This is a genomic window from Pedobacter sp., assembly GCF_965279535.1.
In the GTDB taxonomy this organism is placed as follows: Bacteria; Bacteroidota; Bacteroidia; order Sphingobacteriales; family Sphingobacteriaceae; genus Pedobacter.
Map to the genome: position 1 here is coordinate 1,960,829 of NZ_OZ257244.1, position 115,343 is coordinate 2,076,171.

Genomic DNA, 115,343 nt, shown 5'->3' on the forward strand with positions numbered 1-115,343 from the left:
GAAGGTTTTTCTAATATCAAATGGAACATCAACCTCAAGGAAAATGAACTGAATGCATTCTATCAAAAAGTTGACCTTATCATAATTCCCTCAACATCGTTCGAAACCGGTCCTTTTGTGTTGTATGAAGCGTTAAAAATGAAAATTCCAATCCTGGCAAACAATCTTGGGGATTTACAAAACTGGCAAGAAAAAGGATATGACATTCAACTATACAGCTCACAGCAAGAACTCATAGCCCAAATTAAAACACTATAATGAATTGGAAATTCTTAATTGGAAAATCGTTATTTGAAATAGAACAACTAATTATTAGAACCGATATCAAATTTGTTCGAAATAATTTCCCTTTTGGCCGAAACTGGATATATGATGTTAAAAGACTGCTCAAAGAACAACCTCAAATAATCGTAGATGCTGGGGCTAATTATGGTTTTGTATCAAAAGAATTAAGTTTTTGGTTTCCCTCTGCTGTGGTTTATGCTTTTGAGCCTGTAGCTCATACTTTTCAAAAATTATGCGATAATCTGGCCGCTTCTAATTCGGTATTTTTAATAAACATGGCTCTGGGTGAAAGAGAACATCAGATGGATATTTTGCTTAATCCCGAACATACGATCAATTCATTAAAAAATAATCCTGCAAATTCTGTTGGCCAGGAAACCATTAATATTATCCGCCTTGATCACTTTCTCCAAGAAAAGAACATACAAAGTGTAAACATTTTAAAAATCGATGTTGAAGGTTACGAATTCGAGGTCTTGAACGGAGCAACTGCACTTAATATAGATGTAATTTTACTAGAGGTGGGTTATGAGCGTGAACCGACAAAGGTTCACTTCTCTGATGTGGAAACATACATGGAAGCAAAAGGTTATCAACTTTGTGGCATTTACGAACTGACAAGAAATTTGAATGATAAGAGAAAAGTCACGTACTCTAATAATCTGTATGTGAGAAAAGAGATCCTGGAGAAAAAAGATGATCCCTTAAATTCGCTAAATTAATGAAAATAGCAATTATTGCTGATCCTGAAATCCCAGTACCTCCCCTACTTTATGGCGGGATTGAGCGTATTATTCATATGTTAATTGAACAGTATATGTACCTAGGCCATGAAGTAAGCCTTTTTGCACATGCCGACTCTATAACTAATGCTAAACTAATTCGATATCATGGAAAAACCAGTACTGGCAAGTTGGATTTAATTAAAAATATGTGGACGATCAATCTGGAACTCACACTAAACAAGTATGATATTATTCATAGTTTTGGCAGATTGCTCTATCTACTTCCCCAACTAGCGGGCAAAACTCCAAAAATCATGAGCTATCAACGCGAACCCACAACATCTCAAATTTCCAGAATTCAAAAGATAGCACGAAAAAACTCAATAGTATTTACAGGGTGTAGCAGATACATCAGCGATAAAATTCGGCACGTTGCAACCAGTTTTCCCATTTACAATGGAGTAGATCTAAAAAAGTATGATTTTCAATCAGAGGTGCCAGCTACTGCTCCGCTCATCTTTTTGGGTAGAATTGAGCCAATAAAAGGCACTCATATTGCTATTGAGGTAGCTAAAAGTGCCAATAAAAAGCTCCTAATAGCAGGAAATGTTCCTATTGAGTTTGGGCAATATTTCAAAGAGCAGATTGAGTCAGAACTGAATGAAAACATAAGGTACATTGGCCCCGTAAATGACATTGAAAAAAATAAATTATTAGGTACAGGGCTTGCTTTATTAATGCCTATAGAATGGGATGAGCCCTTCGGAATCGTAATGGCCGAAGCCATGGCATGCGGAACTCCAGTCATTGGTTTTAGAAAAGGATCGGTACCAGAAGTCGTTAGTGATGGGGTAAACGGATTTATTTGCGATTCTGTGAAAGAAATGTGTAGCAATATTAATCGTATAACAGAATTGGACAGGTACAAGGTTCGCCAGGATTGTGAAAAAAGATTTTCATCGCGTGTTATTAGCGAACAGTATCTAAATCTTTATCAAAAGATGATACATGGCACATAAATTAAACGGAATAGTTTCTAATCCTAACGTGGCACCACATGTAAAACAAACGGTACTAGCTTATCGGGACGGAGGATTATTAAAGCAATTTTATACCACATTTATTTTCCACCCCGATAATCTGCTGAGTAAATTACTGTCAATTGTGTTTCCCTCACTTATCTCTGAGTTTAAACGAAGGGCTTTTACAGATTTACCTTACAAATATGTGAGTACTAGCCCATTTCAGGAGATGTTAAGGGTGTTGGCGTCAAGAAAATTATCGGCTATCATTGCTGATAAAATATGGGAATGGAGTGAATTACGTTTTGATGCCTGGGTAGCCTCAAAATTACGTAGTGAAGATTCTTTCATCCATGTAACAGAGCATGCCTCTTTGAAGACACTTGAGAAAGCAAAATCTCTTCGTATCCCCAGTTTTTATGAGCAACCAAGCATCCATCATGAAACTTTTTCAAACATCGTAAGGGAACAGCTCGCGTCATATTCTGCATTTAACACCAAAGAAATGAGCCTTTTTACTGATGAAAAAGCTCGAAAAAGAAATCGCAGACGGGATAAAGAGTTGGCTCTTGCTGATTTTATTATCTGCAATTCTTCATTTACCGAACAAAGCTTAATCAAGGCAGGCATCCCACAACAAAAAATTGTGGTTGTTCCTTTGGGTTTCCCTGAAACAGAAGAAATACTTAAAACCAAAAAGCTAAATAAACGAACTACCTTTTTGGCTGCCGGAAATCTCAGTTTGGGAAAAGGCACTCACCTACTACTAGACGCATGGCGCGAGCAACAAAATCAGTTAAATGATGCGGAACTTTGGATTGTAGGGAAAAACGGCTTACCAAACAGTTTTATAAATCAGCTCCCTAATAATATCAAATTAATGGGCAACATTCCTCGGCATAAGTTAATGGAATTGTATCACTCAGTTGATTTACTTATTCATCCGACACTTGCCGATGGGTTCGGAATGGTTATTTCTGAAGCCATGAGTTGCGGCACCCCTGTAGCTACAACATTAAATGGTGCTGGCGCAGACTTAATTCAGCATGGTCAAAATGGATTATTAATTAATGTTAACAATAAAAAAGCTATATCAGATTGCTTAATCTGGTGTTTACATCATCGTGCAGAGTTACTTGAACTAGGCAAACAGGCATTCCTGACAGCTAAACTATATCCTTGGTCAATGTATCGAGCTAATCTTCAAAAACAGATTTTGAAAAGAGTCAAACATTGAAAAAAATCTGCTTAGTTACAACCGGTCACCTGTCATCGGATCCTAGATTAGTTAAGGAAGCAGCCTGCCTATCCAGCAATGGATATATTGTCCATATTATCTTTCTGCAAAATTTGCATTATCTAATTCCATTTGATCAGCACATCTTGAATAAATATCCCCAATGGACATTCAATGTTTTAAACCTGGCTAATGAACCAATTAAGGCACGATATTTAAGCTTATTAAACAAAATTACTCGTGGATCTGAAAAGATTGTTCCGTTGTCTTTTATCGCACCTTTTGCCAAAAATAAAGCCTATAAGTGGCAGCTCCGCAAGGCGAAAGCTGCTAAAGCAGATTGTTATATTGCTCACAACCTGGGGGCATTGCCAGTCAGTGTGAATGCTGCTAAGTTTCTCCGGACTAAATGTGGCTTTGACGCAGAAGACTATCATCGATACGAGGTATCGGATTTAGAATACCATCCAGATGTTATTTTGAACAGATATCTGGAAGACAAATATATTCCGCAATTAGACTATTTGACCGGATCAAGTCCACTAATTGCCGCGTCATACAGTGAGCTTTTTAAGCTCCCTTGTACATGCATACTAAATGTGTTCAACAAAACCAACAACCGCTTATATAGCCACCATACCAGAGCACTTAAACTCTTCTGGTTTTCGCAAACAATCGGCATTAACCGTGGGATTGAAACGATTATCAAAGCATTGAACCTCACCAAAAACAGGTTTGAATTTCATCTTTTGGGAACGGTAGATCAGAAGTATGCCAAAGCCTTAACATTTTTAGTAAATAGCAAAAGTAGACTATATTTTCATGCACCAATGATGCCAGATGACATTTTTGAATTTGCTACTCAATTCGACATCGGACTTGCATCGGAACCAGGTTTTTCAATGAATAACAACTATGCTTTGAGTAATAAAATTTTCACCTACGTTCAAGCTGGTCTGGCTGTTGTAGCCAGTAATACACCTGCGCAAAAACACTTATTAGATCAGAATAATGATATCGGGATGCTATATAAAAACAATGATGCAAAGCACCTTGCAGATGTTTTGGATACATACTACGGAAATCGACCGCTGCTCTATCAGCACAGTATCAATGCATTTAATTTGGGTCAGTCAGAATTGAACTGGGAAAAAGAAAGTAGAAAATTCATGGACATAATCTCTAGTATTATTTAATATTATTCTGTGCTGTTGGCAATCAACTATAAAAAATTAGATATTGAATAAGTTGCTGATTATTTCCCCTTACTTCCCACCAACCAATTCGGCTGACATGCAACGGATTCGAATGAGTTTACCATATTTCAATAATTTTGGTTGGGAGGCGAGTGTTGCAACTGTTCATCCTCAACATTCAAACCTGGTTAAAGATGAATTATTGATAGAGGCGGTTCCCAAAAATATCAGAATAATCAATATTGATGCATTTTCTACAAAATGGACAAGGAAGCTAGGTTTTGGAAGTTTGGCGTTAAGATCGATGCTGTATTATAAACACTCCATCGACAAACTCTTGGCAAATGAAAAATTTGATTTAATCTATTTTTCGACAACAGAATTTCCGCTTTTAATATTGGGGCGTCACTGGAAACGAAAGTTCGGCATACCTTTCGTAATTGATATGCAGGACCCCTGGCATTCTGATTACTACCAAAATAAACCTAGGCAGGAACGGCCGAGAAAGCACTGGTTCTCATACCGCTTAAATAAGTGGCTTGAACCCAAAGCCATGCAAATGGTTGATGGATTAATTAGCGTATCTCAGGGATATCTGGATGCACTGTGTAGCAGATATCCACGCCTTATAACTGTTCCCCAACGCGTAATTACCTTTTCAGCATTTGAACCCGATATCAAAGTGATGCAAAAGCATGCAAATACTTTTGTACTACCCTTTCAAAAGCTGGCCAAGAATTATCATTTTGTGTACGTTGGCCGCGGTGGTCATGACCTTCAACTATCTGCCAGACTTTTGTTTGATGGGTTTAAAAAAGGGCTTGAAGAAGCTCCGGAGCTTTTTACGAAAGTCCGATTCCACTTTTTAGGTACGAGCTATGCACCAAAAGGTCAAGGAAAACCTACAATTCTGCCAGTTGCGTCTGAATTTGGCCTTACAAACTATGTGGAAGAACAAACTGATCGTTTACCTTATTATCAAACCCTTTATACCTTGAGCAATGCAGATCATTTGGTAATTCTTGGGTCTGACGATCCCCAATATACCGCATCGAAAGTATTTCCATACCTGCTATCAAAAATTCCCATACTGGCGTTTTTCCATTCTAAAAGCAGTGCTGCACAAATTATCGAGAAATGCGGCGCCGGGAAAGTGATTCCGATAGATAGCCATGGCGATACACTAAAAGACTTAGTATACCAATACCTCCATGATCTGCTTAGAGCTCAAATGCCAAGTCACAGTATCAATTGGAAAGCTTTTGAACCATACTTAGCACCCGAGATGTGCAAGCAACAATGTATAATTTTTACAGATGTAATTCGTCAGTTTAACAATGCTTAATTCTATACTTAGAAAACTATATCGATTCGTTTTAAGAAGAAAGCTGTTTAAGGGACAATTCAGATTATTTATGTGGATTTATAATAAACAACAACTGTCACCTTATAGAACCACCACTAAGCCATTGGCAGGGAGCTTTACCCTTGAGGTAGATACCAAGAACTTCATTGATGCATGTATTTATTATACCGGAGATTACGAACCCTATTTAAAAAGCCAGTTCAGACAATTGATTAGGCCAGGTGATTGTGTATTGGATATTGGAGCTAATATTGGATTTCACACGCTCTATTTCGCAGAACTAGTGGGCCATAAAGGTAGGGTTTTTGCCTTTGAGCCAATTCTGGTGAATTATCAGGCCTTAATTATGAACCTTTCTTTTAATACTTTCAAACATATCCAAACAGAGCAAATAGCATTGGGAAATGAAAGTAAAACCATTCATATTCATGTCGACCCTTCAATAAGAAATCCAGGAGCCTACACATTACTAACACATGGAAAAGCCAATACCTATATCCACTGTTTAAAAGGTGATGATTATGTTGATAATAAAAAAATAGGCAATGTAAACTTCATTAAAATTGATGTCGAAGGCTATGAACATGAGGTATTGAAAGGGTTGAAAGAGACGATCATCAATTCACGTCCAATCATCAATTTTGAATACGACCGAAATTATCAATTAAAGATGAATGATAATCCAGCTGACATATTTAGCTTCTTTGATGAACTGAACTATAAGCTTTACGAGGTAGATGGTTACGGAGAACGAGTTGAATTTATTTACAAAGAGACGATTAAAGGGGCAGAGATTATAGCATTTCCCAATTAATGAAGAGGTTAGCTATTGTAACATCCCACCCCATTCAATACTATGCCCCACTATTTAAGTTGCTGGCAAAGAGTATCGATCTGAAAGTATTTTACACTGCTGGAGGTGGAGTAAATGAAAGTCAATTCGAAAGCGGCTTTGGGAGAGAAATTAAATGGGATATTCCCTTACTTGATGGTTACGAGTACGAATTCGTTCCAAATTCTGCACAAAATGCAAGTACCGATAATTTTAATGGAATTATTAACCCTACGCTTTTTTCAAGGATCAATACTTTTAACCCACATGCCTTATTGGTTTATGGATGGGCATACAAAAGCCACTTAAAGGTTCTTATTAATTTTAAGGGAAAAATACCTGTTTGGTTCCGCGGTGATTCTACATTGATAACTAATCAAACTGGCATTAAAAAGCTTCTGCGTAACCAATTCCTGAAGTGGGTATACAAACACGTTGACATAGCTTTCTATGTAGGAACTGCGAATAAAGCCTACTTTTTAAATGCAGGAATGAAAATCGAGCAGCTTCGTTTCGCTCCACATGCCGTAGACAATGAACGCTTCACCGCAGATAGAAGAGCAGAAGCTTTATCTTTCCGACAATCCATCAATTTAAGTAAAGATGACATTATGATACTTTTTGTGGGTAAGTTAGATGAAAACAAACAACCTGATTTACTTCTGAATAGTTTTATTAGCTTGAATCTTCCACATACACATTTGATTTATGTTGGCGATGGACCTTTAAAAAATGAATTAATGGTGAAAGCAAAAGCGCATGAACGGATACATTTTTTAGAATTTCAAAATCAAAATCAGATGCCTATCTTCTATCAAGCAAGTGATTTGACTTGCTTGCCTTCTAAAAATGAAACCTGGGGCTTGGCGATAAATGAAGCGATGGCAGGAGGAAATGCTATTCTTACATCTTCCAATGTAGGTTGTGCTATCGATTTAGTTAAAGAAGGCCGGAATGGTGCGATTTTTCAATTCGATAATTCGGAATCGCTTAAAAGCAAATTAAAGCTTTTAACAAAAAATAAGGAGGTTCTTCTGGAGATGGGTAGGCAAAGCAAGGCCATCATTTCGAGCTGGAATTATGAAAAACAAGCCACGGCAATTTTAAATGAATTAGATGCAACCAACTAAACACGTTAATTACTTATTACTCTATCTTCCTTTTGTCATTGCTTTATTTTTGAAGAGCTTCCCGCATAGTTCCTATATATTAGCTTGGGCAGGCTCCTTTTTTATTTTCTATGTTTGCTACAGAGGACTAATCAAACCACTCCCTTCAGATCTGCCAATTGTTGAGCAATTATTAAGGCCCATGTTCTTCCTGCAGATTATTTTCGCTGGTTATATGGCCACTACTTCGATTTTCTATTACATCCATGCCTTAGGATACGAATATCTCACCTATGTTGGAAATAGGCCTCTAATGTTTGGTGATGTTTATGAATCGATCGCAAAGTGTCAACGCTATTATGTGCTCGGACACGCCGCATTTGCCCATGGTCTACTGGCAGGGATGAGATATGCTAGCGAAAAGCGTTACAGGATTTATACTCCATCAATGAGTAATCTGCTTTTAGGTATTTCCATTTCTTGTTTACCATTAGGTTATTTTTTTTTCAAATTTAGCTCCTTGAGCCAATTCAGTGTTCAACTTAGTGGTTTAAGCTTTGTAACCGGAACAATCGCATTAGCTTTCGCAATCCGAGAACATAAAAAGATAAATATTTGGGGCGGAGGAATTCTGTTTTTATTAAACCTTTTAGCAGCGTTAACATCAGGTTTTAAAGAACCCATCATTATATGCTTCTTGTTGTTGGGAATTTTTCTGCTACCGATCTTTGGCAAAAAGTTAATACCGCTTTTTATTACTTTGTTAATTGCACTGTTTTTAGTTTTGCCAACTTTCATTGGGAACTTCAGAAGAATGGTAGGTAAGGGGGTCGATCCGCTTACCGCTCGTAATGAAAGTATTAATCGAATCGTAAATAGTGACAATCTTGTGAAAGATTTGAGAGAGGACAATTGGAGCTTTTTGACAATACGACTATCCGAAATTGAGATGTTTATTCGTTTCACTGAATCTACGCCGACGTTTGTTCCTTATTACAATACAACCCTTGTTAAGGACGCCATTAAAACAATTATACCGCGTTTTTTTTGGCCAGGAAAGCCCAATGTGGAGCAATTAGTTATGACAAGGGTATATAACGCTGGAGTGGTCGATCCTTCATCAAATGTTTCTGCTAAACCTGCATTTATTGTTGATTGTTATCTCTCTTACGGGATGATTGGTATCTGGATTGGACTTTTTCTTTACGGGTACATTGCACAAAAACTTTCAGAACTGGCAGAGTTATGGTTTGGAGGATATTTCATGGGAACAGCAGTTATGTTTGCAGGTCTTTTTCAAATTCTTTGGCGGGGAAATAGTTTCGAGTTTCTTTTCAATGCAGTGTTTTGGAGCCTCGTTACCATGTATTTAATAAAACTAATATTTAAAGCCAAAGGAATTCTTTTTAAAGTTTAAATACATCTCTTGAAAATCCTCCAGCTCAGCCCTTCCTACAAACCTGCTTACCTCTACGGTGGCCCCATTTACAGTGTAGCCAAACTGTGTGAGGTACTATCATCCCACGAAGAGCATGTTATAACGGAGGTATTAACTACAACTGCAAATGGAAAATCAGAACTGGATGTTGAGGTTTCAGTACCACTTTGGGTGGATGGGGTAAGGGTTACTTATTTTAATCGCTTAACTAAGGATCACTCACACTTTTCTCCCAGCTTGTTAAAACATCTGCGAAAAGCACTTACCCAACGAAAGCAAGAAAATACCATTCTGCACATCCACGCCTGGTGGAACCTCGTTTCTGTACTGAGCTGTTGGATAGCAAAGAGATACGGTGTTCCTGTTGTACTCTCTCCACGGGGGATGATTACCGCGTATAGCCAATTGAATAGAAATGGTTGGGTTAAAAATATCTTTCAAACCCTGATGGGTAAAAGGCTGCTAGAATACTGTCATATCCACGCTACCAGTGAGCAGGAAAAAAGCGATGTACTTAAAATAATAAAGCCCCGGAGCATTTATGTTATTTCCAATTTAATAAGTTTACCAGAAGTTAAAGCCGATGTTTTCCTGAGCGCAAAATCTTCTGTTTTTGAGCTTATCTTTTTATCTCGCATTGAGCAAAAAAAGGGATTAGAACTATTGATCGCAGCAGTTGCCAGATTAGAAATACCCTGGAGATTAACCATAGCAGGAAATGGTGAGCCACTTTATATTGAAAGCTTAAAAAAAAGAGTTGAAGATCTTTCTATTGGTTCCAAAATAGCCTGGATTGGTCAGGTTAGGAACGATGATAAATTTGAGCTTTTAAATCAACACGATTTATTAATACTTCCCTCCTATAATGAGAACTTTGCTAATGTGGTTTTGGAAAGCCTCAGCGTGGGAACGCCTGTATTAATCTCTGATCAGGTAGGTTTATCTGATTACGTACAACAGAAAAACCTGGGGTATACCTGTAAACTGGATCCCTCAGCAATAAAAGCACAAATAGAGCTGGCGTACCAGGATATCAGCAAACGACAGGAAATCAGAAAAAAAGCGCCCGGTTTGATCCGGCAGGATTTTAATGATCAGGTCTTGATTAATCAGTATCTCATGATGTATCAAAAGGTACTTAAAGGCTAGCAACCCTATCTAAAAATGAATCCCCATTTTAGCTTTATCATCTTAACCTTTAACGAAGAAATTCATCTTCCGCGATTGTTAGATTCGATTAGGGAACTGGATGCCCCAATATTCGTCCTGGATAGCGGAAGTACAGATAAAACCTTGGCAATAGCGAAAGAATACCAGGCTGAGATCCAGCACCATCCTTTTGTAAATCATCCACAGCAGTGGGATCATGCCCTGAAGCATTTCGACATCAAAACCCCCTGGATTGTTGGACTGGATGCCGATCAGCAAGTTTCGCCAGAGCTGCTCAGGTATCTACAACATTTCAAAGATCAGGACTATCAAAATGTAGATGGCATTTACTTTAACCGGAAAAATTATTTTCAGGGAAGCTGGATCCGCTATGGAGGTTACTTTCCTTTTTATCTCCTCAAAATGTTTAGAACGGGAAAAGGTTATTCAGATCTCAATGAAAATATGGACCATCGTTTCATTGTACCAGGCAAAACTATTATTTGGAAAGACGGCTATATTATTGAGGAAAATTTAAAAGAGAACGACCTTAATTTCTGGTTAGATAAGCACGAGCGTTACAGTACTTTAGTAGCAAAAGAGGAGCTTGAACGCATGCAAAAGTTAAGAACACAAACATTGAGGCCAAACCTATTTGGAAATCCCGACGAAAAAAGAGCCTGGCTGAAGAAATTATGGTGGAATTTACCCCTGCACATCCGCCCTTACCTTTACTTTAGCTACAGGATGTTATTTAAACTTGGTATATTAGACGGTAAAACAGGCATTCGCTTCCATTACCTTCACAGCTTATGGTTTAGAAAACAGATAGATAAGAAAATCAGTTATTTAAAAGCAAGATCAGATTAATATGAACGAAATCACTCCCGAACAAGCCCGGAAACAAGCCAATAAAAAATCTATTCAGTTTATCATCGCCCTCTTTGTATTGTACATCTTATTTAGCCAGGGGAACCTGTTTATGAACAGTGTAATGAGCGAAGGAGGACGTTTTTACAACCCTTACATTGCAGAACACTTCAACTATATCCAGGGGCTTAAAACAGCCTTGATTAAACCGGCAGTGTGGATCATTAAATTGTTTGGTTTCTACGCCATCCACAATGACATGGATGTTCTGGTGGTAAATGGCCCTTACCTGAGAATCAATTACTCCTGCCTTGGACTTGGTGTAATGAGCTTTTTAGCGGCCTTTGTACTGGCCTTTCCGGCTCCCTGGAAATCAACTTTAAAAATGCTTGTTATCGGTTTAATCTCGATCTATCTGTTAAATATCGGTAGAATTGCAGGATTAGGCCTGCTATTTGGTTTCTTCCAAAGCCAGCGCAACTATTTCGAATACCATCATGAGATTTTCAATGTGCTGGTATATATCATCATCTTCATCATGCTGTATTTTTGGATTAAACGCAATACCAAAAGAAATCCCACAGTACAGGCTTAGCATGGAGTGTTGATGATAGCATTTGGATAGTATGCCAATCCTCCCGCAAACAGTTGCAATTTGCCAGCAAGTAGAATAACAAATCCCTAAAACCCAATTCCCATCCCATGTACATCTTAGGCCTTAATGCCTACCACGGAGATTCATCGGCCTGCATATATAAAAACGGTGAAATTATAGCTGCCTCTGAGGAAGAACGTTTCAGGCGCATTAAACATTGGGCTGGTTTCCCAGCTATGGCCATTGAATTTTGTTTAAAGGAAGCGAATATCAGCATTGCAGAAGTGGATTACATTGCCATTTCCAGGGATCCAAAGGCCAATTTTAAGCGAAAAATCATTACTGCCCTAAAAAACAGGTTAAGTTGGAGAAATATCCTCGACAGGATGAAAAATCTGAAAAAAGCAGGGAGTATACAGGAAGAAATTGCTGCGTTGTTTTCCATAGATCCGACTGCACTCAATGGCAAAATAATTAATGTAGAACACCACAGGGCTCATCTGGCCAGTGCTTTTTTTGCTTCTCCCTTTGAAGAGTCGGCTATACTATCGATTGATGGTTTTGGCGACTTCAGCAGTACGATGACGGCAACAGGAAAAGGAAATCAGATTGAAGTGATGGACACGGTTTCTTACCCACATTCATTAGGTGTTTTTTATACCGCGCTAACCCAGTTTCTGGGCTTTCCGCATTATGGAGATGAGTATAAAGTAATGGGCCTTGCCCCTTATGGCAGCCCCAAATACGTTGAAAAGATCAGGTCTCTGGTAGAATTACTTCCCAATGGATTGTTCAGATTAAATCTTCAATATTTTAATCACCCCAAAAAAGGCGTGAAAATGAGTTGGGAAGACGGGTCTCCTCACATGGATGTGCTTTTTACAAATGAACTGATTGAATTACTGGGTAAACCCAGGGAAACTAAAGAACCCATTACAGTCTATCATCAGGATTTGGCCGCCTCTGTCCAACAGGTATGTGAAGAAGTCCTTTTCCACATTTTAAACCATCTTCAGCAAAAAACCGGATTGAACAACGTGTGTATAGCGGGTGGAGTAGCACAAAACTCGGTTGCCAATGGAAAAATCAAATTAAATACCCCTTTTAAGAATATCTATATTCCACCTGCAGGGCACGATGCCGGAACTGCTATTGGTGCAGCGCTATGGTGTTATAATCAGCTGGAGAAAAAACCCAGAACCGCCCCAATGCTCCATGGCTATTTTGGAAGCAAGTTTGACAATGCCTACATTGAAGAATTGCTAAACAGAAGGAAAATCAGTTACCAAAAACTGAGCGGAACTACTTTTTATGATCAGATAGTTAATTGTTTAATCAATGAGGGTGTGGTGGGCTGGTTTCAGGGAAGAGCTGAATTCGGCCCCAGAGCATTAGGCCATCGCTCCATTCTCGCTGATCCCCGGAACAATCACGCAAAAGAGATTTTAAACTCAAAGATCAAGCGGAGAGAATCTTTCCGTCCTTTTGCCCCCTCTATTCTTTCTGAATATGTAGCGGATTATTTTGAGCAGGTTGATGATGTTCCCTTTATGGAAAAGGTGTTTAAAATTAAGGCAGAGAAACATTCGGAAATCCCTGCAGTAACCCATTTAGATGGCACTGGCAGACTCCAAACCGTACATACAGGAAGTGATGCGCGCTATCATGCCCTTATCCAGTCCTTTTATCAGAAAACAGATACTCCAATACTGTTAAACACTTCTTTTAATGAAAACGAACCCATCGTTAACACTCCTGAAGAAGCCTTAGACTGCTTTTTAAGAACCCAGATGGATATGCTGGTGATGGAGGATATCATCATTAAAAGATAGCACCTCCTGTAAATGAGTAAACCGCCCCTTTCCTGGCCTGCCAGGTCTTCGCTTACTTAATTTTCTTCATCCCCCTTGCCTAACCGGAATCATGCATTACCTCAATTAGACACTATTAACAACCTTATTATTTAAGAAACAGGATAATTTTCAGCTATCAGTGAAAAAGCAAAGCGCCCGGAAAAAATTCCGGGCGCTTTAACAAGGTGACCTACGCAGTAATATTCGGTTTTAATCGAAATGCTTAGTAGTTACCTGTTATTTTTTGAAAGCTGCTTTCGCTTCTATCATCATGCAACCACTGGTTTGGGCTGTAAGTTGTGTTTCTCCCAATGGCGGTTCATTCCAGGACGGGCCGAACAGCACCGTTTTAGGATAGTTGCCTTTAGTCCAGGCAATCTGAGCATTGTTGTTAAAAAAGGTTTCAAATTTAACCCTGTAGGCTTCATTCAGATCACTTTGCTGAAGTAAAATGAGAAAATAGCGCATAAAAATCCCTTTGAATAATGCATTATCTCCGGTACCCTCATTTCTTAAAATGTTGTTACTGGAATCGATGCATTTAGTTAAAGTGTAATTGGCTGCTTTTTGCGCATCATTCAGGTATGCTTTGTCGCCCGTTACCCGATAAATTTCCACAGCCGAAGCCATAAATGTACCTTGATTGTAAGTAAGCGCCACTTGGCTGATTACGTTAGTATTACCATTGATGTTGTCATAAACCGCGCCGCTTACCCTTTCAAACAGGGTGTTTTTTTGCCATTCATAAATTTTAAGGGCCCATTGTTTATAGTTTTCCTCCTTGGTAAGGGCGAACAGGCGGATTGCAAGTAAACTCGCTGGTCCGTTAGAGCATGCGTTCTTACTGTATGGCTGTGTTTTCATCCAGGCTACTCCACCTCCTGCATAGGTGTCATTCCATCCGGCAATGATATCCGTCCACAAGGTTTTTACCGCTGTGAGGTATTTTTCGTCCTTGGTTACCTGGTACAACCTCAACATGGTTAAGGCATTCCATTCCATATCGTCATAAAATACATTGAGATAGGTTCCACCGTTTTTTGCCTTCACACCGGTAAACCATTTATCGAAATATGGTTTATAGGTATCATTCCCTGTTCTGATGTAGGCATCGATTAGCACATCCATAGCATGGGCATTCGGCCAGTATTGAAAGCCCTTGTCAGAGCCATTGCTACCGTAATTAAAGTAGCCATCATTGTTCCAGAACTGAGTGATTAACGCATTCGTGCTATTGTTCGCTGCAGCGGTCCAATCTACTGCCTGTGGTTGCTCATAGCGGTAATCATCTGTTATTTTACTACAGCTACATACAAACAAAGATCCGATCAGTAATATTGAAAATATCTTCATAACTTATTTTTTGAAGCCGCGAAAGGCTAAGCACCTTTCGCAACTGAATTTCTAATTAACTTTAACAGTATGGGTATAATCTGCATCGCCTTTCAATATCAAAGAAATGGTATTTGATTTTCCATCTACCTTATCAGCAAACTTCCATTTATCATCCCACTGGGTAACGTTTGCAAGAAGTTTAACAAAATAATACGATGGCGCTGATCCATCATTAGGAGGCGAATCGGTTCCGTTTAAAGTCCCAAACTGCTTGGTTACATCATTTCCATTGACCGAGGTAACAGCCTGGAATTTGTAGCGCTGGTCTTTTCCCCAACTTTCTACTCTGAAATTAATTACTCCGGTACCACTCCAAACGCCCTTACCCTGATATGGCATGTTTAGAATGATCGCATTATTTGGAGAGAACCAAAGACCAACACTTTTGATTTCGGTGTAGGAAAGTGTAGCTGTCGAGAAATCAAGATTAATCCGGTAAACAGCAGTTTTTGACGGTGTAATGGTAGCAGTTTGTGTTGCCTCCTTTAATGTGGCGTTATCACTTGTATAGAAAATACGTGGGGTACCTGCTTTTCTATCTACAAAATAATAAGATTTTCCGGCCTCAAGTTTGGTGTAAATCTCAAACTCTCCGGCAGCAGTGAGCTTAAATGGCAGGGCAGCTGAAAGCGTTGCTCCTCCTTCTGACCCTTCACCAGTGATGAAAACTTCATCCGGAATATCAACAAATCCGTTCAGACTTGTAATGCTGATGGTTCTTTTCTCGGCCGACATTACGCTTTTTATTCCCCTTGATGATGCTACCGTCCATATTAAATTTCCGGTGGCACCGGGTTCTATGCCGGCTAAAGAGGCGATTTTGTTCAACACTTTATGGGTAATAGTTGCTCCATTAGCGTAACCGTTATTGTCGGAGGTTGTGCGAAAGATAGGTTTACTGAAATCGCCGCCCACTTTATCAAAAATTACTTCATAAAGTGCAGCACCACTATCCTCTACCCTTACCGCTTCCCAGTTGAAATACAAGGATGCTGATGCTGAAGAAAGAAGCTTAATGGTTTTATTGTTCACCGGCTCGTACAAAGCATTTACCGGACTAACATTCGCATCTTTGTAAATCATATCATCAGATTTACAGGCGGCGAACAGGGTTACCACAAAAAAGAAAAGCAGAATATTGAGTTGTGTTTTCATATTAATTTTTTTGAATTCCTTAAAATTAGTTTGCATAGCCAGGGTTGTTTGGTTGTAAATTGCTGTTCAGATCCATCTGAGAGCGTGGAACAGACCATAAATAATCTCTTGACTCATCAAATCTCCGGTTATCCAACCGGATGTCTTCGGTGTTATTGTTAATAAATCTGGCGCCATAAACATAACCGTTAAGATATTGACTACCAGCTTTCCAGCGGATGACATCAAAATAACGCAGTCCTTCTAAAGCCAGTTCAGAACGGCGCTCATCCCGAATCAGCCTTCTCATATCTGTTTGAGATAAGGTGGAAGGAAAATTTAACGCTGTGGCAGCTGTAAACCCAGCCCTTGTACGGATGCTTCTTATCGTCTGGTTCCAAACGGTTTCATCCATCTGGCCCTGCTCAAATTTGGCTTCTGCATACATTAATAAAATGTCAGCGTAGCGATACATGATGATGTTAAGTCCGGCATCGAAAGTTGCGGTAGCAGTTTGATCATAATATTTTTTGATGTAATAACCCGTCGAGGTAGAGTTTGAGCTCGCGCTTACGTAGTTGTCCATGCGTTCTGTGCCGTTGTTACCCGTACCTGGCCTGATGTAGATGGTAGATTCAGTGCCATTGAAATTGATCCATTTACCACCATGAAAAACGATAGAAGCGGCCATTCTTGGATCGCGGTTAACATAAGGGTTCGCAGAATTATAGCTTGGATCCTTATCAATACTCGTCCCATTTAAAGTAATGTAATTATTGACCAGTCCTTGCAAAGGTGCGTAAGCGTTAAGCCTGGCCCCTGCTGAAAGCGGCGCAGCATCGTAAAATTTGGACCACATTTTTAAAGATGGTACATAACCATAATCTAAAATAACCTCGCTGTTATATTCATTTGCAGCAGTAAAAATGCCTGCGTAGCTAGGAAAAAGAGAATAGCTTCCAAACTCAGCTGAATTGCTGATCAGTTTCTGACAGTACTCAGCGGTTTTGGCCCAGTTGCTTTCGTACAAATAGGCCCTGGCCTGAAATGCGCATGCTGCACCTTTGGTGATCCGGCCGTTTTCTGCGGCAGATAAACTTTCCCGTTTTGGAAGCACCGGAATAATTTCATCCAGTTCCTGATGAATAAAATTCATGATGGTGGCCCTTGGCGTCCTTGTCATTTGATTTGCTTCATCAAGGCTAATGTCCTGCGTAAAAAAGGGCACCGCACCGTAAAAGTTGGTGAGCCTGAAATAGATTGAAGCCCTGATGAATCGGATTTCTGCTTTTCTTCTGTTTTTTAAAGCAGGGTCCATTCCGGGAACATTATCGATGTTAGCCAAATACACATGGCAGCTTTTAATGCCCTGGTACCCCCACTGCCATTCCCCGCTAAAAAGATCGAGACTTGGATCTGCCGTACCATTTCTGATCGACCGCTGCGCGGTGTTGCTTCTGCCCTCGAAAATATTGTCGCTCAAGGCTTCATCATTCCACATCTTGTCTGCTGAAAACATTTGATTATAGGCCATATTGACCATTTGCTCTGAATTTTCGACAGATTGCCAGAAGTTAGCATCTGTAAATTTATTGGTAGGTACCGTATCTAATTTATTGCACCCGTTTATTACCAGTAAGCATAAAATACCTAAGAAACTATATGCTGTGATTTTTTTTCTGTTGTTCATATTCTTTCGCATTTAGAGTTCTATGTTAAATCCTAATCCAAAATATCTTAGCGTTGGATAATTCCTGGCACTGTTTGCAGAGCCAGACATGTTGGAATCAAACTCTGACGATTCCGGGTCGATCCATGAATTGGCGCTGAAAGTGAGCAGATTCTGAGCATTTGCAAAAACCCTGAATTTTTGGATACCCACTTTTTGTGAGAGCTTTGAGGGAATGGTGTAGCCTAACTGAATATTTTTCAGGCGGATGTAACTTCCCTCGAAGAGGTAAAGATCGGAACCCATTTGGTAATTGTTCTTCGTAGATGCCGCGCCTGGAGGCGATAGTCTTGGCTGGGTAGCTTCAGTGTTGGTTGGTGTCCAGTAATTGAGCTGGTGTTGATAAATAACATAAGAATAATTTTCGTGGAAGGGCTCAATAAGCTCTCCGCGAACCATCATATCCCTTTTACCAACACCCTGCCATAACATTCCAAAATCGAAACCTTTATAAGTTAGGTTATAGTTAAATCCGAACGTATAGCGCGGAAAAGCATTTCCCAGTACAAACCGGTCTTTTGAATCAATCACCCCATCCCCGTTTCTGTCAGTATATTTTACATCCCCCGGTTTCAAGTCAGAAGCACTCATCCCCACAGGAAGTGCAGAAGTTTCGATCTCTTCCATCCCCTGGAATAAACCACTGATTTTGTACCCATAATACGAGCTGAATGGCAAGCCTACGCGAGTTATTTTGCTAATATTGTCTGCTGTAGAAATTTGCTCATCGCCTACAAACCTGATCACTTTGTTACGGGAATCACCAACATTCCCGCTAAAGTCATGATAGAAATCTCCTGTTTTCAACCGGTAACCAAGGGTAAGTTCCCAGCCCTGGTTTTTCATCTGCCCCGCATTGGTTTTACTCAGCGTTGTTCCAAATACTGAAGGAATTTCCGGTGTAATTAAAATTTCTTTAGTGGTTTTATTAAAGTAATCGAATGATACTGATAAAGCCTTATTAAAAAAGTTGGCATCTAAACCAATATTCAGTGTATGGGTAACCTCCCACTGCAGGTTTGAGTTTCCAAAGGTAAAGCCCGCACCGGAAACGCCTGTGTTATTAAACCCATAGGCGTTGGTATAAGGTGTATAAGAAGTAAGGAACTGATAAGAGTCAATATCCTGGTTACCCAACAAACCATATGAGCCCCTGATTTTAAAGTCACCGACCTTCTCTTTATACTTCTGCATAAAACGCTCTTCCGAAAGCGACCAGCCTAAAGATCCTGAGGGAAAGAATCCCCATCTGAATCCCCTGGCAAATTTTGAGGAACCATCATACCTGAAGTTAAACTCAGCCGTATAGCGGTCGGCAAAAGAATATCCTGCGCGCCCAAGCAATGAATTGATACTGGTTTCAGTGGTTCCGCCCAGCGATCCGTAGCTGCCCGTTTCGTCTATTTCGGTCCCTGTAGTTGGGGTACCAAGGATTGGATCTGTAAACTTAAACTTGATTTCATTGGCCCGGCGTGTATACGATTCGTTTGTGGCGCCGAACAAACCTGTAATTCTATGTCTGCCAAAAGACTTTTCATAATCCAGCAAGAGCTGGAAGTTGAGCAAGGAAACCTGCTGATTATAGTCTTCGGTATTGCGGGTAGAATTTACATAAACTAAAGGAACTGTGGAAGTTTCGCTGGAAAAAAGCGGAATTTGCTTTCTCCGGGTAAAACGGTGATCAGAAAAAATATCCGCCCCAAATACTCCGCGTAACTTCAGCCCATCGATTATCTTTGCTTCTAAACCGAGGTTCACATTGAAGTAGTTGTTATCCGATTTTATGGAACCACCATCTCGCAGCTCAGCCAATGGATTTTGATCTGTCAGTACATCGTTTACCAGATATTTTCCACCTGGAGACACCATTTTATAGTAGTAATAAGTTGGAATCCTTGATGAGTTGATGATGGCATTTGAGGCCGTACTGGCATTGGAATTATTGCGGGTGTAGGTAAGGATGGAAGTAAACTTAAAACGTTTGTATTCTGCAGTGATATTGGAACGCAAGTTGTAACGCTTGATGCCATAATCGCCCACAAAATTACTCCCCTGATCGTAAAATCCTCCGGAAAACAAATAAGTCGTTTTGTCGCTTCCACCAGATATATTTACATTATAGTTCTGCTGGGTAGCCGATTGCAGAATCTGGTTGAAATACCAATCCTCTTCAGATTCATGTTCGTACAAGTCCATAATCTGTGTCGGACTGAACTGAGGCGGCAGGCCAACATTGGTTAGTGATAAGTTTTTTAAGGTGGCATTTTGATATCCCGTTACTGGTTTGAATAGGATTTTGGGATCCTGTGTACCGATTTGTCCGTCTAATCTGATTGTTGGTGCCTGATTTTTTGCTCCCTTTTTGGTGGTAATTAACAGTACACCGTTTGCAGACCTGGAACCATAAATTGCAGAAGAACCCGCATCCTTCAAAATAGATACACTTTCCACATCTGCAGGATTAAGTTTGTTCAGGCTGCTTCCATCACTGATGAGTCCATCAATAACAATGAGCGGTGAGTTGCTGTTCATGGTGCTCACTCCCCTGATATTCAGGTTCATGGTATTGCCATTGGGATCCATGCTCCGTTGCTGAATACTCAAACTCGGGGCGGCTCCCTGCAAGGCCTGAGTGAGGTTGGCAGTTGGACGATTTGTTAGCTGAGAAGACTTCACCTGGTCTACCGCTCCGGCAATTCTCTTTCTGGTGGTGGTGCCATAACCCACTACGATTACTTCTTCCATTTTGTTAACACTAGCCTGGAGTACAATTCTCATGTTTCCGTCACCAACAGGTTTTTCCTGTGTTTCAAAACCAATGGCCGAAAACTGCAAAATGACCTGGTCGTTTGGAACCTGGAGACTAAACTCTCCGTTATTATCGGTTTGCCCGATTGCTGCGCCACCTTTTAAACGGATACTCACACCGGGAACCGGCTGATTGGTTTCATCTACCACCCTCCCTTTCACAGGGATAACTTTTTGCTGTTCTTTTTTGATTTTCTCTATCAATACAACATTATCCTGAATATTGTAGCTCAGCGCCTTGTCTCTTAATACCAGGTTAAGCACTTCTTTTAACGGCTTGTTTTTGATATTAAAACTTTGATTCTTATAAGCAGAAAGTTCATCCGGCTCATATAAAAACTCATAGCCAGTTTGCTTCATCAGCGACTGGAAAATTTCGGTCATGCTAGCCTTGTTCAGGTTAAGCGTGACACTTTGTGCATAAGTTGCCTTTGCACTTGCTTCTACAAAAGTGAAAATCATTACAATAACCATAAATTTTGTAAGGATCACTGGTGTGAACTTAGCCAGTAACTTCTGGCAGTGATTAAGTAAATAGTTAATAAACATATTTAATGGAAGGATTTAGGCAAATATTTGGTTAATTCTACTTTAAATAAGATACTTCAAGGAGCTTCCCTTAAAAGTCTTTTACCCCCTAATCAGGATTGAGATAATCTGAATATTGATGCATATTTATTTGGTTTGGTTAGTTTACTCTTTAGCTACATAAATCGTTTTATCACACATGCACAAAAAGACATGACCCCTACAATTGAGCTTTATTAATTGATTTTTCTTATTTCGATTGTTTTGCCATTGGTACCGAAGCTGAAACCTTTGAGCTGGCCGATATAGGTTAGAATTTGTTCGATGCTTCGCTTGTTTGAAAATTTTCCGGCTACGGACGAATTGCCAAGCTTTTTATCCAGTATAATCTGAACTCCGTAATACCTGGAAAGAATATTCATCACTTCCTTTAATGGTTGATCGAAAACGAAATATCCAGATTTCCAGGAAATGGTATTTTCGACCTCAGCTTCGGATTTGATGATCGGCTGGCCTGCAAGATTACTGATTGATACTTCGCCCGGAGCCAGCTTCAGCTGTTGATTTTCGAACCCTACCCTCACACTTCCTTCAACCAAGGTGGTTGTCACCGCATTATTATCCGGATACGAGGCCACATTAAACTCGGTTCCCGTAACTACAATCTGGCTTTGTTTGGTATGGACTGTGAACGGTCGTGATGCATCTTTACTGACCTGAAAATAAGCCTCTCCGGTTACATAAACCGTTCTTTCACTTGCTTTAAAGGCAACGGGGAATTTTAAGGATGATGCAGCATTTAGCCAAACATTTGTTCCATCTGCTAAAGTGATTTTAAATTGCTTGCCGTAAGGAATCGTAATTTCGTTATAGGTATTTTCATTCGATGGCTGTCCCTCAGCAGTTTTATACTGAAGTTCGCCCTGTTCGTTACTAAAAACAGTGGCACCATTTTCCTTTATTGCATTGCTGAGTACATCGTTGGTGAGTTTTACTTCCTTTCCATTGGAAAGTTTCAAAACGACATCGTTGTTATTTACAACACTGGTTTTAACTATTCCGGGTTTTGTTGGCCGATTGTTCTGGCCTTCAGTGTAGAAGAAGTAAGCTGTAAATAGTGTTGCCACCACTAAAATTGCAGCTGCATATTTAAAGAATCCGAAGTTTACTTTTTTTACTGGCAGGGGAGTATCAAGCGTTGCTGCTATTCGGCCATTGATCTGGTTTTCGAGTGTGTTTCTCTCCAAACTGGATAACTGATCGGTAAAATCAGGCGATTGCTCAAAGGCATTATAGTAAGCATGCAGAAAATCAATTTCCCTTTGTGTTGCCTGACCAGCGAGATATTTACGCAATATCTGGTCAAAGTTGGCCTTATCCAGTTTCATATTATATTTGGCTATATAATAAAGAGACCTGAAAATGGATTATGCCCGTTTAAAAATAAAAATCAGGCGAAATATTTTATAAAACACTGATTATCAATTCAAAAAAATCATCCAAAAAGAAACCAAAGTATGCATTGCAGACCAAGAAGGCTGGCACGCAACTTATAATTTATCTTTCCGATCTGATTTCGAACGGTCTTTGGAGAGAGTTTTAACATCAGAGCAATTTCATCTGCAGATAAATCCTTCGTGTACTTTAAATCATAAATAATTTGTTGTTGCTGTGTTAAATCCAATATGAGTGCCGCATAAGTCTGCGAAAGTTCCTGATAGAGTAAATTGGCATCGGAGCTTTCAGAAATACCTTCCTTCAATTCGGCGAGTACCTCCTCAATGGGTACAAATTTCGACTGTCTTTCGAATAATCGAAGCACCCTATTACGGGCAGAAATAAACAGATATCCCTTTAAATTGGAGATAAATGTCGCCTTTGGAGCATTCCAAAGCTGGATGAACACATCATGAGTAATGTCCTCTGCAAGCGCAACATCTTTCACACGCTTGTAGGCACTGTTATAAACGTATGACCAATATTTTTTATACAACGCTTCGAACGCACACCTATCACCTTCCTTTAACTTGAGTAATAAGTCAACATCATCACCTAATTCGCCCGGAGTAGACATTTTATATCTGGTTAAATTTATTCAACCAAATATATATTAAAAAATGATTCAAAAAATGAAATATCAGTGATGAGGTAAAAATATGTCACTTTGGACCTGTTGAAGTAAAACAGGAATGGGTTTTTGACAGAAAATTCTGTTCAGCCTGAGTTTTCTGGTCTTTATAGTTAGATCAGTGTGAAAATTATTGACTAAAACATAGATCACTATAACGTCATCATCCGGGCTATAATTTGGAAACCAGCATCAAAAATTGTATATTGTAGAAATAGTCCAGATCCGACTCTTGGATCACATTGTTTCATTAAAACTTTATCAATTTGGCATTAAAAAAAGCAGGTTTTTATCGGGGCCCACGCTTGCCCTTCAAAAAAAAGGAAGCGGAACACAAAATCAATCAGTTTATTACCTCAACAGAGGTGAGATTAACTGGAGAAAACATCGAACAGGGTATTTACCCATTGGCTGAGGCCTTGAAAAACGCCCAGGATCAGGGGCTTGATCTGGTAGAAATTTCCCCAAATGCCACACCTCCTGTGTGCCGCATTATCGATTACAGTAAATTTCTTTACGAGCAAAAGAAAAAACAGAAGGAAATCAAATCAAAGGCCAAACAAACCGTTATCAAGGATATTCGTTTTGGTCCAAACACGGATGACCATGATTTTCAGTTTAAACTCAAGCATGCTACTTCTTTTCTAGAAAGTGGAGAAAAGGTTCGTGCATACGTTCATTTCAAAGGACGGGCAATTGTTTACAAAAGTCAGGGTGAAATTCTACTTTTAAAGTTTGCCCAGGCCCTTCAGGAATTGGGTAAGGTAGAACTGATGCCCAAAATGGAGGGTAAGCGCATGTTCTTAACTCTAGCACCCAAAGCTGTAAAAAAATAACCCAAATGCAATCTGTAATCGGGTCAATATCGGTCAGCAATATCTTGGTGAAAAACCCCGGCAATTGACTTACTGCAAAAAAGCGGGTGTTCATCGCTTAACGAAATCACGTTGCGCTAAACACCCGCTTAAAACGAGTGGCCTACCTGAGGGTTTTTTCCAAATGTTTAAATAAATAGTACTGGTTATGTTGTACAGGCAGGTAAGGCCACAGTCCTTACCATTTGATGGTTTAAAAATGGATTTTAAGCGTCATGGGCATGCACCAGTTGCTGAATGCCGTAATGCTGCATTGCTTTTTGTTTAAGTGGGTTTGTGCTCCACTCTTCCCATTTATTGGTAGCGGGATTGTAACCACATTTCAATGGTTTGGATATGTCTAAACCTGCGTGGTTTATATGTGTTCGTTCTGTGAATGCCCTGCAATCTGTACATACATTTCTAAACTCACAATCCTGGCAAACCACGATATCATTTTTGGTGATGTTCCAGTAAGCCTTAAAATCTTTAGCGTTTAGCGCATCTTCCAGAGAAATGTCATGTATGTTCCCGAAAACCTGAGGCATTGCCGGACAATTTTTGATGTTTCCGTTTATATCAATACCTATTTTTTTATTGAGACAAGAATTATGATTAACGGCTTCTAAAACCTTCAATATGTTGGTGTCAAAATATTTTAAGTCTACTTTTCCACAAGAATTGATTTTTAAATATTGACTGGTAAAAACCAGGTTAAATTTAAAAATATCAGCGACCTCAAATGGAGCTTTCTCGCATTTATGAAATATCAAGCTGTAAATTCTTGCAGATTTCTCATTAAGTGTTTTTATAAATTCATCATCAACTCCCGAATGATACAGAGAGAAAATCTCTATGCTTTCTAAACATGAGTCGTTGAATGTTCGCTCTAAGTTCAAAAAAGATGTTAACGAAAGTTCACTTTCAGAATAGATTACCAGATGTCTTATGCCTAAATTTTCGATAGATTGTACCAGCCGTGGCGATAGCAATAAATCAGCAGTTTCAATAAATATATTCGAAATTGTGCTGGCTTCTTTAAATGTTAGGGGTAGCGGCGGAAAATTTTCATCCCAATTATTTTCGGTTATAAAACCGTACTCTTTTTCCAATAAAAAGTTTAGATATTCTTGTACTATTTCTTTAGATTCTTCATCATAAAAAGCAAATACTTCCTCAATAGAATTGGATTTCAACTCTTCAACAATATCATACAATTCTAGAGACTGCAACTCTGAGCTGTTTCGCTGTAAATCCGAAATGAGGATCCTGTTAAGACCTTTTGTGATCAAAATATCGCTAAATAAATTAAAGTACTTCATAACAACCTGCTAATTGGCTTATATGGTTTTACGAGCATAAGAAAGTTTGTTTTACAGCAACTGCATGTGCCATAAAGTACATCATTACCTTTCTGATTATTTTTTTTACCTCTGTATTCATCCACAAATTTGAATGTAAGCGGCAACTTATTTTTTTCTTCGATTTGGTATCTCATAAATATTCGGCTATCGCTCTCTCTGCAGCATAATTACACAAGGCTGAAACCCCTAAAAATTGGCCAACGGTGTTTACCTCTAAAAAATAAAATTTCTCTCCGCTTTTGATAAAATCTATTGAGCCACAGTTTACATCCAGTAACAGCATTAATTGATGCGTTTTCTCTTCAATTTCAACGGGAAGATTGTATCTCACATTTCGGTTAGGCTTTTGAAGATTGTACTTTCTGAAATCGGTTTTGGTTCGCTCATCACTTTGAGACATTATTGCTGTTGAAAAGAACTCCCCATTCAAATAAAAGCTCCTGATTTCGAAATCCTTCTCAATTTTTTCCTGAAAAAATGTGATAAAAAAACTATCTTTTTCTTTATGCTCTATTATGTTGGTGTACATAATACTTTCCGCATAATCCTGGTAATCATTTATGGTTATGTTTCCGGTTAACGGCTTTATAATTGTTTTATCCAAAACCACTTCATCCGTATTTTCAGCCAAATAATACGCCGGAACATCTAATCCAACTTTTTTTGCCTGCTCTAACACCAATAACTTATTTACAGCGCTATTGCTTTGCTTATTGATGTGTTTTTTTGATTCAATTTTTTTAATCACATAATCCTGCAACCAATGTTGGTGCTCCTGCATGTGGACATTCACAGCCGGGCTATCATATTTGAAATTCTTAAATTTTAATCCCCCTCTTCTGTACCAAACACTGTTTATTTCATCGATGTAAAAACAGTTTTTATGGCTTTGTATATAGATCCGTTTTTCATTTGTTTTTATCTCAAACACTTCATCTTCATCCACCCGGATGAATTTTTTATCCATTGCCAAAAGCCATTTTATAACTTCATTCGTGGTAGTCTCCTGCTTCTTGGATATAATTAAAATCATCTCTATTTTCTTAAGCGCTGAATATTTTTGATATGGGTGCCCCCCATTAAAGAAGGCAGCCCCTACCTTTTTCAATGATCGTGATTAAATGGAATTTTTACCGGAATTGATCGGCGAAATTGCATTTACACAGATACTAGTAATTAAGAATGGGTTCTCCTGGTGCCAGACGACGGATCTCCCTGTAAAGATATTCACCTGTACCATTTTCGCCCGAATAGTGGTCATACTCAATACAGCCCTCTCCAACGAAAACATTAGATTGAATGTCGGTGTAGCCTCCCAATGCTCTTCCTCCATTAATGGACGATAAATCGGTAAGTTTTTGGTTTTCAAGTGAAGAGAAATCCTTTTTCGTTCCTTTTAAATTTTTCATTTTATTAATTTTAAATGTTAGGTAAATGCGCCAACATACCCTGGCGTGTGGGTTTTGTTCATTTAAAATTCGATACAAACCTATGGGATTACAAGCGGTAGTTGATATGCGACAGGTTTCACCATCTTTTCGCTAATCCCGAATGCATATTCGTAAAATGGATAAGCAGCTACAAAACGGATATCTCAACAGGATGGCATCCAGCTATAACCAATCTGAAATGTAATTTGTCCAAAGACGGTATTATAAAAAAACATTCTTTGTAGGTCTTGCAAGTCAGTATACCTCTCATCAAGGCGAATCAAAATAAACTCAGCAATATTTTTAAATACCTCAAGCAAAATAACTTGTCTCAGACGTGTTTCTAAGCCAGACGTTTAGTAATAAAAATGGCTTAGTCTTTGTTGCCTCCATGCAAAATTTTAAGCAAAATCCTTTTAGATCATGAGCAAATTACACTTTTCAGTAAAGAAAACCCTCCTCCTTTTTTCAGTTATGAGCATTCTTTTATTATCATCATGCGCTGAAACACCCGAAAAATTTTTCGACATTACCATCCTTAATACCAATGTGATTAACGATTTCGCCAGTCCGGATCTCGCCCGCCATATTGATGACGAAGCCAAAGAATATCCAAACATACCTTCAAGCAAAAAGAAAGGTGATGAGGCTACTACCACAGTTAAGAATAAGATTTTATACCTGGAGCAATCGTTAGAAAAAGTGAAAAAACTTTCAGCTTCCGGCGATGAGCAAAAAGAAATAAAGGCTTTATCTGTAGCGCTTTACGAAATGACAATACCGGTTTACAAGAACGAGTATCTCGCCTATGCCAAACTATGTGATCAAAAGGGCAGCCAGGAATCAAAAGATGCTATAATTAAAGATATAGACCAGAAATACGCTGCGGCTTTTGAACAGAAATATACCGCATTAATGGAAAAGGGCAAAGCCTATGCCAGCGAAAATAACATCCAGGTAAACTGGGGCCGTTAGTAAGTTGCCTGATTAAAATGATCAACTGGCACTCCAATAATTCCATTTAAGTGTGAGCGCTTAGATATTTCTATATCCAAAACCGGCTCATTTAAATTCAGATGCCCGATATTCAAATAAATATTTGATAGCGGGCATCTTTACTTTTAGTAAACAACTATTTGCGGTTTAGGTGACTATTGAGAATGAATTAATGTGTGAGTGGTATAAAAACCGAAATTTATCGTGGTTTGAGCCCTTCTAATTAATGCAGCCCGAAGCATTAAGCCAAATAGAATCTAATGGATATGACCACTAAAAAAATCGAGCATAACCTCAAGGGCATCTTTTGAGTGCATCATCTCTCCGTTGATGAGCGATTCCTTTGCAGCAGCAGCTGCTCTTGTTCGCATCTCATTTTCGTACGCTTTAATAGCCTCTCCAACTGTACTGAAATTTTCCGAAGCCAGTGCCTCGCTTAGTTCCAGAGCATCCCGCATGGCCATGTTTACCCCCTCTCCGGCAAAAGGTGGCATCACATGCGCAGCGTCACCAAGCATAGTGAGATTATTTTTTGATTCCCATGATTGCTCAGGTGGCATACAACCTATTGGCCTGGGGATTAACGGCAGCTCGCTGCTCTCAAAGAGTTGTTTCCAAACAGGGGCCCATGTGCTATATTTTTCTGTAAACCAGGTCAGGAGCTTGTTCCGGTCACTCCAATCAAGATTGATCTGATCCAGCCAGTTTTCATCCGCTTTGAAGCTGGCATAAAACCCAATTTCGTCATTTGCCTTTTGACCAAGCAATAAGTTCTCTTCTTTACCAAAAGCCATGATCTTACCTCCCTTCAACAGTGCGTGTATGGCTGGAGCACGATGCGCTGCGTCACGAATATTCCCTTCCAGCATCATTACGCCCGAGTAAAAAGGCTTGATATCGGTGAGGTAAGGGCGTATGCGGGAATTAGCACCATCTGCCGCTATTACCAGATCTGCTGTTTCCTTCCCGCCATCATCGAAAGTCAGCTGCCAACCGTCGAGCCTTGGCTCCATGCTTACAAACTTCTTATTCCAGCAAATTGTCTCTGGCTCCAATGAGTCGAGCAAGATTTTTCTAAGTACCCCCCGGTCTATCTCAGGGCGAAAATGCTCATCGCCAAAATTCTCTTCCAGTTTAAACTCGTGGTCGCTAAAGAGCGCTTCAGCTTTTTCATTCATGATTTGTTTCTTGTCTGCACCAGGCATAAAATTTAGCCTGAAGGCCTCTATCAACCCGGCTTTCCTGAGTGCAGCCAAACCTGAATCGTCATGCAGATCGAGCGGTGAGCCCTGCACACGTGCCTGTGGACCTGCATCCCGTTCGTATACTTTTACATTTCTGCCTTGCAATTGCAGCAACCTGGCTAAAGTGAGTCCGCCTGGCCCTGCTCCAATGATAGCAATGTTTTTATTTTCTAATTTCATATCATTAATTTAATGATTCAAAATTAGCCCCCCTTAAGCACCGATAATAGTACAAATCGGTCGTTTTGATTCCTGGATAACTCTTTCGGTAGCGCACCTGCATATTTCTTAATTTTCTTGATAAAATGGCTTTGATCGGTAAAATCAAGCTCGGGAAAAAGCTTGCCTAAGGCAACATGTTCCAGTGAAGATCGGAAGCGTAGTATCTCACAATAGGTTTTCAGCGGAACGCCAAGTAGTGCATTAAAATATCTGTTGATCTGTCTGCTGCTCCATCCCACCTTATTGGAGAGTTCCGCCACCCCCATTTCTCCTTTACTGCTATAGATCAACTCAAATAACTTTTGTTTTCTCTGATCGATTTTTTCAGGGATAAGTTCATTCAGCTTCTGGTTCACATAGCCTTGAAAGATTTCAATATTTTGGAAGTTCTCAGCCTTCATGTCCCAAAAATTATGAGGAAGGTTTCGCGCTGAGTTCAGCATATCTGCAATGCTTAACTGCAATATATATTCTAAACCAAGTGGGGTAAAGCTTACCGCATAAGCATACATTCCTGCCGTGATGACCCTGTGCTTGGGCCCGCTTTCTAGCCCCATCAGTATCACCTCAAAACTACCTTGCTCCGCCTGCACAAAAAACAGATCTATTCTGCCATCAGGGAGTATAATAATTTCTTTATCTGAACCAGAGAAATTACCGAACATACCAATGCTTTCGACAAATATTGATTTCTTTCCAGTGGCGCTAGTGAAATTATATTCAAAATCTGTGCTCATATCCAAAGTTAAAATTATTTAGCACTCACCCCATGAATCCCGGAGAGCTTTCTCAGACCATTCCTTTTGTGCGCCGGAAAACAGATAAGATTTTTGCAGAAATTGATTTTCTACCCCAATAAAACCAATGGATGCCCCGCCACCAAATCTATTTCTGTTGAAATTAGGGTAATCATTGAGCAAACAGAATTACCGTCTTCATCAATAAACAGCTAACCAATTAATCATTTATAAACCACTAAATTTTAATCCAATGAAAAAAACAATGTTATTTTTAATTTCGGCATTAAGTTTATCTATTCTTTCCTGTAAAAAAGAAAGCAGCACTTTTGATGCGAAATCAGCATTAAAAATGGAGGCACAAGTGAGCAGTGTTAGTAATTTGACAATCGAAACGGGCATGAGCCTTGCGCAAATTAATCAGGTAATTGCGGCAGCTACGGCTGGAGATACGGTGTGGGTAGAAGCAGGCACCTATACTATAACCGGAAAAATAGTAATGAAAGCTGGTATTGTTCTGGCGAAAAAAAACAGCGTGAACCCTGTTTTCAATGCTACAGCAACCACTACAGATTTGCTCTCTGCCAGCTACAATACAGAACTGAGCAACTGCGTCTTTTCAGGCATCACTTTTTGGAACTATAGGTTTGTGATTGCCAATGCCGCTAAGGTTACTTTTAAATATTGCATTTTTGATTACGGCACAAGAAAGGCTGGCACCAATGAAACCTATTATTCAGATGCCTACCTTCAATTCACGGATACAGATTCGACCCTGGTGAATACCTGTACGTTTGCCAGAAGGGTAAACAACAGCGGAAGGGGGATATGGTTAAAAAGTACCACGAACAGCAGGATCTTAAATTGCAGTTTTGGTAATGGGGGTACTACCGGATATTTTGTAACCGCAATAAACGACAACAGTGAAAGTAACAGCTTAATTAACAGCAACATTATTAACAGAAATACTACATTAAATGCCGATTTAGATCAAACCGATCATGGCATCTATGCGCATAGCTTTAATGGATTAACCATTAGCGGGAATACCATTTCGGGATGGCCTGCAAATGGTAGCGGTGGAGCTGTAAAAGCGAGAAACGGACAAAATGTAACTATATCCGGAAATACCTTTAACAATTCAGGGATATTGCTTTACGAGTACAGCAACACCCCTGCGTATCCTTACCTAAACAACGTTACTGTTTTAAACAATAACATTAACATTGATACCAATGTGAACGATATTTATCATGGCATTGGTTATTACAGGGATAATACAACCGGTACCGAATATTCCTTTAGAATAGAGGGAAACATCGTACCCAATGGAACAATCAGTTTTGCGGGCAACAACATCAACGTCGCTAATTTTAATGCGGCAAATGGCGGAGTTTATAACAATGATTATGGGATACTAAGCCTTAAAGCCGGGATTAATCAATCGGGAAATTACTAAAGACAGCTTTACTGAAGCCCGGTACCGGTTCATCTGGTTGCCGGGTTTCAGTTTTAACCAAACCCAATCTGAATACTATAATGGTTTTTATTGCTCTTAAAAAAGACACGCGATGATGCAAATGAGCCTTACGTAAAACTTATATTTAATTTTAGTATTTCTCCCAGCCCAAGGTTGGAAGGCCATGGAGATGATCTGGCAAAAAGTAGTGCTTAAAATCAGCTCATGGTTTTCTTTTAACAGACCAATCGATATACTCTCCTTCCTCAAAAACCACTTCAATTTCATCGGGTATATCTGCAGATATTTTAAAATGCTGAGCAGGCAAGTCTTTACCCTGTATTTCTATAAAAATGGCTTTATGGAGGTCGTGGCTTTGGTATACTACTTCTGATTTACCAGCATCTGTTTGGCTACAATGGAGGGGCATGAAGCCAAAAAGTGCATTTACAGCAAATTCTATGCGATAGATAAAGCGATCTTGCCCGAGCAGCAAGATTTTTTTACTTCGCATCGTAGCCGCCAGAATATGTACATCTACTATCTCTACCTCAAGTTCAGTTGAGTGGATTAAATATCCGCTGTTATATAATTGGTGACAAACAAACTGCTCAATATCTGCATTTTTATCTGCAATAAACAGATCGGCTAAAATCAGCTGTTTCTGAAAACATTCTTCCTGCCGGATGATCTGGTCCATTAATTGGGCAAGATCTGCTGTACCTGGTGCTGTTACCGGAAAAATCAAACTGCTAGCCTGCTCTTCAGAAATAAGCGTTACCAGGCATTCTGTTTTAAACCGATCAAATGCCTTCATAAAATGCTGTGTAACCGCTGTTTTATCAAAAGCGCTAACCAAATGACGAAACTTAGGGATATGCATGAGCAGCCCTGATTCACTTAAATTAAGATTACTCAGCGCCAGTTTCGACTTCTCGGCAATCCGGTTTATGATTTCTGCATTGGCAGTATTAGTTATATACACCTTAATCAAGCCCTTTCTGGCCAATGCTGCTAAGGCTACAAATTCCTTCCTTTCAAAATCAAAAGCCCTATCCACTAGAAAATCAGCTTCAATAAGTATATTTTCCGATACCAAAGTCATATGCTTTATTTTAAGATCTACATAGTTGGAACTTATCCTTTCAGTTTTTGATAGCGCAACAACGCCTCTAAAAAGTAGTAATCTGCATAAATCAATGGAACATCAATTTCTGAATTGTGTGGAAAGCTACCTACACTGTGTTTTAAGATAAATCCAGAATTAGTACCTGTTTGGGCTAAATAGCCATCTCCTGATAATGATTCAAGCATTTGCTCTGCAGACTGGAAATATCTTTTGCCCTGAAGGGAAAATGTACTCAGTTCCAATAATGCCGAACTCACCAACGCGCCGGCAGAGGCGTCACGCGGAACGTAGGAAAGCTTACGGGAATTGTAATCCCAATCGGGCTTATAGCTGTTTTGGCCAACATTAAAATCCCAATACGGAATTTTGTCTGCTGGCAGATTAGGATGGTTGAGGTAAAAATCTGCTGCTTTTTCTGCTGCATCTAGAAAACGTTTGTCTTTCGTTTCCCTGTACATCATGGTGAATCCATATATAGCCCATCCCTGCCCTCGGGACCAGGTTGAATTATCTGAATAACCCTGATTGGTTTGTTGGTGCAGCGCAACCCCACCTGGAGCGTAATCTACTACATGATAGGTGCTGTAATCTGCCCGAAAGTGATTCTTTATGGTATTAAGTGCATGACTTACCGCTACATCCCTATACTTTGGATTGCCGGTAATTTTAGAAACATAGCACAGCATTTCCAGATTCATCATGTTATCAATAATGACCGGATATTGCCAGGTGGTTTTATTGTCCCATGATTTTTTTGCCTGCCAGGATTTGATGAGTCCAACTTTTGGGTCGAAGCGGGTTAGCGCAGATTCAGCTGATTGAATTAAAATCTTACGGTATTTGGCCAGTTTCCCGGGATCTTTCTCCAGGCGCATTGCATTTCCGTAAGAGCAGTACATTACAAATCCTACATCATGATGCTGAGTTAAGAATTGTCCTTGTGCCAGTGCTTCAGTCCATTTGGTAGCTGCGGCTTTCCATTCAGGTTTTTGGGTATACTCATAAATGTACCACAATCCTCCCGGAAAAAAGCCTCCGGTCCAATCCCAAACATCGGTTCCCTTTATGCTACCATCTTTTTTGGTGGTACGTGGAAACTGATTAAGGTCAGTGGAAGTTTTAAGCATTAATTTATACTGTTTTTCAGCACGGGTAAAGTCTTTCGCAATCAGTTCTTCTTTTGCGGACCGACATAAAAATGCCGTGGTTGTAATCAGCGCAGTAAGTCCAATCAGACTAAAAAAAACTGATTTTTTAGGATTAAACAGCGTAGTTTTCATTGATATATGATGTTGATAAGTGTCAGAAAGATTAAATGTTCATTTTAAAGAGCCAAATACGACGTTGTTTTAGGAAAAGAATTAGGCTAACAATTTTCTAAGATCGGCAAACAGGTTCAGGCAACTTCCAGTCATTAGGGCGCCGTAATGGTTATGGGCAGGGATTTCACAACCTCCCGGGTTCCATCTACAGTATTGTTCGAAGCCACAAAAGTTGGCGAATAACTGCCTGGCGGATAAACTGCTGAGGCTGTATACCTTTGCATCTTAGCGGTGATTTCTTTAATACCTACTCCGGCATCGGGGCTTACTTTTCGCAAATTAACAGGGCCTATTATTGCACAAGCTTCTGCCGGAGCGGTAGCTGTAGCTGCAGTGGTGGCGCCGGTAATAACCAGCGAACCCGCAGTGCCCACCCCTGATGTATACACCCAGGCATACTTATTGGCGTTCAGAGATTCATCTAATGTGGTTAACCAGCCCAAACCGGGTGTATTAACCCCATAGTTACTGATAGATTGGTTTGAGGCAGCGAAATTAGCCTGTGTGTAAACGGTATTGTCTTCCAGTAGGTTACTCAAAGAAAAACCGCTGATTGTCCATTTATTCTGAATGCTCCCAGCAACAGCTTTATATTTAAAAGCTATAAATACTGGCTTCTCCTGTTTGGCAAAATCCGACAGATCAATAATACCAGAAGGAGTAGCAGTAGTACTTCCTGTTGACCAGGTTGCGCGGGAAGAGATATCTGTCCAATTTGCAGCAGCAATATTGGCATTGGTAGCGGCTGTATCTCTGGTAATTACCCCGGTTAAAGTTTGAGATTTGGCAACTACGCCTTTAAAATCAGTAGAGATGAGCAACTGAATTGAACTGGCTTGTGCTCCATTAGCTCTTAAGGAATTAAACTGCAGCTGAGGAATGCCCATCGCAGTTGTTCTGTTTCTGAACGCATAGCGCTGTCCGATGGCACCTGAATAAAAGGTTACCACGTCAGCATTTCCGCTAAGCTGATAAATAATGGTATCTGTTGTTTTAAAAGCTGTACTGGGCTGTCCGTTTGTTTTGGCACTAAATACCTCAAAAACAACATCTCTTTGCTCAATTTTTTTGTCGCAGGCTGTTAGCAAAAACAGACTGGCAAGAGCCATCATATTTAAAAATTTCATATTTCTTTCTATTTGATAATTACCACCCTGGATTTTGTGTTGCCTGTTTATTTACAGTAATTTCTGCAGCAGGAATCGGAAACAATACATGTTTAGGAAGCACATTAGAACCTGCAAGACCACCATATGAGAAAGTTGCCCCTGCGTTAGCCCTGATATCAGCGCCAATAGTATTCATCGTTTCTACCCATTTTCCCCACCTGATCAGATCGGGTCTCCTCAATGCTTCAAAGCATAATTCTCTGGAACGTTCATCTTCAATAGCTTGTTGAAAACTGGCCTGACTTAACCCACTTAAATCAACTACAGCGGTAGCAATAGTAGCTGTGGCAGTTGCACGAAGGCCTGCATAGGTAAATACAGCGCCCGTTACAGCGGCTGACGAAGCCCCTGAGGTTTGAACCGGAGCGGTTGTGGTAGATCGCCCGGCGGTAGTAACCGTATATACATTATTCCCACTAAACACCTGGCTATTAAGAGCATAATCAGTATTAGATACCCAGGCAGTTCCGATGGTTACCGTGGGTGCCGAGGTATATCCCTTGCCTGGATTGGTAATGGAAATGGCAATAACCTTTCCTGTACTGGTAGATACTGTTGCCTCAGCTGTTGCACCTGAACCTCCCCCACCGGATAGGGTTACAGGAATATTGTTGATGGTTAATAAATAGCCTGTATTGCCGGCCGTAGCCAGTGTAACACCATTAACAACACTCACAGAGGCTCCTGTTGTAGCCGGATCTAAACCAAAACCCCTTCTGCGCACCTGATTAATTGCATCATAAGCAATCGCAGTAGGTCCGTTAAGGTGATTTTCTGCTTCGGCCAGCATTAGCAATACGTCCGAATACCTGAGTAAAGGATAATTGATGGGTGTAGTATTTTGATTCTTGTTGTCCAGCACATAGGCTTCCCTCCTAAACTTAGCGGCATCGCGGTTATAAATTTGTGCTGCAGTGTAATAATTGTAGTAAAACCGATCAGGATAGGTAGCAATATAATTGAAAGGCGCCAGATTCCAGTCCCTTCTCAAATCTCCGGGTTGAAAAAGATTGAAGAGTTTTGCCGTGGTATGTAAGAAGCCATAGCTATATCCAATTTTAAGACCTATTCCCGTGGCTACCTGCATTTGGATTCCACCTAAGCTACCAACTCTTCCATTAGATCCCAATCCGTCAGCGCCATTGCCCTTAAATTCAACCTCCCACATGCTGTCTTTGATGTCGTATAAATCCTGATGCATGTTTACAAAAAGTTGCTTATAGCTCGGATTTAAACGATGTTCACCTGATTCTTTTACTTTTAAAGCCCATGCCCTGGCATCGGCGTATTTAGCTTCGTCTTTAAGTGGTGCCCCGGCCATTGTTAAACAAACCCTGGCCAGTATGCCTTCTACTGTAGTTTTACTTACACGGCCACTAAAGCCCAGATCAGTAATTCTTGAGGTTAAACCCTCTGCTCTGGTCATATCAGCAAGAATTTGCGCATAAACCTGCTTTAAAGGTGTACGGGGAAGCTGAACATCTTCGGCTGAAGGTGATTTTGTCGGTTCAGTTTTAAGGGGAACATCGCCAAAATTACTTGCTAAAAGGAAATAATAGTAACCCCGGAGAAAGAGTGCCTCTCCTAAGATCGGTGAACGTTTAGCCTCAGTAATATTTGCTTTGTTGATGTTTGCTATAAGCATATTGGCCCTTTCGATACCGATATAGCATTGCTGCCACAACCCGCCAACACTGGCATCGGCATAATCGAAATTGTAAGCCGGAACACCTGTGGTTTGGGCACTTCGCTGATAGAATGCCTCGTCTGACACATTGTAGTCGCTGTTTAAAAAATTACCGTACATGGAGGCTGTTTCCAAAGGATAATACACCCCTGCCAGCGCATTTAACAGTTTAGCTTCCGAATCATAATATTCTTCAGGCAGTAAATTATCAGTAGGCACTGTGGCCAGAAACTTTTTACAGGAGAATAAGCCTGTAGTGATGAGCAATAATAAATATAATATCTTTTTCATGTCAGTTGAATTGCTGTGAATTTCCTTCTCTTAATGCCCTATAGATTAAAAAGTAACATTGGCTCCAAAAGCTACAGTTCTTGCTCTCGGGTAGGCGCTATAATCAAACCCGCCTGTAAGTACAGAATTGTAGGTACTCACCTCCGGATCTAATCCTGTGTATTTTGTCCAGGTGTACAGGTTTTGTCCCGACAGGAATATACGTGCAGTTTTGATCTTCAGTTTATCCAATAGGGTCTTTGGAATATTGTAACCCAATGAGACTGTTTTCAGGCGAAGAAATGAGCCATCTTCTATTGTTCTTGAGGAATAACCTGCCACAGAGAATCCACCTGTACGGTAGTTGGAGGAAGCCTGGTTATCTGGCGACCAACGGTCTGTATAGCTTTCATATTGCTGCAGGAACCTTTTTCCCAGTGCATTGCCTTCAAAAACATGACGATTCATATTTTGGATGTCATTACCATATGACCATTGAAAGAAAATATTCAGGTCAAACTGCTTATAAGTGAAATTATTGGTAAATCCACCCGTATGCAAGGGCAAACTATTTCCGATTACAGCATAGTCTGATGCATTTACATTACCATCGCCGTTAATATCTTTGTATTTGATATCACCAGGCTGGATATTCTGGCGGGCGCTGCCATTGGCAGGTACATTGTCCTTTAACAAATATTCACCAGTTGAGCTTCGGTTGAAATCACTGTATTGGTATACTCCTTCCCATATAAACCCATACATTAAACCTAAAGGTTCAGCAATTTTTGCTATGTAGGAAGGAATATTTGTATAGGCATTATCCCAGTTAGTGGTAGAAAGTAAGGTTTGCTGATCTTCTGCAAGGGCCAGCACTTTATTTCTGTTAAAGGAAATGTTAAAACTGCTGTTCCATTGAAAATCTTTGCGGTTGATATTGATCGTGCTTAAAGTAATTTCGAGCCCGCGGTTGGCTACTGCGCCTACATTTTTAAACGCTGTGGTGTAGCCCGATGAAGTAGGCAGGGTGGCCCTGAGCAAAAGATCTTTGGTATTCTTCTTGTAAACATCAATAGTCATTGAAATCCTGTTTTTCAGGAAGCCGAGATCAACACCTGCATCATATTGGTCAGTGGTTTCCCATTTTACTTTGGGGTTACCAAGCGAGGTAGGGATAATGCTGGTCACATAACTATTGTTCCAGGGATAAGAGTTGCCGGGCACTACATCATTGGAAGATAAATAGGCAAAATCGTTCACCCGGTTATTTCCGGTTTTTCCATAGCTGAGGCGGAGTTTTCCATCTGATAATATCTTATTGTTTTTCAGAAAATCTTCTTTAATAAAACGCCATGAACCTCCTAATGAAGGAAAGTAACTCCATTTATTGCCTTCTGCAAATTTAGAAGAACCGTCTGCGCGGTACGAGACTTCTAAATAGTATTTGGATTTGAAGTTATATTTGGCCCTGCCATAAAACGAAGACAATGTCCAGAGGGAACTGATTGCTGTAGTAACTGGGTTTAAAATCCCCTCATTAAGTCCAGAAATACCTAATTTTTCATTCGGCAGAAAGGTAGCACCAAAACCAAAAGCATTGCTGGTATTGCCCTGGGCAGAAAATCCTGCTAAAATATTCAGGTTATGGTTTTGGTTAATGGTTTTGGTCCAGGTTAGTGTGTTTTCATTAGACCAGTTATTGGTATTGGATTGCAGTACAGATCCATTCACGCCGCTGGTTCGTCCTGGAGTGGTATTTGGGCTTCCGGGATAGGTTTTAGAGTTGTTAAACTCTTCACTTATTACCCTTGTATTGTTAATTCCCCCTGTTATTTTCAGCCTTAAGTTATTTGTGATGGCATAATCAAGATACCCGCTTACATTTAAGTTATGTGTTTTATTGTTTCGAACTAAGTTTTTTTGGTTCATGATGGGATTAAACTTGTAATCGGTACCGCTTGATGTCGTTTCATCAATTGCTTCGTCTTCCGTGAGCTCACTTAAAGGGCTATATCCCCAAACGCTATACAAAATATTAGTCGTTCCGCTCCCGCCGGTTCCTTGTGCAGCCGAATTTCCTGAACGTAGCAAGTATGCATAATTCGCATTAATTCCCACTTTTATTTTGTTGCTTAAAGTCTGATCTAAGGTTATCCTGCCCTGGTACCGTTTATAGGCAGTATTGATTACTGTACCTTTTTGGTCGTTCAGGTTTCCGGAAATGGCATAAACTGTTTTATCTGATCCTCCCCGCAATGCCAGTGAATAATCTTGTCTGAGCCCGGTTTGAAAAAAAGGTGATTGCCAGTCAGTTGCCGGCACATTCCTGTAGTCTTCGAGGGTTTTACCCGGTCTGGTAAGTAAAGTGTAAATTGGAGTCGGATCGCTTGCAGAACCCTGTGCCCCCGGAACAAGTTCCAGCTGCATCCTGGCAAATTCGTAGGTGTTCATCAAATCCATTGTTTTGATGTTGTTATCGAAACTTACTGTGGGGCTGAAAGAGATTACCGGCGCCCCAGTTTTACCCTTCTTTGTTGTAATCATAATGACCCCATTTGCACCCCTGGCGCCATAAATAGCAGTTGCCGAAGCATCTTTTAATACATCAATAGATTCTACTTCCTGGGGATCAAAAACATTCAGGTTAAAGCCTTCAATGGGAAATCCATCTACCACATACAGCGGACTATTATTTTGAGTAATGGAATTTGCGCCCCTGATCACAATATTTACTGAGGATCCGGGCTGGCCATCTGAAGAGTTAACCTGCACCCCGGCCACACGGCCCGCAAGTGATTCATCGATTGATCTTACCGGTGCCTTAGTCATATCGTTCATGTCTACCTGAGCAATTGAACTGACCAGATCAGCCTTTTTGCTTGTACCATAACCAATCACCACCACATCATTAAGCAGCTTATCATCTGAAGCCAGTGAAAGGTTGATTATACCTTTATCTCCAACCACGATTTCTCTTTGTACATAACCGATGTAGGTAAATACCAGTGTGCTGGCAGCTTTGGATGAAACCTGAATAACATAGTGACCATCCTGATCGGTAGTGGCACCGGTTTTTGTGCCCTTTACCAGTACACTCACACCCACCAGTGGCGACCCCGAGCCCTGTTCGGTAACTTTTCCTTCTACCCTTCGGGTTTGAGAAAAGGCACTCATAGCACAGATCATGCACATTAAAAGAAGGTAAATCTTTCTCATATTTTAGTTTGTTTAATTTGGTTTTCCTGTAATCGCGCTATGGATTACTTCCCTCAAATTTGCGAGGCAAGTGGCTTAAAAGAGGGGTACAGATTAATTTATATAAGGGTAATAATTGGTTAACATTGCCCTTACAGGCAGAATTAACCAATTATTTTATAAAAATTATTTTAGTGTGAGTGTAGAACCAGCAAGTGCTCCCTGAGGAAGTTCCGCATTTAAGCGCCTGATTTTTCCTGTTTTGGTATCTTCCAGTTCGATCGTCATTTTAGACGCCTGTTGTCCTGGGTCGGCAATATGGCAAACCTGCTTTCCCTTTAGCTGTTGAACCATCAGTGCGCAGGGTTTATCGCTGGTAATTTTCATGCCTTCCAGCATGATCGTTCCAGCCTGATAAAAGATGGCCTGCAACATATCGAGCGAATGGTGGTAAACTGCCTGTATCTGTTCGGTGTTCGCCACAATCTGCAGCTCTGCCGGTTTAAGCTTTTTCAGTTCCGTTGCATTTTTTAGGCCCGGTAAAATGATGTAGCTGTATTTGGTATTTTGTGGCTTAGCCCCATGATTGATCCAAAGTTTAAATACATTACCCGAAACTTCATCCCTGGTATGAGCATTATTTATGTGATACCAGTTACCTTTCTGGATTTCGGTACTGAGTGTAATATCACTGGTTTCTGGAAAATAATAACCTACTCCATCATGCAAAAACCAACTGTTTTTACTTGCTTTGATCTCTGCCCGAGTACCTTTAACTACGGATAAACTATTAGAGCTGGTCACATTTCCATTTAGCCAGCATTGGTTTACAGTAGTGGTAACTGGTTCGTTGGCATCACTCTTTATCCCTGCCCCCAAACAAACTACTTCCTGATCAAAAAAGAACCAGGACTTCTTTGCCTGTAAGCTATCGTAATCTAACATATACCCGCTCGCGCCATACCCATCGGCTGATACACCACCTGCAAACTCATTGCGGCCTTGCTCGCCCCAAAACTGCGTCATCGGCCGATCTGTAATATAATCCCTGCTGGTTACACCCGGAATTTTATCCCATTCCCAAACGGGCATAATGTTAAAGTATTCTGGGCCACGTACCTGAATATTGGTTGCCCCATCAGAAAGGTATCTTCCCAAAAGGTTTTCGGTATTACCCGATTCACTTCGCCTGGTCCGTTTACTCACCATGCGAACATTAAAATTATAACTGCTTCTGCCGTGTTGCACGTAGTCGGCATTCCAGAATTGCCGGTGATATGCAGCAACCTGGTAATCTGCCGCTTGCTTGCCTTCTGTACGGGCTATGGCAGCATTCCAGTCCTTTGTATGCTCAAAATCCAGCAACTGTGCTACCAGTAACCTGTTTCTTTCCCCGCGTTTATCCAGTATATCCGGCCTGCTTACTCCACGTCCTTCCACATTAAAATCGATGTAACTTCCCCTAATGGCCCGGAGGTAAGTTTCACGATAATATTTTGAAAACATTTCCAGTTTTTCTACTGGCAGAGCATATGCTGTTCCCCTTACATAATTGGCCAGTTTTAATACACCGGTTATAAAAACCGAGCCATAACTGGAAATCTGAAGCTGTGGGCCATGTTGAAGATAGGAATAATCATACTGAAGACCTTCTTTACGGTATACCAACTGAATAGGTTCGAAGAGCTGTGCGGTAGAAAAACGAATTAATTCCTGATCATCAGTCAGTAGCCCCCTGTAAAAGTAGTGTAGTGCCACATCGGTTTTATTGGCTCCGGTTTGTTTGGCAATGTCGCCACGCTTCATCCTTTCAATTAAGCGCTGTTCGAGTTTAGCATCCAATGGTTGTTTTCCATAGCGCATCATAATCAGCATTTCGCCCAGCGCTTGCGGGGTAGCAATTTCATTGTGCCACCAGTTACTGCTTTTGGGATCACTTTCATACCAATACTGAAACGCTGAGGAGATCTGTTCAAATAACTTGGACTGTTCAAAGTACCCACTTTCGGGTGTTATATAAGCCTGGATCAAACTTTCCAGCTTAAGCAAATGACGATTTGGCTTCCAGTTTGTGATCTCTTTATCCTGATAAGGAATGTCACTCCAGCTTCCATTAGCTTGTATTGTTTTAATATTAACCTCAGCTGCCCGATCAACAAATTTAACAGGCTTTTTAAGGTCTTTCTTAACTCTATCCATGATCACTTTTGTGGTTTCGTTTAGCTGTGCCTGAATGCTTAGTGGCCCACCTATCGAGATAAAAAAGAGAATGGAAAACAGTAATTTCTTCATGGGTTATTGGGTTAATGGTATAGGTTATTTGATTATTTATGGATACAGTCTTTCCATGGCCCGTCCTTTGGTTTCCATCCGGTGTTTCATGATTTGGTTCTTTCCCCCGTAAGTGCTGCCCCAGTGTGGTTTATCCAGGTTTTTCTCCCATTGACTAAGACTTCTCAACATTTCTCTAACTATCCTGGGGTATTTGTCCGACAGATCAGTTGTTTCGGACAGGTCTTTTTCCAGATCGAATAACAGCACATGCTGTACCTGGTTTTCTATAACGCGAATGAGCTTCCAATTTCCTTTGCGCATTGCCGCAGCAACGCCACGGCGCCAAAATAATACTTCATGAGGTGCTTTGTTATTCCCTGCTTTCAAATAAGGAATTAAATTTAAACCATCTAAAGGGAGCAATCCCTTTTGGCTTCCGTTGATGGCTGAAAGAGCTGTTGGTAAGATATCTAAAGCACTTACCGGATGGCGGTAAACAAAGCCTGGCGAAATATGTTCTGGCCAGTTCATCATCATCGCCACACGGATTCCACCCTCCCATTTAGCGCCCTTCATGCCCCTCAATACTCCATTGTCAGATGAATTGGTCGTTGCACCGCCATTATCGTTAATAAAAACAATAAGCGTATTTTTATCAAGCCCGAGTTGCTTCAAACTGCTTATTAATTTGCCTACATTATCATCTAGTGAAGTCATCATGGCTGCATAAGCTCTGCGGCCACTATCGGGAATATGGGCATAAAGGGTCATTAAATCCTGCTTTGCGTTCATAGGGGTGTGCACGGCATTGTAAGCGAGATACATAAAAAAGGGCTTTTCTTTATTCTCCTGAATAAAGCGGGTAGCCCGGTCGGTAAGCATATCGGTGAGATAAGTAACTTTATCTTCAGGAACCGCTTCACGATTATCATACAGCACATTTTCCCGCTTAGGTTTCGTTTTATAGGCAAAAAAATCTCTTTGTCCGCCAGTAAAACCATAAAATTCATCAAACCCCCTGTTTAAAGGAAAATGATGGGGTTCATCGCCCTGATGCCATTTGCCAATGGCGATTGTTCGGTAGCCATTGGCTTTCATCTCATTGCCAATGGTTTGCTCTTTTACGTCCATGCCCACATCGGCCAGGGTATATCCGGTTGAAACTTGAGTAGAAGTATTATGTTCGAAACCAAAACGCTGCTGATAGCGACCTGTTAGCAGACCAGCCCTTGAAGGTGCACAAACTGAGGCTGAAACATAGGCGTCGGTAAACCGGACACCTCCTTCGGCAATAGCATCGATATGGGGCGTGGGAATTTCCTTTCCACCATAACAACCAAAATCAGCATATCCGGCATCATCGCTTACAATAACGATTACATTGGTTTTAGCTGTTTGCTGTGCAATGAGCGATTTGCCCGACATCAAAAACATCATAACCAGCATAGCGGTAATTAATCCGGAGCAGTCAGAAGATCGACTTTTAATATAATTTTGCATATTCAATCTTTGTGTTCACCTGTTTCAATCAGGAGTTCAAATATTCAATTTAACCGATATAAAAAGGGTGAAAGATTGGTTTAAAAAGGGGGATTAATCTGTTTTTGCTGATATTCTGAAGGTGAAAAGCCAAATTGCTTTCTAAACTCCTTGCTAAAATACTTCCGGTCACTAAATCCTACAGCATAAGCTACTTCAGCAATATTGAGCTGCCTGTCATCGAGTAGTTGTGCTGCTCTTTTCAGGCGTTGAGATTTTATAAAATCAGAGATGGTTAGCCCGGTTAGCGCTTTGATCTTTTTATAGAGTACCGTTTGGCTCATGCCGATATGATCTACGAGACTTCCCACATTGAAATCCGGATCTTCCATATGATCTTCGATTAGCTGCATCAGCTTGTTTAAAAACTTCTCATCTGGAGAAATGCTTTCCAGTTTACGTGGATGGAGCATAATTTGCCTGATGTATTTTTGTTTGAGCTCTTCACGCCCCTGCAAAAGGTTTCTAATGCTGAGTTCCAGTACCTGGATGCTGAATGGTTTGGTAATGTATACATCTGCTCCGGCTTCAAGTCCGTCAACCTGATGCAGTTGTGAGGCCATGGCGGTGAGCATAATTACCGGGATATGGCTGGTGGTTTCCTCCTGTTTTAACCGCTGGCAAAGCTCAAAACCGTTTAACTCCGGCATGGTTACATCGCTCACTACAATATCAGGAACATGCTCCATAGCTACCGCCAAACCCTTTAATCCGTTTTCACTTTCCAGAACATAATAAGTTTGATGCAGCGATTGAACAATAAAATCACGGAGCTCATCATTATCTTCTACCACCAAAACCGTATGCTTTTTTTCAAAATCGTTCTCCATAAGGAAGGTTTTAGCAGGTAGCTGTGTTTCTATAGCCAGAGATCTGGCTATCCGCTCTCCTCCAAAATCCTTCAGAACCTGTTCGGCTTCAAAATGATCCTGACCCAACAGGAGACTAACCCTAAGTACCGTAAGCCCAGATCCTCCATCAATACCTTGCTTACTGTAAACACTAATTTCACCTTTATGTAAATCCAGAATATTTTTAGCCAGGGCCAATCCAATCCCCCAACCCTCGGTATGAACACCACCAGATTTAACCTGGAAGAAATTGGCAAAAATTTTATCCTGCACAGTTATTGGGATGCCAATGCCGGTATCTGTTATGGTAACAACAGCTTTACCAGCTTCCTGCTTAACATTTAATGATATTTTTCCATGATCGGGTGTAAATTTAAAAGCATTGGAAAGGATGTTATAAAATACTTTTTCCAGTTGGCCTGGATCATAAAAGACATTTACTGCCTCTTCTTCGCATTCGAATTGATAATCGATATGTTTCATCTCGGCAAGGCCAAGGTAAGATTGATAGATTTGCCTGCAAAGTAGAACAATATCATTCTGGCTCACCATAACACTGGCATTTCCACTCTCTATCTTTCTAAAATCCAGCAGCTCGCTAATCAGCCTGAGCAACCTATCAGCACTGCGCTTGATATGCTGCAACTGATGATTAACAGTGTCGTTTTCAGCAGTCATTCTGATTACCTTCTCCAGCGGAGCGAAAATAAGCGTTAATGGTGTACGGATTTCGTGCGATATACGGGTAAAGAAATCCAGTTTCATCTGATAAAGCTCTTGCTGACGTTCACTGTTCAGGTGCTCATAATACAGCTCCGTTTCCAGCTTTTGCTGCCTGCGGGTAAAACGAAGCACAAAATATAATACCAGGCTTCCGGCAACGAAGTATAACAAGTAGGCCCACCAGGTTAACCACCATGGAGGTAGTATCCTGATTTCCATCACTGAAGGACGATTGTTCCACAAACCATCATTATTACTTCCTTTTACCAGTAACTTATATTTTCCTGAAGGAAGATTGGTATAGGTTGCAGCCGGAATATCAACATAATTCCAGTCTTTCTCAAAGCCTTCTAATTTATATGCGTACTGATTGCGCTGTGGCTGAATGTAGTTAAGTGCCAAAAATCCGATTGAAAAGATATTCTGATCGGCCCTAAAAGTAATGGATTTGGTGAAACTGATATCCTGTGTTAAAAGTCCATCGGGTCCGTCAATGGTTACAGGCTTATTAAACAGCTTTAGTTCAGAGAAAACGGTTTGGGGCTTATAGGCATTTTCTCTGATTTCTCTGGGGGTAAATACAACCAGGCCGTTGTAACTTCCGAAATACAGTTTGCCTTGTCTATCCTTGTAGGCGGAGTTCACATTAAACTCGTTAGTGGGCAAACCATCACCGGTATTGTAATTTTTAAATGATTTGCGTTTGCGATCAAATTTACTCAGTCCGCGATCTGTGCTCATCCATAAGTTACCATCATTGTCTTCTAACAAATCGATAATATTATTACTGGCCAGCCCGTTTTTGCGTGTGTAAGTGATGAAAGATTTTTGAGGAGACTGGTAGCTGCTTAATCCGCCGCGCATTGTGCCGATCCAGATTGTGCCCTGATGATCTTCCAGTATACAAGTAATCTGGTTGGATCTAAGGCTATCAGGATGTTGATCATTTTGAAAAAAGACATTAAATCCAGTTGCCCCCCGAGCAAGCAGATTCAACCCTCTTGGCGTTCCTACCCAGAGATTTTTCTTCGTGTCCTGATAGGCGAACCTGATATAACTGCTGCTGAGCCTCAGGACTTGATTTGGATTATCGCTAACCACCTCGAAAGTTTCCTTCTCAGGATCGAAAATATTTAAGCCTTTTGATGACGTACCTAAGAGTAATCTTCCACGATCGTCTTCGGCGATACTGCTTACGTAGCCCTGAGTTAAACCCTTTGGGCTTGGCGGATAGTGTTTAAATTTACCGGTTGAGGGAATAAAAAGTTCCAGCCCACCCTGATAAAGCCCTACCCATATTCTTCCTTTGCTATCGTTAAAAATCGCCTTAATCGTATTGTTACTCAAACTCCCCGGATCACGGGGATCGTTCACATACTTTTTAAATGTACCAGTTTTTACATTATAATAGTTTAACCCCTGTCCTTCGGTTCCAATCCACAGGTTCTGCGCATTATCAGCTTCAATAACACTGCTGATATCACTGCTAATACTGTTGCTGTATTTGCTGTATTTAAGTACGGTAAAGGGGATAGTATTGCGATGGGTAACATTTACTCCTCCAAACATGGTCCCGATCCATACTGAGCCGTGATTGTCCTGATAAATCTCCTTGATAGAATTGTCGCTCAAACTTTTACGGTTATCAGAATCGTGTTTAAAAGTTGTAAAATGCAGTGAAGCGACATCCAGAATATTTAAACCATTCATTGTGGCTATCCACAAGTTGCCTTTTCCATCCGGTGTAATTTTGCGTATAATGTCATTGCTCAGGCCATCAGTACGCAATATGTTATACCTGAAGCGCCTGAAAGAACCCGATTCGGGGATAAAAAGATTTAAACCTTCAGATTCTGAACCAACCCATATCCTCCCCTTTCCATCTTCGGCAATGCTGCGGATTGAATTCCCGCTAAGGCTACTGCCATCCTGGGCATTGTGATAAAAAGAACTGATGTGAATTTTACCATTTGTAAACGTGAGCCTGCTTAATCCTGTGGTTGTACCCACCCAGATATTCGCTTTACTGTCTTCAAAAATGGTGTAAACCGAATTTCCGGCAAGCCCATCTTTTTGATAAATTCTTTTAAACTTTCGCGTTCTGGGATTATCCAATACGCTCAGCCCATCATTGGTACCGAACCAGATTTTCCCCTTGCTGTCTGCATGGATAGAAAGAATAATTTTGTTGCTCAGTCCATTGGGATCCTTTGGGTTAAAGCGGACCCTTTCAAAAGCATCTTTTTCAGGAATATAGCGGTTAAGGCCATTTTGCGTACCAATCCACAGATTTTGCTCATGATCCTCCTCCAGCGCATAAATATAATCTTCGGTACTAATGGAACTCGGATTATTGGGGTCTGTACGATAAATCTTTACTTCTTTTCCATCATATCTATTCAGGCAATCGCGGGTTCCAAACCACATGTAACCACGGCTATCCTTGCAAATGCTTAATACGGTACTTTGAGAAAGACCATTATTTACAGATAGGTGATCAAATGAAAGCTGCCCAAAGGAGGCTTTTACCAAGAACACCAAAATGATGTTCAGCATCAGCCTTAAAGCTAATTTTTGATTGGTTAGTAGGTTTCTCATTCAGATTTAGCGATAAAAATAAAAAATTTCCTGATTTAAAGGCTACATACCAATTTTAGCACGGGAGCTGGTTTCTAAAGTAGAAATTTGGGATGAAAAAGCAAAAGGCATTTTGATATTAGCCAGCATAGAAAAGTAATGCTGGTAACATCCGTCAACCTGCAATACCTTATCAAACTAATCAAACCTTTTGTATTTTTATAAATGGATGTAAATCTGTCCATAAGATTTATCCATCAGCGAACTTTTAATTCCTGGCTATTCGTAATCCTATCAATTACTTAATCCAAATTTGAAAAAATTGAGCAAGAAAAAAGGGGTAGAAATTAATTTATCTGGGGGTAATAATTGGTCATTATTGGAGTCCGAATCTGTTCATCCCTACTCTCAAATTTAGAACACCGGGAATACAATATGATTTTGCTATTGGTATCCTGGTGCATCACAGAAAAACTGTAAACCTGATATACGTTTTAACAAAAAATCAGGATAATAAAATTGCCACGAAGCAATTGTTTTATTGAAAAATTATTAACCGGCCAATATGTTTTCAGATAAGGCAAAGAATAATATCATTTTCTAAACAGTGAAATCAACCACTTAAACAATACCACAACGCCCACTACGAGTATTCCCGCAACCAAACCAACACCAAATTCTGTAATCATAGCCGGAATGCTTGGAAAAAGATGATGCAGAAATCCGATATTGTGAACAAAAATGCCCCCTGCAACTAATAATAGTGCAATTGTTCCTACTACACTTAATATTCTGATGATAAAAGGAAGGGCTTTAACCAATAGGTTTCCTAACGAAGCAAAAAATCCCTTCCCATTTGAACGCTTAATCAGTTTAAAACCCGTATCGTCCATTCTTACAATAATCGCTACAATACCGTATACACCCACAGTGGCAAGTATCGCAACCAACGATACGGTAACAATCTGAATCGTAAGACTTTTATCCAAAACGGTTCCAAGAGCGATGATGACAATTTCGACTGAAAGGATAAAATCGGTGGTTATTGCCGAACGAACCTTCGTTTTCTCCATCGAAGCTTCATCCTCCAGTTTTTCTACAGCTGGCACTGTTTCTTTAACAGGGTGAGGGAAAAAGTATTCAACAATCTTTTCAGCCCCCTCATAAGCCAGGTAAAGCCCACCCAATACCAGCACTACTTTAATAGCAATCGGAAAGAAAGCACTGAGCAGTAGTGCAATGGGGACAATAATGAGTTTATTGAGAAATGATCCCTTGGTAATGGCCCATAAAACGGGTAATTCTCTTGAAGAAAGAAATCCCGTAGCCTTCTCTGCATTAACCGCAAGATCATCTCCGAGTATTCCTGCGGTTTTCTTTGTAGCCAGTTTTGCGGTCACGGCTACATCATCCATAAGTGCAGCAATATCATCTAAAATCGCAAAGAAGCCTGAAGCCATAGTATAAAATTTAAGTACAAGTAAAAATTAAAAAAGGATATCATGTGATTCTGTTCTAAACCCCAATCTATCTAAATAGTTTGGAGGAAAATCCGTGTTTATCAGAAATTACGCAAAAGTATCCATTCCATCACGCTTAAAAAAGTAAAGTTTATAATTCAGACTCAGGTCATCATAAAGCTTAAATCCAAATCGCTTATACCAGGGAATATTATCAATCATGGAGGTTTCTAAATAGACGGGCAGCCCTTTTGCCTCTGCATGAGCAATTACTTCCAGCAATAACTCACTGCCAAGCCCTTTTCCCTGATGCCTGGGATCAACACCAATAAACCACAGATAACACATGGGTTCTTTAGACCTTTTTAGCCTAATCATAGATTCCCTTCTTAAAGCCTTTCCAATTCCAAAAATACCTATTGCGTGTAAAATGAGTTTAAGGTCCAGGAGGATAGATTTGAGTGTGGTTTTCTTTAATTGTGGATACAAAATCAATGCGCATGCCTTTTCATCGTCGGAAAGCCAGACTTCTCCAAAATCCTGACAAATTTCTAATGAATAGCGCATAAGTGCAGCCCTTCGCCAGGGCGTATTCCGATGGGCAGAAAGAATGAAATCAACACTTTGGTTAACCTCAAAAGCATCCGTAAGGATTCCAACTATTTTGGCGTAACTTTCAGGGCTTGCTTTTTTCATGGTTTAAATTTACTGCCATTTACACACTTCATTACAAAAGCGATCATCTTTTCATCCATTAATGGTGTTTGTACATTGCCAAAATTGCCATGTCCCCCATCTTTAACAATATACAATTCAACAGCATTGCCGTTCCTTTTAAGCTTATCATAAAGGACAATAGACTGTTCTACCGGAACTGTCTTGTCTTTATCTCCATGAATGAATAAAACCGGGATTTTTTTAGAATAGACATAATTGATGGGCGACAAAGACTTCAGAAAAGTGGTATCCTGTTGGCGGCTGGCCGCCCAGGCAGCAAATATCCCACCTGGTTTACTTACCGAATCCCAATGGAGTAAATCTGTAGGGCCATATTTACTTATAATTCCAGCTATGCTGATCTTTTCTTTACTACAATTGCCAGTAAAAACGGGAGCGGGACTTTGCAAACCCAACATCAGTGCCAGATGCGCGCCTGCTGACCCACCCATTACAATAATCTTCTTTTTATCAATACCGAACTGATCGGCGTGACTAACAAGGTATTGTAAGGCACAATATACATCCTCTATCGCTGCCGGGGCAGGCGCCTGGCCGGCAAGTCTGTACTCAATATTGGCTACACCAAAGCCGTTTTTCAGAAAAACACTGAACTTATCATACTCAGCCTCCTTTTTTCCATGGATCCATCCCCCACCATGAATATACACGATCAGGGGCTTCTTTTCTTTGGATACAGCGATGTAAAGGTCGAGCTTCCCTTGCCATCCATTTATTTCTTTATAAACCAGATCCTTTTCTACCCTGATGTTTTCTGAAACAGCTTGCGCGAATGAGCACATCCAATAAGTACAGAAAAATGCAATGAGATAGATGATTTTCATGGTTAGCAGCTGGTCAAATAGGCTGAGGCTAAAATAAGTAATATTGCACTTAAAAATAATAAAGACTTGCAAAATGCTTCATTACTTAACATTTGAAGCTGGCTGGGAATGGTGAAAAAATTGCCCGCGGAGTATCTTCTCCGCGGGCCATGAGCGCATAAATTCTGGTCCGGTATTTACCGTGACCTAGTTGAGCCACAGCAGGGCTCTGATGCTTTCGGTAAGCCGCTCACAAAATGCTAAGATCCAAGTCCCCCTAAAAGTACCTTTAATGAAACACTACTTTCAGCTGAACATCCTTCCGGGCCAGTGGCCGCATATCTGGTTATGCCAATCTGGCCTACCAAAAATGAAGGGTGCATGAAAACATTCACACACCCCCTGTCATCACCTCATTGTTTAAATGAAGATCTTTATAACCATTTGTAAACCAAATGGCTCTTTATCAAGCAGGCTTTGCAGCTGTTCATACTCCGTTTCCGCTTGCAATAAATTATTGTTTTGTTAATAATAAACGACAATTAAAAAACATCACCATCTCAATGACATCTTCTATAGCTATCGCTTAACTTTTTTAAAGATATGTACTGTTTATGGAAGTTAAGGGTAAGGTTTTAATGAAAAGGTAATCTGATGCTGATTTCCTCCATTGCCTGTTTGGTACACTTACCATTCATTAATCCGATTAATTCCCCATTAAAGAACTTTTATCCGATCAGTTTTTTTATTCAGGCTACACGTTAGTTAATTAAAAAAATAATTAAACAAATATAAAATTAATATTCAAGTGTACTAATTAATAAATAAGTGTTTAATCATAAATTTTAGTTATATTTATTAATATATACGTGTAATGATCCTTTATATCAGTAATTTATCAATTATTACATTTGCTGTAATGAACAGCAAAAGGATACATTACAACCGGATCAAGAGTGTTTTGGTTGATAAAAAAAAGTCGAGTAAGGTACTAGCTGAACATTTAAAAACCACACCACAAACCGTGTCCAACTGGTGTACTAATTTGCGACAACCCTCGATTCCTCAACTATTTACCATAGCTAAATTTTTAAATGTAAGAATCATGGACCTATTGGTGGAAGATGCAGAGATCACCGCTGGAGCAGCCTGATATTTTAGCAACAGCTATTGGAAACTTATGAAGCATCATATAATGCGACCGTATTCAAAATGAACCTTGTTTTTTTCCAGAAAAGTGATCAGCTGTGGTGTAAAAGCCGCCAACTCCTGGATATAGCCTCTCCCCATCCCCATGTTGATACAATTGAAACGATAACCGTCTTTGAAGGCGAGATGAAAGGCAACATTTTGGAATCGCACGGCAGCAATTTGCTCTGCATTGTAACGCTTTAACAGCTCGTCATGCTCCGAGCTCAGGGTAAGATAACTGCCATAAAGGTCTAGCTTTGCATAGTTTGTTGCCTTTACCAATAATAACCAACCCAGCAGAGCCCAGGGAATAAAAAGTACAATTAAAAGAACCAAAACAGATATTTTAGCCGGATTAATGCCGATAAATTCTTCGATCCATTCTTGAAAAATAAATGCACAAACGACACTGATGAGATAACCGGCAAACACGATTGAGGCGACACCAAGCGATCTCCCCATCGCTACAGGTAATCTGAACCTGATAGAAGTTTGAGGATGCTCCATAGTTAATATAATACCAGGATTAAATGAAAGATAAAAACAATTAAAAAGAGTCGCACATAAACCTTATTATCCTGAAATTTAACCAATGCGGTGCTAAAAACCAAAATATTGATAATCATTACTGCGAAAAGCACCCACAATCCAATCTGTTCCTGCAATACATACCGAAGTACCTCTGCCTGATAAGACAGCTTGCTTTCTCCTTCAGAAGCCAATCGTAATCCGATATAGGGGATAGATGCTTGATGATCAATAGCATCTTTTAAGGTATAAAAATAAGCCCTACGCTCGGCCTCAGATTTTAAGCGTGGATTTAACCAGTATAAGTCTTTAGATACGGTTCCCTCAGGAGGATCCTGATAGATTGATTTGATTTTGTTACTGACCAGAAAACTCACCATTCCAGAAAAAGTGCCTTCTAAATAGGGTTGGAATGACTTTAACCTGTGCCTGTACAATACATCTGATTTTGCCCCGGCACTTATCCGTCTGGACTCGATTAATGTTCCGCTTCTGAATACCAGGCTCCTTTCCAGATCGTGCTTTTCAATCAGTATAATGACCAATAGTACAAAAGGAATAGCCAGGGATATAAGGGCAGCTAATTTAAACCTCATCTTGTATAACTGTTATGTCATTTCCTGCAGCAGTTGCTTCGTTATTTATTGAATTCTGTAGCTTTTTATGATCGTTTGCCATAGGCCAATGTGATTCCGACCTGATTACATCCAACTATATATTTGTTTCGATTTCCTTAGCAATATTAGAGCCATATTTTCTGCTAAAGCATTTCATAATCCCTTTTAATATTGATCAATTATTATTGGTTCTAAATTGGTAGTAATCCGTGGGGAGCAGATATTCTAGATGTATTTGGAACACCTTGGCATATCATGAGTACTGAATCCCTAGCCAATACGGTCCGGTCATTGCAAGACTTGCCCAACTCTGATACCTGAAATATAAAACCGGTGATTGGTTTGCGAACCAGTCAAATTAGATATTGAACCAGCGGGACTTCAGAAATTTATTTGATTGATGAATCTTATTTCGACTGAAAACATTTGGACCATTTCGCAACAAAGGTCCATATTTTTAAATATGAACCTTTGTATTTGAAGCCTTAATGCTTATTTCATTGCCAATTGCTGATCATCAGCCTCAGCCATTTCCTTGTAAAAGGCTTTAAACTGTTCAATTTTATCTAATGGTACATAATCCTTTTTTAATGAGAAACTTCGTTTTAAAACCAGTTTATTACCTTTTTGTACGCTTTCAACTTTAAAATCGACAAAATCGTTGCTCAACTGAACCGCTTTAAAAGGCTGAACCATTGATTTACCTTCAGGGAGTTCGAGTGATAATTCCTGATCGGATGCATCCACCCCAAAAAGTTGGGTAAGGTCTATCCCAAATTTTCTTGGTGAAACAATCTGTAGCGCATTAGCATAAGATTTGTTCGACCATGGAATAGAGAATATCGACATACCGGCAACACTTTTGCTTACATTAACCAATTTGTAAGCACTCTCTGTTGCTACTGTATCTGAAGTAGATTTCGCAGCATCTAAGTTGGTGAATTTAAGGCTATAAATCTCATTTTCTGAATAAATACCGGTTAATTGCTCTTTCATTTTTTTAATCTGATCGGCAGTACTCAAATCGTTGAAAATACTTCTTAAATAACTGGTCATAGAGCCGGTATTCCAGTTAATTTCCTTTACTGTCATATCAGCATTTTCCAGTTTAACCTCAGTTTTATAGCCCATAACATTCTTACCTCTTATGCCTGGATTAAACTTGGTTAAGGTTGCAGCGGTTTTATTAATTTCGAGAATATTAGATCCTAAAAAAGTATTACTAAAGGTATTAAAGGGCAATGTTCCGGAAGTAAGTTCTACCCAATAATCTTTACCTTCTACCGTAGCCTTTGCAATGCAGTGATTAAACTCTATACTTGGAAGGAGGAGTGTATTTTGTCCCCGGTCTCTGGTATTTGCTAAAGCCAGGCTCGCATTTATACCTGCTTCTTTACACATCGTTACAAAAAGTGTCGATACATCTTTACAGTCACCAATCCTGGTATTAATTACCGTAGCTGGATTTTGTGGTACTATACCGCTTTGCCTGAAGGTTACTGAACTGTAGGCAATATTAGTTGTAATGTAGTTATAAATCATTTTTACTTTGGTTAAAGGATCTAAATTTCCTTTTCCGGCAAAAAGTTCTTTAACAATGGTTTTGATTTCATAACTGCTTCTGGCTTTTGCCGATGCAATATTTTCATACCATTCGGAAATAAATTTCCAATCGGGAATAGATGAAAGATAAAGCATATTGGTTACGTCGTCCATTGGAGGCATTTTATCTTCATAACGCAAAGCCTCCTGTTTGTTCTTACTCCACACGTATAAATCAAACTCGTCTTTAGCAGTCTTTACAGGTGCAATATCCTGTTGAGAGAAGACATATTTAAAGGCTTTATCCCGATGAACCAATAGTGAATATTTGATATTTAAATTATCTAAACCATCACTGAAGTAGAAAGAATCCCAGAAATGACTGGACATTGAACCAACATGGAAATTTTCCAGCTTATACCTGATGTTCACCACATCACCAACCTCAAGATTGGTAAAAACAACTTCATTGTTATTGGTTTCCGCAGGAACTTTTGTTCCATTTGCTTTAATTACCTCTGCAACTTCAATATTCAGATTCTGATCATTGTTATAAGGAATAGTATATTCTTTAAAACTATCTAAACCAGTCTGAGAAAGCACTTTAGCTGTAAAAAAGCGTTTTTCTTCAGAACCACCATTTTGATAAACCACCTTTTGTACTTCATTATTTAATACCACAATTTGTGCATCCGGATATTCAGTTTTAGATGGCGCAGCAGCAATCAAAGCTTTTGTATCCGCTTTTTCAAAATAATCAAATACAGGCTTTTTCTCCTGAAGGGTTCTCAATGCCTGAATAACATCATAATTGTTCGGATTAATCTGCAAACTCTTTTCGTATGCCTTGATACTCTTTTCTTTTTGCTTATTGGCATTATAAAGCACCCCTAGCTGACTATAAACAAAAGCATTGTTGGGATCGATTTCCAATACGTTTAAATATAATTTTTCTGCCTCATCATATTTTTCCAGACCATAGTAAACGCCGGCCAGGTCTGTATAAACAGAGAAACCAATCGGATCTTCTTTCAGTTCTTTCTTATATAAATTTACACCAGCGTCTGTTTCTCCTTTATCCAGGTGCATTTTTGCCACGTACTTAACCGCCTTATAATCATTATTTTCATTGATATACTTATGCAGGATATCCATTGCATTTGGATTTTTTCTGATTTGATTCTCAATGATATATTTTAAATTAACAATATCCGGAGAGTTTTGATGCAGCGGATAAACACGCTCAATAAGCGTTATAATTTCAGGTTGTTTTTTTTCCTGACTGAGTACATTGATTTTTTTGAGTAATACGTTTAAATCTTCACCATAATTTTTCTCCAACCTGGAAATAATTTCACTGGCATGCGCATAGTCTGCTTGCTGGTAGTATTCACTGTATAATAACTCCAAAGCTAAAGAAGATTCCGGATCATGGGTTTTAATTTCTTCCTTGAGCGTTTCAATGCCTGTCCGGTTATCAGCCTTTACAAACAAATCAATCATCATCTGATTTAAATAGGTACTTTGAGGAAAACGCTTTTTTAAAGGCTCAAGAATCAATCTTGCATCAAATACATTACCTAATCGAAGATAAAGCTTCGCCAACATTAACTGGTTTAAATAGCTTTGTGGTTTTGCTTTTAATGCTTCTTCAAAATATTTAAATTCAATGGGTTTTACCAGATCCACTTTTCCACCGGTTTCCCTGGTATAAGGTTGAGGTTTGCTTGTAGAGGTAATATTGCTTATCGGATTTCCGTTAGCATCTGTTAAGCGCAATAAAAAATTAGACCTTCCGGCATAGCTTTCGCCAATTTGAACAAGAATGCGGTTATAACCTTTATTTAATTTAACTGTTGAAATATAGGCATCAATGTCATTATTGCGTTCTTCGGGTTCGCTGATTAACAATTGATCGTTTACCCATACCTTTACCGATCCGGAAACGCCAATTCTTAACTGGGCCACCGTATTGTCGGCTGCACTTACAAAAGTTTGTGCAAATTGCAATGCATTTTCATAAGTGTTATAGTAAGTAAAATCGAACCATTTATCGTGTCGGATGTAAGGAACAGTCCTCCAGCTAAACTTTCTATTTCTTTTGCCTGTAAAAACATATTCCAGTTCCGGGTGTTCCAAAACATCGTTATATATTTTATCGAAACCACTGGTCGAAATATTTTCATATTCACCGGTAATTAACCAGTTTTCTATCTCGCCAATTTGATTGTAGTATTTATCTGCCTCATCATATTGCTTCTTTTCTTCATAATGGGCACCTATTCTGGATAGTGCCAGCGCTTTTAATGTTCCATCAGCACCTTTTGCCTGGGCAATTTTTTGGTAAAAAGCCAGCTGCTCTGCTGTTTTTAATCTGGAAGCATTGTTGGGTAAATCACTCCACACGGCAACCAGAAAGGGTTGTGGATTTTTTGAACTGTTATTAAGTTTATTCAGGTAGGCAAAGCCTTCCTGATCTGGCCTGTCCATTTCTGATAGCATGGACAATGCAATGTTTGCTTCATCAGCATAATTGGGTTTTAATGCTGCTTTTGTAAAAAAATCACGTGCTGCTACACGATTATTCTTGAAAAAATATTCCCAGCCGGGATTTAAGCTGGTCTGCGCCTGAACGGCCGAATAAAACAGCAATGAGAGAATTAATAGTTTGGTTTTCATTTTGTAATTATATAAAAAAAACCAAACTCAATCAATGCGATTTTAGCTAATATTTTCAAAAAATGAATTATTAATCAGACAACAAATCCCGATATATCCATTTTAAGGCAAGTATACTTATGAGCAATGAAATTTATTCTACTGAAAACTGTTGCTGAGCCAATAAATTAAAACACTGGTGTGCAATTTCATACTCTTCGTTAGTTGGAATCACGAGAACTTTTACTTTTGAATCTGCCCCACTGATATCCTTTATCCCCCCACTGTAGTTACTGTTCTGTTCGGTATCCAATTCAATTCCCAGATATTCAAGTTCTGTACAAACCGCAGCCCGCATATCCCTGTCGTTTTCCCCAACACCAGCTGTAAAAATAATGGCATCAATCCCGTTAAGTATTGCTGCATAAGCACCAATAAACTTTTTAATCCGGTATGCATATAGTTCCACTGCCAGAACAGCCGCTTCATCTCCCTCACTCACCAATTTTCTGATATCGCGCATATCGCTCGATCCACCCAGTCCGAGCAAACCAGATTGTTTATTAAAAAGTGTGCTTAACTGGCTTAAACTATAGCCAGAATGTTCTATCAAATGGAAAATAACTGAGGGATCTATATCGCCAGAGCGGGTTCCCATAACCAAACCACTTAAAGGTCCAAAGCCCATACTGGTATCTACCGATTTACCGTTTTTTATCGCCGTAATGCTACAGCCGTTTCCCAGGTGAATGCTGATAATTTTAGCATCTTTTTTGTCTAAATAAGCGATGGCCTGTTCACTCACATATTTATGACTGGTGCCATGAAATCCATAAACCCTGATGCCTTCATTTCGATAATATCGCTCGGGGATGGCATATCTAAATGCCTGTTGAGGAAGTGTTTGATGAAATGCCGTGTCGAAGATAGCCACTTGTTTTGCCTTACTGAATGTTTCTTCGGCAACCTCAATGCATTTTAAATTTACAGGATTATGTAACGGAGCTAAAGAAAATAGTTTCCTGATTTCTTCCTTTACTTCCTGAGAAATTAAAGTTGGTCCCGAGAAATTTTCTCCACCATGCACAACCCGATGCCCAACTGCTGCAATGTCATCGGGACTGGCAACAACAGCATTTTCGCCTTCACTTAACAGTAACAGAACCTGCTTTAATCCTTCGGCATGGTCGGCTATAAAAGCAGACTTTTCGATCACCGTTTTTTCGGTGCCTTTAAATACAGTATGCTTAATAAACGATCCCTGAATGCCGATACGCTCTACCAGTCCGCTCGAAATGGGTGATTTTACAGGCATTTTAAAAAGCTGGTATTTGATGGAACTACTTCCAGAATTAATAACTAAAATATTCATGTTATGCTTTAATGTCTTGGCATTGGATAGCCGTAATCACTACTGTATTAAAAATATCATCAACGGTGCAACCGCGGCTTAAATCATTTATGGGTTTGTTCAGGCCTTGCAGCATAGGCCCAATAGCCAATGCTCCTGTTTCCCGTTGCACGGCCTTGTAGGTATTGTTCCCGGTATTTAAATCGGGAAAGATCAAAACGCTCGCGCGGCCTGCCACTTCCGAATCGGGCATTTTTTGCTGTGCAACTTTTGGATCTACAGCAGCATCATATTGTATTGGCCCTTCTATCTTTAATTCAGGATGTCGTTCGCGCACTATAGCAGTGGCTTCCCTCACCCGTTCTACATCCTGACCCTCGCCTGAGGTACCCGAAGAATACGACAACATGGCAATACGTGGTTCAATACCAAATTTTGCACTGCTTTCTGCAGATGAAATGGCAATTTCTGCCAGTTGTTGTGCTGTGGGATTGGGATTTACTGCACAATCGCCAAATATTGCCACACGCTCGGGCAGGCACATAAAGAAGATGGAAGAAACCACTGAAACCCCAGGCCGGGTTTTTACAAATTGTAAAGCAGGCCTGATGGTATGCTGTGTAGTATGTACAGCACCAGAAACCATTCCATCTGCATCGCCTTTGTAAACCATCATGGTGCCAAAATAGGAAACATCCGTCATCATGTCTCTGGCCATCTCGAGGTTTACATTCTTGGCCTTCCGCAAATCGTGCAGCGTTTCCACATAATTGTCATAATGCTCAGAAAGTGCCGGATTATGGATGTGGATTGCATTCAGATCGAGGTTTAAACCCAGGCGTTTTATACTGTTACCAATTTCTATGGGATCGCCAAGCAAGGTAATCTCTACAATATCCTGTGCAATCAGCTTTTCTACAGCCTTTAAAATGCGTTCATCGTTTCCTTCCGGTAAAACGATGTGTTTTTTATCTCTTTTAGCCCATTTCACCAGGTTGTACTGGAACATGTGCGGGGTTATTCCCTGATAGCTAAAAGTGATAATCTTATCATCCAAAGCTTTAATATCCACGTGTTTCTCAAAAATATCGATCGCCAGGGCAATTTTCTTTTTATTATCTATGGTGATTTTGGAGTGTATGGAACCTATTGTTGTAGTGGTTTCGAAGGTTCCTTTTTGAACCGAAATGATTGGAATAATGGTTTGTAGACCTTCTATGAGCTTAATCATAGGCTCATCTGGTAAACTCCCTGCAGTTAATACAATACCCGCTATTTTAGGGTAGTTTGCTGATAAATTGGCCTGCAATGAACCAATAATAATATCGCCGCGATCTCCCGGAGTAACAATAAGCAGGTTATCCTTAATGTGCCTTAAAAAATTAGGCAACATCATCGCCCCGGTTACAAAATTATCTACCTGATTATCCAGTAAATCTCCACCAAACAATACTTCAGCATTTAAAGCTGTCGTAATTTCCTTCATGGTAGGGCTTTGTAAGCCATTTTCAACAGGGATTACAGCAATTAACAGTTCTGTTGGTAATTGGTTGGTTAAAGCTTGTTTAATGCGCTCGGCCTCTTCCGGGTTAACCATATTGGCCACAACCCCCAGCACCTGAACATCTCTAAGGAGAAAATTGCGGTAAATGTTAATGGCTGTTTTAAAAAGCTGGCTGGCCGACTTACCCTTTCCCGATACCACGATTAATACCGGAGCACCCAGGTTTTTAGCCATTAAAGCATTGGATTCGAACTCAAAAGCACTGCCCTCGCCCAAAAAATCGCTCCCCTCTATTACAGTAAAATCGTAATTGTCTTCCAGCTTCTTATACTTACTGATAATCGTATTGATAATAACTCCGCTGTCTTCAGATTGATGAAGCACTTCTTGCCGCGTAAAGGCAAAAGCGTCTTCATAAGGCACCGGAAGAGCGAAATAATCCAGCATGGCTTCTACATGCTCGTCCCTTTTATCAGGATCCTCCTGTGCGATTACAGGTTTAAAATAACCTACTTTTTTGGTTTTAGCCAACAGCATGTTAATCATACCGAAGGCAATTACTGATTTCCCTGTGTAGGGTTCTGCAGATGCAATAAAAATATTTTTAGTCATAGAGAGAAAAAAAGGAATCAATATCAATAACCAACTTGCCCCAATATAGTTGGAAATTTTTTAAAAGATAGTTCTGAGATATAAAAATGATCAAAGCTCAACACGGAGAAAAGTGACTAAGTGCTGTTTTTCACCTGTAAAAGAGAGATTTACAGTTTTTAGCATTGCGTTACAGAAATAAGCCAGTATTTTGATAGTCAGTGTATTTTTTGTAAATTGAATTAACCAAAAATATAGAAATCATGAAACTGCTCAAGAAAATCCAGGACTGGGGCGATCACAACCACCCCAAATGGCTAGATTACTTTAGAATACTGTTAGGACTTGTACTGATTTGGAAAGGGATTGATTTTGCCAGCAATATGGAGGCATTTAACGGCTTAATGCGTGGCGCCATGTTGGGTACGGCCTTATCAATTAGTATATTGGCTCACTTAATTATTGGTCTTCACCTTTTAGGGGGATTAGCCATTGCCTTAGGTACGCATACCCGTTTTTTCTGCTTACTTAACCTACCCGTATTAATTGGTGCAGTTTTCTTTATTAACCTTTCTTACGATATTTTTAAACCCTATTCAGAATTTTGGTTTTCAGTTACCGTATTAATTGGTCTGATCTGTTTCGCAGTTGAAGGAAACGGAATTATTTCGGTTGATAACCGAAAGATGGCAGCGTAAAACAACTAACCAGATAAATTGAAGGACTTGTCTAAAATAGACATAGTCCTTTTTTCGTTTGATAGCATGCTTTCTTAAGACAAAGGCATACAATCTATTCAGCAGTTTTAAACAACAATCTTATCTTTGTTAAATGATCAGACTAAATGCAGATACCCCAAATGATGTGCTTCAGGATATTAAAGTGGGCGATATGGTAACCGATACCTTCAGTAAAACCGGTATTGTGGAAAGCATAGAGACTGATGATGACGGCCTCTACAAAATATACACCTTTCATTTGGTTACCGGAAGAACAATCACAGTTAAGCGGTAACGCGTAATTTAACCCAGCGGTGTGGCGCTGCATTAAAATAACAACCGGATTGATGTGTTTAAAATTTTCCTTAAAATCAAATAGCGCCTGTTTGGGCTGATTTGTTTTAGACACTCAGTTTTTCCTGAAAAAGGCCTAAAAATGTTCTATTTAACTGCTTCTATTAATTTTACCCCCTATAAAATACAAATTCACCCCCCCTCTATATCTTGTTCGAAAGCTTTCTTTGTATAACCAAATATAAACTAATCCCTATGATGTATAACTGCCAACCTATTGATGACGCTTAAGTTCATCTACCATCCCTGTCTCCAATTGTTAACTGCGATAAGAGATTAAAAACGACCAGAAAAAGGTCAGGAACCTTTAAACTAACCAGACATTAAACCTCGAACAATTATGAAGCAATGCTACTTATTTATTAGCGGAGGGAAAAGAAGGGCTTTTTTGGCCTGTCTTGCTACTTCCCTATCTATTTTTCTTTTACTTCCGGGACTTGCCTTAGCCCAGATTAAAACCATTTCCGGTACAGTAACCGATGCCAAAGATGGTTCACCTCTAGTTGGAGTAGTGGTGAAAGTTCAAAACAGCAAGGCGGCTACCAGTACCAATGCCGAAGGAAAATTCAGCCTTCAGGTACGTGAGTCGGAATCTATTCTGATTTCCTATGTTGGATACGACAGCCAGATTATCCCAGTAGGAAAAACGATCAACTTTAACATTAAATTGCTGGAAAACGCACAATCACTAAGCGACGTGGTTGTGATCGGTTACGGCACAATGAAAAAGAAAGATTTAACCGGTGCAATTACGCAGATTAAACCCGATAAAATTGCCGATCAAAATCCGAATACCACACAGGATATCTTACGCGGAACCCCGGGGGTTACCGTAGGGCTTGATCCCTCTGCAAAAGGAGGGGGTTCTATCCAGATCCGTGGGCAGCGTTCTGTTTACACTGCAGGCGGGCACAACGATCCCCTGATTATTTTAGACGGAACTATATTTTATGGTGAGCTTTCAGAAATTAATCCCGATGATATTGAGCAAATCGATGTATTAAAGGATGCTTCTGCATCTTCGGTTTATGGTGCAAAATCTGCAAACGGTGTCTTAATTGTTACCACTAAAAAAGGAAAGATCGGAAAGCCAAAGATTAACTTAACTTCCAACTTCGGATTGGCCACAATGGGATCAAAAAGAGCGGTTTTTGATGCAGCTGGTTATATGCAATATCGCCAGGACTGGTATACTGCCCCTACTTATGGCATCAATACGGCAACCGGTAATTATGAGGCCTATCAGTCAAGCTTCAAAACCCAGCCTGGATATTACACCAGTCCAACACCAGAAAATCTGGCTAAATACAACCTTACGCTTGCCCAATGGAAAGCTTATACTTCGGGCACCAATGGTACAGCATCAGATAACGAAATATTTGCCAAAAGACTCTTGATGCAGGGTACGGTGCTCAATAATTTTCTTAGCGGACAAACCTTCGATTGGTACGACCACACCTTCCAAACAGGAATGAATCAGGATTATAATATCAGTGCTTCTGGTGCAACTAACCAAATCAATTACTACATGTCTATAGGCTATCTTTCCAACGAAGGCGCCATTATAGGAAATAAGTATAGTGCAGTAAGATCAAACATCAAGGTAGAAGGAAAAATTACCGATTGGCTGGAAATTGGTGCCAATGTAAACTTCCAAAACCGTACAGATGGCGATTTAGCTGTTGACTGGAACAGGCAAATTACCCTCAATGCCCCATATGCAAGTTACCAGGATGCTAATGGGAATTTACAGGTACACCCAATGGGAGATTTAATGGTGAATAACTATGGTTATAATTATGATTTCAACAGGGGTTATCTTGACCTTGATAAAGGTTATACCGTATTTAATACAATATTAACCAGTAAAGTAAAACTGCCTTTCAATATTCAATATTCGTTTAACTACTCTCCTCGTTATCAATATTTTCACGACCGGTATTGGGAGTCTGCCAGCCATCCGGACTGGAAGGGAACAAACGGACTTGTAAACCGTGAACAAACCCAGCGTTATGATTGGTCGTTAAACAATACCTTGTTTTGGGATCATACTTTTGGGAAGAAACACCGCGTAAATATTACACTCGTTCAGGAAGCCGAAAAAAGACAATCGTGGAAAGACAGGATAGAAGCAAGAAACATCCTTCCAAGTGATGCATTAGGTTTCCATGAAACTTATTATGGTGATAAAAACAAAAGCAGTTATGATTCTGATGACGTGAAAGAAACTGCAGACGGGTTATTGGGAAGAATATTCTATGCCTATGATGACCGGTATATGCTAACAACCTCGATCCGCAGAGATGGTTATTCAGCTTTCGGATCGTCAAATCCAAGGGCAAACTTCTTCTCTACAGCCTTTGCCTGGACCTTTACCAATGAGAAATTTATTCATTGGAAACCTTTAAATTCAGGAAAGCTGAGGGTTTCATGGGGTCAGAATGGAAACCGTTCATTGTCAGACCCATACATTGCCCTGGCAAATTTGGGTGCTGGTGTAGGTGCCACTATGGGTTATTTAGATGCCAGTGGAAATCTGATTCAATATCGTTACTTAACAGTAGGAAGATTAGCCAATCCTGACCTGCACTGGGAAAAAACAGAGTCTTTTAACGTAGGACTTGATTTGGGTTTATTTAATAACCGCCTGTCTGCAACCATGGATTATTATGTCACTCCTACCGTAGATATGATTATGAACAGAACCCTTCCCGGTTTTACGGGCTTTGGAAGCATCACCACCAATCTGGGAAAAGTAGAGAATAGAGGTTTTGAAATTTCAATCAGCTCGCAAAACATAGCTGAAGGAAATTTTAAATGGAGTACGACCTTAAATTTCTCTAAATATAAAAACACCATCAAGAACCTTTATTATGTTTACGATAATGTTTTGGATGCACAGGGTAATATTATCGGCACAAAAGAAAGAGACGATATCGGAAATGGCTGGTTTATAGGAAAGCCCATCAGTTCTATCTGGAATTACCGCGTAACCGGCATCTGGCAAGTCAATGAAGCTACCGAAGCGGCAAGATATGGACAGCGTCCTGGCGACCCTAAAGTAGCCAACAATTATACAGCCGATGATATTGTTAACAGTAATGGCACAGTTACTCCGGTTTATAACGATAACGATAAGGAATTTTTAGGACAAACCGCACCACCCACAATGTGGTCGGTAAGAAATGACTTTAACTATAAAAATTTCAATTTCTCTTTCAACGTTTATTCTTACTGGGGATCAAAAAGCTTAAGTGGTGCTTACCTTAACCAGGATAATGGTACTTCTCTGGTAAGTAATCTGGCCAACACTTATGCCAAAGAGTACTGGACCTTAGAAAATCCGAGCAATACTTTTGCAAGATTAGATGCCAAAGGACCTGCCGGGGTAAATTCGCCTGGATTACTTTACGATCGCTCTTTCATCCGCTTAGAAAATGTAACCCTTGGTTATACCGTACCAGCTAAACTCACCTCAAAAGTGGGCATTGAAAGGTTAAAGTTTTATGCTACGGTTAGAAACTTAGCGGTATGGAAAAAAGATAAAAACTGGAATTTCTGGGATATAGAAAGAGGCTCTACAGATCAATCGTTAGAGACTGGCGCATTGGCTCCACGCATATATACCTTCGGATTAAATGTAACGTTTTAAAGCACAGTAAAATGAAAAGCAATCACAACAACAATATATTAGCCGGCAAAGTATTTAAGTGCTTTTTGCTGCTAGCAAGTTTATCATTAGCCTTTTCGGGATGTAAACGATCATTTTTAGAACCCGATCCCCTATCGTTATATGAACCAGGGAAAACCTTTTCTACCCGAAGCGGTCTTGATGCTGCAATGGCCATCTGCGACAGGCATTTGCGCTCTTACTGGACTTATTTCGAATATACGGATCTGAGTCTTCCCATCAGTACCGAGTACATGTTTTCTGATGTTGCCGTGGCCAGTAAAACTGATGACGGAAACATCTTCGCCGATATTGCTACCCGCCTTACCCCTACCGATATGCCCGAGCGCGTGCGTTATTTCTGGGATGAAACTTATAACGGGATTAAATATGCCAATACCATCCTGAGTTACATTGGCAATGTTGAAGGTTTAGATGAAAATATCAAGAACCAATATCGTGGAAGAGCACTTTTTCATCGTTCATTCAGGTATATGGCCCTGTGTTTTGAGTTTAAGGATGTTCCCTTAGTTACCAAGATTCTCGAATCGCCAAAATTGAACTACAAAACCACTAAACGGGAAGCAATTCTTCAAATGATTACTGCAAATATGGAACAGGCTGTACAATGGGTTCCGGATCAGGCCCAAACCAGTTTAGTGGGATTAGTTAATAAAGGGGCCTGCCGTCAACTCTTAATCAAATGTTATTTAGCAACAGGCCAGTATGACAAAGCCATACAACAGGCCGATCTTTTGATTAACAGTTCTGGTTATGCTTTAATGACTGCAAACTTTGGATCATTCGTTAGTCCTTATTCAACCACATGGCCTGTTACCCGCAATGTAATCTGGGATCTTCATCGCCCTGAGAACAAAGCCATTACCACGAACAAAGAAAACATTCTGGTAATGATTAACCGCAACAATACGGATATGGGTATCAAAATGAACAGCATGAGAAACTGGCTCCCATTTTTAGACGGAACTGGTACTACTGCTCCTGATGGCAAACAAGCGGTTAGGTATTTTGCAACCTCTAACGGAAGTTATCGTGCACAATATGATTATACCCATGCGCTAGGAAGAGGTATTGCTCATATTCGTCCTACTTATTTCGCACAGAAATCTGTATGGTACGTAAATGGACAAAATGATGCCGGAGATCTTCGCCACAGCACTGCCGTAGGAAACTGGGCAACAGTTGAATCACTAAAATACAATGATCCTACCAGCACAGCCTGGTTTGGGCAGAATGTTCGGCTGAGAAATGCAGCAGGTGTGCTTTTATGTAATGATACAATCCGGAATTATTTCGAATGGCCACACTATAAGTATTACATTGAAGACATTACTGAAACCCAAAACGTAAATGAAGCCAACCATCGCGGAGGTGCCGGAGATTTATATTTTTATCGTCTTGCTGAAACCTATCTTTTACGTGCTGAAGCTAAATTTTACAAAGGTGATATTGCAGGTGCTACCGAAGATGTTAACATCATCAGAAGACGGGCACAGTGTACCCAGCTTTATGCAAGTGTAACCTTAGGCGATATTATGAATGAAAGAGCACGCGAACTGAATATGGAGGAATGGCGTTTCACCGAGCTTAGCAGGGTATCTTACTGCCTGGCTTTGAGTGGTAAAAGTGATGAGTGGGGCAACACCTATTCGGTAGATAATTTATTCCAAAATAGCTATTGGTATCAGCGAATTCAGCATTACAGTGATTTTTACAATAAAGGAAAGGTAACTGTTAGAAACCGATCGTATACCATTGCACCAAAAAATATTAACTGGCCTATTCCACAAACAGCGATCAATTCAAATGGCGGTGCCCAATTGAGCCAAAACCCAGGCTACAGCGGTTATGCAGCTGGTGTTAGCATGTGGCAAACCTGGCAGGAAGCAGTTGCCGACGAAGAAAAAATAAATTAATAAATCGGCCCAACATATGCGTTGATAAGGCAGTTTTCATAATGGAAACTGCCTTTTTATTTATTGTTCCTTTAAATAAAATAATTTTTTCGCTGATCTGTGTTATTCTTTAGCTCAAAAGGATTATTTGTTTTATCAGGACTGATCTAATTTTGGTTTATCAAATCAACCATTAAAGTTCAGAAAAATGAAAGCTATTAAATTAAATGCACCAGGTGGTGTTGAGGAATTAGTTTATATGGAAACAGAGATTCCAAACCTTCAGCCTGGTGAAGTACTGGTAAAAACAAAAGCCATTAGTATTAATCCTGTAGATGTGAAAAGCCGTCAGGGAAAGGGCTTTCACGGCCGAATTAAAGATGAAAAACCCATAATCTTAGGATGGGACATTTCTGGCGTTGTAACAGCAAGTGAAAGTGACATTTTTAAGATTGGCGATGAAGTTTTTGGAATGGTTAACTTTCCCGGGCACGGCAAAGCTTACGCAGAATATGTAACAGCACCAGCTAATCAATTGGCACTAAAACCCAAAAACATTACGCACGAAGCGGCTGCAGCAGCTACCCTGGTGGCATTAACGGCCTGGCAGGTATTGGTAAAAAATGCTCAGGTACAACCCGGCCAAAAAGTTCTTATTCATGCGGCATCTGGTGGTGTGGGGCATTTCGCCGTACAAATAGCGAAACATCTTGGTGCGCAGGTAACCGGAACCTCTTCTGCGAAGAATAAAGATTTTGTGATGAATCTGGGTGCTGATCATCATATTGATTACCAAAACTATAACTGGGACGCGCAGGTGGATGAATATGATTTTGTATTGGATGCCATTGGGGGAGATAATTTCGAACAATCTATCCGCATAACTAAAGCTGGTGGAACGGTCATCAGCATCCCTTCCGGATTAAATGATGAACTTACCGAAAATGCCAGTGCCAAAGGTGTAAAGGGTTATTTTGTTTTAGTTCAATCTAACGGAGAGGATATGAAACAAATTGCTTCACTTTTAGAGAAAGGGATTATCAAAACGCATATCGCCCAGGTTTTTTCTTTTGAGCAAATGAGGGAAGCCCACTTACAACAGGAAAGCGGAAGAACCGTTGGGAAAATTGTGGTTAAGGTTTAGAGGAGTTTACTTAATATTACGATGTAATCAGCAGGCCTGAATCACACAGTGGTTTGGGCTTTTTCATATTACTAATTTCTGGCAAACAATCTTGCTTTATCTCTGCTTCTATCTCCGTAATTCTGTGCTATTCTTCCGCTCATATGGGCTATTTCTCTTTAGTGCAGGAGCATAACTTTGAGCTATCAAATCGATATTTTTTAAAACACAATATTATGAGCAAGATTATTTTTATTACAGGAGCTTCTAAAGGTTTCGGTAAATTATGGGCTGAAGCATTTTTAAAACGTGGCGATAAAGTAGCCGCAACAGCAAGAAATACAGAAAGCTTGCAAGATCTGGTAGAAACCTATGGCCAAAACATATTACCATTAAAGTTAGATGTTACCAACCGTGAAGAAGTACTGGAGACAGTAGCCAAAATTGATAAACACTTCGGCAGCATTGATGTACTGATTAATAATGCAGGCTTTGGTTTATTTGGAACAACAGAAGAAACCAGTGAAGCGGAGGCAAGGCAACAAATGGAGACCAATTTTTTTGGCTCGCTTTGGGTAACTCAGGCAGTTCTCCCCCTATTCCGTAAGCAAAAAAGCGGGCACATCATCCAGATTTCAAGCTTTCTGGGTTTAACGACCCTCCCATTACTGGGATTATACAACGCCTCGAAATTTGCAGTCGAAGGGCTTATTGAAACCATCGCTTCAGAGGTGGCGCATCTTGGAATTAAGGCAACATTGATAGAGCCCAATGGTTATGCTACAGACTGGGCAGGCGCATCTGCAACACAAACCAGTTCGGATATTGAAGATTATGCCCCGGTTCGTAAAGCCTTTGCCGAGACTGGTGAGAATCCTGATATTTGGGGCAATCCACAAGCCACAGTTGCACCTATCTTGCAGGTAGTAGATAGTGAAAATCCTCCGCTAAGGTTGTTATTGGGCAAAATTGCTTTCCATGCTATGGAACAAATTTATGCTCAGCGCTTAAAGGATATAACCGATTGGAAGGAAGTAAGCATTGCAGCACACGGTTAAATTGCGATAGAGAGAATCGGATCGGCAGGATATTGGATAGCTGCCGAATCCGATTTCATTAGAGATTAAATTACCACACATTATGATCCCAAGTTCTTGATACTTGATACTTGATGCTTAATACTTGATACCTGATACTTGATTCTTAATACTAATAACAGAAGATTAACTAAATTTACCTAATGAATCATTATAAAACATTGAGTGAACTTCACCGTGCCAATGGCTGGGAAGCGCCAGAAAATCCGCTCTTTAGTTTCATTGGCTGCCAAAGCTCATGTACATTAGGCGATCGTGAATTTACCACCGATGCTTATGTAATCGCCTTAAAACGAATGAAGTCGGGAGTTATCATGTATGGACGTACACCTTATGATAATGCTAATGGTTCCATGTACTTCATGAAACCCCGTCAGATTATAGAGCTTCGCGGACTGGAATTTGAAGAAGCAGGTTTCATGATTTTCATCCATGAAGATTACCTTTCCGGGCACGAACTTTTTAACATTATCCAAAAATATGGATTCTTTGATTATGAAGTAAATGAGGCTTTACACCTCTCACCAAAAGAAGAAACTACCATTTGGGAATTATTGGATAAAATCAAAATGGAATACAACAATAATCAGGACGAGTATAGCCGTGAGATTATGCTTGGCCATGTAGCTTCTATCTTAATGTATTCTCAAAGATTTTACAAACGCCAATTCATAAACCGTACAGAACTGTCGGGTAAAACCATCACCAAATTCGAACATGTACTTCAGGCTTATATCAAAAATGGAAGGTTACAGGAAATAGGATTACCCTCGGTTAATTATTTAGCAGAGCAATTATACATTTCTCCAAGGTACTTAACAGATTTACTCAAGCAGGAAACAGGAAAAACAGCCCTGGAGCTCATTCATCTTTCCCTAATCTCTGAAGCCAAAAATCTTCTTCGAAACGCAGAACAAAATGTATCAGAAATTGCCTATCAATTGGGTTTTGAGAATAGCTCTTACTTTACCAGGCTTTTTAAGAAACAGACTGGTTTAAAACCACTTGAATTTAGAAAAAGTGTTCAGCTGAATTAGGAAGTTATATCATTATCCTTTTTTGGATACAATATTAAAAACAGTCGCTTAGGATAAAAGCAGTATTTTCCTGAAGCCAGCAAAATATTGCTACTAACTCCCTTTAATAATGTGACCAAAATCCTGGCCGGCTCAGTGCTACAGGCAATGAAACTGCTGCTACATTACAGGCCACATCATTAAAAGGATTTAATTTTATTAAACTTAGCGGGAAGATATCACGTAGTTATACATCAGCGAATGTCCATTACTTTTAAGAAATCTGGTTTTATATTTCTGATGTAAGCTATTTTCGACTTTCTGGTTATTAACAATCAATTCGTTTTTATTCAGTTTATAAGATAAATTTTGAAGAGAAGAGACTAAACCATCTTTTAACAACTCCTGATTAATCTCATCTGTATAATCTTTTCCATCACCATTGGTTACAGTTTTGGCCGTTACTTTTCTTTCAACACCTGTTTTGATAGTCAAATCAGTGCTGGCATTCACATTTACATCCGTACCAGCTTTAATATTGATATTGGCATTATTCTTTGGTGGCAATGGTGGCGCCGGAGGAGGAGCTGGTGTTCCATACTTTGGAGGTGTAGGAGGAGCTGCCGGCGCTTTAGGCGGCACTGATTTTGGAGCATGTTTTAACCTGGGTGCAGGCGCTAAAGGCGGAGCGGGAGGTGTTTTAGGTGCTTTAGGTGCCTTGGGCGCTTTGATTTTCTGCCTTTCCTGCTCCTGTTGTAACACATCTATCACATAACGTCTCTGATCTTCAGCATATTTTTTCTGATCAGCAGCATACTGCTTTTGATCTGCGAGATATTGCTTTTGCGCCTCCAAGTATTTTTTCCTGTGCGCTTCCTGCAACCCTTGATCGTCAACTTTCGTTTTAATCTGTTTTTCCAGTTTTTTGCTGTTTTCCAGTTGTTCTTCTTCTGCCTGTGCTACCTTTTTGGCAATTTCCTTTTCAAGATGCTCAGATTTGATCTCCTCATCGCTGTTTTTTACAGCTGCCTGCTTAGCTTTCTTTACTGCTTTGGCTTTTCTGGTCGTATCTTGTACAACATGCTCATAGGTAGTTATTGGAGAGTGGACTCGCGCAACGGCCTTCCTATCATTCTTAAATGCCGCGGTGCATACTACAACAGACACCAGTGCCAGGCTTAATATTGTCTTTTCCATTTTGTTTAATGTTGAGTTTGTATTGAATAACATTCTGCTTGCCCTGCTCAGCAGATTACCTTTTTTTCCATTTATTGCCATAACATAAGCAGGTGCACTCAACTTAAATTCCTGACAAAAAACTAGGGCTTTAACATAGTCCTTTCGATCCTGAACACAGGCGACGGCCAAATCATCACAACAGTGCTCCCTTTCGGTTTTAATTAAATGAGATACCCACATCACTGCAGGATTAAAGAAGAATATGATTTCTATAAAACTTTGTAAAATATTCACTAAATAATCCCTACGTTTTACATGCGCAAGTTCATGGGCAAGTATTGCCTCTACCTCTCTACCTGATAACCCATTAAGCAAACCCAAAGGCACCAGTACCAAGGGTTTAAAATGACCCAATACCATAGGCATCGTTGCAAGGCCTGATTGCAAAATCCTCACCTTTTGAAAAACTTCAAGCTGCATAGCCAGCTTATTCAGTTTTTCTTCCCAATGTTTACCTGCATCATAAGTATCAAAATACCGTAACTGATAAATTCCCCTTAACCCTGCAAGCAATTGAAGGCTTTTGAAACAGATGATGAGGAACCAGATGAATACGATTTGACCGGAATAATGCTGCCAGAAACTAAAAATCCGCTCCAAAACATCTTTTAGGTTGATCTCACTCTGCGTTAATATATCCTGGGTGGTACCAGAGGCTTTTGTAAACTGCCGATCCACGATCACAGATGAATATACTTTAGCCTTCCCTGGCCATTGCATTTGCTTATAAAAAACAAATGCAGTAGCAAATACAAACAGCAGCAAGCAGACAACCAGCAAATTATACCTGAACACAGCCGCTGATTTTCTGGTCAAAAACATTACTAAACCACTGATCAGTGCCAGTAATATCCCTAACCACAAAGAATGAAACAGGGTATTCCCCAAAGCATTCAGCCAATTCTCAGGCAAAAAACCAATCCATTTAAATTCCATTTCAAGCTATTTTAGCATTTTAAAACCGATTCAAAATTCCGTCATTCCCTCATCCAATCATTCCCTCATCCAATCATTCAATCATTCAATAATTACATCCCATCCAGCAATCGCTTAATTTCCTCAATCTCTGCCTTTGATGTTTTTTCATTCCCCAGCAACTGCATCATCAGCTTAGATGCCGAACCCTTGTAAAGTGTATTCACAAAACGATCCAGCAACTGGTCTTTCGTCTTTTCTTCAGCTTCCACAGGAATATAAATGTGCTTCATTTGGCTTTCATCACGTTTTAATATTCCCTTTTCTGTAAGTATCTGCATCTGCTTAAGTGTAGAGGTATAGTTAACCTCCCTGTTCTCGTTCAGCTTATCGTTTACAAAACGAACTGTTGAGGGGCCGAACTCCCAAAGCACCTGTAATATTTCAAGTTCTGCCTTTGTCGGCTCCGGAAGGCTGTTTGCAGCTTCATTCTTCTTCATAGATTAAAGGTACGATAAATTTCGTACGAAACAAATATTATTTATTTTTTTTATTTATGAGGTGATAGCTAAACACTTAGAATTATATAAATCATTCTTAAAATCATATAACTGTTCTAAAATCGCTCAGATTAATTTTGCATTACACAAATGATAATGACATGAAATTAAAACCTGAAATTCTTTCCCTCTTATTGCTCGGCATTAGTTATTCTACCTTTGCACAGCACGAAACGCACCAGCAAGGAAAAAAGGATAGTTTGAAAAAGACTACTGATACCATTAGCAAAATTACGGATCATACCATGCATAACATGAATGCAATGCCGTCAGATGTACCCATGAGCCATGCTTATTCACTAAATCTCCCTATGCAACGAAATGGTTCCGGGACTTCCTGGCTTCCCGATGCTTCCCCCATGTACGGATTAATGTTTCATTCTAAAAAATGGATGTACATGCTACATGGAAATATTGCTCTACGTTATACCAGGCAAGACATTAGAGACCAGGGAAGCAGAGGTGGCGACAAATTTGATGCACCTAACTGGTTTATGTTTATGGGACAACGGAAAGTTGGCAAAAAAGGACTTTTTCACTTTAGCTCAATGCTTTCTTTGGATCGCTTAACGGAAGGTGGCGCTGGTTATCCACTTTTGTTTCAAACAGGCGAAAGTTGGAAAGGACAACCCCTTGTTGATAAGCAGCATCCACATGATTTGTTCTCCGAACTATCTGTAGGTTACACCTATTCTTTTTCAAAAAAATCCGACCTGTCCTTATATCTTGGCTATCCTGGAGAGCCTGCCCTTGGATCGGTTGCTTTTATGCATCGCCCTTCTGCTCTCTCTAATCCAGATGCCCCGATTTCACATCACTGGAACGATGGAACTCACATTACTTTTGGCGTAGCCACTATAGGTTACAGATACGATAAATTTAAAATAGAAGCCTCATCCTTTACCGGAAGAGAACCCGACGAAAACCGTTTTGATTTTGATAAACCCCGTTTTGATTCTTTTAGTGCCAGACTTTCATTCAATCCCAATAAAAACTGGGCGCTGCAAGTATCCCAGGGCTGGATCAAAAGCCCTGAGGCTATGCACGTGGGAGAAAATGTAAACAGAACAATAGTTTCTGCCATATATGCACGTCCATTAGGTGCAGAAAAAAACATCAATGCTACAGCACTTTGGGGACTGAACAAAACCAAAGGTCATGAAGGGGAAAATGCAGCACTATTAGAAGCTGCTTACCGGAATCAAAAATTATCATTGTATACGCGATATGAGTGGGTGCAAAAGTCTGCAGAAGAGCTCAATCTCGATGAAAGCGTTTACCACCAACATCTCTTTGGGGTGAACGCTGTTACTTTAGGGATTAATTACGACCTTTTCCAGCTCAAGAAAATCCGCACAGCTCTCGGCGGACAGATAACCTACTATAAAACCAATTCTGCCCTGAATAATTTATATGGTAAAAATCCTGTTGGTGCTCAGGTATTTCTTAGAATTTATCCTGGTTTGATGTTTTGAGGGGCAGTCAGGAAAGTCAGGGGCCAGAATACCGATGTTTAAATCGCTTAATAAAGCGAAAGAATGCAGGCCCCCGTCTTGATACTTGATACTAAATACTTGCTACTAATGAAGTTAAAAGTATAAAGTTGAAAGTTGAAAACTGCGCTTGCTAACATTGACTCCTTAATAAAAACCGGAATTGGAAGAAAGTCGGAAAGTCAGGGGTAAGAAGACTGATGTTTAAATGGCTCAATAAAGCGAAAGAACGCAGGCACCCGTCTTGATACTTGATACTAAATACTTGCTACTAATGAAGTTAAAAGTTTAAAACTGCGCTTGCTAACATTGACTCCTTAATAAAAAACCAGAATTGGAAGAAAGTCGGAAAGTCAGGGGCCAGAAGACCGATGTTTAAATGGCTCAATAAAGCGAAAGAACGCGCGCACCCGTCTTGATACTTGATACTAAATACTTGCTACTAACTTTACTCTTTCAGCTTAGTCTTCTGCATAATTTCTAACAAAAAAGGAATCTGTTTCTCATTGATGTACCTTGCAGCCTCTTCATAACTGAACCAGGCTGCACGGTCTATTTCTGGAAAAGTTTTCATTTTACCCGAGCGAGGGGGCCATTCCATTTCGAAAAGGTTACTTTTTAAATGCTCTGGATTGGCATCGCCTTGCAGGGCCCAGCACATTACCTTTTTGCCACCCTTCTGTGTTATAGGGGCAAGCTCGATAAACTGTCCCTGAGGCTTAAATCCTGTTTCTTCTTCAAATTCACGGATTGCTGCATGTAAAGGGTTCTCGCCCTCATCCAACTCTCCTTTTGGAATGGTCCAGAAACCTTCCTCTTTCCTGGCAAAAAAAGGCCCTCCGGGATGAACAAGGAAAAACTCCAGCTGTTCATTGATTAACCTGAAAAGCAGTAAACCTGCGCTTTGTTTCATCCCCAATCCATTTAATTTAAAATATTTGCGGACTGCTAAACACCAAACCTAATCCACTTATCACCCTCATGGCCAAATATAAATGAACCAGGGTGAAGCATTTCAGCGATATCTTCAATCAATGCCACAGCATTCTCAGCATTACGCACCCGCTCAACATCATCATTTAACAAAATGATCCTATTATTTTGTACGGCCTGCCAATTTGCATTTAATACTGCGGGCACTTCACGCATAAGATCGGTTAATGTTTTCCCCGGTTGGTAATAAATAATAAATACAGCACTCAAAGGATCCGCCTCAATCATTCCTCCGGCAAGGGCTATTTCCTCCGCTAATAAATATCCCGATGTATTATCAACTCCAAGGCAAGCCACCGGAACCTTGTCCATAAACTTAATCTTGTGTTCAACCAAATCTAAACGTTCTTGTAATTCTTCCTGTTTAGTGGCATCAAGGCCGATAAATAAATCGTTTAAAAAAGACATCTGCATTAAATTTATTATTTTGTGCAAAAATAACATTCCTTCATTCATGCGAGGCTCATTTAAGTATATATTTTGGTTTTTATGTTCTGTATTTTGTTTTTCCTGTCGGGAAAATACATCTGATGAAACCAAAAAGGTATTTAATATCAACCTCGATCAGGGGTTAACCTCAATGGATCCGGCTTTTGCACGTAACCAAAATGCCATCTGGATGACAAACCAAATTTTCAACGGACTGGTTCAGGTAGATGCCAACCTTCAGGCTGCACCCTGTATTGCCAAAAGCTGGGAAGTTTCTGAAGATGCCCTTCAATATACTTTTCACCTCCGGAGTGATGTACGCTTTCAGGATGATCCGATTTTTACCCAGGGCAAGGGTAGAAAAGTTATTGCAAGTGATTTTGCCTATAGTTTTTATCGTTTAATCGATCCAAAAGTAGCCTCATCAGGCGGCTGGATTTTCAGTGACAAAGTGGAGGGTAAATCAAGCTTTATTGCACTGAACGATTCTACTTTCAGAATTCAGCTACTGCGTCCTTTTCCACCTTTTATGAGTTTACTTACCACCCAATATTGCTCTGTTGTGCCTAAAGAGGTGGTAGAACATTATGGAAAAGATTTCAGAAGCCACCCGGTTGGAACCGGACCATTTAAATTCAAATACTGGAAAGAAGGTGAAATTTTGGTCCTCCTTAAAAACGAACATTATTTCGAAAAGGATAAGAAAGGAAGCCCTCTCCCTTATTTAGATGCCGTTAAAGCTACTTTTATTACCGATAAGCAAAGTGGATTTATGAGTTTCCTTAAAAAAGACCTTGATTTCTATTATAATGTTGATGGAAGCTATCGTGATGATATCCTGACCAAAAGCGGCAAAATGACTGCAAAATATAAGGGCAAATTTCAACTGATCAAAAGTCCTTATCTCTGTACAGAATATGTTGGAATCCTCATCGACACCAACTTAGCGATTGTTAAAAACTCTCCTTTAAAGCTAAGAAAGATCAGACAGGCCATTAACTATGCCATTGATAAGGAGAAATTAATCAAATACCTGCGAAATGGCATCGGCATTCCGGCAAATTCTGGTTATGTGCCAAAAGGGATGCCAGGTTTTGATAGTATACGGGTTAAAGGATATCATTACAACCCTAAGTTAGCCGCGAAATTACTTTCAGAATCCGGTTATCAGGATGGCAAAGGCCTGCCTGAAATTACACTGAATACCACTACTACCTATAAAGATCTGATTGAGTTTATTCAGGGAGAACTGGCTGCAATTGGCATGAAAGTTAAAGTTGATGTTAGTCCGAGTTCGAGTTTACGCGACCTGATTTCGAAAAACCATGTTAATTTTTTCCGCGCATCATGGCTAGCCGACTACGCTGATGGAGAAAATTTTCTCTCTATGTTTTATTCAAAAAATAAAGTCCCCTTCGGGCCTAACTATACCGCTTTTTACAATAAAGATTTCGACCAGCTTTTTGAGCAGAGTTATTACGAGAGCAATAATGAAAAGCGGTTTGAGTTATATCGTAAAATGGATCAGATGGTAATGGATGAGGCCCCAGTTGTACCCTTGTTCTATGATCAATCTGTGGTAATGCTGCAGAATAACATCTCTGGGTACAAAACCAATGCCCTAAGCTTAATGATTTTAAAATCGGTAGATAAACACTAACTCGATTATCGTTTTTTCTGATTACACGGAAAAATCCACTTTTGTACTTCCAGAATTGCCAATTTTTTGAGAAAACGCCTCAAATAAGCCTAAACAACACAATAACAGTAAATTACAGGCCCTTATTCTAAACAGACATAGCTGTATTATTTTTTCTACTAAAAGGATTTTCCTATTTTTATATTTGAATATTATATTTATACTTGATTATTGAAATCAAAAATAACAGGGAAAAACGGCTTTGGTTATTTGGCTAAGATGCTACAGTAACTGGCTAATAATTACCAAGAATTGATCCCCGCTATTTTGAAATTTTAATAAATTATCAGATAAGGCTTTAACCAGATGTAAACTACAAAATCTTTCCCTATAAAGATTTTGCTTATTAATGAATATATGAGAAAGAGATTATAGCATATAACTCCGGTTTTTATTACTCATTAGCGTAATAAAAAAACCAGTATCTCCTCAATAGGAAGACACAACACAAAAACAAACAAATACTAATTACACTAACCAAATTTTCGCAAAAAAAGGCAATTCTATAATGGATTAAATTGCCAACAGACTTGGAAACCCTTGTCACTAACAATTAAGCTCCTCTTATTCCCCTTCCCTCCCAAATTAGCCGACACTACAGCTCCAATTGATTTATTGCTACGCATTCAGTTCCGAACCGTTTCTGAAGCTTTAATGAGTAAAAAATAACCGACCAAATATGAAACAAAAAATTCTACTAACTTTAAATGGGGTACTGCTATTAACCCTCCTTTTTTGCGCCCCCTCCTATGCGCAGATAAAGAAAATCACGGGTAAAGTTACCGACAAGAACGACAATGGCCCCTTGCCGGGAGTTAATGTAAGTATTAAAGGGAAACCGAGCAATGTAAGTACCAATGGTGAAGGCGTGTATACCATTCAGGCAGATCCTGCTACCGACATCCTTGTATTTTCTTACGTGGGTTATGTTAGGCAAACGATTGCATTAAGTGGTAAATCTTCGTTAAATGTTTCCTTGGTTTCAGATAATGCCGACCTTGAAGATGTAATTGTTGTAGGTTATGGGGTGAAGAAAAAATCTGATGTATTAGGCTCTGTAGCGACTGTTACAGGTGAAGAATTACAGGACATTCCCTCTCCTAACATTGCAGGGGCCTTGAGAAACCGGATAGCAGGTGTGGGTGTTAGTGCTGTATCAGGGAAACCAGGTTCTTCTATCAACCTGAACATCCGTAATGCAAGCACAAGCGCACAGGGCAATACCATTGGAGCAACTTCCGAACCACTTTATATTATTGATGGTATATCAATGCCCAATAGCGATGCATTCGACAATTTAGATCCATCCATGATTGAAAACATCACCATACTTAAAGATGCTTCAGCCGCTATTTATGGAGCTTCCGGAGCCAAAGGGGTAGTTTTGATCACAACCAAGCGTGGAAAAATTGGAAAACCAAGCTTAAGCTATAACGGCTATGTGGGGGTTTCTGATGCTGCAACGGTTCCAGAAATGCTGAGCCCTTACGAGCACGCAGTATTGTTAAACGAAGGCTTAAGAATTGGCAATAAACCCGCCACAGATTTCTTTTCTGCGGCAGATTTGGCTTACCTGCAAAATTTGAACTACAAATCATGGTATGATGAACTCTGGCAAGCTTCACTTACACAAAGACATAACCTGAGCATTTCTGGTGGTAGTGAACGCGTTACTTTTTTTGCTGGAGGTAGCTATCAGAATGAAAATGGAAATTATAAAGGATTAAAAGTAGACAGGTATACCTTTAGAAGCGGGATGACTGCCAATATCTTGCCTGGATTAAAGGCAGATATTGCATTTAACGTAGATCAGAATGTGAATAAAGCCAATAACAATGGCACAGAAAATGATGCTGATTTTTTCAGGTCAATCATTACCGTTCCGGGATGGGTCCCAATTAGTATCAATGATAAACCTGTTAACTTTGGCTCAGTTACCAATCCGCTAAACCTATTAAATTCAGGTTACTATGATGACAGGAAAGGCTTTGGCTATCGGATTAATGCGAGTTTGAGCTATCAGCCTTCATTTATCAAAGGTTTAACAGCCAAGTTACAATTCTCACAAGGTGGTAATTCATCAAAAACCAGATTATACAAAGCTCCTTACGATGCCTATAATTTTGAGATGACCGGCAGCAACCGCCGCTTTTATTCTGATCAGCCTGCAATTGTAAACCCAGTGGTGTCTGTAGTAAGTATGGCGAATGCAGAAACAAGAGCCGGACAATCTACCGGAAACAGTTATCAAGGGTTCTTCACCTTACAGTATGCCAAAACCTTTGGAAAACATGCATTTGATTTAATTGCAGGTGGAGAACAAACAGTATCCAACACTGAAACCCAACAAAATATTTGGGTAGGCCAAATGGTACCATTGGTTGATGATCCCTGGGCATTTGATGTGAACAAGACACAACAGCCTACCCGAACAGTTACTGAATCGAGTAAACGCTCATTCTTTGGTCGTTTTTCTTATGATTTCGACAAAAAATATCTCTTGGAAGGTGTGGCCCGTATTGATGCTTCATCCAATTTTGGTGCAGGTAACCGCTGGGGACTTTCGCCTAGTATAGGTTTAGGCTGGATTGTAAGTAATGAGAATTTCTTTAAAGACAATGTGAAGTTCATAAATTTCTTAAAATTTAAAGTAAATTATGGTATTACAGGTGATGACCGTGTAAGTTCGAGACTGTGGCAGGAACGTTACCTGATTAGTTTGAACGATGGATATCTTTTTGGCAACAACAACAGCATTGGTTTAAACCCTTCTGTATTGCCAAATCCATCTATAACATGGGAGAAAAAACAAACTTTCAATGCAGGTATTGAAGCCAACATGCTTGATAATAAATTAAATGTTGGTATAGAGGTATTTAGAAACTATACCTATGATGGTTTTGATGGTGGCGTTGACAAGCTCTACCCTATGTATGCTGGTTTTAAATCTGCAACAGTAAATTACCGCGAAGTATATAACTGGGGAACAGAATTTACCCTCGGTTACCGTGCAAATATAGCGAAAGACCTTTCGTTAAGCACCAGCATGAACTTCAGTTTTGGCAACTCAGTAGTTTATCGCGAATTTTATAATCCACAGATGTTATTGCTGAATGTTGGTGAGGATATCATTTCTACAGGCTTGGACCCAAGAATATACAGTAGCGGCAACATTGGTCTGGTGGCAAAAGGTATGCTTCGTACTCAGGCCGAAGTTGATGCTTTCATTAAAGCCAATCCCAACTACAACTTTAAAGGAGCTATTCCTGAGGTAGGATGGCTGGTATATGAAGATACAAACCAGGATGGCATCATCAATGAATCGGATATGGCCCCACTTTATAAACATCCTAACCCTTTCCTTAGCACGGGTATTAACATCAACCTGGGATACAAAGGACTTAGCTTAAGCACTAATATTGCGGCCAGATTTGGAGGAAAAGTATTTTATGATAGTCGTGCTGTTACATCAGCTTCACTTACCAATAATGTACTAACCATCTGGAGAGATCGCTGGACACCGGAAAACCCTACACAGGGGCTTATGCCAAGATACGATGATCCTTCTGTTGGGGTAAATTCTACCTTCTGGGCGGTTAACGGAACGATGATCCGCATCAACAACATGACCTTAAGCTATAAAGTACCTGAAACTTTTGCCAGAAAAATTGGAATGGGCAACCTTAGAATATTAGCAACCGGAAATAACTTATGGACGATTGTTAATCCACTAAAGTATAAAGATCCTTACACTTCCAGTGCGTATGACTATCCAACAATCAGAACCATTTCATTGGGCTTAAGTGCTAATCTATAATATTTGAAATCATGATTACTAACTATAAAAATATCATCAAAAAAGCAGTTTTGCTTTTAAGTGTAGCTAGCCTAAGTGTAGCCTGCGTAAATAAAAATGAATTTTTCGAACTTAAAGACCGTGGAGGTATAGATGCGGCCATCTGGAGTACCGAGGGCGCTGTAGAAATGCATCTGCGTGAAAGTTACGACATGAGCATTCCGAGGTTTCCTCATCAGGATACTTACGATCGTTACCCTATCCATCTGGCCAGCGATGAAAACTTTTTTTCCGGAAACGATCAATGGGCCAAAGCCGCTTTAGGTGTTCAGGGGACACTGGCTAACAACGATGTCCGTTTTGTTGGAAATAAATATCAGGGCAGTACTTTTGGAGACAACCGCTATTTTGATATAGCCCGTTGCAACAATGCTATAGCCTTCATTCCAACAGGAACAATGACGGATATCCAGAAAAAGAGATTTTTAGGTCAATATTATGCCCTAAGGGCCATCAATTATTTCGAATTGGTAAAAGTATACGGAGGTGTTCCGCTGGTGTTGACACCACAAACACCCAGTGATTTGAATGTAGGTGGCCGTGCAAGTGCAAAAAAATGTTTCGATCAGATTTTAAGTGATCTTGACCTTGCCATGGAGAACCTTACCGGAACTACCTGGGATGACGGAACAGGAAGAGGAAGAATTTCACGCGAAATTGCAGCCTGCTTAAAGGCCAGGGTATTGCTTTATTGGGCAAGCCCGCAATTTAACCCTCAAAATGATGCTGCCAGATGGCAAACCGCATTACAAGCCAATAAAGCGGCATATGATATGTGCGTTGCTTCAGGTAAAAAATTATTACCCAATTATGCTGATATTTTCTTACTGGAAGGAACTGCCAATACAGAGGCGATATTAGTGAGAACTTATTCGGCAACCATTGAAAGAAGAGGTCACAATACCGAAAACCGTGTAAGGCCTACTACTGAAGGTGGTTCTGCAAATAATGCATTTATCCCAACCACTATCTTACTGAATGCTTATCCCATGAAAGATGGTAACCCGATCAGTACAACAGGCGGAACTGCAAAATATGTTTTTGATGCAACTATGTTCTGGCAAAACAGAGATCCGCGTTTCGCAGCAACATTTGCCTACAATGGTAGTGTCTGGCCTTTAAGTGGTAAAGCAGGAAGGAAACAATGGAATTATGCCAATGCTACAGGAGAAACAGCCAATTACGGTGTTTATTCTAAAAAATTTGCTACTCCAGCACTTGCTCAGGCTTCTGTAGCTTATTCTAATAATTTGGGTGGTAGTGGTATGGACTGGATCGAACTCCGCTTTGCAGAAGTAATGATGAATTATGCAGAATGTGCGAACGAAACCGGAGACCTTACGCTTGCCAAAAGCCTGATTAGAGAAATTAGAAAAAGAGCCGGAATAGAAGAAGGAAATGCAGGTAATGATTATGGCCTGGGCGCAGCTAACAATGCCAGCTTAATGAGAGAACTGATTACGAATGAACGGTTTATCGAATTCTCTTTCGAAAACAAACGTAATGCCGATCTTAGACGATTAAGAAAATGGCATCTTTTATCTGGAACCATACAAACTTTAAGAATAGAGGTTCAAAAAACAGAATACATCAAAGACTTAGAATCTGTTATTCCAAATACTACTACACTCAAAAGAGATACTGTTGATATCAACAAAAAAAGCACCTATAACTATTTCTTTAGAAATACCATAATTACACCAGCCGGGATAGGTTCTTTCAGTATTCCTGAGTATCATTATTTCTACACCTTCCACAACGATTTTATGTATTCAAGTCCGCTCCTTCTTCCTACTATAGGTTGGGCAGGTGGATCCTTTGACCCTTTAGCAAATTAATTGATTAACCTAGAAAAGATGAAGATGAAAAGTAGAAACCTTGCCTTATGCGGCTTAATAGCAGGATTGACCCTGTCACTTACGGCATGTAAAAAAACTGCACCCAATATATATAACATGTTCAATGATGTATCTGTTACTTTCAAAGCAGATTATCCTTTAAGTATTGTAGATTACAAAAACATAAACGATGGAGATAGTGTATACCTCAGCTTTAATATTACTTCAGCAAAGGAGGATATGGCTGCAGTATGTGTAAGAAGAGAAGGGCAGGAAGCTCCTGTTTTACAAATTAACCTGCCAGATAATGCGGATAAACGTTCATACACCGGCATTTATAAGTTCGTAGCATCAAGAGTTGGCGAAAGCAAGTATCGCGTTTACGCACTGAATAAACAAGCCACGTACATTGGTGATGGATATAAATCTGTTTCATTCAATGTGATACCAAATTTTACACTGATCGCGAACAGGAGAATTTATCTGCCGGATAGTGTATCTCAAGACATAGCCAGCTACTATTCGATCAAACTCGGAGAGAGCTTTAGCTACGCGAACGGTAAAAATGTATCTGCAGATCTCGATTTTGGTATTTACAGAACGCCAGCAACCCTCAACGATGCAAATGCAATTGGTGGGTACTGGTACCACATTTATTCGCTAAGTGCAAGCCCGCTGTTTTTTAACAAGTTCGACATCAGCAGTTGGACCAAGCGCGCAACCTTGTTTAGCGGACAGGCAAATGATGCCAGCACTTTCAATAATAATCTGGTTTCAGGGAGTACTATTCAATCCGTTGTAGGTGCAAAAACCATCAATCTGAAAGAGACACCTAGAACTTCTGCAGGCTCGATAAAAGTAGGCTCCGTTGTTTACTTTAAAACACCTGAAGGCAAGCTTGGGGCGGTTCATTTCAAGCAAATTAGCTCAGACAATGGTCGCCTGTACTTTGCAATTAACGTAAAAGCTCAAAATTAAAAATAGCTCAATAATGGCGGCCACTCATCTGGGTCGCCATTTTTATTTCCTTCCCTCCTCTTTGTAAAATACCCAAAATGAAAAAACAAGCTGTTTGGTTAATCGGATTGACGTTATGTGCTACTTTAAAATTGGTGGCTCAAGATACAAAACCTTATGCTGAGATTGCTGCAGCGCGCGCTACTAAAATATCCGAAGCACTTAAGCTAAACGATACCAGGAAAGCCGCTAGAGTAAAATCCCTCATCGCGCAGCAATATATTGCTTTAGATAGACTACAAACCATATCAGAGCAGCAACTCAAAGCTAACAAACCGGTTACTGAAGCGATAAAAAGAGGTAATGACCTGGAGATGAGCAAACTCCATAAAAGCTATTTAAAGGCCTTGGGTAAGGAACTCGATTCAGTACAGATTGATGAGGTAAAGAATGGGATGACCTACCACACCGTTCCGATTACATACGCCAACTATTTACTCATGCTTCCATATCTAAGCCAGGCCGATAAAAACCAAATATTACAATATTTAACAGAAGGTCGTGAAAAAGCAATGGATGCCGGAACCGCTAAAGCAAAACATGCCTGGTTTAACAATTACAAAGGAAAAATTGCCAATTATTTATCATCAAAAGGATATCAACTTAAAAATGAAGGTGAAGATTGGGCAAAAAGAAGAGACACTGGTTCAACTTCATTAGAAATTACGGAGTCGAAAAAAGTGATGACTGCACTGGACTTAAAAGATCAGAAAGTAGCAGAACAGATTCGGAACCTGGTAGCCTATCAGTACCAGCAAATCGTCAAAATCCAGTCAGCAAAACAAGCACGCATTGATGAAGCTAAAAGACTTCAAAAAAATGATGCACAAATAGAAAGCGAAAGTCAGACTGCGTGGGAAGAAAGTAAAGCAAAGCTAGATAAACAGCGTGATCTTTTTATCTCTGAGCTTTCCAAAACACTCGATGTCAATCAAATTGAAACCATTAAGAATGAGATGACCGGACAAGGGCTTAATAAAGAATATGCGCGGTTTGTTGAGCTTTTACCCCATTTAACCGATGATCACAAAGTTAAAGTACGGGAATACCTGATCGAGGCACGGGAAAATGCCTTGAATGTTTTAACCAGCAGAGAACGCAATCAATGGTTTGCTAAATACAGGGGAAGAGCCAATAATTACCTTTCCAAACAGGGTTACGATCTACGGAAGGCTACAGAAATCTTAGAAAAAAAGAAACTGGCCAACTAATAAAAGAGATTAGGATTTAGAGAATATGTTTTCGTTGCTCGTTGTGCATTAATTTTCCATTTCCTAATCTCCTTTAAAATTATCTCTTCTGGAGTAATTTTCGCTTTAAAAAATCTGCTGTTGCCTCACTTACCTTCACTCCATTAGAGAATTTCATCCAGTGATGAGTATCGTCAGGGATGACTAAAAACTCAAAATCAAACTTTTTATCTTCAAAACGTTTGGCTAAATCAACACTCTGACTGAACGCTACATTTCGGTCATCATCTGCATGGATAATCATAGTAGGCGATGTCCAGGTAGAAATATAAGTTACCGGCGAAGATTGCTTCGCTCGCTCAGCAGCAAGTACTGCATCTGGCGCAGTGGGGTTATTTTCGGCATTTGCATTGCTAAACCTGTTGTTTACCCCATGAATATCTACCCCGGCGGCAAACAATTTCGAATCCTTTCCTAAAGCCAAAGCAGTAAGAAATCCGCCATACGAACCTCCATAAATCCCTATTTTCTTGCCATCAATATTGGGTTGATCAGCTAACCATTCTCCCGCAGCTTTGATGTCCTGATATTCGGAAGCGCCCTGTCCTCCCGCGTTTAATGGTTTATGAAAGTCATAACCATATCCTAATCCTAAGCGGTAATTAACTGAAAGTACGGTAAAGCCCATACTAACCAAATATTGATTTAAAGCATAATCAATAGAATAGTAATCCATTGGATTCCAGCCCAGCATCATTTGGCGTTGTGGGCCACCATGTACGTAAACAATGGCAGGATGATTTTTTAACGGCTTTGAAGGTGAAAACAACTGCCCGTAAACGGTATTTCCATCTGCAGCTTTGAAACGAACATGTTTTGGTGTAACCATTTCTTTTATTGGAAAGTCAGCTGGAAGCAGTTCTTCTCCTAATAATTTTATTTCTTGTTTAGCTAAAATAGCGGGCAACAAGGGTCGTTGTGCCGTTGAACTTAAACAGGCAACTGTTCCATCTCCGGCGATTACGGGGTACGATTCTACGCCTTTTCCTACACTCAAAGCCCTCATATCTGCCCGATCGACTGACACCTGGTAAACATGTCGTCGATCCAGATCATCCGCATCTTTTCCCGTATTTGAACAAAAAAGCATTTGTTTTCCATCGGCACTCAGCTTTATATTCTCTACAGCAAAAGCTCCAGGTGTTAGCAAAAATTCGTTTTTTCCATCTTCATTTATTGCATATAAATGAGGCCAGCCATCATGATAAGCAGTAAATACAATTCTATTTTTAGCCCAATTCAGATTTACACCTCCATCTATAGAAGGGTATGATCCCCTTATGGTTTCCGGTGACTTCCATATCATTTCGTTTTTCCCTGTAATAACATCTGCCTTCCATATCGCCCATGGCTGATGTTTTTTAGTCAAAATAGAATCAGGCTCTCCGCCCGATCCAGGCTGGCGGATAAAAGCAAGTTGTTTACCATCTGGCGACCAAACTGGCGAATTGTCTTTCGAAAATGCAGCAGCAATCCATTGTATAGGTGTAGCTTGATCAGTGTAAATACCAATAAAAGCATGATCCTGCCTGTTGGAAACAAATGCAAGTTTTTTCCCATCGGGCGACCACCTGCAAACACCATTTGTTCCTTTTGCATAAAATAGATTTTGTGCCGGAGCAGATCCATCCATCGGACTAACCATAACCTGGCCTGCTTTTACAAAAACAAGTTTATCACTGTTAGGAGAAATAACCGGGTTGTCCCCCTCTCCGATTACATTCACTTTACCTCCTTTAAATGGAATGGTCATAACCTGTATTTTAGGGGCAACCGGCGAGGAAGCAGCATTGACAGGCCCGGCATCACGCCCGCCATGGTCCCCTCCGCGTACATAAACAATCCAGTTCCCATCATTTGATATGGCTAAACTGCTCAGTTCCTGACCATCATCTTCTTTATAATCGGTAATTTTAATCGCTTTGTAAGCGGGAGCTTCAGCAACATAAATATTTCTCCTTCCCTGTTCATTTACTGCCCAGGCCAGTTTACCCTGGGTTTTACTTGCAACCAGCTGACTTGGGAAGGGATAAGACAGCACGGACTTTAGGGTGTAGGTTTGTGCAAATAATGTTGAAGAAACAAACAATAAACTAAAGATTGAGTACAGTTTTTTCATGGAAGTGATTTTAAAGATAATTTATAAAAAAATGCCTTAATCCATTAAGAACTAAGGCATCTAAAGCGCATTTCTATAATATTGTTACTGATCCCACCAAAGCTTGGTTGTTCTAACCACATCAGCAGGAACATTAGCCCCGTTTTTACTGCGTTCACCCTGTGGATAGTCTATACGGCGGATATAGTCGGTTAAAACCGCATTCACTGGAAGAGTGAAATCTTTATACTTATAATCAAAGCGACGTGCATCATTCCAGGCTTCAGGATTTAAATAGGTTGCAATATACTTTTCTCTGAAGATGAGATCTTTGGTTAAAGCTGCTGCGCCCACAGACACTCTCGGATCGGCCAGGTATGCTATACGCTCCGGATCAGTTGCTGGTACCTGAAGCTTATCCATATTGGCATTGATACCTGCCAGATAAGCAGCATAAGCCCGAGGTTTATCAGTTGCAAATGCTGCTTCCGCCTCAATAAACTTAAGCTCAGCAAAGGTAACCAGATACACAGGTGCAGTATCGCTAGTCCATGGTGAATTCTGCGAAATATAGCACTCATCTTTAGTTGTATTTGCGCCCGGTGTTTTATTACCTGCACCATTTACAGTTCCAATGTAAACGTTATTGACTGTCTTATCGGTAATTTTAGCAATACGCGGATCAGATGGAGCAGCAGTACCACCTTTAAGCTGTTCGATTAATTGCTCTGACAGCCAGCCACCTAACGATTGTTGTGAATTGGCCAAAGCTACCCCCGCCCAGGGATTACGTTCTCTGAAAGTGGCCATTCCGGCATCTTCCACATTACTTGCAAAAGCGCTTCCCAGGGCAGTTAGTACCGCAGCAGGATTATAAGCAGCTGTTTTACTCACCTTATTGAGCAAACGTGCTTTTAAGGCATAGGCGAACTTTAACCAGTATAATCGTTCGTTTGTAGCAACACTTGGAACCTTTCCGTAAATCAGGTCATTTGCCGCCTGCAATTTAACTGCCGATGTAGTTTTTGCCAGTTCAACAATGGCTTCGTCTAAAAGCGTCATAGCCGAATTGTAAACATCCTGCTGTTTATCATATTTTGGAAAAAGATTATTGATATCAAATGCCTGAGAAAAAGGTACATCACCCCACAAATCGTTAACCAATGTAAGGTTGTAAGCAATAAGTACATTTGCAACGCCTTTATATTCACTTGAATTCTGACTGACAGCCAGCTTCTTCAACTCATTGGCATCAGCCATTGCGAAATAAAGCTGGTCCCAGGTAGAAGAAAAATCGATAGATTGATAAGTATCTCCTGCAGCACTTGCCGACGGATTTGCCGTATACTGAACGTATGGTGCTACAATACTTCCAACATTATAATTATTGATCCCCGACTTAAAGGTTACATCTGCCAACAATCCGGGAAGTGTTGGAACAGCTACCTGATTCGGGTTATTGGTTAATTTATCAAAGTAACTGTCCTTACAGCCCTGTAGCCCAACGGTGGCAATTAAGGCTGAGAATAAGGTATATTTTATGATTTTTTGCATGGTAGTTCTAATTAAAATCCAACATTAAGTGTAAACATAATACTCCGCGCTGATGGATAGGTAAAACCTGCAGATCCATCATTATTGCTGCCAGCATCATAAGAACTTGATTCCGGGTCTACACCATAGTATTTTGTCCACAACCATAAATTGTTCCCGGTAACTGCCAGGGAAGCATTTCTAATGGCTTTTTTAGGTAACCATTTTTGAGGGACATTGTAAGCTAAACTTGCCGAGCGTAAACGAACCCATGATGCATCGGTAACAAATGGTTCAGATACATTTCGGTAATAAACACGGTAGTAACCTTCTCCGTAGTTTACACCATCCGGACCAACTTGTTGCCCCATCCATACTTGTTTCGTATTGGGTGTACCATTTGCTAAAAACCCTTCAAAAGTTCTGAAAGTACGTCTGTCCGCGGTGTAGTCAGGCAATCCGAACGCCGAATAGAAATCCTCTAACCAGTTATACTTCTCAAAGCCTAAACGGGCATCAAAAAGTACATTCAAGCTGAAACTTTTATAGGTAAAAGTGTTTCCAAGGCCTACGATATAGTCTGGTTGAGAGTTACCTAAAAGTTTTTGCTTGCCACCAGAAATAATTGGAAATCCGTTGGCACCAATCAATAAAGGAAGGTTTTTATCCAATACAATTGGGTCTTCAGCCTGAGTACCATAATATCTGTTGAAATAACTACCATAAATATTACCATATGGTTGTCCTTCGATCAGCTTCATGGTTACCCCTGCATTTCCATAACCACGCGCTGCACCGTAAACGATTTCACTTATGCCTGCTGGCATAGTAAGCACCTTGTTTCGGTTTGCAGAGAAATTTGCATTCACATCCCATCTAAAGTCTTTGCTCACAATTGGTTTGCCATTAATTACCAACTCGACACCCCTATTTCGGATATCTCCGGCATTAATGAATTTTGTTACATAACCTACAGCAGATGAAACCTGTGTTCTAACAATCTGATCTTTGCTTAATGAATAGTAATACGTAAAATCGAAACCTAAGCGATTTTTAAAGAACGACATTTCTAAACCAGCTTCATAAGTATTGGTAAACTCCGGACGCAGACCTGGATTACCCAAAACAGCACCCATGGTTAACCCCGCACTTCCCGGTGGCATAGATGTATTTGGTGTAAAACCAGTAAAGGTTGCATATTCTGTAGCATCTTTACCGATTCTGGCATAAGATAACCTCAATTTTCCCTGACTAATAGCCGTTGGCAGCTTGAAGTGGTCTGAAAACACATAACTTAAGCTCGCCGACGGGTAAAAGAATGAACGGTTATCTTTAGAAAGTGTTGAAGTAATATCGTTTCTACCTGTTAAGGTTAAAAAGAGATAGTTTTTATAATCTAAGGTAGCCTCTCCAAAATAACCTACCAGGCGTTTTTCTCTCAGCGAATGACTTGGCGTTAATACCTTTGCATTAGCAAGATTGAAAAAATCATAAACCCCTAACTGGCTTCCTAAAACCCCAACATCTTTGGTTCTTTTATCATAAAGCTCCTGTCCTAATCTTAATGTTCCGGTAAGATTATCTGTCAACTTTGAAGTTAAAGTAGCTACGAAAGTACTGTTGATGGTTCTGAACTTACTATTATATTCACCGTAAAAGCCCAGTTCATTATCATACATAGCTTCATTGGTAAACATTGGTCCACGAGCAGTTCTCACCCTGTTATCGCTATAGGTGTCTATACCTAAACGATAAGAAAAGCTTAACCATTTTGCCGGATCGTATGTTAGTGTTGCTCCACCAATAAAGCGGTTTACATCACCTTTAAATCTGTTGTTTGCTGTTCCCCAGATTGGATTATTGGTTCCAACAAATTTTTGAGATCCATCTGCATTCTGATAATCTGATACATCATAGCGTGGCGACCAATAAGCCAAACTCTCCCCAAATCTATCTGAGCTATAGGTATAGCCTCCTGAATTGGTAAAATTCATGTTAAGTGCAGCCTTAAACTTCGGACTGATGATAAAGTCTGTATTTAAACGTCCCGAGAAATTCTTGTTGTCGGTATTGGGCATCATCCCTTTTTGATAAAGTTGAGATATAGAAGAGAAGAATTTGATTGCATCGCTTCCACCTGTAACGGATACGGAGTTTTTAATTTGTTGCCCCGTGCCAAATGCCCGGTCATAATTATTAAAAAGTTGATCTGGATGTGTAGGGTCAATTAATTTAGCTTCGGCTATGGTTGGCCCCCATGCTGGCCCAATACCGCCTGGAGGATTGGTATAAACGCCCAGAACGCCCTGGGTATATTCTGTTTGCACATCCGGACTGATTAATACCTGATCAAAGCCATAACTGCTGGTGAGGTTAACATTGAAACCATTCTGTTTTCCCTTTTTTGTAGTAATTACAACCACTCCATTGGCACCTCTTAAACCGTATAATGCCGTAGCTGCACCACCTTTTAAAATATTGATGCTCTCAATATCTTCAGGGTTAATGTCGGAGGCACGGTTAGTTACCCCTCTGGAGCCATAATCTGTACCTCCGGGATTCGCTCCTGCGGTGGAGGTAGAATTATCAATCTGAACACCATCAATTACATATAGCGGGTCTCCAGAGATAGTTGGGTCGATGGAATTTACACCTCTAACACGTATGCTCGCTCCCTGACCCGGGCCTCCCCCTGTACTGGATATGGTTGCCCCGGCTACCTTACCTTGTAAAGCATTGATTAAGTTGGGCTGACGATTAAAATTCAGATCTTCTGATCTGACGGTTTGAGCGGCATATCCCAGTGATTTGGCCTGTCTGGTAATCCCCAATGCGGTAGAAACGGTTACTTCCTGTAGCTGTTGGGCATCGGCAACAAGCCTTGCATTAACAACAGTCTTACTGCCTATCGGAATTTCTTGGGGCAGATAACCGATTAAACTGATAACAAGTACCGCATTAGACTGAGATACCTGTAAACTAAAGTTACCATTTCCATCTGTAGAAGTTCCTGCAGTGGTTCCTTTTACTTTGATGCTAGCCCCTGGTAAAGGACCGTCATCTTCAGAGGATGTGATTTTTCCGGTTACCGTTTTTACCTGGGCGATTGTGGATAAGCCAGAAAGTAAAACGCACAGAAAAAAGATTGAGGTAAAGATTTTTCTCATATCTTGTTTGTTTAGGTTGATTATGATTATTAAATGCAATATAAGCTTTTTACACCACATAAACACGCACAAAAAAAGATCAAAAACGATGAGATTCTTGCAAAAAATTGCACAACCACATTAAGATACCGCAAAAACACGCATCAAAACACCCCAAACACCATGTTAACCCTCAAAAAAACTGCAATCACAACTTTAAGTATGAAAAAAGTTACGTGTTAGTGTACTTAATACACCTTTAAAAATAAAAAAGCCTTTCTATTTTCATAGAAAGGCCTGATATATGGATTGGGTTTTTATTACTGCTGAATTCCTCCACCCATGCCACCTTGTTGTTCGTCTTTTTTCACGTCATCATTTTTAATCTTTTTCTTTTCCGTGAACTTAAGTTTACCAAAAGAATAACTAAAGTTTACCCCAAATGAACGCAATGGATAATAAATATTCGTACTCTGGAAAAGTGTTGCTGTTGGCGTTACCGAGTTATTTACGGTCCTGATGTGCAAATCACGGGTAAACGGATTAAGAACATTAACTCCAATAGAGCCTTTTTTGTTTAAGATGTCTTTCTTAAATGATGCTCCATAAAAAATCATTGCATCGGTTTTACCCTGATAAGTACGACGAGGTGAATTAACCACTCCGAAAAGTTCGAAATTGTAACCTTTTCCAAAACCATAAGCCGAACGGGCGAAAATATTGTAGTTGAGGAACGTCCCGGTGCTCACACCAGTTTCAGAATTACTCACTTCATACGTATTTACGCCTAAGTTACTCATCAAAGTCCATTTTGGTTTGGGATTATAAGAACCAAATATATTTGCTCCATAAGTTTGGGCCGTACCTACGTTGATATAAGAAGTTAATGATTTAGTTACACCATTTTCTACAATAGATGATACTGAACTCTCAATTACACCTCCAGTACGGCGATAGAAAACCGAGGCATTAATTACCGATCCTTTGATAAATGTTGAATAACCCAATTCAAAGTTATCACTTAACTCAGGATCTAAATCAGGCTGCCCTTGTCTGATATTGAATTGATCACTTTCATTACGGAAGGGATTCAAATAAGCTAAACTCGGACGCTGAACCCTGCGGTTATAACTCAACTTTAATGTAGCGTTACCTTTTAAGGTTTGAGAAATAATAGCACTTGGGAAAAGATTAAAATAATCGTTCTTCTGTAAGCCGTTCGTTTGTGTATTGAAGTCAATCTGCGTATACTCAGATCTTAATCCTCCTTTAAACTTTAGCTTTTTACTTAAGTTAAAACTAATTACGCCGTAAGCAGCAGCCACATTCTGGTTGTATTCAAAATCTTGCGAAGAGCTGTCAAACTCGCTATTAATACTTCTAAAAATCCCCTTTGCTCCTACTTCTAATGTAGTTGATTTAGTAAATGGATAAGTATAGTCTGTTTGAGCGGTATATTCATTGTTCTTACCAACGTTACTGTTATTTACCGCCGGAAAATTGGATCCAATAATCTCATTCATAAAATCTGTTGTGTTTCTTCCAGAAGATAACTGGCCCGAAATACTAAACTCTTCTCCTTCTTTCTTCGTGGTATGTTTATAGTCTACGTTCCAGTCCAGATTGTTAAAGCCCATATCCATATCACTGATGTTTACGAAAGGAGCACCATTAATGATATAATCCGCACTTCCGGGTCCGCCGTTAGAAAATCCGTTGTATTTAACCGTTGTACTTACATTATTATAAGCATTAAAATCATAATCTAAACCAAAGCTTCCATTATATCCCTGGCGGCTCCACTTAGAATACCCATCCTGAGAGGTGGTATTTATTACTCCATTATTATACCTGGTCTCATTTGCAAACAACACCCTCGATTTCTGCGCATAAGCGAGGTTTGTTCCTAAACTGGTATTCACACTTAAACGACCAGTTTTTGCTGTCAGGTTAAAGGCCCCGTTATTTTGGCGCGTACCTACGGATGCGTTTACTGTACCGCTAACGCCCTGGGCATCTGATTTTTTAGTGATGATGTTAATAATACCTCCAGAGCCTTCTGCATCGTATTTAGCTGAAGGGCTGGTAATAACCTCTACACTTTTAATCTGCTCAGCAGGGATCATTTTAAGTGCATCAGAAACACTGCTGGCCATGGTACCAGATGGTTTCCCATTGATTAACACCCGAACTGCACCACCTCTAAGCTGCACGTTTCCGTCCATATCTACAGAAAGCATAGGAACTTTACGCATTACATCAGTAGCATCTCCTCCGGCATTTGTACCATCAGCTTCTGCATTGTAAACCATTCTGTCTATTTTATTTTCGATAACCGCTTTCGTACCAGTTACCTCTACATCTGCCAAAGCATTTGCCGTAGGTGAGATATAAATCACACCGATATTCTGATCGGGTTTTGAAGGAGTGGTAGCAACATCAACAGATTTGGTTTTATACCCCATAAAACCTATTTTAAGTTTATAAGTATCAGGCGAAACGTTCTGTAGTGATAATTTACCTTTCTCATCTGTTACTCCGCCGTTAACTGATTTATTATCTTTTGCAGTAACCAATGATACTGTAGCATAATCAATTGGCTTTTTAGTTAAAGAATCGAGGATTGTTGCCGTAATACGGCCGGTTACTGTTGATTTTTTTGCGCCACCTCCAAAGCCGGGAGCCCCAAACTGGGCCTGGGCAGAAAAGTATGTTCCAAGGGTGATGGCGAAAAGTAGAAGTTTTTTCATGTTTAATGTTAGTCTTTAGTAATTAGTCTGCGCAAATTGCATTTTGTTACAAATTATCAAAACAGTTTTTGGGTAGACTAGTCGATTAGTTCGGCAAACTTAAGCCTTTTGTCGGTAAAAAAAGCAGTATAAATCTGAGTTAAGTATTCGTTGTAAGCCTGATGGTGCTTAGCCTCTTAAATGTTATAGAAATTAACTAAGCAAAAAAGGCTGAATTTCCATTAAATAGGAAATTCAGCCTCTTATAAACCAGTTCTTTAAACAAATCGGTAACTAAACTTTTCTGATCTTGATTATCCGCATCCAGTGTAACACCTTCATCATTGGATAAGTTGGATCAAACTCCCACCATTTCGTTGCAAAATTCGGACTATTTGGTTTTTTATGGTGATTATTTTGAAAAAGTTCACCCATCAATAAGAAATCCCATGGAAGTGAGTTTTTACTGTGGTCGTCATTATCATGATTCGAATAACCATATTTATGCCCACACCAATTCACAATTGCTCCGTGAAGGGGTCCCATTAAGAAATGGATCGGCAATAATAAATACATCCACCAGTATTCTGCAAAAACGATATAAAACCCAATATAAAACAATCCACAAGCAATTCTCCACACCCAGGAGTCACCAATCCGGTCAACCAAAGGCCATTCCGGATAATTACCTCTAAAAGCAGGCTCGGGTTCGATTTTAAAGTGCAGGTAATTCATATACATATTCTTAGTGGCAATCATCATTCCAAATACATCTTTAAAGAAGTGCGGAGAATGGGGATCTTTTTCAGTATCACTGTAAGCATGGTGCATCCGGTGTAAGATAGCATAGGCCCTGGGATTTAAAAAAGAAGAACCCTGAGAAATCAGTAACACCAGATAGAAAAATCTTTCCCAGAAAAGTTCCATCTTAAACATTTTGTGTGAAGAGTAACGATGGAGGAAAAAGGTTTGACTAAATAGTGATAAAAACCAATGGGATAGAAAAAAGATTAAAATTGCCATGTAGAAATTGTATGCTTTATAAACGATATTTTAAAGCATTTGGTTTGTAAGAATTCTATGTTAAAAGGGCATGCTCTGGTTGCAAACGCCTTAAATGTTATACAAATGAAGCTATTCTCCAGGGAACAGCTTCATTTTTTTTATTTTAAATATGCGAGAAAACTATCTTCCGAAATCGTCTTGTACCCTTACAATATCGCTCTCATCTGATGGATTTGAAGCATCTGTATGTTGCCAAATCTCTGCCACTACACCCCAATCATCTAATCCGATTAAACGGTGACGTTCACCTTGTTGCAATTTAATCTGATCTTTTGGTCCGTAATGTTTTACTTCTCCTTCTTCATCAGTTTCACTTGTTTTAATCCCAACAGTACCGGTAACTACTTGCCAGATCTCGGCTCTGCGGTGGTGATATTGCCATGAAAGACGGGTGTTTGGGGCAACGATTAAGATTTTCGGACTTAATTTACCGCCAATTTTCAGGCTGTTAACGTCCAAACCGTCGAAATAAGTGTCAGCAAATTGCTGTGCCTGAGCCTCGTCGATAACAAAAAAGCCACCCCAAGGACGGGTTTCATCACGATTTACAACATTGAATCCTTCACTTTTTAAACGTTGTGCAACACTTTCAAATATTTCTTTCTTTTCGTTTTCCATAATTAATTAAGGTGATTAAAAATTAAAAAGCCCCATCAGTTAATGCTGATGGGGCCGATGTGGAGATTACCGGATTCGAACCGGTCACCTCTTGCCTGCCAGGCAAGCGCTCTAGCCAAATGAGCTAAACCCCCATGTTTATATTTCAGAAGCACAACTCTTTAAACTGTCACCTTCCCGATACTGGATCGGGACGCTATAGCCAAATGAGCTAAACCCCCATGTTTATATTTCAGAAGTACAACTCTTTACACTGTCACCTTCCCGATGCTGGATCGGGACGCTCTAGCCAAATGAGCTAAACCCCCATGTTTATATTTCAGAAGTACAACTCTTTACACTGTCACCTTCCCGATGCTGGATCGGGACGCTATAGCCAAATGAGCTAAACCCCCATGTTATTTTGATAAAATTAGCAATTCTTATCCAGGTCGCTGATCTTAGCAGTCGCAAAAATAACAATTAGTTCCTTTATACCAAATTAAAGTAAAAATAGAATCACAGACATTTGTAAGTCAAAAAGAAAAATTGCCTTTCTGTACGTCTTTAAAACCACAAAAGAAGCTTAATTTTGAAAACGGATTTAAAAATAATGTTTAAGCGTATCATTATAATCAGCTTGTTTCAGTTAATTTATTTGTTTTCATTTGGACAAATCAATTGGAAATTTAGTACTGAAAAGGATGGAATCAAAGTATATACCAGTATTCTGCCCGAATCAAAAATCAAGGCTGTAAAAGTTATTTGTGAAGTAAATGCCAATCTCCACCAGTTAACGGCACTGATACTGGATGTAAATGCAGGTGCTGAATGGGTATATGAAACAAAATCTTCTGTTTTACTTAAGCTGGTTTCTCCAACTGAACTTTACTATTACTCAGAGGTTAAACTCCCCTGGCCACTGCAAAACCGCGATTTTATTGCCCATTTAACCGTTTCTCAAAATCCAAACAATAAGATAGTTACTATTTATGGCCCGGCTGTTAAAGATTTCATACCAGAAAAAAAAGGTATCGTCAGGATAAGCGAGTCTGTTGGTAAATGGCTTTTAGCAGCTCAGGGACAAAATCGTTGCAAAATAGAATACACGCTGCATGTTAATCCAGGAGGAAACATCCCCAGCTGGCTGGTCAATCTGTTTGCAGACCAGGGGCCACTACAAATGATTAAAAGGCTGAAAACGCAGGTAAAATTGCCAAAATATAAAAACGCTTATTATTCTTTCATCAGCTCTTAAACTTTCAATTTAACGGCAAACATCCCCATAAAACAGCAGATGGAAACCGCTGAGGGAAAGGGATAACTGATAAATAAAAAGAGCACAAATGTGGCACTTAGCAAATATCCTAAAAATAGTAGCGCCTTGGAAAAAGAATCCATATAAAACATGGCTACAATGGCTAAAAGGTATATCGGAATGATTACTACAGAAATAAACATTACCGAATATAAATGCTGCTTATTAAGGCTATATTAAATTATTGGAAGGTTTTCTACCACACCATTATTTAACAAATTCTGGTAAGTTTCTACAAACTGCGAAACATGATATCCATCTGCAAGCGCATGATTAACATGAACGGATATGGCCATTATTTTTCGTCCTCCCTCTTCCCTTACCTGTCCGAATGAAATTTTTGGGCAACTGTCATGAATGCCAAATTTTCTGGCGTGCGATAAAGACTTAAAATTTAACCAGGGCAAAGCTGAAAAATGGATAACATTATCTCCTGCACCTGAAGGAATAAGTCCGCTCGACTGCTGTACTTTTTCTATTTCTTTTTTTGCGTTTTGCTGAAATTGACAGAAATCAGCTACAAAATCCAGGTATCCAAATCCAAAAGTACCATCTGGCCGGTTAACGGTTGTAGCTGCATTTATCACTTCATACTGCCAAACATCACCATCAATAATACGATACCTGAAATTTTCGATTTGATTTGCTGCTGCTAATGATTTGTGCAAATACAATAAAAAGAAAGAAACACCAGCTGCTTTGGCTTCCCGGTAAGTAGCTGTGCAATCAACATCAATGGTAATTCCGAAAAAAGGCTCTTCAAAAGTGTTAAAAAAATTAAAATGGTCTTTTCTGACCCAGTTGTTTATATCTATTTTTCGTTTCATACTATAAGTTGTGGCAATACTTCTCCAAGGCTTTTCACCTCATAAAAATTGGCGTGCTCAATGGTGTGGTCTATATGCTCGTGAATCCAGGTGGTGTGGTAAGGGATATGAACAGCGTGCGCTCCAATATTCAATACCGGGAGTACATCTGATTTTAAGGAATTGCCCAGCATTAAAAACTCATCCGGCCTGCAGTCCAGGTGCTTTAAAAGCTTTTGGTAGTCCTTCTCCTGCTTGTCGCTCATAATTTCTATGTGATGAAAATAATGATCCAAACCCGATTTTTTAAGCTTACGCTCCTGATCCAGCAGATCGCCTTTGGTGGCTACTACCAATCGGTATTTACCATGTAAAGCTTTTAAAACATCTTCTACACCATCCAACAACTCGATAGGTTTATTCAACATTTCCTGACCAAGATTAATAACCTTATTGATGATATCGGCATCTACCTTTCCTTCGGTTATCCGGAGTACTGTTTCGATCATACTGAGCATGAAACCCTTAATACCATAACCATACAGCGGAAGATTAGCAATTTCGGTTTTATAGAGTTCTGCCACGATGCTGTGCCGGGGTAAAAAATCTTCGAGTAAACTGGCAAATTGTTCTTCTGTTTCTCTAAAATAAGGTTCATTTACCCAAAGGGTATCATCGGCATCAAAAGCGATTACACTAATATTCTCAATCATTTGCTTATTTTTATTGCTGTAAAAATAGTGCAAACAAAAGTCCGGATAAAGGACATTTGACCCGGCAACAAAAAATGTTAAGAACCAACCTCGATTTCCTAAACTTTATATCGCATTTTCACCACAATGAAGACCAGGGAAAAAATGTTCATTTAAAAATTTTTCCTGCAGGTACCAGATTTATCGCACAGGGAGAAAAAATCAAAAATGTGTACATCATTAAAGAAGGGATCACAAAATGTTTCATTTCTGAAGAAAACGGCAAAGATTTTATCATCGAATTTTTAGGGCAAGGGGAAATAGCAGGCGAACTGGAGGCCATAAAAAAGATTGATTGTCTTTGTAATGTAGAGGCAATTAGTGAAGTTAAAGCCTACACCATTCCAGAACATTTCTTCCTGGAAATGCTCGATAAAAATGCGACATTAAACCGGATCCTTTTACATGAACTTGCAACCCGGGTAATCCAAACCAGTAGCAGGGCTTCCTTCCAGCAACTTTATACGCTTGAATATGGCTTATTAAAATTATTGCGATTACAAACCGACGAGCAGGTTGCCATTTCTAAAGATGATATGGCAGCTTACCTGGGTATTCCGGTTCGAAGTTTTAACAGAACATTAAAACAACTCATACTCAAAGGTGCAATTAGTAAGCCATCTGGCTCTAATAGCATCGATACACTTATTGACAGTTTTAAATAAATATTAAAGAAATAGTAATAAACGAAAGACACTTATCTTATTTTAATCTTCAACAAACATATTTGCCATAATCTAGTTTAATTTATAAAAAACAAAACCATGAACGTAGAACAAGTATTTAAAAATAATGAAAAATGGATAGCCGATAAATTGGCCATTGATCCTAATTATTTTACCGAGTTATCTAAGGGTCAAAGCCCCGAATTTCTATACATTGGATGTTCAGATAGCCGTGTTACTGCAGAAGATTTAATGGGTATTCAACCTGGGCAGGCCTTCGTTCACCGAAATATTGCCAATCTGGTAAACAATGTAGATTTAAGCGTGATGACGGTATTAAATTACGCTGTACGCCATTTAAAAGTGAATCATATTGTGGTTTGTGGCCACTATAACTGCGGCGGCGTGAAAGCAGCTATGCAACCTGCAGATATGGGCATTTTAAATCCCTGGCTTAGAAACATCCGTGATGTATACAGATTACATAAAGACGAACTCAATGCGATTGAAAATGAAGACGCCCGCTACAACAGATTAGTGGAGTTAAATGTTCAGGAGCAGTGTGTTAATTTAATTAAAACTGCTGCTGTTCAGGAAGCTATTCTTTCTCGCGGACTCACCGTTCAGGGCTGGGTATTTGATATCCATACCGGAAAACTTATCGATTTGAAAATTGATTTCGATGCAATTCTGGAAAACATCAGAGAAATCTACAAATTATTTTAAATGTAAAATGGTCGCTTCAACAAACTGAAAGCGGCCATTTATATTTAATTAGATGGTGTACCAAAGGTACTATCTACCCATCCAACCACCATCTACTGTTAATATTGTGCCATGTACATAATCGCTGGCCTGAGAAGCTAAGAATAAAGTTGGCCCTTTAAAATCTTCCGGAGTACCCCATCTGCCTGCAGGAATTCTGGCCAAAATGGAAGTGCTTCTGTCCTGATCTTCACGCAAGGCCGAAGTATTATCTGTAGCAATATATCCTGGAGCAATTGCATTTACGTTTACCCCTTTTGAAGCCCATTCATTGGCAAATGCTTTGGTTAACGAAGAAATGGCACCTTTACTTGCTGCATATCCCGGAACAGTTATTCCGCCCTGGAAAGATAAAAGAGATGCCGTAAAGATAATTTTACCACTTCCTCTGGCAATCATATCCCTGCCAATTTCCCTGGTTAAAATAAATGGGGCAGATTGGTTTACCGCAATTACTTCATCCCAATATTCATCAGGGTGCTCTGCAATGGGCTTACGCAAAATGGTTCCGGCATTATTAACCAGAATATCAATAACAGGATGCTCTTCCTTTACCTTTTTAGCAAAGGCTAAAGTGGCCTCACGGTTACTAAAATCGCATTGATAAGCGTAGAATTTTCTACCCAAAGCAACAACAGCTTTTTCAATTTCACTGCCATTGAGTTCTAGATTGGCAGAAACACCAATGATGTCTGCACCAGCTTCTGCAAGTGCCAAAGCCATGGCTTTACCAATTCCCCTTTTACTTCCGGTAACCAGGGCAAGTTTACCTGTTAAATCAAATATATTTGATGACATTTTTTGTTTGTATCTGTTGGTTTATATTATTTAACCACCACTTTTAATGGTGATTTTAATTGTTGCTGATAGTTTTTGAGGTAATCGAACCAGGCGGTTTCAGAAGTAATTTCCCCTGCCTTGTTCCAAGCTGCTCCTGCATAGTAAACATAAGGAACGTTATTTTTAACGGTAGTAATTCCAAGCGCCTGCTTAGGTGCGTCTGCAGTATTTTGCAGCGGGCTTAAAGTTACTGCACCTACTCCGGTAATACCATCATTGCCATGAACAGGTTCCCAATAGCCCAATACACCTGTCTTATCCAGCAAGAGCTTTTTAGATGCTTCGTTTCGGGTTGATAAACCTATGGCTACCGGAAGACTTCCTGAACCTGTAAAAGTATATAAGTGTTCAATTCTGTTAAGCTGTGAGCCCGCATCAATAGAAATTGTTTTGATTACATTTACCTTTATCCCAGCTGCATTCCACTCATCATAAGTAAGTTGAAAAGTTGAGCGCAAAGGGCCATTATCCAACACTTTAGATGAACGGTAGTTTCCTGAATACCTTACCGTATCGTTAATGTAAGGGGCCATTCCACCAGCACCCAGGGTAAAGCCTACACTGTAGTAATCTAGTCCGTCACCATGATCTTTGTGGTAATCATTTTTTTTATAGCGATCGTTGATCACCAGATTTGCGGTACTCTTGGTCCAAAAATCAATACCATAAGCATCTTCGGATGTTTTCTCTAAAGCTTTTCCATACATCCTGAAAGCTACTTTATCGTTTTCCCAGGCAAAGTCATCTTTACGCTCGGGTATATAACGTGCGTAAGTTTTAGCCTTTACAGGTGATGCTTTCCCGGCTACAATCGCCAATTCAGTTTTTCCTTTTGCCTTTACAGATACCTGAAGTAATAAATTCTGTATCGCTGGTTGCCCCTTGTGCTCCAATTGGAAAGGAACTTCTTCTTGTGTAGCAGCATTGATTACCTTAAAGTTCGCGGTATCAATTTTAGAATTGGATTTTAAGATAGTAGCCCAGTTTACGCTTACTACAGCTGCGTTTCTATCCTGATTGGCCGTATTGGTTATCACAATAGTGGATTTCTGCTGAGCAGAAACAGTACTGTAAAAAAATAGTACTGCAAGAATATACTTGATGGATTTCTTCATTGCTTTTCTCTCACTTAAATCATTATTTTAAGTCTGTAATTGCGCAATGGTCCATATCACCATAGTCTAAATTCTCGCCTGCCATACCCCATATAAAAGTATAGTTGCTTGTTCCGGCTCCAGAGTGGATAGACCAGTTAGGTGAGATCACTGCCTGATCATTTTGCATCCAGATGTGACGTGTTTCCTGAGGTTGCCCCATAAAATGGCATACGCTTTGGCCTTGAGGAACTTCAAAGTAAAAATATGCTTCCATTCTCCTATCGTGCGTATGTGCAGGCATAGTGTTCCATACACTTCCAGATTTCAATTCGGTCATCCCCATCTGTAATTGACAGGTAGGCAACACACTGTTTACCAGAAGCTTATTAATAATCCGGTGATTAGCTGTTTCCGGTGTTCCCAGTTCTACTACCTCTGCCTCTGCTTTGCTTACCTTTTTGGTTGGATATTGATGATGTGCGGGTGCTGAGTTGATGTAAAGTTTGGTTGGCTGACCAGCATCCGCAGATTCAAAGGTAACTTCTTTAGTTCCCTGACCAATATATAATGCTTCTTTGTAAGCCAATTCAAAACGTTCACCGTCTGCCGTAACAATTGCTGCCCCGCCAACATTGATAATTCCAAGCTCTCTTCTTTCCAAAAAGTAGCTGGCTTTTAAATCATCCGGATTTGGAAGTGAAATCTTTTGGTCAACAGGCATTGCTCCTCCTACGATGTATCTGTCAAAGTGAGATAAGGTAAGGTTCACTTGGTTGGGTTCAAATACATTTTCGATTAAGAAATTTTCCCGCAATGCAGCGGTATCCATTGTTTTTACTTCTTTTGGGCTTTGCGCGTAACGGCTTTCGAATTTATTCATTGGTTAAAATTTGATTAACAATTGATGATTTATCCCATTGGATAAACCTGATTCACAAATATATTTATACTATGCTTATTATCAGATTATAATTGAAAATAGTACAGCCTTTAAGTAAAAGCCTGTTGATAACGCAAAGGACTTTTACCCGTTATCTGCTTAAAGCTTTTGTGGAAGCTGGTAAAATTATAGAAACCACATTCAAAACAGATTTCCTTCACACTAAGTTTATCTTCTATAAGCAGCTTACAGGCCTGTCCAACCCTGATTTCCGTTAAAAATTGGGTATAGGTTTTACGGCTCTTGGCTTTAAAAAATTTACAAAAAGAATTCGGACTGATTTTAGCCACATCGGCGATTTCCTTCAGGTCGATCTTCTTGCGGTAGTTGGTAATGGTATAATTATATATGGCCTGAATTCTGTCCTTTTCTGTTTCCTGAAAATTAGGCTGAAAACCCAGGGAAACTAAGGTTTTACCCTGTTTACATCGTGCAATTTCACTTAATGCCTCCATTAAATATACAATCCGGGTAGAACCCGTTGCATCAATAATTTTGGGTAACAAATGCGCCAGTGCATCCCGGGTTGGGCCCAAAACCTGTATACCTTGTTTAGACTGTTCTATAACCCGTTTGATCTCCTGGTTTTCCGGAAGATTCAAAAAAGTACTGCCCCAGAAATCTTCTTTAAAGTGAACCACAAAAACATCAGCATGCTCGTGCTCGCCTTCCTCAAAATATTCATGATCAAAGCGCCAATAATGGGGTAGGTTACTCCCTACAAGCACAACATCTCCATCATTAAAATTCTTAATACTATCACCAATGAACTGAGTTCCTCTACCCTTTTTAAAATAGATTAATTCTAAGGCAGAATGATAGTGCCAGCGATTGTTTACATCTGGCATCAAATCCCTTCGGGCACTAAAAGAATGGATTGAATTGGTTGAAACATTTAGCAGGTGTGGTTTCATTTAATTCCTTATATCTGGTTAAAATTTAATCTAATATGCATCAAAATACATTAAAACAAAAATCAAACACAAAATTGCTTAATAAATTGGCAATTCGATTAACTTTTAATCAATCTTTTAAATCTAATTTGCTTATTCGTAATCAAACAGAATTAACCAAGTATTAAGCATAATTATAAGATAGTATAAAACCTTATGAGCCAAACCTCTTCAACAGCATTTGAAACTACAGCTACCCCAAAGCGGGCGGGTGCTTATCTGTTTCCTTTGATCCTAGTTACCAGTTTATTTTTCTTCTGGGGCTTTATCCACAATTTAGATCCTGTACTGATTCCACACCTCAAAAAAGCCTTTCAATTGACTGATTTGGAAACTGCTTTTGTAGATTTCTCTGTGTTCATTGCTTATTTCATTATGGCATTACCTGCAGGATATTTTATGCGGAGGTTCGGGTATAAAAGTGGCATCATCCTGGGGCTGGCTTTATTCGCTATCGGTTCTTTTCTGTTCGTTCCGGCAGCAGATAACCATCAATATATATTCTTTTTAGGGGCATTATTTGTAATCGCCTGTGGGCTAGCCTTCTTAGAAACCGCGGCGAATCCTTATGTTACAGTTTTAGGCGACCCTGCTACTGCTACACAAAGGTTAAATTTATCACAATCGTTTAACGGACTTGCGGCTTTCCTGGCACCTGTAATTGGAGGTTCTATCATATTTTCTGAAACGAATTATACCGATGAGCAGTTAAACAAGATGCTGCCTGCTGCGAAAGAAGCCTACATTGCTGCAGAAGCCAGCAGTGTTAAAGGCCCTTATCTCACTTTGGCCATTATCATTACACTGGTAACGATCATTTTTATATTCACCAAACTACCCGACATTAAAGAACAAAAGGATGACTCAGAAAAATCCAGTATTGCCCATGCATTGAAACATAAACATTTAGTTTGGGCAATAATTGCCCAGTTTTTCTACGTTGGTGCTCAGGTATGTGTATTGAGTTTCTTTATCAGTTTCACCACAGTTGCTGCAAGTATTACCCCAAATGAAGCACGTTGGTATGCAGGTGCTGCAGGAGCAGCATTTATGCTCGGCCGTTTTGCCGGAACTGCTTTAATGCAATTTATTTCTCCCAATAAACTACTCATGCTCTATGCAGTTATTAGTGTAGTTTTAAATTTAGTTGCCATTTTTGCCCAGGGGATGATTCCGGTTTATGCCTTGATTGGCATTGCATTTTTCATGTCAATTATGTTCCCCACTATTTTTTCAATGGGCATTACAGGCCTGGGGAAAGATACCAAACTGGGCTCTTCTCTCATTGTAATGTCTATCGTTGGCGGAGCTTTTCTACCACTTGGTTTAGGTTACATTTCCGATATCACAGGCAACATTCAATATGGATACATTGTTCCTTTAATCTGCTTTTTAGTGGTATTTATCTTCGGTTGGAAAAAATGGAAGCCATCTTTGGTTGAGAAGCCCATTAGTGTACAATAATTCGCTTTCGAAAAAGACAAATTATCCTTTATCCCTATTAACATTAAAATGAATTTATAATATTATGAATAATCTAGTGCTTCAAATAAATGCAGCAGACAATGTTTTGGTTGCCCTTCAGGATTTATCCAAAGGAGATGTGATCTCGCATTTAGGCCGAACCTATAAATTAGTTGATGATATACCTGCAAAACATAAATTTTTTATGCAGGATATGAACGCTGGAGAAGAGGTATTGATGTATGGTGTGCTGGTTGGAAAGGTGCAATTTCCAATAAAACTCGGTGAGCGCATGAGTACAGAGAACACCAAGCATGCCGCTGAACCTTTTGCATATCGCCCATTCAACTACCAATGGGAGTCGCCTAATGTAGATCGGTTTAGCAACCGGAAATTTAACGGCTACCACCGCAGCGATGGCAAAGTGGGGACTGCAAACTACTGGTTATTTATTCCTACAGTGTTCTGCGAAAACCGCAACTTAGATATCATCAAAGAATCACTTCATTCGGGTTTAGGCTACGCCGTGGATGATAAATATAAAAGCTATACCAATAAGTTAGTTGCTGCACTGGAAAGTGGTGAGAGCATCAGCACAGTATCTTTTGAACCCAGTAAAACACCAAAAGCCAAACGTGTATTTAAAAATGTTGATGGCATAAAATTCTTAAACCACAGTGGTGGTTGCGGCGGTACCCGCCAGGATTCAGATACGCTGAGTAAACTTTTGGCTGCCTATGCGGATCATCCCAATGTAGGTGGAATTACTCTTTTAAGTTTAGGTTGCCAGCATTTACAGGTTGCCGACTTTAAGCGCGATCTCTTAAACAGAAATCCTAAATTTGATAAACCGCTATTTATTTTTGAACAGCAAAAATCACAAAGTGAAGAGCAGTTGATTCAGCAAGCCATTAAAAATACTTTTGAAGGATTAATCTCAATTAATGAACAGGAACGTTTGCCTGCAGGTTTAGATAAACTCTGTGTTGGGGTAAAATGTGGTGGAAGTGATGGTTTTAGTGGTATTTCTGCAAATCCTGCAGTTGGATACTGTGCAGACCTTTTGGTGGGTTTAGGTGCTAAGGTACTTTCCGCAGAATTTCCTGAATTGTGTGGTGTAGAGCAGGAAATGATTGATCGTTCTGTAGACCAGGCTACGGCAGAGAAATTTATCAGGTTAATGACCGAATACGATGCGCTTGCTCATCAGGTAGGTTCTGGTTTTTACATGAACCCTTCACCGGGAAATATCAAAGACGGTTTAATTACAGATGCTATAAAATCTGCCGGAGCAGCGCGTAAAGCAGGTTCATCGCCGGTAGTGGATGTATTGGATTACACTGAGCCTGCAACTAAAGCGGGCTTAAGCTTAGTGTGTACTCCGGGAAATGATGTGGAAGCCACCACAGGTAAAGCGGCATCAGGAGCTACCTTAATCTTGTTTACAACAGGTTTAGGTACGCCAACAGGTAATCCGGTATGCCCAACCATTAAAGTGGCTACCAACTCTGGTCTTGCTAACCGGATGAGTGATATTATCGATATTGACACGGGTGCGATCATCAATGGAGAAAAAAGCATCAATCAGATGGGAGAAGATATTTTAGAATATTGTATTAGCGTAGCCAGTGGCGAAGAAATACCAAAAGCCGTACAACTGAATCAAGATGATTTTATTCCCTGGAAAAGAGGTGTAAGTTTATAAATTATTAATGATATGAAAAGATATTGTTTTGCCCTGGATTTGCTATCTGATCCGGAACTTATTGCAGAATATGAAAAATACCATGCAGCAGTTTGGCCGGAGATCCTGGCCAGTATCAGCGAGGCTGGTGTTGAAGTATGTGAAATTTACAGAACAGGAGATAGATTATTTATGATTATGGAGGTAAATGATTCGTTTTCTTTTGAGGCTAAAAACGAGGCAGATGCAGCAAACCCTAAGGTTCAGGAATGGGAAAAACTGATGTGGAAATATCAAAAAGCCCTCCCCAATGCTAAACCAGGCGAGAAATGGATCTTAATGAATAAGATATTCGAACTTTAATCATTCATAAATGAACTTAAATTTAAAAGATAAAATTTTCCTGGTGAGCGGTGCTGCCAAAGGTATTGGTGCCGCAATTGTACGCACATTGGCTGCAGAAGAGGCACTTCCTATTGTCATCGGAAGAAACGAGCAGGATAATCTAAAATTAGTAAACGAACTCAAAGAACAGGGTTTTAAAGCCGATCATATCGTAGCTGAATTAACTAATCCTGCTGATTGTAAACGGGTAGTTGAAGAGGCATTAAGCAGATACAGCACCATTGACGGGCTGATCAATAACGCTGGGGTAAACGATGGAGTAGGTTTAGACAGCGGTGATTACGAAGCTTTTATGCATTCGCTTCATAAAAATGTAGTGCATTATTATTTGCTTGCTCACCATGCTTTACCAGCTTTAAAAAAGAGTAAAGGTTCAATTGTAAATATTGGCAGTAAAACGGCCGAAACCGGTCAAGGTGGAACTTCAGGTTATGCCGCTGCAAATGGAGGCCGTAATGCCTTAACCCGTGAGTGGGCTGTAGAACTTTTACCTTTCGGAATCAGGGTAAATGCTGTTATTGTAGCAGAGGCCTGGACACCATTATACCAAACCTGGATCAGTACCTTCGATCAGCCAGAAGAAAAACTTAAAAGCATTACAAACAAGATTCCTTTAGAAAACAGAATGACCAAAACAGAAGAAATTGCTGATATGGTTGCTTTTCTGTTGTCAGACCGCTCCAGCCACACTACAGGTCAGTTGATTCATGTAGATGGCGGCTATGTGCATTTAGACAGGGCAATTAGCTAGGGAAAGGAGCAAGCGCAAGGAACAAAGATTAAGGAGCAAGGAGTTAGGAGTAAAGACCGAATGCGCTAAGGGAACTTACGAGAATTATTAAACCCCAAAAATTAACAATAAAGGCTGCCCGGATTTACCTGGGCAGCCTTCTTCTTAACTAACTAACCATACCTAATTTATCCAGCCAGCATTTTGCTTGATATTAGGATTTCTTTCTATTTCTACCGCTGGTACTGCCCAGGTATAGATATAATCTCCTTTGAAAGAGTAGGCGCTGGTAACCCTGCCCCAAATCTGTTTTACACCATTGCCCGGGGCAAAAACTTTATCTTTCCAGCTTTTCCACCTCATTTCATCGAAGAAATTAATACCCTCGTTCGGGAATTCAACCCTGCGCTCGTTGCGGATACGCTCTCTTAAATCTGCCTGCCCGGTAACATAAGTTGGTAATGCAGCATTAATATTCTGCAATAAAGCCACTCCTGCCCTTGCACGCACTTCGTTTACCTTAGCCATGGCTTCGGCCGTTAAGCCTTGCTCATTCAATGCCTCAGCCCACATTAATAGCACATCTGCATATCGGATAAGGGCAAAATCTGTAGGTCCGTAATCTCTTCCCGGTGTTTCAGACACGCCCTCGTAAACATATTTTCTGTAGAGGTAATAAAAGAAACTTTGGGTATCGGTACGCAAATCGCCATTAGTAGCAGCTTCCGCACGATAAGGCCATCTGGAAGTTACCACAGCATTTGCACCTGCAAAAACACCCACATAAGTAGAATATGGCGTAATTACGTTAGCCGCTAAACGTGGATCACGGTTTGCATAGGCCTGTAAAATTCTGGCTTCATTGCCCGTTGGTAAATACAGGCTCATTTTAGCGCCCCTGGTAGTTGCTGCTGCAATTTCCGTAGCTGTTAAGTTATTCCGCAGAAAATAAACTTCTCTTTCTGCTACGGTTAAAGATGAATATCCGGGAAGTACTGCATCCCAGTTAAACTTTGAACCATCGGCATTTTCATATAAATCTACCAGATTTGGCGATACATGATAAGTATTCCAGCAAGAACCAAAAGACGAACGCGTTCCACAATAGAACTGTGTGGTAGAGCCATAACCTGTAACACCAATGTGCTGAATAGAAAAGATCATCTCATTGCTTTGCTCGTTGGCTGTTTTAAAAAGTGTATTATAATTGGCAAACAAGCCATAACCAGCGTCTTTCACTTTTTGAAAATCAGCCGCAGCTAAATCCCACTTCTCTGTATACATAAAAGCTTTACCACGAAGTGCGTAAGCAGCACCTTTGGTAACGTGACCATAAGATGCATTTCCGGCAGCGTATCTGTCTGGCAGATTAGGTTCGGCAATTACTGCGGTTAAATCGGCAATAACCTGTGCCCAAACTTCTGCTTCTGTAGCGCGTGGCTTAGTTGCTTCTTCTGCCGTAAATGGCTCCAGATAAATGGGAACGCCTTTGTAAAGCTGATTTAAACGCAGGTAAAAGTAAGCCCTTAAAAATTTGGCTTCTGCAATGTATCTCGCCTTTTTCTCCGCAGATGAGGGCGACTTTAAAGGAATATTGACTATTGCACCGTTTGCTCTCTGAATTCCTTCAAAAAGATTTTGCCAGTGTGAACTGAAATAACCGTTGGATGGGGTAATTGTTCCAGACAATAAGGCCTCCACTCCTGTTGTTTGACCTGTAAAACCTAAACAATCCATTTGATAGAGTTCTAATCCAGAAGCACCACCTGATGCATTCCCATATCTCAATTGGGCATAAACACCGGTCATCCCTAAATCGGTGAGATTATCTGTAGTCCACATCGCTTCTGAACCCACCTGAGAATATGGAGCTGTTTCCAGCAAATCTTTTTTACAACCTGCTAATAATGCAACTGCTGTGATAGCAGTAAATATATATTTTTTCATTTTCTTCCTTCTAAATCGTTAAAAAGTAACATTCAATCCTAAAGAGTATTGACGGAGTGTTGGATAGCCAACATTTGCACCGATTTCCGGATCAAGGCCAGGGTATTGGGTGATGGTAAACAGATTTTCTCCGGATAAATAAAGTCTTGCTCTGCTAATGGCAGCTTTCTTCGAAATTCTTTCAGGTAAAGTATATCCTATCTGTAGGTTTTTCAATTTCAGATATGAAGCATTATACAGATAAAAATCGCTGGCAACCGATGCATTTTGTGCATCTGTAGTATTTTTTAAACGTGGATAATGTGCAGTAATGTTATTGGCAGGATCATTTGGATTGGCATCATTATAGTAATAGTGATCGTTCGCAATTAGGGTGCTTACTGCATTACCCAAAGATACAATAGAGTTGTTGTAACCGGTTGAATTCCAATAATACCACATGCCTGCACTACCCGACCATAACATAGACAAATCAATATTCTTATAAGAGAAGTTTAAGTTTAAACCAAAATTGTATCTAGGTGTAGTTGATTTGTTCATAAACTGCGCATCAGAAGCATTGCCGTAAAGCCCATCGCCATTGTTGTCTGCATAGATCAAATCGCCATAATAAGTTTTGGTTTTACTCACACCTGCAGTTGGTTGAAACGAATATCCGGCAGCTACCATAGCATTTAACCAATCCATATCTTGTGGTGTACGGATCATCCCATCTTTAGGACCACCATTTACATTCACTTTTCCGTCAGTAAAGTAGCTGCCATCACCCTTGTATACGGTTTGCAGGTAGTGTTCATTTATTTCGTGCCCTTCTAATATTCGATTCGCAGCTCCGCTGGAAACCAAACCTAAATTGGTTGTGTAAACCCTGTTACCCAAAGCATCTGTGGTATAACCTTGTTGCAACTCCCCTTTATATTTTTTAACACGATTAAAATTATAGGCAAAGTTTCCAGATACACCATATTTGAAATCTCCAGCTCTTCCATTATAACCCAAGGTAAACTCTATACCTTTATTCGATACTTCGGCAATATTCTGTGTAGCAGCAGCGGCTGTTCCTGTTGTAAGCGGAATGGTTGGAGTAAACAAAATGCCATCCGTATATTTCCGGTAAAGATCAATTTCGAAAGTTAGGGCGCCCTTGAACAGGTTTCCGTCTAAACCCAGATTGGTAGTAGTGGTAGATTCCCATAGTAAACTGTTGTTACCAAATCTACCAATAATTAATCCTGAGGATTGAATTCCGTTGTAAGAATAGTTTGTTCCGCTGTAAAGTGCCTGGTAATCATAAACCCTTGAAGCATCGTCAGCACTCATCACATTATTACCCGTTTTACCCCATGATGCACGGAGTTTTAGGTTGCCCACATAATTGTTGATATTTTTCATGAAAGGCTCTTCAGAAATGCGCCATCCGGCTGAAAATGCCGGAAAAAACCCCCAACGTGTTTCTGGTGCGAATTTAGATGAACCATCATACCTGAATACCCCTTCTAACAAATAGCGGCTTTTAAAGGCATAATTCAGTCTGCCAAAATAAGAACGAATGGCATAATCATATTCATTGCCTGAAGCCGATGTTAATAATGTTGCAGAGTTCAAAGTAGTAAAGGCTTCATCTATTAATCCTCTCTTACTGGCTCCAAAATTATAGTAGTTGTAGTAATTCTGATTGTAACCAGCCAACACGCCAATATCATGTACTTTAGCCAGGGTGGTGGTATAATTTAGAATATTGTCTATGGTATAAGAATAATTTTTATTAAAACCATAATTTGTACTCAACTGATCTGGTGTAGTTGCAGGGCTTTTTAACGTATTGGAGGCAAAGTTCCAGCGCTCATAGGTATTAGAGTGGTTGTTAAACTCCTCCTGACGGGATTGATAGTTGAACCGGGTTTCGAAATTAAGCCCTTTCAAAATGTCTACCTTAGCAAAAACGGTTGAATTTAAACGCGTTTCAATATCATCTCCACCGGTACTATACAGATATTGTGTAATGTTATTAGCTGTAGAAGACTCTTCTGCTGCTGCAGGAAAACCATATTTACCCTGGTATACCGGATATACTCCTGGTGTAGTTTGACGCAAAAAGTTAAAGGCATTCTCGGTACTGGCTAAACCAAAGGTTTGGTAAGACGCAAAAGTCTGTGTTCCTACAGTTAAGAACTTAGTCACCTTAGATTGTAAGTTTAGCCTCAAATTATACTTATCTGATCCGGTGTTGGCCATTGTACCAGGGTTGTTCAGGTAAAATGCCGATAAAAGATATTGGGTATTTTCAGATCCACCGTTTAAAGAAAGATTATGTTGCTGAAGCAGGTTATTCTCAAAAATAGCCTTTCCCCAATCGGTATTCGGATAAGCAATATAGTTTGGAATTCCTTGTGGCGTTAAGCCGTCTGGATTGGCATTTGCAGCATTCCAAAGGGCAATGGTTGCATCCGTATAAATTGGATTTTGCCCCAGGTTCCGATAACCTTCATTTACCAAATTCATGTGGGTTACATAATCACTTACAAATGTGGGCAAATTAGCCGGCTTGGCAATTGAAGTAAGGCCGCTGTAAGTTACATTGGTTTTACCTTTATTGCCTTTTTTGGTGGTAATTAAAATTACACCATTCGCTGCCAAAGAGCCATAAATGGAAGCCGCTGCAGCGTCTTTTAATACCGATACTGTTTCTACATCGTTTGGATTTACCGCATCCATGCTGCCTACTATACCATCTACCACAACCAGTGCATTGTTACTATTTAAAGTTCCTGTACCGCGGATACGGATGGTTGCTCCATCTGCTCCCGGTTTACCGGAAGATTGCCTAACAAATACACCAGAGCTTAATCCGCCCAATGATGAAGAAAGATTGGTTACTGGCCTGTTTTCAAGTGATTTGGCATCTATCGTGGCCACAGAACCGATTACGTTCACTTTTTTCTGAACACCGTACCCTACAACAACCACATCATTCAGGCTATTATCCGATTCTTTTAATACGATATTCAGGTTTGTTGCAGTTCCTGCGATAACTTCTTTAGTATCATAACCAATGAAAGTAAATACGAGTACACTTTGGGCAGAGGGCACACTGATGGAAAATTTACCACTGCCATCGGTCATTACTGCCGCAGTACCGCCTTTTAGCTTAACACTAACACCAGGCAAAACGCCACCCTGGTCATCTTTTACCGTACCACC

82 protein-coding genes and 1 tRNA gene (2 of these 83 running past the window's edge) are annotated in these 115,343 nt (G+C 39.8%); 37 read left to right on the forward strand and 46 right to left on the reverse strand.

Annotation, left to right across the window (positions count from 1 at the left end):
* From ACQY77_RS07795 to ACQY77_RS07855, 13 genes are all read left to right on the forward strand, one after another.
* A protein-coding gene (locus tag ACQY77_RS07795; RefSeq protein ID WP_421938542.1) for a glycosyltransferase crosses the window boundary here: on the forward strand, positions 1-258 show its final stretch. 885 nt of this gene lie to the left of the window's left edge; 258 of the gene's 1,143 nt are visible here — the last part of the coding sequence; its start codon lies off the left edge, out of view; it ends in the stop codon at positions 256-258.
* Positions 258-1,007, forward strand: coding sequence for an FkbM family methyltransferase (locus tag ACQY77_RS07800; RefSeq protein WP_421938541.1), 750 nt, complete (start codon positions 258-260; stop codon positions 1,005-1,007). The genes ACQY77_RS07795 and ACQY77_RS07800 overlap by 1 nt, the downstream gene beginning before the upstream one ends.
* Positions 1,007-2,029, forward strand: a complete 1,023-nt coding sequence (locus ACQY77_RS07805; protein WP_421938540.1) for a glycosyltransferase family 4 protein — start codon at positions 1,007-1,009, stop codon at positions 2,027-2,029. The genes ACQY77_RS07800 and ACQY77_RS07805 overlap by 1 nt, the downstream gene beginning before the upstream one ends.
* Complete coding sequence (locus ACQY77_RS07810) at positions 2,019-3,269, forward strand: glycosyltransferase family 4 protein (RefSeq protein WP_421938539.1); 1,251 nt, start codon at positions 2,019-2,021, stop codon at positions 3,267-3,269. The genes ACQY77_RS07805 and ACQY77_RS07810 overlap by 11 nt, the downstream gene beginning before the upstream one ends.
* A 146-nt stretch (positions 3,270-3,415) precedes the next feature.
* The gene (locus ACQY77_RS07815; protein WP_421938538.1) at positions 3,416-4,465 is read left to right on the forward strand and encodes a glycosyltransferase; all 1,050 of its coding nucleotides are present in this window, start codon (positions 3,416-3,418) and stop codon (positions 4,463-4,465) included.
* A 97-nt stretch (positions 4,466-4,562) separates the two neighbouring features.
* The gene (locus tag ACQY77_RS07820) at positions 4,563-5,810 is read left to right on the forward strand and encodes a glycosyltransferase (protein ID WP_421938537.1); all 1,248 of its coding nucleotides are present in this window, start codon (positions 4,563-4,565) and stop codon (positions 5,808-5,810) included.
* 70 nt (positions 5,811-5,880) lie between these two features.
* Positions 5,881-6,645: an FkbM family methyltransferase gene (locus tag ACQY77_RS07825; protein ID WP_421938536.1), complete on the forward strand. Its 765-nt coding sequence runs from the start codon at positions 5,881-5,883 to the stop codon at positions 6,643-6,645.
* Positions 6,645-7,793: a glycosyltransferase family 4 protein gene (locus ACQY77_RS07830; protein WP_421938535.1), complete on the forward strand. Its 1,149-nt coding sequence runs from the start codon at positions 6,645-6,647 to the stop codon at positions 7,791-7,793. The genes ACQY77_RS07825 and ACQY77_RS07830 overlap by 1 nt, the downstream gene beginning before the upstream one ends.
* A complete protein-coding gene (locus ACQY77_RS07835; protein ID WP_421938534.1) occupies positions 7,780-9,189 on the forward strand; it encodes an exosortase Y-associated Wzy-like protein in 1,410 nt (469 codons plus the stop codon). The genes ACQY77_RS07830 and ACQY77_RS07835 overlap by 14 nt, the downstream gene beginning before the upstream one ends.
* A gap of 9 nt (positions 9,190-9,198) precedes the next feature.
* Positions 9,199-10,359 carry an XrtY-associated glycosyltransferase XYAG1 gene (locus ACQY77_RS07840; protein WP_421938533.1) on the forward strand — a complete coding sequence of 387 codons (1,161 nt, stop codon included), beginning with the start codon at positions 9,199-9,201 and terminating at the stop codon, positions 10,357-10,359.
* 15 nt (positions 10,360-10,374) lie between these two features.
* Entirely contained in the window at positions 10,375-11,229 is an 855-nt protein-coding gene (locus ACQY77_RS07845) for a glycosyltransferase family 2 protein (protein ID WP_421938532.1), read from the forward strand.
* A gap of 1 nt (position 11,230) precedes the next feature.
* A complete protein-coding gene (gene xrtY / locus ACQY77_RS07850) occupies positions 11,231-11,824 on the forward strand; it encodes an exosortase Y (protein ID WP_421938531.1) in 594 nt (197 codons plus the stop codon).
* Positions 11,825-11,931: 107 nt separating this feature from the next.
* Complete coding sequence (locus tag ACQY77_RS07855) at positions 11,932-13,656, forward strand: carbamoyltransferase (RefSeq protein WP_421938530.1); 1,725 nt, start codon at positions 11,932-11,934, stop codon at positions 13,654-13,656.
* A 258-nt stretch (positions 13,657-13,914) separates the two neighbouring features.
* Here ACQY77_RS07855 and ACQY77_RS07860 read toward each other — a convergent pair whose 3' ends face one another.
* From ACQY77_RS07860 to ACQY77_RS07885, 6 genes are all read right to left on the reverse strand, one after another.
* Positions 13,915-15,030, reverse strand: a complete 1,116-nt coding sequence (locus ACQY77_RS07860) for a glycoside hydrolase family 76 protein (protein ID WP_421938529.1) — start codon at positions 15,028-15,030, stop codon at positions 13,915-13,917.
* A gap of 51 nt (positions 15,031-15,081) precedes the next feature.
* Complete coding sequence (locus tag ACQY77_RS07865; protein WP_421938528.1) at positions 15,082-16,227, reverse strand: SusE domain-containing protein; 1,146 nt, start codon at positions 16,225-16,227, stop codon at positions 15,082-15,084.
* Between the two features lie 25 nt (positions 16,228-16,252).
* Positions 16,253-17,896, reverse strand: a complete 1,644-nt coding sequence (locus tag ACQY77_RS07870; protein ID WP_421938527.1) for a RagB/SusD family nutrient uptake outer membrane protein — start codon at positions 17,894-17,896, stop codon at positions 16,253-16,255.
* A 12-nt stretch (positions 17,897-17,908) separates the two neighbouring features.
* Entirely contained in the window at positions 17,909-21,292 is a 3,384-nt protein-coding gene (locus tag ACQY77_RS07875) for a TonB-dependent receptor (protein ID WP_421938526.1), read from the reverse strand.
* Between the two features lie 215 nt (positions 21,293-21,507).
* On the reverse strand, positions 21,508-22,659 hold the full coding sequence (locus ACQY77_RS07880; RefSeq protein WP_421938525.1) for a FecR family protein: 1,152 nt from the start codon (positions 22,657-22,659) through the stop codon (positions 21,508-21,510).
* A gap of 107 nt (positions 22,660-22,766) precedes the next feature.
* A complete protein-coding gene (locus ACQY77_RS07885) occupies positions 22,767-23,345 on the reverse strand; it encodes an RNA polymerase sigma factor (protein ID WP_421938524.1) in 579 nt (192 codons plus the stop codon).
* A 320-nt stretch (positions 23,346-23,665) separates the two neighbouring features.
* On the opposite strand from ACQY77_RS07885, the gene infC reads away from it, so the two are divergent.
* On the forward strand, positions 23,666-24,235 hold the full coding sequence (gene infC, locus ACQY77_RS07890) for a translation initiation factor IF-3 (RefSeq protein ID WP_421938523.1): 570 nt from the start codon (positions 23,666-23,668) through the stop codon (positions 24,233-24,235).
* A 245-nt stretch (positions 24,236-24,480) separates the two neighbouring features.
* Here infC and gwsS read toward each other — a convergent pair whose 3' ends face one another.
* The 3 genes from gwsS to ACQY77_RS07905 all read right to left on the reverse strand — a co-directional run bounded on the left by gwsS (position 24,481) and on the right by ACQY77_RS07905 (position 27,026).
* The gene (gene gwsS / locus ACQY77_RS07895) at positions 24,481-25,575 is read right to left on the reverse strand and encodes a grasp-with-spasm system SPASM domain peptide maturase (RefSeq protein ID WP_421938522.1); all 1,095 of its coding nucleotides are present in this window, start codon (positions 25,573-25,575) and stop codon (positions 24,481-24,483) included.
* Between the two features lie 172 nt (positions 25,576-25,747).
* Complete coding sequence (gene gwsG / locus ACQY77_RS07900) at positions 25,748-26,725, reverse strand: grasp-with-spasm system ATP-grasp peptide maturase (protein ID WP_421938521.1); 978 nt, start codon at positions 26,723-26,725, stop codon at positions 25,748-25,750.
* 61 nt (positions 26,726-26,786) lie between these two features.
* Entirely contained in the window at positions 26,787-27,026 is a 240-nt protein-coding gene (locus ACQY77_RS07905) for a TIGR04139 family peptide modification target (protein WP_421938520.1), read from the reverse strand.
* Positions 27,027-27,470: 444 nt separating this feature from the next.
* On the opposite strand from ACQY77_RS07905, the gene ACQY77_RS07910 reads away from it, so the two are divergent.
* Positions 27,471-28,022 carry a hypothetical protein gene (locus ACQY77_RS07910; protein WP_421938519.1) on the forward strand — a complete coding sequence of 184 codons (552 nt, stop codon included), beginning with the start codon at positions 27,471-27,473 and terminating at the stop codon, positions 28,020-28,022.
* A gap of 278 nt (positions 28,023-28,300) precedes the next feature.
* Here the strand turns inward: ACQY77_RS07910 and ACQY77_RS07915 are convergent, their stop codons facing one another.
* Entirely contained in the window at positions 28,301-29,467 is a 1,167-nt protein-coding gene (locus ACQY77_RS07915) for an FAD-dependent oxidoreductase (protein WP_421938518.1), read from the reverse strand.
* Between the two features lie 23 nt (positions 29,468-29,490).
* The gene (locus tag ACQY77_RS07920; protein ID WP_421938517.1) at positions 29,491-30,246 is read right to left on the reverse strand and encodes a helix-turn-helix domain-containing protein; all 756 of its coding nucleotides are present in this window, start codon (positions 30,244-30,246) and stop codon (positions 29,491-29,493) included.
* Positions 30,247-30,499: 253 nt separating this feature from the next.
* On the opposite strand from ACQY77_RS07920, the gene ACQY77_RS07925 reads away from it, so the two are divergent.
* Positions 30,500-31,705, forward strand: a complete 1,206-nt coding sequence (locus ACQY77_RS07925) for a right-handed parallel beta-helix repeat-containing protein (RefSeq protein ID WP_421938516.1) — start codon at positions 30,500-30,502, stop codon at positions 31,703-31,705.
* A 223-nt stretch (positions 31,706-31,928) separates the two neighbouring features.
* Here ACQY77_RS07925 and ACQY77_RS07930 read toward each other — a convergent pair whose 3' ends face one another.
* The 11 genes from ACQY77_RS07930 to ACQY77_RS07980 all read right to left on the reverse strand — a co-directional run bounded on the left by ACQY77_RS07930 (position 31,929) and on the right by ACQY77_RS07980 (position 51,463).
* A complete protein-coding gene (locus ACQY77_RS07930; RefSeq protein WP_421938515.1) occupies positions 31,929-32,810 on the reverse strand; it encodes a hypothetical protein in 882 nt (293 codons plus the stop codon).
* A 32-nt stretch (positions 32,811-32,842) separates the two neighbouring features.
* Positions 32,843-34,114 (reverse strand): glycoside hydrolase family 88 protein, encoded by a 1,272-nt coding sequence (locus ACQY77_RS07935; protein ID WP_421938514.1) that lies wholly within the window; start codon positions 34,112-34,114, stop codon positions 32,843-32,845.
* 134 nt (positions 34,115-34,248) lie between these two features.
* Positions 34,249-35,283, reverse strand: a complete 1,035-nt coding sequence (locus ACQY77_RS07940) for a DUF5017 domain-containing protein (RefSeq protein WP_421938513.1) — start codon at positions 35,281-35,283, stop codon at positions 34,249-34,251.
* A 19-nt stretch (positions 35,284-35,302) separates the two neighbouring features.
* Positions 35,303-37,303 (reverse strand): RagB/SusD family nutrient uptake outer membrane protein, encoded by a 2,001-nt coding sequence (locus ACQY77_RS07945; RefSeq protein ID WP_421938512.1) that lies wholly within the window; start codon positions 37,301-37,303, stop codon positions 35,303-35,305.
* Between the two features lie 45 nt (positions 37,304-37,348).
* The gene (locus ACQY77_RS07950; RefSeq protein ID WP_421938511.1) at positions 37,349-40,498 is read right to left on the reverse strand and encodes a SusC/RagA family TonB-linked outer membrane protein; all 3,150 of its coding nucleotides are present in this window, start codon (positions 40,496-40,498) and stop codon (positions 37,349-37,351) included.
* A 165-nt stretch (positions 40,499-40,663) separates the two neighbouring features.
* A complete protein-coding gene (gene cslA / locus ACQY77_RS07955) occupies positions 40,664-42,769 on the reverse strand; it encodes a chondroitinase-AC (protein ID WP_421938510.1) in 2,106 nt (701 codons plus the stop codon).
* A gap of 36 nt (positions 42,770-42,805) precedes the next feature.
* A complete protein-coding gene (locus tag ACQY77_RS07960) occupies positions 42,806-44,251 on the reverse strand; it encodes a sulfatase (protein WP_421938509.1) in 1,446 nt (481 codons plus the stop codon).
* An 80-nt stretch (positions 44,252-44,331) separates the two neighbouring features.
* Positions 44,332-48,462 carry a two-component regulator propeller domain-containing protein gene (locus ACQY77_RS07965; RefSeq protein ID WP_421938508.1) on the reverse strand — a complete coding sequence of 1,377 codons (4,131 nt, stop codon included), beginning with the start codon at positions 48,460-48,462 and terminating at the stop codon, positions 44,332-44,334.
* A 572-nt stretch (positions 48,463-49,034) separates the two neighbouring features.
* A complete protein-coding gene (locus ACQY77_RS07970; RefSeq protein WP_421938507.1) occupies positions 49,035-49,901 on the reverse strand; it encodes a DUF808 domain-containing protein in 867 nt (288 codons plus the stop codon).
* Positions 49,902-50,009: 108 nt separating this feature from the next.
* Positions 50,010-50,597 carry a GNAT family N-acetyltransferase gene (locus ACQY77_RS07975; protein WP_421938506.1) on the reverse strand — a complete coding sequence of 196 codons (588 nt, stop codon included), beginning with the start codon at positions 50,595-50,597 and terminating at the stop codon, positions 50,010-50,012.
* A complete protein-coding gene (locus ACQY77_RS07980) occupies positions 50,594-51,463 on the reverse strand; it encodes an alpha/beta fold hydrolase (RefSeq protein WP_421938505.1) in 870 nt (289 codons plus the stop codon). The genes ACQY77_RS07975 and ACQY77_RS07980 overlap by 4 nt, the downstream gene beginning before the upstream one ends.
* Positions 51,464-52,361: 898 nt before the next feature.
* Here ACQY77_RS07980 and ACQY77_RS07985 point away from each other — a divergent pair.
* Entirely contained in the window at positions 52,362-52,595 is a 234-nt protein-coding gene (locus ACQY77_RS07985) for a helix-turn-helix transcriptional regulator (protein WP_428430126.1), read from the forward strand.
* Positions 52,596-52,630: 35 nt separating this feature from the next.
* Here the strand turns inward: ACQY77_RS07985 and ACQY77_RS07990 are convergent, their stop codons facing one another.
* The 5 genes from ACQY77_RS07990 to pta form a co-directional block, all read right to left on the reverse strand.
* Positions 52,631-53,140, reverse strand: a complete 510-nt coding sequence (locus ACQY77_RS07990; protein WP_421938503.1) for a hypothetical protein — start codon at positions 53,138-53,140, stop codon at positions 52,631-52,633.
* A 2-nt stretch (positions 53,141-53,142) separates the two neighbouring features.
* Positions 53,143-53,757 (reverse strand): hypothetical protein, encoded by a 615-nt coding sequence (locus tag ACQY77_RS07995; RefSeq protein WP_421938502.1) that lies wholly within the window; start codon positions 53,755-53,757, stop codon positions 53,143-53,145.
* 513 nt (positions 53,758-54,270) lie between these two features.
* The gene (locus tag ACQY77_RS08000; RefSeq protein WP_421938501.1) at positions 54,271-57,999 is read right to left on the reverse strand and encodes a tetratricopeptide repeat protein; all 3,729 of its coding nucleotides are present in this window, start codon (positions 57,997-57,999) and stop codon (positions 54,271-54,273) included.
* 133 nt (positions 58,000-58,132) lie between these two features.
* A complete protein-coding gene (locus tag ACQY77_RS08005) occupies positions 58,133-59,350 on the reverse strand; it encodes an acetate/propionate family kinase (RefSeq protein WP_421938500.1) in 1,218 nt (405 codons plus the stop codon).
* 1 nt (position 59,351) lies between these two features.
* Positions 59,352-61,445 (reverse strand): phosphate acetyltransferase, encoded by a 2,094-nt coding sequence (pta, locus tag ACQY77_RS08010; RefSeq protein WP_421938499.1) that lies wholly within the window; start codon positions 61,443-61,445, stop codon positions 59,352-59,354.
* Positions 61,446-61,687: 242 nt separating this feature from the next.
* Between pta and ACQY77_RS08015 the strand changes: the two genes are divergently transcribed.
* From ACQY77_RS08015 to ACQY77_RS08045, 7 genes are all read left to right on the forward strand, one after another.
* Complete coding sequence (locus ACQY77_RS08015) at positions 61,688-62,122, forward strand: DoxX family protein (protein ID WP_421938498.1); 435 nt, start codon at positions 61,688-61,690, stop codon at positions 62,120-62,122.
* Between the two features lie 133 nt (positions 62,123-62,255).
* Positions 62,256-62,438: a hypothetical protein gene (locus ACQY77_RS08020; protein WP_421938497.1), complete on the forward strand. Its 183-nt coding sequence runs from the start codon at positions 62,256-62,258 to the stop codon at positions 62,436-62,438.
* Positions 62,439-62,837: 399 nt separating this feature from the next.
* Complete coding sequence (locus ACQY77_RS08025; protein ID WP_421938496.1) at positions 62,838-66,149, forward strand: SusC/RagA family TonB-linked outer membrane protein; 3,312 nt, start codon at positions 62,838-62,840, stop codon at positions 66,147-66,149.
* A gap of 11 nt (positions 66,150-66,160) precedes the next feature.
* Positions 66,161-68,104: a RagB/SusD family nutrient uptake outer membrane protein gene (locus tag ACQY77_RS08030; protein ID WP_421938495.1), complete on the forward strand. Its 1,944-nt coding sequence runs from the start codon at positions 66,161-66,163 to the stop codon at positions 68,102-68,104.
* A gap of 187 nt (positions 68,105-68,291) precedes the next feature.
* A complete protein-coding gene (locus ACQY77_RS08035) occupies positions 68,292-69,227 on the forward strand; it encodes an NADP-dependent oxidoreductase (RefSeq protein ID WP_421938494.1) in 936 nt (311 codons plus the stop codon).
* Positions 69,228-69,442: 215 nt separating this feature from the next.
* Positions 69,443-70,264 carry an SDR family NAD(P)-dependent oxidoreductase gene (locus ACQY77_RS08040; RefSeq protein ID WP_421938493.1) on the forward strand — a complete coding sequence of 274 codons (822 nt, stop codon included), beginning with the start codon at positions 69,443-69,445 and terminating at the stop codon, positions 70,262-70,264.
* 182 nt (positions 70,265-70,446) lie between these two features.
* On the forward strand, positions 70,447-71,340 hold the full coding sequence (locus tag ACQY77_RS08045) for a helix-turn-helix domain-containing protein (RefSeq protein WP_421938492.1): 894 nt from the start codon (positions 70,447-70,449) through the stop codon (positions 71,338-71,340).
* Positions 71,341-71,544: 204 nt separating this feature from the next.
* Here the strand turns inward: ACQY77_RS08045 and ACQY77_RS08050 are convergent, their stop codons facing one another.
* The gene (locus tag ACQY77_RS08050) at positions 71,545-73,494 is read right to left on the reverse strand and encodes a M56 family metallopeptidase (protein WP_421938491.1); all 1,950 of its coding nucleotides are present in this window, start codon (positions 73,492-73,494) and stop codon (positions 71,545-71,547) included.
* Positions 73,495-73,586: 92 nt separating this feature from the next.
* Complete coding sequence (locus tag ACQY77_RS08055; protein WP_421938490.1) at positions 73,587-73,973, reverse strand: BlaI/MecI/CopY family transcriptional regulator; 387 nt, start codon at positions 73,971-73,973, stop codon at positions 73,587-73,589.
* A gap of 161 nt (positions 73,974-74,134) precedes the next feature.
* Between ACQY77_RS08055 and ACQY77_RS08060 the strand changes: the two genes are divergently transcribed.
* Complete coding sequence (locus tag ACQY77_RS08060) at positions 74,135-75,508, forward strand: hypothetical protein (protein ID WP_421938489.1); 1,374 nt, start codon at positions 74,135-74,137, stop codon at positions 75,506-75,508.
* Positions 75,509-75,974: 466 nt separating this feature from the next.
* Here ACQY77_RS08060 and ACQY77_RS08065 read toward each other — a convergent pair whose 3' ends face one another.
* Positions 75,975-76,439 (reverse strand): NUDIX domain-containing protein, encoded by a 465-nt coding sequence (locus ACQY77_RS08065; protein ID WP_421938488.1) that lies wholly within the window; start codon positions 76,437-76,439, stop codon positions 75,975-75,977.
* Between the two features lie 35 nt (positions 76,440-76,474).
* Positions 76,475-76,975 carry a hypothetical protein gene (locus ACQY77_RS08070; protein WP_421938487.1) on the reverse strand — a complete coding sequence of 167 codons (501 nt, stop codon included), beginning with the start codon at positions 76,973-76,975 and terminating at the stop codon, positions 76,475-76,477.
* Between the two features lie 163 nt (positions 76,976-77,138).
* Here ACQY77_RS08070 and ACQY77_RS08075 point away from each other — a divergent pair, with 163 nt between their 5' ends.
* The 5 genes from ACQY77_RS08075 to ACQY77_RS08095 all read left to right on the forward strand — a co-directional run bounded on the left by ACQY77_RS08075 (position 77,139) and on the right by ACQY77_RS08095 (position 86,569).
* Positions 77,139-78,608 (forward strand): ABC transporter substrate-binding protein, encoded by a 1,470-nt coding sequence (locus tag ACQY77_RS08075; protein ID WP_421938486.1) that lies wholly within the window; start codon positions 77,139-77,141, stop codon positions 78,606-78,608.
* Between the two features lie 718 nt (positions 78,609-79,326).
* The gene (locus ACQY77_RS08080; protein WP_421938485.1) at positions 79,327-82,464 is read left to right on the forward strand and encodes a SusC/RagA family TonB-linked outer membrane protein; all 3,138 of its coding nucleotides are present in this window, start codon (positions 79,327-79,329) and stop codon (positions 82,462-82,464) included.
* A gap of 11 nt (positions 82,465-82,475) precedes the next feature.
* Entirely contained in the window at positions 82,476-84,341 is a 1,866-nt protein-coding gene (locus tag ACQY77_RS08085; protein WP_421938484.1) for a RagB/SusD family nutrient uptake outer membrane protein, read from the forward strand.
* 18 nt (positions 84,342-84,359) lie between these two features.
* Positions 84,360-85,319, forward strand: coding sequence for a hypothetical protein (locus tag ACQY77_RS08090; protein ID WP_428430127.1), 960 nt, complete (start codon positions 84,360-84,362; stop codon positions 85,317-85,319).
* Positions 85,320-85,396: 77 nt separating this feature from the next.
* Entirely contained in the window at positions 85,397-86,569 is a 1,173-nt protein-coding gene (locus tag ACQY77_RS08095) for a DUF3826 domain-containing protein (RefSeq protein ID WP_421938482.1), read from the forward strand.
* 79 nt (positions 86,570-86,648) lie between these two features.
* Here the strand turns inward: ACQY77_RS08095 and ACQY77_RS08100 are convergent, their stop codons facing one another.
* The 7 genes from ACQY77_RS08100 to ACQY77_RS08130 all read right to left on the reverse strand — a co-directional run bounded on the left by ACQY77_RS08100 (position 86,649) and on the right by ACQY77_RS08130 (position 97,931).
* Positions 86,649-88,727, reverse strand: coding sequence for a S9 family peptidase (locus ACQY77_RS08100; RefSeq protein ID WP_421938481.1), 2,079 nt, complete (start codon positions 88,725-88,727; stop codon positions 86,649-86,651).
* 84 nt (positions 88,728-88,811) lie between these two features.
* The gene (locus tag ACQY77_RS08105; RefSeq protein ID WP_421938480.1) at positions 88,812-90,260 is read right to left on the reverse strand and encodes a SusD/RagB family nutrient-binding outer membrane lipoprotein; all 1,449 of its coding nucleotides are present in this window, start codon (positions 90,258-90,260) and stop codon (positions 88,812-88,814) included.
* Between the two features lie 11 nt (positions 90,261-90,271).
* Positions 90,272-93,406: a SusC/RagA family TonB-linked outer membrane protein gene (locus ACQY77_RS08110; protein ID WP_421938479.1), complete on the reverse strand. Its 3,135-nt coding sequence runs from the start codon at positions 93,404-93,406 to the stop codon at positions 90,272-90,274.
* A 299-nt stretch (positions 93,407-93,705) separates the two neighbouring features.
* On the reverse strand, positions 93,706-96,135 hold the full coding sequence (locus tag ACQY77_RS08115) for a TonB-dependent receptor domain-containing protein (protein ID WP_421938478.1): 2,430 nt from the start codon (positions 96,133-96,135) through the stop codon (positions 93,706-93,708).
* 273 nt (positions 96,136-96,408) lie between these two features.
* Positions 96,409-97,137, reverse strand: coding sequence for an acyl-CoA desaturase (locus tag ACQY77_RS08120; protein ID WP_421938477.1), 729 nt, complete (start codon positions 97,135-97,137; stop codon positions 96,409-96,411).
* Positions 97,138-97,299: 162 nt separating this feature from the next.
* The gene (locus ACQY77_RS08125) at positions 97,300-97,797 is read right to left on the reverse strand and encodes a phosphoheptose isomerase (protein ID WP_421938476.1); all 498 of its coding nucleotides are present in this window, start codon (positions 97,795-97,797) and stop codon (positions 97,300-97,302) included.
* A gap of 60 nt (positions 97,798-97,857) precedes the next feature.
* Positions 97,858-97,931: transfer RNA gene (locus ACQY77_RS08130), tRNA-Ala, on the reverse strand.
* 458 nt (positions 97,932-98,389) lie between these two features.
* Here ACQY77_RS08130 and ACQY77_RS08135 point away from each other — a divergent pair.
* Positions 98,390-99,034 (forward strand): START domain-containing protein, encoded by a 645-nt coding sequence (locus ACQY77_RS08135; RefSeq protein WP_421938475.1) that lies wholly within the window; start codon positions 98,390-98,392, stop codon positions 99,032-99,034.
* Between the two features lie 236 nt (positions 99,035-99,270).
* Here the strand turns inward: ACQY77_RS08135 and ACQY77_RS08140 are convergent, their stop codons facing one another.
* Both ACQY77_RS08140 and ACQY77_RS08145 read right to left on the reverse strand, forming a co-directional pair.
* The gene (locus ACQY77_RS08140) at positions 99,271-99,921 is read right to left on the reverse strand and encodes a CatA-like O-acetyltransferase (RefSeq protein WP_421938474.1); all 651 of its coding nucleotides are present in this window, start codon (positions 99,919-99,921) and stop codon (positions 99,271-99,273) included.
* Positions 99,918-100,613, reverse strand: coding sequence for an HAD family hydrolase (locus ACQY77_RS08145; RefSeq protein ID WP_421938473.1), 696 nt, complete (start codon positions 100,611-100,613; stop codon positions 99,918-99,920). The genes ACQY77_RS08140 and ACQY77_RS08145 overlap by 4 nt, the downstream gene beginning before the upstream one ends.
* Before the next feature lie 74 nt (positions 100,614-100,687).
* On the opposite strand from ACQY77_RS08145, the gene ACQY77_RS08150 reads away from it, so the two are divergent.
* The gene (locus ACQY77_RS08150; RefSeq protein ID WP_421938472.1) at positions 100,688-101,317 is read left to right on the forward strand and encodes a Crp/Fnr family transcriptional regulator; all 630 of its coding nucleotides are present in this window, start codon (positions 100,688-100,690) and stop codon (positions 101,315-101,317) included.
* A gap of 99 nt (positions 101,318-101,416) precedes the next feature.
* On the forward strand, positions 101,417-102,043 hold the full coding sequence (locus ACQY77_RS08155) for a carbonic anhydrase (protein ID WP_421938471.1): 627 nt from the start codon (positions 101,417-101,419) through the stop codon (positions 102,041-102,043).
* Positions 102,044-102,112: 69 nt separating this feature from the next.
* Here ACQY77_RS08155 and ACQY77_RS08160 read toward each other — a convergent pair whose 3' ends face one another.
* The 4 genes from ACQY77_RS08160 to ACQY77_RS08175 form a co-directional block, all read right to left on the reverse strand.
* On the reverse strand, positions 102,113-102,880 hold the full coding sequence (locus tag ACQY77_RS08160; protein WP_421938470.1) for an SDR family oxidoreductase: 768 nt from the start codon (positions 102,878-102,880) through the stop codon (positions 102,113-102,115).
* Between the two features lie 26 nt (positions 102,881-102,906).
* Positions 102,907-104,037: a DUF4861 family protein gene (locus ACQY77_RS08165; RefSeq protein ID WP_421938469.1), complete on the reverse strand. Its 1,131-nt coding sequence runs from the start codon at positions 104,035-104,037 to the stop codon at positions 102,907-102,909.
* Positions 104,038-104,059: 22 nt separating this feature from the next.
* On the reverse strand, positions 104,060-104,899 hold the full coding sequence (kduI, locus tag ACQY77_RS08170; protein ID WP_421938468.1) for a 5-dehydro-4-deoxy-D-glucuronate isomerase: 840 nt from the start codon (positions 104,897-104,899) through the stop codon (positions 104,060-104,062).
* Between the two features lie 110 nt (positions 104,900-105,009).
* Positions 105,010-105,873 carry an AraC family transcriptional regulator gene (locus tag ACQY77_RS08175; protein ID WP_421938467.1) on the reverse strand — a complete coding sequence of 288 codons (864 nt, stop codon included), beginning with the start codon at positions 105,871-105,873 and terminating at the stop codon, positions 105,010-105,012.
* A 195-nt stretch (positions 105,874-106,068) separates the two neighbouring features.
* Here ACQY77_RS08175 and fucP point away from each other — a divergent pair, with 195 nt between their 5' ends.
* From fucP to ACQY77_RS08195, 4 genes are all read left to right on the forward strand, one after another.
* A complete protein-coding gene (gene fucP, locus ACQY77_RS08180; RefSeq protein WP_421938466.1) occupies positions 106,069-107,376 on the forward strand; it encodes an L-fucose:H+ symporter permease in 1,308 nt (435 codons plus the stop codon).
* A 64-nt stretch (positions 107,377-107,440) separates the two neighbouring features.
* Positions 107,441-109,081, forward strand: coding sequence for a UxaA family hydrolase (locus ACQY77_RS08185; protein WP_421938465.1), 1,641 nt, complete (start codon positions 107,441-107,443; stop codon positions 109,079-109,081).
* Between the two features lie 12 nt (positions 109,082-109,093).
* The gene (locus ACQY77_RS08190) at positions 109,094-109,423 is read left to right on the forward strand and encodes an L-rhamnose mutarotase (protein WP_421938464.1); all 330 of its coding nucleotides are present in this window, start codon (positions 109,094-109,096) and stop codon (positions 109,421-109,423) included.
* Positions 109,424-109,433: 10 nt separating this feature from the next.
* Entirely contained in the window at positions 109,434-110,216 is a 783-nt protein-coding gene (locus ACQY77_RS08195) for an SDR family oxidoreductase (RefSeq protein WP_421938463.1), read from the forward strand.
* Positions 110,217-110,378: 162 nt separating this feature from the next.
* On the opposite strand, the gene ACQY77_RS08200 is transcribed toward ACQY77_RS08195, so the two are convergent.
* Positions 110,379-112,142, reverse strand: coding sequence for a RagB/SusD family nutrient uptake outer membrane protein (locus ACQY77_RS08200; protein ID WP_421938462.1), 1,764 nt, complete (start codon positions 112,140-112,142; stop codon positions 110,379-110,381).
* Between the two features lie 18 nt (positions 112,143-112,160).
* A protein-coding gene (locus ACQY77_RS08205; protein ID WP_421938461.1) for a SusC/RagA family TonB-linked outer membrane protein crosses the window boundary here: on the reverse strand, positions 112,161-115,343 show its 3' portion. 135 nt of this gene lie beyond the right edge of the window; the window shows 3,183 of its 3,318 coding nt (coding positions 136-3,318); its start codon lies beyond the right edge, outside the window — the gene reads right to left on this strand; the stop codon is at positions 112,161-112,163.

Coding starts and splice junctions, on each gene's coding strand:
- ACQY77_RS07800 (WP_421938541.1), top strand. CDS start 258: ATGAATTGGAAATTCTTAATTGGAAAATCGTTATTTGAAATAGAACAA.
- ACQY77_RS07805 (WP_421938540.1), top strand. CDS start 1,007: ATGAAAATAGCAATTATTGCTGATCCTGAAATCCCAGTACCTCCCCTA.
- ACQY77_RS07810 (WP_421938539.1), top strand. CDS start 2,019: ATGGCACATAAATTAAACGGAATAGTTTCTAATCCTAACGTGGCACCA.
- ACQY77_RS07820 (WP_421938537.1), top strand. CDS start 4,563: ATGCAACGGATTCGAATGAGTTTACCATATTTCAATAATTTTGGTTGG.
- ACQY77_RS07825 (WP_421938536.1), top strand. CDS start 5,881: ATGTGGATTTATAATAAACAACAACTGTCACCTTATAGAACCACCACT.
- ACQY77_RS07830 (WP_421938535.1), top strand. CDS start 6,645: ATGAAGAGGTTAGCTATTGTAACATCCCACCCCATTCAATACTATGCC.
- ACQY77_RS07835 (WP_421938534.1), top strand. CDS start 7,780: ATGCAACCAACTAAACACGTTAATTACTTATTACTCTATCTTCCTTTT.
- ACQY77_RS07845 (WP_421938532.1), top strand. CDS start 10,375: ATGAATCCCCATTTTAGCTTTATCATCTTAACCTTTAACGAAGAAATT.
- xrtY (WP_421938531.1), top strand. CDS start 11,231: ATGAACGAAATCACTCCCGAACAAGCCCGGAAACAAGCCAATAAAAAA.
- ACQY77_RS07855 (WP_421938530.1), top strand. CDS start 11,932: ATGTACATCTTAGGCCTTAATGCCTACCACGGAGATTCATCGGCCTGC.
- ACQY77_RS07860 (WP_421938529.1), bottom strand. CDS start 15,030: ATGAAGATATTTTCAATATTACTGATCGGATCTTTGTTTGTATGTAGC.
- ACQY77_RS07865 (WP_421938528.1), bottom strand. CDS start 16,227: ATGAAAACACAACTCAATATTCTGCTTTTCTTTTTTGTGGTAACCCTG.
- ACQY77_RS07870 (WP_421938527.1), bottom strand. CDS start 17,896: ATGAACAACAGAAAAAAAATCACAGCATATAGTTTCTTAGGTATTTTA.
- ACQY77_RS07875 (WP_421938526.1), bottom strand. CDS start 21,292: ATGTTTATTAACTATTTACTTAATCACTGCCAGAAGTTACTGGCTAAG.
- ACQY77_RS07880 (WP_421938525.1), bottom strand. CDS start 22,659: ATGAAACTGGATAAGGCCAACTTTGACCAGATATTGCGTAAATATCTC.
- ACQY77_RS07885 (WP_421938524.1), bottom strand. CDS start 23,345: ATGTCTACTCCGGGCGAATTAGGTGATGATGTTGACTTATTACTCAAG.
- gwsS (WP_421938522.1), bottom strand. CDS start 25,575: ATGAAGTACTTTAATTTATTTAGCGATATTTTGATCACAAAAGGTCTT.
- ACQY77_RS07905 (WP_421938520.1), bottom strand. CDS start 27,026: ATGAAAAATTTAAAAGGAACGAAAAAGGATTTCTCTTCACTTGAAAAC.
- ACQY77_RS07910 (WP_421938519.1), top strand. CDS start 27,471: ATGAGCAAATTACACTTTTCAGTAAAGAAAACCCTCCTCCTTTTTTCA.
- ACQY77_RS07915 (WP_421938518.1), bottom strand. CDS start 29,467: ATGAAATTAGAAAATAAAAACATTGCTATCATTGGAGCAGGGCCAGGC.
- ACQY77_RS07920 (WP_421938517.1), bottom strand. CDS start 30,246: ATGAGCACAGATTTTGAATATAATTTCACTAGCGCCACTGGAAAGAAA.
- ACQY77_RS07925 (WP_421938516.1), top strand. CDS start 30,500: ATGAAAAAAACAATGTTATTTTTAATTTCGGCATTAAGTTTATCTATT.
- ACQY77_RS07930 (WP_421938515.1), bottom strand. CDS start 32,810: ATGACTTTGGTATCGGAAAATATACTTATTGAAGCTGATTTTCTAGTG.
- ACQY77_RS07935 (WP_421938514.1), bottom strand. CDS start 34,114: ATGAAAACTACGCTGTTTAATCCTAAAAAATCAGTTTTTTTTAGTCTG.
- ACQY77_RS07940 (WP_421938513.1), bottom strand. CDS start 35,283: ATGAAATTTTTAAATATGATGGCTCTTGCCAGTCTGTTTTTGCTAACA.
- ACQY77_RS07945 (WP_421938512.1), bottom strand. CDS start 37,303: ATGAAAAAGATATTATATTTATTATTGCTCATCACTACAGGCTTATTC.
- ACQY77_RS07950 (WP_421938511.1), bottom strand. CDS start 40,498: ATGAGAAAGATTTACCTTCTTTTAATGTGCATGATCTGTGCTATGAGT.
- cslA (WP_421938510.1), bottom strand. CDS start 42,769: ATGAAGAAATTACTGTTTTCCATTCTCTTTTTTATCTCGATAGGTGGG.
- ACQY77_RS07960 (WP_421938509.1), bottom strand. CDS start 44,251: ATGCAAAATTATATTAAAAGTCGATCTTCTGACTGCTCCGGATTAATT.
- ACQY77_RS07965 (WP_421938508.1), bottom strand. CDS start 48,462: ATGAGAAACCTACTAACCAATCAAAAATTAGCTTTAAGGCTGATGCTG.
- ACQY77_RS07970 (WP_421938507.1), bottom strand. CDS start 49,901: ATGGCTTCAGGCTTCTTTGCGATTTTAGATGATATTGCTGCACTTATG.
- ACQY77_RS07975 (WP_421938506.1), bottom strand. CDS start 50,597: ATGAAAAAAGCAAGCCCTGAAAGTTACGCCAAAATAGTTGGAATCCTT.
- ACQY77_RS07980 (WP_421938505.1), bottom strand. CDS start 51,463: ATGAAAATCATCTATCTCATTGCATTTTTCTGTACTTATTGGATGTGC.
- ACQY77_RS07985 (WP_428430126.1), top strand. CDS start 52,362: ATGAACAGCAAAAGGATACATTACAACCGGATCAAGAGTGTTTTGGTT.
- ACQY77_RS07990 (WP_421938503.1), bottom strand. CDS start 53,140: ATGGAGCATCCTCAAACTTCTATCAGGTTCAGATTACCTGTAGCGATG.
- ACQY77_RS07995 (WP_421938502.1), bottom strand. CDS start 53,757: ATGAGGTTTAAATTAGCTGCCCTTATATCCCTGGCTATTCCTTTTGTA.
- ACQY77_RS08000 (WP_421938501.1), bottom strand. CDS start 57,999: ATGAAAACCAAACTATTAATTCTCTCATTGCTGTTTTATTCGGCCGTT.
- ACQY77_RS08005 (WP_421938500.1), bottom strand. CDS start 59,350: ATGAATATTTTAGTTATTAATTCTGGAAGTAGTTCCATCAAATACCAG.
- pta (WP_421938499.1), bottom strand. CDS start 61,445: ATGACTAAAAATATTTTTATTGCATCTGCAGAACCCTACACAGGGAAA.
- ACQY77_RS08015 (WP_421938498.1), top strand. CDS start 61,688: ATGAAACTGCTCAAGAAAATCCAGGACTGGGGCGATCACAACCACCCC.
- ACQY77_RS08020 (WP_421938497.1), top strand. CDS start 62,256: ATGATCAGACTAAATGCAGATACCCCAAATGATGTGCTTCAGGATATT.
- ACQY77_RS08025 (WP_421938496.1), top strand. CDS start 62,838: ATGAAGCAATGCTACTTATTTATTAGCGGAGGGAAAAGAAGGGCTTTT.
- ACQY77_RS08030 (WP_421938495.1), top strand. CDS start 66,161: ATGAAAAGCAATCACAACAACAATATATTAGCCGGCAAAGTATTTAAG.
- ACQY77_RS08035 (WP_421938494.1), top strand. CDS start 68,292: ATGAAAGCTATTAAATTAAATGCACCAGGTGGTGTTGAGGAATTAGTT.
- ACQY77_RS08040 (WP_421938493.1), top strand. CDS start 69,443: ATGAGCAAGATTATTTTTATTACAGGAGCTTCTAAAGGTTTCGGTAAA.
- ACQY77_RS08045 (WP_421938492.1), top strand. CDS start 70,447: ATGAATCATTATAAAACATTGAGTGAACTTCACCGTGCCAATGGCTGG.
- ACQY77_RS08050 (WP_421938491.1), bottom strand. CDS start 73,494: ATGGAATTTAAATGGATTGGTTTTTTGCCTGAGAATTGGCTGAATGCT.
- ACQY77_RS08055 (WP_421938490.1), bottom strand. CDS start 73,973: ATGAAGAAGAATGAAGCTGCAAACAGCCTTCCGGAGCCGACAAAGGCA.
- ACQY77_RS08060 (WP_421938489.1), top strand. CDS start 74,135: ATGAAATTAAAACCTGAAATTCTTTCCCTCTTATTGCTCGGCATTAGT.
- ACQY77_RS08065 (WP_421938488.1), bottom strand. CDS start 76,439: ATGAAACAAAGCGCAGGTTTACTGCTTTTCAGGTTAATCAATGAACAG.
- ACQY77_RS08070 (WP_421938487.1), bottom strand. CDS start 76,975: ATGAATGAAGGAATGTTATTTTTGCACAAAATAATAAATTTAATGCAG.
- ACQY77_RS08075 (WP_421938486.1), top strand. CDS start 77,139: ATGACAAACCAAATTTTCAACGGACTGGTTCAGGTAGATGCCAACCTT.
- ACQY77_RS08080 (WP_421938485.1), top strand. CDS start 79,327: ATGAAACAAAAAATTCTACTAACTTTAAATGGGGTACTGCTATTAACC.
- ACQY77_RS08085 (WP_421938484.1), top strand. CDS start 82,476: ATGATTACTAACTATAAAAATATCATCAAAAAAGCAGTTTTGCTTTTA.
- ACQY77_RS08090 (WP_428430127.1), top strand. CDS start 84,360: ATGAAGATGAAAAGTAGAAACCTTGCCTTATGCGGCTTAATAGCAGGA.
- ACQY77_RS08095 (WP_421938482.1), top strand. CDS start 85,397: ATGAAAAAACAAGCTGTTTGGTTAATCGGATTGACGTTATGTGCTACT.
- ACQY77_RS08100 (WP_421938481.1), bottom strand. CDS start 88,727: ATGAAAAAACTGTACTCAATCTTTAGTTTATTGTTTGTTTCTTCAACA.
- ACQY77_RS08105 (WP_421938480.1), bottom strand. CDS start 90,260: ATGCAAAAAATCATAAAATATACCTTATTCTCAGCCTTAATTGCCACC.
- ACQY77_RS08110 (WP_421938479.1), bottom strand. CDS start 93,406: ATGAGAAAAATCTTTACCTCAATCTTTTTTCTGTGCGTTTTACTTTCT.
- ACQY77_RS08115 (WP_421938478.1), bottom strand. CDS start 96,135: ATGAAAAAACTTCTACTTTTCGCCATCACCCTTGGAACATACTTTTCT.
- ACQY77_RS08120 (WP_421938477.1), bottom strand. CDS start 97,137: ATGGCAATTTTAATCTTTTTTCTATCCCATTGGTTTTTATCACTATTT.
- ACQY77_RS08125 (WP_421938476.1), bottom strand. CDS start 97,797: ATGGAAAACGAAAAGAAAGAAATATTTGAAAGTGTTGCACAACGTTTA.
- ACQY77_RS08135 (WP_421938475.1), top strand. CDS start 98,390: ATGTTTAAGCGTATCATTATAATCAGCTTGTTTCAGTTAATTTATTTG.
- ACQY77_RS08140 (WP_421938474.1), bottom strand. CDS start 99,921: ATGAAACGAAAAATAGATATAAACAACTGGGTCAGAAAAGACCATTTT.
- ACQY77_RS08145 (WP_421938473.1), bottom strand. CDS start 100,613: ATGATTGAGAATATTAGTGTAATCGCTTTTGATGCCGATGATACCCTT.
- ACQY77_RS08150 (WP_421938472.1), top strand. CDS start 100,688: ATGTTAAGAACCAACCTCGATTTCCTAAACTTTATATCGCATTTTCAC.
- ACQY77_RS08155 (WP_421938471.1), top strand. CDS start 101,417: ATGAACGTAGAACAAGTATTTAAAAATAATGAAAAATGGATAGCCGAT.
- ACQY77_RS08160 (WP_421938470.1), bottom strand. CDS start 102,880: ATGTCATCAAATATATTTGATTTAACAGGTAAACTTGCCCTGGTTACC.
- ACQY77_RS08165 (WP_421938469.1), bottom strand. CDS start 104,037: ATGAAGAAATCCATCAAGTATATTCTTGCAGTACTATTTTTTTACAGT.
- kduI (WP_421938468.1), bottom strand. CDS start 104,899: ATGAATAAATTCGAAAGCCGTTACGCGCAAAGCCCAAAAGAAGTAAAA.
- ACQY77_RS08175 (WP_421938467.1), bottom strand. CDS start 105,873: ATGAAACCACACCTGCTAAATGTTTCAACCAATTCAATCCATTCTTTT.
- fucP (WP_421938466.1), top strand. CDS start 106,069: ATGAGCCAAACCTCTTCAACAGCATTTGAAACTACAGCTACCCCAAAG.
- ACQY77_RS08185 (WP_421938465.1), top strand. CDS start 107,441: ATGAATAATCTAGTGCTTCAAATAAATGCAGCAGACAATGTTTTGGTT.
- ACQY77_RS08190 (WP_421938464.1), top strand. CDS start 109,094: ATGAAAAGATATTGTTTTGCCCTGGATTTGCTATCTGATCCGGAACTT.
- ACQY77_RS08195 (WP_421938463.1), top strand. CDS start 109,434: ATGAACTTAAATTTAAAAGATAAAATTTTCCTGGTGAGCGGTGCTGCC.
- ACQY77_RS08200 (WP_421938462.1), bottom strand. CDS start 112,142: ATGAAAAAATATATATTTACTGCTATCACAGCAGTTGCATTATTAGCA.